At 68.6% G+C, this 113668-nt stretch carries 94 protein-coding genes, 1 other RNA gene and 1 pseudogene (1 of these 96 cut by a window edge); 56 read left to right on the forward strand and 40 right to left on the reverse strand.

Annotated elements, in window-relative coordinates:
• From AC1DW3_RS06375 to AC1DW3_RS06415, 9 genes are all read right to left on the reverse strand, one after another.
• Positions 1-340, reverse strand: partial view of a Tle-like phospholipase domain-containing protein gene (locus tag AC1DW3_RS06375; protein ID WP_477929685.1) — the 5' portion only. Its footprint begins 836 nt before the window's first position; only the first 340 of its 1176 coding nucleotides appear in the window; its start codon is at positions 338-340; its stop codon lies off the left edge, out of view.
• A 117-nt stretch (positions 341-457) separates the two neighbouring features.
• Positions 458-871, reverse strand: a complete 414-nt coding sequence (locus tag AC1DW3_RS06380) for a VOC family protein (RefSeq protein ID WP_477929687.1) — start codon at positions 869-871, stop codon at positions 458-460.
• 13 nt (positions 872-884) lie between these two features.
• On the reverse strand, positions 885-2723 hold the full coding sequence (locus tag AC1DW3_RS06385) for a right-handed parallel beta-helix repeat-containing protein (RefSeq protein WP_477929689.1): 1839 nt from the start codon (positions 2721-2723) through the stop codon (positions 885-887).
• A 79-nt stretch (positions 2724-2802) separates the two neighbouring features.
• A complete protein-coding gene (locus AC1DW3_RS06390; protein WP_477929690.1) occupies positions 2803-3687 on the reverse strand; it encodes a DMT family transporter in 885 nt (294 codons plus the stop codon).
• A complete protein-coding gene (locus AC1DW3_RS06395; protein ID WP_477929692.1) occupies positions 3684-4175 on the reverse strand; it encodes a methylated-DNA--[protein]-cysteine S-methyltransferase in 492 nt (163 codons plus the stop codon). The genes AC1DW3_RS06390 and AC1DW3_RS06395 overlap by 4 nt, the downstream gene beginning before the upstream one ends.
• Positions 4172-5614 carry an Ada metal-binding domain-containing protein gene (locus tag AC1DW3_RS06400; RefSeq protein WP_477929694.1) on the reverse strand — a complete coding sequence of 481 codons (1443 nt, stop codon included), beginning with the start codon at positions 5612-5614 and terminating at the stop codon, positions 4172-4174. Before AC1DW3_RS06400 ends, AC1DW3_RS06395 begins: the two co-directional genes overlap by 4 nt.
• A gap of 73 nt (positions 5615-5687) precedes the next feature.
• On the reverse strand, positions 5688-6413 hold the full coding sequence (locus AC1DW3_RS06405; protein WP_477929696.1) for a substrate-binding periplasmic protein: 726 nt from the start codon (positions 6411-6413) through the stop codon (positions 5688-5690).
• Between the two features lie 29 nt (positions 6414-6442).
• Entirely contained in the window at positions 6443-7201 is a 759-nt protein-coding gene (locus AC1DW3_RS06410; protein ID WP_477929698.1) for a LytR/AlgR family response regulator transcription factor, read from the reverse strand.
• The gene (locus tag AC1DW3_RS06415) at positions 7198-8328 is read right to left on the reverse strand and encodes a sensor histidine kinase (RefSeq protein ID WP_477929700.1); all 1131 of its coding nucleotides are present in this window, start codon (positions 8326-8328) and stop codon (positions 7198-7200) included. Before AC1DW3_RS06415 ends, AC1DW3_RS06410 begins: the two co-directional genes overlap by 4 nt.
• A gap of 136 nt (positions 8329-8464) precedes the next feature.
• Between AC1DW3_RS06415 and AC1DW3_RS06420 the strand changes: the two genes are divergently transcribed.
• From AC1DW3_RS06420 to AC1DW3_RS06440, 5 genes are read left to right on the forward strand one after another with little or no spacing between them, the layout of a single operon-like run.
• On the forward strand, positions 8465-9862 hold the full coding sequence (locus tag AC1DW3_RS06420; RefSeq protein ID WP_477929702.1) for a phosphomannomutase/phosphoglucomutase: 1398 nt from the start codon (positions 8465-8467) through the stop codon (positions 9860-9862).
• Between the two features lie 50 nt (positions 9863-9912).
• The gene (locus tag AC1DW3_RS06425) at positions 9913-10668 is read left to right on the forward strand and encodes a tetratricopeptide repeat protein (RefSeq protein ID WP_477929704.1); all 756 of its coding nucleotides are present in this window, start codon (positions 9913-9915) and stop codon (positions 10666-10668) included.
• Positions 10668-11942: a 3-deoxy-D-manno-octulosonic acid transferase gene (locus AC1DW3_RS06430; protein WP_477929706.1), complete on the forward strand. Its 1275-nt coding sequence runs from the start codon at positions 10668-10670 to the stop codon at positions 11940-11942. Before AC1DW3_RS06425 ends, AC1DW3_RS06430 begins: the two co-directional genes overlap by 1 nt.
• Positions 11939-14956 (forward strand): fused MFS/spermidine synthase, encoded by a 3018-nt coding sequence (locus AC1DW3_RS06435; protein WP_477929708.1) that lies wholly within the window; start codon positions 11939-11941, stop codon positions 14954-14956. Before AC1DW3_RS06430 ends, AC1DW3_RS06435 begins: the two co-directional genes overlap by 4 nt.
• The gene (locus tag AC1DW3_RS06440) at positions 14953-15330 is read left to right on the forward strand and encodes a GFA family protein (protein WP_477929710.1); all 378 of its coding nucleotides are present in this window, start codon (positions 14953-14955) and stop codon (positions 15328-15330) included. The genes AC1DW3_RS06435 and AC1DW3_RS06440 overlap by 4 nt, the downstream gene beginning before the upstream one ends.
• 9 nt (positions 15331-15339) lie before the next feature.
• Here AC1DW3_RS06440 and AC1DW3_RS06445 read toward each other — a convergent pair whose 3' ends face one another.
• Genes AC1DW3_RS06445 through AC1DW3_RS06460 form a run of 4 tightly spaced genes read right to left on the reverse strand, consistent with a single transcriptional unit; the run spans position 15340 to position 20288 of the window.
• On the reverse strand, positions 15340-16749 hold the full coding sequence (locus tag AC1DW3_RS06445; RefSeq protein ID WP_477929711.1) for an efflux transporter outer membrane subunit: 1410 nt from the start codon (positions 16747-16749) through the stop codon (positions 15340-15342).
• A 14-nt stretch (positions 16750-16763) separates the two neighbouring features.
• A complete protein-coding gene (locus tag AC1DW3_RS06450; RefSeq protein WP_477929712.1) occupies positions 16764-18347 on the reverse strand; it encodes a DHA2 family efflux MFS transporter permease subunit in 1584 nt (527 codons plus the stop codon).
• Positions 18348-18354: 7 nt separating this feature from the next.
• Positions 18355-19449, reverse strand: a complete 1095-nt coding sequence (locus AC1DW3_RS06455; RefSeq protein ID WP_477929714.1) for an HlyD family secretion protein — start codon at positions 19447-19449, stop codon at positions 18355-18357.
• Positions 19446-20288 carry a pirin family protein gene (locus AC1DW3_RS06460; RefSeq protein WP_477929716.1) on the reverse strand — a complete coding sequence of 281 codons (843 nt, stop codon included), beginning with the start codon at positions 20286-20288 and terminating at the stop codon, positions 19446-19448. Before AC1DW3_RS06460 ends, AC1DW3_RS06455 begins: the two co-directional genes overlap by 4 nt.
• A 100-nt stretch (positions 20289-20388) precedes the next feature.
• On the opposite strand from AC1DW3_RS06460, the gene AC1DW3_RS06465 reads away from it, so the two are divergent.
• Complete coding sequence (locus AC1DW3_RS06465; protein WP_477929718.1) at positions 20389-21318, forward strand: LysR family transcriptional regulator; 930 nt, start codon at positions 20389-20391, stop codon at positions 21316-21318.
• 30 nt (positions 21319-21348) lie between these two features.
• Here the strand turns inward: AC1DW3_RS06465 and AC1DW3_RS06470 are convergent, their stop codons facing one another.
• The 3 genes from AC1DW3_RS06470 to ligA form a co-directional block, all read right to left on the reverse strand.
• Positions 21349-22038, reverse strand: coding sequence for an AraC family transcriptional regulator (locus AC1DW3_RS06470; RefSeq protein WP_477929720.1), 690 nt, complete (start codon positions 22036-22038; stop codon positions 21349-21351).
• A gap of 16 nt (positions 22039-22054) precedes the next feature.
• Positions 22055-23191, reverse strand: a complete 1137-nt coding sequence (locus AC1DW3_RS06475) for an epoxide hydrolase family protein (protein WP_477929722.1) — start codon at positions 23189-23191, stop codon at positions 22055-22057.
• Positions 23192-23282: 91 nt separating this feature from the next.
• Positions 23283-25310: an NAD-dependent DNA ligase LigA gene (gene ligA / locus AC1DW3_RS06480; RefSeq protein ID WP_477929724.1), complete on the reverse strand. Its 2028-nt coding sequence runs from the start codon at positions 25308-25310 to the stop codon at positions 23283-23285.
• 34 nt (positions 25311-25344) lie between these two features.
• Here ligA and AC1DW3_RS06485 point away from each other — a divergent pair, with 34 nt between their 5' ends.
• From AC1DW3_RS06485 to AC1DW3_RS06500, 4 genes and pseudogenes are all read left to right on the forward strand, one after another.
• Complete coding sequence (locus AC1DW3_RS06485) at positions 25345-25863, forward strand: hemerythrin domain-containing protein (protein ID WP_477929726.1); 519 nt, start codon at positions 25345-25347, stop codon at positions 25861-25863.
• Positions 25864-25956: 93 nt separating this feature from the next.
• Positions 25957-27473, forward strand: a pseudogene (locus AC1DW3_RS06490) (methyl-accepting chemotaxis protein).
• Positions 27474-27644: 171 nt separating this feature from the next.
• A complete protein-coding gene (locus AC1DW3_RS06495) occupies positions 27645-28901 on the forward strand; it encodes a GAF domain-containing sensor histidine kinase (RefSeq protein WP_477929728.1) in 1257 nt (418 codons plus the stop codon).
• Positions 28902-29204: 303 nt separating this feature from the next.
• Positions 29205-31070 (forward strand): carbohydrate-binding module family 20 domain-containing protein, encoded by a 1866-nt coding sequence (locus tag AC1DW3_RS06500; protein WP_477929730.1) that lies wholly within the window; start codon positions 29205-29207, stop codon positions 31068-31070.
• 21 nt (positions 31071-31091) lie between these two features.
• Here the strand turns inward: AC1DW3_RS06500 and AC1DW3_RS06505 are convergent, their stop codons facing one another.
• Entirely contained in the window at positions 31092-32006 is a 915-nt protein-coding gene (locus AC1DW3_RS06505) for a LysR family transcriptional regulator (protein ID WP_477929732.1), read from the reverse strand.
• 148 nt (positions 32007-32154) lie between these two features.
• Between AC1DW3_RS06505 and AC1DW3_RS06510 the strand changes: the two genes are divergently transcribed.
• Together AC1DW3_RS06510 and AC1DW3_RS06515 are read left to right on the forward strand one after the other, a co-directional pair.
• Entirely contained in the window at positions 32155-32943 is a 789-nt protein-coding gene (locus AC1DW3_RS06510; RefSeq protein WP_477929734.1) for a lysostaphin resistance A-like protein, read from the forward strand.
• A gap of 28 nt (positions 32944-32971) precedes the next feature.
• The gene (locus AC1DW3_RS06515; RefSeq protein WP_477929736.1) at positions 32972-34513 is read left to right on the forward strand and encodes a WD40/YVTN/BNR-like repeat-containing protein; all 1542 of its coding nucleotides are present in this window, start codon (positions 32972-32974) and stop codon (positions 34511-34513) included.
• Here AC1DW3_RS06515 and paeA read toward each other — a convergent pair whose 3' ends face one another.
• The 4 genes from paeA to smc all read right to left on the reverse strand — a co-directional run bounded on the left by paeA (position 34514) and on the right by smc (position 43289).
• Positions 34514-35815, reverse strand: coding sequence for a polyamine export protein PaeA (gene paeA, locus AC1DW3_RS06520; RefSeq protein WP_477929738.1), 1302 nt, complete (start codon positions 35813-35815; stop codon positions 34514-34516).
• A 33-nt stretch (positions 35816-35848) separates the two neighbouring features.
• The gene (locus AC1DW3_RS06525) at positions 35849-38557 is read right to left on the reverse strand and encodes a putative bifunctional diguanylate cyclase/phosphodiesterase (protein ID WP_477929740.1); all 2709 of its coding nucleotides are present in this window, start codon (positions 38555-38557) and stop codon (positions 35849-35851) included.
• A gap of 170 nt (positions 38558-38727) precedes the next feature.
• Positions 38728-39774, reverse strand: coding sequence for a cell division protein ZipA C-terminal FtsZ-binding domain-containing protein (locus tag AC1DW3_RS06530; RefSeq protein WP_477929742.1), 1047 nt, complete (start codon positions 39772-39774; stop codon positions 38728-38730).
• Entirely contained in the window at positions 39774-43289 is a 3516-nt protein-coding gene (smc, locus tag AC1DW3_RS06535; protein ID WP_477929744.1) for a chromosome segregation protein SMC, read from the reverse strand. The genes AC1DW3_RS06530 and smc overlap by 1 nt, the downstream gene beginning before the upstream one ends.
• Positions 43290-43450: 161 nt before the next feature.
• Between smc and queF the strand changes: the two genes are divergently transcribed.
• Positions 43451-43891, forward strand: coding sequence for a preQ(1) synthase (queF, locus tag AC1DW3_RS06540; RefSeq protein WP_477929942.1), 441 nt, complete (start codon positions 43451-43453; stop codon positions 43889-43891).
• Here the strand turns inward: queF and AC1DW3_RS06545 are convergent, their stop codons facing one another.
• Positions 43892-44671 (reverse strand): substrate-binding periplasmic protein, encoded by a 780-nt coding sequence (locus tag AC1DW3_RS06545; RefSeq protein ID WP_477929746.1) that lies wholly within the window; start codon positions 44669-44671, stop codon positions 43892-43894.
• A 51-nt stretch (positions 44672-44722) separates the two neighbouring features.
• Between AC1DW3_RS06545 and dapC the strand changes: the two genes are divergently transcribed.
• From dapC to AC1DW3_RS06570, 5 genes are read left to right on the forward strand one after another with little or no spacing between them, the layout of a single operon-like run.
• Entirely contained in the window at positions 44723-45928 is a 1206-nt protein-coding gene (gene dapC / locus AC1DW3_RS06550; protein ID WP_477929748.1) for a succinyldiaminopimelate transaminase, read from the forward strand.
• Positions 45925-46749 (forward strand): 2,3,4,5-tetrahydropyridine-2,6-dicarboxylate N-succinyltransferase, encoded by an 825-nt coding sequence (dapD, locus tag AC1DW3_RS06555; RefSeq protein ID WP_457394597.1) that lies wholly within the window; start codon positions 45925-45927, stop codon positions 46747-46749. Before dapC ends, dapD begins: the two co-directional genes overlap by 4 nt.
• Before the next feature lie 2 nt (positions 46750-46751).
• Complete coding sequence (locus tag AC1DW3_RS06560) at positions 46752-47921, forward strand: PilT/PilU family type 4a pilus ATPase (RefSeq protein ID WP_477929750.1); 1170 nt, start codon at positions 46752-46754, stop codon at positions 47919-47921.
• Positions 47918-48778 carry a 50S ribosomal protein L3 N(5)-glutamine methyltransferase gene (gene prmB, locus AC1DW3_RS06565; RefSeq protein ID WP_477929752.1) on the forward strand — a complete coding sequence of 287 codons (861 nt, stop codon included), beginning with the start codon at positions 47918-47920 and terminating at the stop codon, positions 48776-48778. Before AC1DW3_RS06560 ends, prmB begins: the two co-directional genes overlap by 4 nt.
• Entirely contained in the window at positions 48775-50709 is a 1935-nt protein-coding gene (locus AC1DW3_RS06570; protein WP_477929754.1) for an ABC-F family ATP-binding cassette domain-containing protein, read from the forward strand. Before prmB ends, AC1DW3_RS06570 begins: the two co-directional genes overlap by 4 nt.
• Positions 50710-50712: 3 nt before the next feature.
• Here AC1DW3_RS06570 and AC1DW3_RS06575 read toward each other — a convergent pair whose 3' ends face one another.
• On the reverse strand, positions 50713-51075 hold the full coding sequence (locus AC1DW3_RS06575) for a DUF1304 domain-containing protein (protein ID WP_477929756.1): 363 nt from the start codon (positions 51073-51075) through the stop codon (positions 50713-50715).
• 114 nt (positions 51076-51189) lie between these two features.
• Between AC1DW3_RS06575 and AC1DW3_RS06580 the strand changes: the two genes are divergently transcribed.
• From AC1DW3_RS06580 to AC1DW3_RS06590, 3 genes are all read left to right on the forward strand, one after another.
• Positions 51190-51681, forward strand: coding sequence for a MarR family winged helix-turn-helix transcriptional regulator (locus AC1DW3_RS06580; RefSeq protein ID WP_477929758.1), 492 nt, complete (start codon positions 51190-51192; stop codon positions 51679-51681).
• A 52-nt stretch (positions 51682-51733) separates the two neighbouring features.
• Entirely contained in the window at positions 51734-52168 is a 435-nt protein-coding gene (locus tag AC1DW3_RS06585; RefSeq protein WP_477929760.1) for an organic hydroperoxide resistance protein, read from the forward strand.
• A 71-nt stretch (positions 52169-52239) separates the two neighbouring features.
• The gene (locus AC1DW3_RS06590) at positions 52240-53709 is read left to right on the forward strand and encodes an esterase-like activity of phytase family protein (protein WP_477929762.1); all 1470 of its coding nucleotides are present in this window, start codon (positions 52240-52242) and stop codon (positions 53707-53709) included.
• On the opposite strand, the gene AC1DW3_RS06595 is transcribed toward AC1DW3_RS06590, so the two are convergent.
• Complete coding sequence (locus tag AC1DW3_RS06595) at positions 53710-54648, reverse strand: asparaginase (RefSeq protein WP_477929764.1); 939 nt, start codon at positions 54646-54648, stop codon at positions 53710-53712. It lies immediately after the preceding gene.
• Positions 54649-54713: 65 nt separating this feature from the next.
• Here AC1DW3_RS06595 and lexA point away from each other — a divergent pair, with 65 nt between their 5' ends.
• Entirely contained in the window at positions 54714-55385 is a 672-nt protein-coding gene (lexA, locus tag AC1DW3_RS06600) for a transcriptional repressor LexA (RefSeq protein WP_477929766.1), read from the forward strand.
• Positions 55386-55466: 81 nt separating this feature from the next.
• On the opposite strand, the gene ssrA is transcribed toward lexA, so the two are convergent.
• The 4 genes from ssrA to ompA all read right to left on the reverse strand — a co-directional run bounded on the left by ssrA (position 55467) and on the right by ompA (position 57966).
• Positions 55467-55840, reverse strand: a transfer-messenger RNA (tmRNA) gene (ssrA, locus tag AC1DW3_RS06605).
• A gap of 14 nt (positions 55841-55854) precedes the next feature.
• Positions 55855-56529, reverse strand: a complete 675-nt coding sequence (gene gph, locus AC1DW3_RS06610; RefSeq protein ID WP_477929768.1) for a phosphoglycolate phosphatase — start codon at positions 56527-56529, stop codon at positions 55855-55857.
• Positions 56526-57230 carry a bifunctional 2-polyprenyl-6-hydroxyphenol methylase/3-demethylubiquinol 3-O-methyltransferase UbiG gene (ubiG, locus tag AC1DW3_RS06615; RefSeq protein WP_477929770.1) on the reverse strand — a complete coding sequence of 235 codons (705 nt, stop codon included), beginning with the start codon at positions 57228-57230 and terminating at the stop codon, positions 56526-56528. Before ubiG ends, gph begins: the two co-directional genes overlap by 4 nt.
• Before the next feature lie 76 nt (positions 57231-57306).
• Positions 57307-57966 (reverse strand): outer membrane protein OmpA, encoded by a 660-nt coding sequence (ompA, locus tag AC1DW3_RS06620; protein ID WP_477929772.1) that lies wholly within the window; start codon positions 57964-57966, stop codon positions 57307-57309.
• 262 nt (positions 57967-58228) lie between these two features.
• Here ompA and gyrA point away from each other — a divergent pair, with 262 nt between their 5' ends.
• From gyrA to AC1DW3_RS06685, 13 genes are all read left to right on the forward strand, one after another.
• Positions 58229-60883, forward strand: a complete 2655-nt coding sequence (gene gyrA / locus AC1DW3_RS06625) for a DNA gyrase subunit A (protein ID WP_477929774.1) — start codon at positions 58229-58231, stop codon at positions 60881-60883.
• Between the two features lies 1 nt (position 60884).
• Positions 60885-61469, forward strand: coding sequence for a DUF2059 domain-containing protein (locus tag AC1DW3_RS06630; protein ID WP_477929776.1), 585 nt, complete (start codon positions 60885-60887; stop codon positions 61467-61469).
• Positions 61470-61484: 15 nt separating this feature from the next.
• Positions 61485-62576: a 3-phosphoserine/phosphohydroxythreonine transaminase gene (gene serC / locus AC1DW3_RS06635; RefSeq protein ID WP_477929778.1), complete on the forward strand. Its 1092-nt coding sequence runs from the start codon at positions 61485-61487 to the stop codon at positions 62574-62576.
• The gene (pheA, locus tag AC1DW3_RS06640) at positions 62569-63666 is read left to right on the forward strand and encodes a prephenate dehydratase (protein WP_477929780.1); all 1098 of its coding nucleotides are present in this window, start codon (positions 62569-62571) and stop codon (positions 63664-63666) included. Before serC ends, pheA begins: the two co-directional genes overlap by 8 nt.
• 3 nt (positions 63667-63669) lie before the next feature.
• Positions 63670-64566 carry a prephenate dehydrogenase gene (locus tag AC1DW3_RS06645; RefSeq protein ID WP_477929782.1) on the forward strand — a complete coding sequence of 299 codons (897 nt, stop codon included), beginning with the start codon at positions 63670-63672 and terminating at the stop codon, positions 64564-64566.
• Positions 64566-66566, forward strand: a complete 2001-nt coding sequence (locus AC1DW3_RS06650; RefSeq protein ID WP_477929784.1) for a bifunctional 3-phosphoshikimate 1-carboxyvinyltransferase/cytidylate kinase — start codon at positions 64566-64568, stop codon at positions 66564-66566. The genes AC1DW3_RS06645 and AC1DW3_RS06650 overlap by 1 nt, the downstream gene beginning before the upstream one ends.
• A 198-nt stretch (positions 66567-66764) precedes the next feature.
• Complete coding sequence (gene rpsA, locus AC1DW3_RS06655; protein WP_477929786.1) at positions 66765-68480, forward strand: 30S ribosomal protein S1; 1716 nt, start codon at positions 66765-66767, stop codon at positions 68478-68480.
• Positions 68481-68590: 110 nt separating this feature from the next.
• Complete coding sequence (locus AC1DW3_RS06660; RefSeq protein WP_056202110.1) at positions 68591-68890, forward strand: integration host factor subunit beta; 300 nt, start codon at positions 68591-68593, stop codon at positions 68888-68890.
• A 16-nt stretch (positions 68891-68906) separates the two neighbouring features.
• Positions 68907-69206 carry a LapA family protein gene (locus AC1DW3_RS06665; protein ID WP_477929788.1) on the forward strand — a complete coding sequence of 100 codons (300 nt, stop codon included), beginning with the start codon at positions 68907-68909 and terminating at the stop codon, positions 69204-69206.
• Complete coding sequence (gene lapB / locus AC1DW3_RS06670) at positions 69196-70338, forward strand: lipopolysaccharide assembly protein LapB (protein WP_477929790.1); 1143 nt, start codon at positions 69196-69198, stop codon at positions 70336-70338. Before AC1DW3_RS06665 ends, lapB begins: the two co-directional genes overlap by 11 nt.
• Complete coding sequence (locus tag AC1DW3_RS06675) at positions 70322-71068, forward strand: glycosyltransferase (protein WP_477929792.1); 747 nt, start codon at positions 70322-70324, stop codon at positions 71066-71068. The genes lapB and AC1DW3_RS06675 overlap by 17 nt, the downstream gene beginning before the upstream one ends.
• A complete protein-coding gene (locus AC1DW3_RS06680) occupies positions 71065-72012 on the forward strand; it encodes a glycosyltransferase family 32 protein (RefSeq protein WP_477929794.1) in 948 nt (315 codons plus the stop codon). Before AC1DW3_RS06675 ends, AC1DW3_RS06680 begins: the two co-directional genes overlap by 4 nt.
• Positions 72009-72965, forward strand: a complete 957-nt coding sequence (locus tag AC1DW3_RS06685; protein WP_477929796.1) for a glycosyltransferase family 2 protein — start codon at positions 72009-72011, stop codon at positions 72963-72965. Before AC1DW3_RS06680 ends, AC1DW3_RS06685 begins: the two co-directional genes overlap by 4 nt.
• Here AC1DW3_RS06685 and AC1DW3_RS06690 read toward each other — a convergent pair.
• The gene (locus AC1DW3_RS06690) at positions 72916-74034 is read right to left on the reverse strand and encodes a glycosyltransferase (protein ID WP_477929798.1); all 1119 of its coding nucleotides are present in this window, start codon (positions 74032-74034) and stop codon (positions 72916-72918) included. The two genes, AC1DW3_RS06685 and AC1DW3_RS06690, sit on opposite strands and share 50 nt — an antisense overlap.
• A gap of 124 nt (positions 74035-74158) precedes the next feature.
• Here AC1DW3_RS06690 and AC1DW3_RS06695 point away from each other — a divergent pair, with 124 nt between their 5' ends.
• Together AC1DW3_RS06695 and AC1DW3_RS06700 are read left to right on the forward strand one after the other, a co-directional pair.
• Positions 74159-75895, forward strand: coding sequence for an ABC transporter transmembrane domain-containing protein (locus AC1DW3_RS06695; protein ID WP_477929800.1), 1737 nt, complete (start codon positions 74159-74161; stop codon positions 75893-75895).
• 2 nt (positions 75896-75897) lie between these two features.
• Entirely contained in the window at positions 75898-76179 is a 282-nt protein-coding gene (locus AC1DW3_RS06700) for a ComEA family DNA-binding protein (protein ID WP_477929802.1), read from the forward strand.
• Here AC1DW3_RS06700 and AC1DW3_RS06705 read toward each other — a convergent pair.
• Positions 76153-77451 (reverse strand): patatin-like phospholipase family protein, encoded by a 1299-nt coding sequence (locus tag AC1DW3_RS06705; protein ID WP_477929804.1) that lies wholly within the window; start codon positions 77449-77451, stop codon positions 76153-76155. The two genes, AC1DW3_RS06700 and AC1DW3_RS06705, sit on opposite strands and share 27 nt — an antisense overlap.
• Positions 77452-77750: 299 nt before the next feature.
• Positions 77751-81305, reverse strand: a complete 3555-nt coding sequence (gene dnaE, locus AC1DW3_RS06710; RefSeq protein ID WP_477929806.1) for a DNA polymerase III subunit alpha — start codon at positions 81303-81305, stop codon at positions 77751-77753.
• A gap of 248 nt (positions 81306-81553) precedes the next feature.
• On the opposite strand from dnaE, the gene AC1DW3_RS06715 reads away from it, so the two are divergent.
• From AC1DW3_RS06715 to AC1DW3_RS06725, 3 genes are read left to right on the forward strand one after another with little or no spacing between them, the layout of a single operon-like run.
• On the forward strand, positions 81554-82531 hold the full coding sequence (locus AC1DW3_RS06715; protein WP_477929808.1) for a glycoside hydrolase family 43 protein: 978 nt from the start codon (positions 81554-81556) through the stop codon (positions 82529-82531).
• Complete coding sequence (locus tag AC1DW3_RS06720) at positions 82510-83406, forward strand: hypothetical protein (protein ID WP_477929810.1); 897 nt, start codon at positions 82510-82512, stop codon at positions 83404-83406. The genes AC1DW3_RS06715 and AC1DW3_RS06720 overlap by 22 nt, the downstream gene beginning before the upstream one ends.
• Positions 83407-83455: 49 nt before the next feature.
• Positions 83456-84415 carry a peptidylprolyl isomerase gene (locus AC1DW3_RS06725; RefSeq protein ID WP_477929812.1) on the forward strand — a complete coding sequence of 320 codons (960 nt, stop codon included), beginning with the start codon at positions 83456-83458 and terminating at the stop codon, positions 84413-84415.
• On the opposite strand, the gene feoB is transcribed toward AC1DW3_RS06725, so the two are convergent.
• From feoB to AC1DW3_RS06750, 5 genes are all read right to left on the reverse strand, one after another.
• Positions 84400-86286, reverse strand: coding sequence for a ferrous iron transporter B (feoB, locus tag AC1DW3_RS06730; protein ID WP_477929814.1), 1887 nt, complete (start codon positions 86284-86286; stop codon positions 84400-84402). The two genes, AC1DW3_RS06725 and feoB, sit on opposite strands and share 16 nt — an antisense overlap.
• Before the next feature lie 243 nt (positions 86287-86529).
• A complete protein-coding gene (locus tag AC1DW3_RS06735) occupies positions 86530-86790 on the reverse strand; it encodes a FeoA family protein (protein ID WP_477929816.1) in 261 nt (86 codons plus the stop codon).
• 114 nt (positions 86791-86904) lie between these two features.
• Positions 86905-90732 carry a response regulator gene (locus AC1DW3_RS06740; protein WP_477929818.1) on the reverse strand — a complete coding sequence of 1276 codons (3828 nt, stop codon included), beginning with the start codon at positions 90730-90732 and terminating at the stop codon, positions 86905-86907.
• Complete coding sequence (locus tag AC1DW3_RS06745) at positions 90666-91910, reverse strand: urea ABC transporter substrate-binding protein (protein ID WP_477929820.1); 1245 nt, start codon at positions 91908-91910, stop codon at positions 90666-90668. Before AC1DW3_RS06745 ends, AC1DW3_RS06740 begins: the two co-directional genes overlap by 67 nt.
• Entirely contained in the window at positions 91910-93076 is a 1167-nt protein-coding gene (locus AC1DW3_RS06750) for a response regulator (protein WP_477929822.1), read from the reverse strand. The genes AC1DW3_RS06745 and AC1DW3_RS06750 overlap by 1 nt, the downstream gene beginning before the upstream one ends.
• A gap of 140 nt (positions 93077-93216) precedes the next feature.
• On the opposite strand from AC1DW3_RS06750, the gene AC1DW3_RS06755 reads away from it, so the two are divergent.
• From AC1DW3_RS06755 to AC1DW3_RS06810, 12 genes are all read left to right on the forward strand, one after another.
• Entirely contained in the window at positions 93217-95532 is a 2316-nt protein-coding gene (locus tag AC1DW3_RS06755) for a hybrid sensor histidine kinase/response regulator (RefSeq protein WP_477929824.1), read from the forward strand.
• Positions 95529-97565 (forward strand): ATP-binding response regulator, encoded by a 2037-nt coding sequence (locus tag AC1DW3_RS06760; RefSeq protein WP_477929826.1) that lies wholly within the window; start codon positions 95529-95531, stop codon positions 97563-97565. Before AC1DW3_RS06755 ends, AC1DW3_RS06760 begins: the two co-directional genes overlap by 4 nt.
• On the forward strand, positions 97562-98683 hold the full coding sequence (locus AC1DW3_RS06765; protein WP_477929828.1) for an HD-GYP domain-containing protein: 1122 nt from the start codon (positions 97562-97564) through the stop codon (positions 98681-98683). Before AC1DW3_RS06760 ends, AC1DW3_RS06765 begins: the two co-directional genes overlap by 4 nt.
• Positions 98684-98875: 192 nt before the next feature.
• Positions 98876-99613, forward strand: coding sequence for a sulfurtransferase (locus AC1DW3_RS06770; RefSeq protein WP_477929830.1), 738 nt, complete (start codon positions 98876-98878; stop codon positions 99611-99613).
• Positions 99610-100566, forward strand: coding sequence for an alpha/beta fold hydrolase (locus tag AC1DW3_RS06775; protein ID WP_477929832.1), 957 nt, complete (start codon positions 99610-99612; stop codon positions 100564-100566). Before AC1DW3_RS06770 ends, AC1DW3_RS06775 begins: the two co-directional genes overlap by 4 nt.
• Positions 100567-100592: 26 nt before the next feature.
• Positions 100593-101384 (forward strand): ABC transporter substrate-binding protein, encoded by a 792-nt coding sequence (locus tag AC1DW3_RS06780; protein WP_477929834.1) that lies wholly within the window; start codon positions 100593-100595, stop codon positions 101382-101384.
• On the forward strand, positions 101384-102163 hold the full coding sequence (locus AC1DW3_RS06785; protein ID WP_477929836.1) for a transporter substrate-binding domain-containing protein: 780 nt from the start codon (positions 101384-101386) through the stop codon (positions 102161-102163). The genes AC1DW3_RS06780 and AC1DW3_RS06785 overlap by 1 nt, the downstream gene beginning before the upstream one ends.
• Positions 102164-102184: 21 nt before the next feature.
• Positions 102185-102877 carry an ABC transporter permease gene (locus AC1DW3_RS06790; protein WP_477929838.1) on the forward strand — a complete coding sequence of 231 codons (693 nt, stop codon included), beginning with the start codon at positions 102185-102187 and terminating at the stop codon, positions 102875-102877.
• The gene (locus AC1DW3_RS06795) at positions 102874-103560 is read left to right on the forward strand and encodes an ABC transporter permease (RefSeq protein ID WP_477929840.1); all 687 of its coding nucleotides are present in this window, start codon (positions 102874-102876) and stop codon (positions 103558-103560) included. The genes AC1DW3_RS06790 and AC1DW3_RS06795 overlap by 4 nt, the downstream gene beginning before the upstream one ends.
• 2 nt (positions 103561-103562) lie before the next feature.
• The gene (locus AC1DW3_RS06800) at positions 103563-104678 is read left to right on the forward strand and encodes a succinylglutamate desuccinylase/aspartoacylase family protein (protein WP_477929842.1); all 1116 of its coding nucleotides are present in this window, start codon (positions 103563-103565) and stop codon (positions 104676-104678) included.
• A 20-nt stretch (positions 104679-104698) separates the two neighbouring features.
• Positions 104699-105469 carry an ABC transporter ATP-binding protein gene (locus AC1DW3_RS06805; RefSeq protein WP_477929844.1) on the forward strand — a complete coding sequence of 257 codons (771 nt, stop codon included), beginning with the start codon at positions 104699-104701 and terminating at the stop codon, positions 105467-105469.
• Between the two features lies 1 nt (position 105470).
• Entirely contained in the window at positions 105471-105833 is a 363-nt protein-coding gene (locus AC1DW3_RS06810) for a YbaN family protein (protein WP_477929846.1), read from the forward strand.
• Positions 105834-105836: 3 nt separating this feature from the next.
• Here AC1DW3_RS06810 and AC1DW3_RS06815 read toward each other — a convergent pair whose 3' ends face one another.
• Both AC1DW3_RS06815 and AC1DW3_RS06820 read right to left on the reverse strand, forming a co-directional pair.
• Positions 105837-106568, reverse strand: coding sequence for a response regulator (locus AC1DW3_RS06815; protein WP_477929848.1), 732 nt, complete (start codon positions 106566-106568; stop codon positions 105837-105839).
• A 62-nt stretch (positions 106569-106630) separates the two neighbouring features.
• Entirely contained in the window at positions 106631-106954 is a 324-nt protein-coding gene (locus tag AC1DW3_RS06820) for a hypothetical protein (RefSeq protein ID WP_477929850.1), read from the reverse strand.
• 165 nt (positions 106955-107119) lie between these two features.
• Here AC1DW3_RS06820 and AC1DW3_RS06825 point away from each other — a divergent pair, with 165 nt between their 5' ends.
• The 4 genes from AC1DW3_RS06825 to bamE all read left to right on the forward strand — a co-directional run bounded on the left by AC1DW3_RS06825 (position 107120) and on the right by bamE (position 110848).
• Positions 107120-109213, forward strand: coding sequence for an ATP-binding protein (locus tag AC1DW3_RS06825; RefSeq protein WP_477929852.1), 2094 nt, complete (start codon positions 107120-107122; stop codon positions 109211-109213).
• Between the two features lie 125 nt (positions 109214-109338).
• Complete coding sequence (locus AC1DW3_RS06830) at positions 109339-109869, forward strand: outer membrane beta-barrel protein (RefSeq protein ID WP_477929854.1); 531 nt, start codon at positions 109339-109341, stop codon at positions 109867-109869.
• Positions 109870-109985: 116 nt separating this feature from the next.
• Complete coding sequence (locus AC1DW3_RS06835; RefSeq protein WP_477929856.1) at positions 109986-110396, forward strand: hypothetical protein; 411 nt, start codon at positions 109986-109988, stop codon at positions 110394-110396.
• 125 nt (positions 110397-110521) lie between these two features.
• A complete protein-coding gene (bamE, locus tag AC1DW3_RS06840; RefSeq protein ID WP_477929858.1) occupies positions 110522-110848 on the forward strand; it encodes an outer membrane protein assembly factor BamE domain-containing protein in 327 nt (108 codons plus the stop codon).
• 17 nt (positions 110849-110865) lie between these two features.
• Here the strand turns inward: bamE and AC1DW3_RS06845 are convergent, their stop codons facing one another.
• Positions 110866-112908, reverse strand: coding sequence for a M3 family metallopeptidase (locus AC1DW3_RS06845; RefSeq protein ID WP_477929860.1), 2043 nt, complete (start codon positions 112906-112908; stop codon positions 110866-110868).
• 80 nt (positions 112909-112988) lie between these two features.
• Positions 112989-113651 carry a hypothetical protein gene (locus AC1DW3_RS06850; RefSeq protein WP_477929861.1) on the reverse strand — a complete coding sequence of 221 codons (663 nt, stop codon included), beginning with the start codon at positions 113649-113651 and terminating at the stop codon, positions 112989-112991.
• Positions 113652-113668 lie beyond the last annotated feature (17 nt).

The raw sequence follows: 113668 nt of genomic DNA on the forward strand, positions 1-113668 counted from the left end.
CTTGCCTGTCGTCGGCCGATCTCGGCATGCCGCGCAGGCGATTGCCCTTCCAGCCATCCTTGAGATAGTCGCACGCCTCACGGTCGCGCTGGCCATCCGGCAGCGTCAGCTCGCGACGATAGGCCGTCTCGGCAAACAAGGCCATGAGGCCGAAGCGCTTGGCTGCATCCACCAGGTAGCGGTCCTGGCGAAAGACGGCTTCGGTGGTGTCGTTATGCGCGTCATGCGACTTGCTGTCGGCGTCCCACGTCTTCAACGCACCGCAGCCCGTCGTGACCAGCACGATGGCGACGACGGCCCACAGCGTGGCCCTGGAAAAAATCCGTTTGAGCAGTTTCATGCATCTCTCCCTGGGTGCAGGGCGCCATACGTCGTGGCACCACAGTCGCCGCACAGGCTAGCTCAGCATCACCCGGCTCGCATCGGTGTTCCGCCTGAGACGGCGGCAGGCGGCACGTCACCAATCCGCTTCCATGGTGCCGCCGTGCACCTGCATGCTCCTGTCCGTGTAGCAATGGACTTCGAACGGGTTGCCGTCCGGGTCCTGCAGCCAGATCTGCCAGGTGAAGTCACCACCCAATTTCTTGGGTGTGTAGGCCACGCCCTGGGCATCGAGATGCGCCATCAGGCCCTCCAGGTCCTGGGTCTCCAGGCAGAAGTGGGCGATGCCGTTGTTCACCACCGGACCACGGCCTGGCTCCTCGAACAGTTCGAGATAGCACTGCTCCGCGACCTGCAGATAGCGGCCGAAGTCCCTGCCTTTGCGGGTGAAGTGGAAGACTTCGGTGAAGCCCAGCTTCGCGTAGTAGTCCAGCGAGCGCGACAGCTCGGTCACATGCAGGCAGACATGGGCAATGCGCTGGAAATGCATGCTGGCTGCTCCGTCAACGCACTGCCGGCAAGGCGCCCGGCAGATGCGTCGCCTCCCAGCCCAGCAGCTTGCGCAGATCCGCGGCAACCGGCAGCGGCTGCACGCCGTCGGGCACCCGCGCGAGCTCGAAGCGGCGCAGCTCCGGGCTGCTGAACACGGCGCCGTCGTAGGCCAGCAGCGCCCTGCCCCGGGCCTCGACGCCCGGCACCGCCTGGCGGAAGGCATCGAGGTCGCCAAAGCCCGTCTGGCAGGCTGCGCCCGTCACCGGCGCCCAATGGACCAGGGGCTGCCCCGTGCCGGCACGCAGATAGACATTGCCATCGACGCGGCTCGCCATCGCCTCGGTGACCTTGCCGCAGGTGACGGCCGCCTGCTCGACGCGCAGCAGCGGCCCCTTGACACTGGCATCGGCCACCAGCAGATTGGCCTCGAAGACATGGCCGACGCGCTCGTTGACGTCGGGCCCGGTCTGCGGATGCCAGCCGAAGTGGTCGCCCTGGGCGCTGCGCTCGTTGCGGTCGATCAGCACCGGCGAATTGACGAAGGTGTTGTGCACGACCTTGGCGCCCGCGCTGTTCAGCACGCGGATGCCCTGCTGGTTGTTGACGAAGACATTGCCGGCCACCGTGACGCCCTTCGAGATCTCGAAGAAGAGGCCGGCCTGCGTGCCTTCGACGTAGTTGTTGACGAAGACGCCGTCGTGGTTGCCGACGTCGTACCAGACCCCGTTGGAATTGGGCTGCTCGACGATGAGGTTGTCGCGCACGGTGACGCGGTTGGACTGATTGAAGATCTTCACCGCGGCCGGGAAGTAGCCGGTCAGCTTCTCGACGTTGTTGCGCCGGATCAGGTTGCGCTCCAGCAGCACGTCGGACGAGCCGATGACATAGATGCCCTCGGTGCTGGTGTCGCTGATCAGCGAGTTGCGGATGACGAGCCTGTCGCCGCGGAAATAGCCGGCCACGCGCGAGCAATGGCTGATGGTGACGTTCTCCAGCAGCGTGCCGACGACCTCCTTGCCATGCTCGGCCTCGGGGGTCGGACCGACGGGGTCGTCGGTGGGTTCTTCCGACACCTTGGTGGACGGCTTCTTGCCCTCGATGTCGATGGCGCGGTAGGCGTATTGCGTGAAGGTCAGGCCGCGCAGCGTCGGGCCCTTGCGGTCGGAAGCCTTGCCGTGCACGGCGCGCGAGGGGCGGTGCAGCGCGATGTCATGGGCCGTGATCTCGACCAGATGGCCGGCCGGGTTGGTGCCGATGTAGACATGGCCCTTGTCGTAGTCGACGAAGAAGCCCTTGGTGCCGACCTCGCCCTCCCAGCCCACCGACTGCAGGGCCTCGCCGTCGACGAAGACCATGTCATTGTTGAAGCGGTGCAGCGGCGTCTTCATGCCTTCGCGCTCACGCTGCCACCAGCCCATGGGCTGGGCCGGGAACAGCGTCGCCCACCTGGTGCGCCAGAGGTTGTTGCCCAGGTTCTGCCAGTCGGCGGCCACCCGGGTGCCTTTCAAGACGGGAACTTCGTCCAGATAGGGCTGGATGGTGATGCCCTGGTTGAGCTGCAGGCCGCCAGTGCGGTAGGTGCCGCCGCGCATGACGATGGCGTCGCCGGTGACGACGCGGGTGATGGCCGACTCGATGGACGTCGGCGCGTTGATCGATGCGCCGGACGCTTCGGCCTTGCCGTCGGGCGCCACGAAATAGACGTGGGCCGCCTTGGGCATCGCATAGCGCTGCGGTACGGGGCCATAGGGGCCGCCCGAGGGCTGGGCGATGGCGCTGGTACCCAACAGTTGCAGGGCCAGCAGTCCAAGGGCGCCGACCCAGCGGCGGATGGGAAGCGAGGAAGTCATGCAGTCTCCAGGCGCCAAAGGTAGCGCTACCAATTCTTGTGGGCCGCACGCTACCACGTCTTGAGACTGCTTTCCTCCCTCAGCGCGCCTTGGGCCCCACCAGGCCCAGGGCCAGCGCGATGCCGACCAGCACGATGGCGCCACCGGCCACCATCTGGGCCGTGATGGCCTCCTGCAGGAAGATGGCGCCCCACAGGATGGCGAACAGCGGGATCAGGAAGGTGACCGACACCGCATTGGTCGGCCCGACCCGGCTCATCAGGCGAAAATACAGGATGTAGGCCAGGGCCGTGCACAGGCCGGCCAGGGCCAGGGCGGCGCCCCAGGCGCCACCGCTGGGCATGGCCGCGGGCCAGAGCCAGGCGGCCGGCAAGGCCAGCAGCAGCGCCGCGGCGAACTGGCTGCCCGTGGCGACGGCCAGCGGCGACGCGCCGGTCAGGTAGCGCTTGGTCGCGTTTGCCGCGACGCCATAGCAGAGCGTCGCCGTCGCGCAGGCCAGCACGGCAAGCAGGCCGGAATGATCTTCTTCGCCGGCCTTGAAGCTGGCCTTGTCCCAGGCCAGGAAGGCCACGCCGGCAAAGCCGATGACGAGGCCGAGCACGCGCCAGGGCGTCAGCCCCTGGCGCAGCCAGACGAAGGCGACGACGGCCGTCCACAGCGGCGTCGTCGCGTTGACGATGCTGGACAGGCCCGCCGTGATGGACAGGGCCGCGTAGGAGAACAGCGCGAACGGGATGGCGCTGTTCAGCGCGCCGACGATGAGCAGGCCCTTCCAGTGCTTGCGCAGTTCGGCCAGGTTGCCGCGCGAGGCCAGCAGCGGGATCAGCATGGCGCTGGCCAGGCCGACGCGCACGGCCGCGAGCGCAATGGGCCCGAACTCATGGGCGCCCAGGCGCATGAAGAGAAAGGACGCGCCCCACAGGGCCGCGAGCAGGACGAGTTCGCCGATGTCGAAAGCCTTCATGCCGTGGCGCCCTCCAGGCTCAGCAAGGCCTTCTTGCGCTCCAGCCCGCCGGCGTAACCGGTCAAGGAGCCGTCGGCGCCAACGACGCGGTGGCAGGGAATCAGTACCGAGATGGGATTGCGCCCCACAGCGGCGCCGAGGGCCCTTGCCGCCTGCGCTCGACCCAGGCGTTCGGCCAGATGGCCATAGGTGTCCGACGCGCCTGGCGCGATCTCCAACAGGGCCTGCCAGACCTCGCGCTGGAAGGCCGTGCCGGCCGGGTCCAGCGGTGGCAGTGTGAAGGCGCGGCCGGCGAAATAGGCCTTGAGGGCGGCTTCGGTGGCCGACAGCACGGCGTCATGACCATCGTCCTCGGGCACGCCCAGCGGCCCGGGGTGATGCTTCTGGCCGTCGAACCAGAGGCCCGACAGGCCGGTGGCGCTGCGCGCCGCCGTCAGCGGGCCGAGGGGCGTCGCGATGCGGCGCTGCAGGATGTGATGGTGGCTCATGAATGTCTCCAGAGGTGCAGGACGGCGTAGCTGCGGAAGGGGCGATAGCGCTCCGCGGCTTCGAGATAGGCCTTGGGCGAGACGAGGTCGCCGCCGGCGCTGAGCGCCTTGCGCAGCACCACGTCGCCGGGCGGGAAGGCATCGGGCCAGCTCCAGCCGCGCATCAGCATGTAGCTGGCCGTCCAGGGGCCGATGCCGGGGATGGCGGTCAACTCCGCCGTGGCCGCATCGGGCGAGCCCTCGCGGCGCGCAAAGGCCAGCGTCGGCCAGGCTTGCGCCAGCGCGATGAGGCTGTCGGCGCGGCGGCCGATGATGCCCAGCGACGCGATGTCGTCGCGGGTCGCGGTGGCGATGCGCTCCGGTGTCGGGAAGAGGCGCTGGCAGCCCTCGGGGGCATCCGGCAAGGCTTCGCCAAAGCGATCGACAAAACGGCCTGCCAGCGTCCGCGCAGCGGCCACGGTGACCTGCTGGCCCAACACGGCGCGCACGGTCAATTCGAAGCGATCCAGGCAACCCGGCAGGCGCTGGCCCGGCACGCCACTCTCGCCCAGGGCCGTGGCGATGGTCTCGGGGTCGGCATCCAGGTCCAGCCAGCGCCGCAGCAGCGGCAACAGCGAGCCGACGGCAGGCCACAGCGTGGGCGAGAGCTCGACGCCGACCTCGCCCGGCTTGTCGAAGCGCACGCGCAGCCAGCCGGCATGGCGGTCACCGGCATGCATCAGGGCCAGGCTGCGCGTGACGCCGCCCTCCCCCACGCTTTCGACACCGGCGATGGCGCGTGGCGCCAGGAAGGCGAGGACGCCGGCCACGTCATAGGGTTGGCGGTAGCTCAGCCGCAGCCGGGACATGGACGCCGCCCCGCCGCCCTCCCGGCGCAGGGCCGTGGGCTGCAGGCGGTAATGCTCGATGAAGGCGGCATTGAAGCGGCGCAGGCTGGCGAAACCGGCCGCGAAGGCGATCTCGCTGACGGGCAGCGTGCTGTCGGTCAGCAGGGCCTTGGCGAGCAAGAGGCGGCGTGTCTGCAGGTATTGCAGCGGCGAGACGCCATGCTCGGCCTGGAAGATGCGGCGCAGGTGGCGGCTCGTGATGCCGAGATGGGCCGCCAGGTCTTCGACGCTGGCTTCGGCGTCGTCGCAGGCGTCCAGCCAGGCGGCGGCCTGCTGGGCGAGCGTGCGCGAGGCGTCCATCGTCGTCCATGGCAGGGCGCGCGGCGCCAGTTCGGGCCGGCACTTCATGCAGGGCCGAAAGCGTTCGGCCTCGGCCTGGGCGGCCGTCGAGAAGAAGCGGCAGTTCTCCCGCCGCGGCAGGCGGACACGGCAGACGGGGCGGCAGTAGATGCCGGTCGACGTGACGCCGACGTAGAGCCGGCCGTCGAAGCGGACGTCGTGCGACTGGAGCACGGCGTAGGCGGCTTCGGGGGGCAGGAGTTCGGAGGACATGCAGCCAGTCTAGGCCGCGGCCCTGCCAGATCCTGGCAGTTTTCGGACATGCCCCTAAAGGCCGGCGCCTGGCTCAGTGGATGTAACGGCGACGGATGCGGGCGACCGTGCCGTCTTCCTCCAGTTGGCGGAAGGCGCCCACCCAGCGCTGCGCCTCCGCGGCATCCAGGTTCGGCGAGGCCGCCAGGTAGAGCGTCGCCTCGCCCAGCGTCGTCTGCAGGACGAACAGCATGCGGGGCTGGGCGTACTGGTCCATCGCCGACTCGAGCATGGGCGTGCCGGCATAGACGGCATCCAGTGCATGCCCGCGCAACTGGCGCAGCAGGTCGCGGTAGTCCTTGGACTCGATGAGGGTCGTGAACCCCTCGGCCCGCAGATTGGCCGCGATGGGCGAGCCGCGCAGCACGCCGACGCGCATGCCGCGCAATTGGTCGAGGTCCAGGCGCGATTCGGTCGCGAGGGTGTAGAGGCCATAGCGCACCGTCATCAGCGGGGCCAGCCACTGGAAGCGCGTCTCGCGGTCGGGCGTGCGCGCGAGCGGGAAGACGCCGTAGTGCCCACCCTGCTCGGCCATGCGGACCGCCCGCGCCCAGGGCAGGTATTGCACGGTTTCCGGGCGGCCCAGGCGCTGCGCCATCGCCATCACCAGTTCATGCCCGAAACCGCGCGGCCCGCCGGGCGTCGACCAGGCGAAGGGCGGCAAGTCCCCCGCCACCCATTCCAGCTGCGGCCCAGCCTGCGCCGTGCCCAGCAGGGATGCCGGGGCAACGAGCAACAGGCAGCGGCGTGACAGGGGCATGGGCCGACTCTAGCGCCAGCCCATCGGCCCTACATCGCCTTGAACAGATGGACGTAGGCCCGGCTGACGGGCAGCTCCCTGGCCTGGCCGCGGACGCGCACGAAGAGCCGGCTCTGCTCGTCGCGGCGCGTCCCGGCGAGGTGGTCGAGGTTGATGATGGTGGAGCGGTGCACCTGCCAGAACCGGTCGGGGTCAAGCTGGCCGCTGAGCTCGAAGATGGGCGTGCGGATCAGGTGCTCGGCCGTCGCCGTCTGCACGACGGTGTATTTGTCGTCGGCGTGGAAGAACAGCACCTCTTCGACGGGGATCTGGTGCATCAGCTCGCCCTGGGCGGCGCGGATATAGCGCAGCCGCGCCGGTGCGGCTGCCATCGTCGCCACACCGGGCAGCAGGCGCTTGAGGGTCTCGGCCAATGCATCGTCGCTGGCTGGCGCAGCCTGCTGGCGCAAACGCGCCACGCAGGCCGCCAGGCGCTCGGCCTTCAGCGGCTTGAGCAGGTAATCGACGGCGCGCGCCTCGAAGGCCTCGATGGCGTACTGGTCATAGGCCGTCACGAAGACGACGCGCGTCGCGCCTTCGATGCCCTGGGCCACTTCCAGGCCGGTCAGGCCGGGCATCTGGATGTCGAGAAAGGCCAGGTCGGGCTCGAGCCCGGCAATCGCCTCGGCGGCCTCGACGCCGTTGGCGGCGGTCCTGACGATCTCCAGTTCGGGCCAGGCCTGGGCGAGCTGGGCCTTCAGATACTGGACCAGATGGGGTTCGTCGTCTGCGATCAGGGCTGTCGTCATGAGGTGTGGGTGGACAGAGGGAGCTGGATGCGCGCGAGGGTACCGCCGCCGTCGCGCGGCAGCAGTTCGAGCGTGGCGGAGGGACCGAAGCGGGCCTTCAGGCGCTCGCGGATGTTGTCGACGGCGACGCCATTGCCGCCGCGACGCCTGGGAGCATCGAGCCCTTGGCCGTCGTCGGCCACCTCGATCCACAGCCGGCCGTCGACCCGCCTGGCGCTGACGGTCACCGTGCCGCCCGCGATCTTGGGCTCCAGTCCATGGTGGATGGCGTTCTCGACCAGGGGCTGGGCCAGCAGCGGCGGCAGCGCCACCCCACCGAGATCGGCCGGCAGGGAGAGCTCTACCTTCAGGCGCTCACCCATGCGCAACTGCATCAGGCCGAGATAGGCCTCCAGCATTGCGAACTCCTGGGCCAGCGTCGTCGTGTCACCACGCAACTGGCCGAGGCTGGCGCGCAGATAGTCGGTGAAGCGCTCCAGCATCAGCTTCGCCCGCTCCGGGTCGAAATCGATGAGGCTTTGCACATTGGCCAGCGTGTTGAACAGGAAGTGCGGCTCGATCTGGCCCTGCAGCAGCTTCAGATGGGCCTCGGTGACGCGGGCCTGCAAGGCTTCCTGCTTCCAGCGGGCCCGATACCGCCAGCCCAGCACGACAGAGATCACCGCCGACACGATGAGGAACTGGCGCCAGAAGCCCAGGTTGCCCAGCATCTGCGGCAGGTTCTGGCCCGACCAGATGCGGTCGACGAACCACAGTCCGATGATGACGCCCAGCAAGGCGCAGGCGATCGACGCAACCGAATAGAACATGCCCGAGCGCCAATCGCGCCAGCCCGAAATGGTGTCCAGCCAGCGCTGCGGGGCCAGCTTCTCGAAGCCGCGGAAGCAGACGAAGAAGCTCACCATCACGCAGAAGCTGACGAGCAGATTGCCCGGCACCTGTTCCCGCCACCAGTCGGGCGCCCCCAGGTTGCCGCGCTGCAGCCCTGCCATGACGGCAAAGAAGGTGCCGAAGCCCAGCGTCCAGATCAGGTAGACCAGCAACCTGAAGCGAGCCCGATCGGGCCGGTGCTTCATCAGCACCCGCTGGTGGCGCAGGGCCTGGGCGAATTCCTCGGTGAATGTCATGGAGCGCGAGTGTAGGAAGGGCCACGGGCTTGACCCCTGGATGGGCGACGAATCGACAGCGCAGGCGACAAATGGAGAGCCACCGGCCCTGCCTACAATCCGCCGCGATTTCAAACCCAGTTTTCGAGGGCATTCCATGCAGGTCAACGCAACCATCTTCAAGGCCTATGACATCCGCGGCGTCGTCGGAACAACCTTGGACGAGCAGCTCGCCGAGCACCTGGGCCGCGCCTTCGGCACCGAAGCCAAGGCCCTGGGCGAGAAGGCCGTTGCCGTCGGCCGCGACGGCCGCCTGTCCGGCCCCGGCCTCGTTGCCGCGCTGATCCGCGGCCTGGCCAGCACTGGCCTGGACGTCGTCGACATCGGCGCCGTGACGACGCCCATGCTCTATTACGTCGCCGCCACGCGCATCAAGCACGGCTGCAACTCCGGCATCATGGTCACGGGCAGCCACAACCCAAAGGACTACAACGGCTTCAAGATGGTGCTCAAGGGCGCCGCCGTCTATGGCGAGCAGATCCAGGGCCTGCGTGAGCGCATCGAGGCCGAGGACTACGCCAAGGGCAAAGGGCGCGTCGGCAAGATGGACGTCGGCGCCGAGTACTCGGCTCGCATCGTCAGGGACTGCAAGCTGGCTCGCCCGATGAAGGTCGTCGTCGACAGCGGCAACGGCATTCCCGGCGCCTCGGCACCCGCCATCCTGCGCGCCCTGGGCTGCGAGGTCATCGACATCTTCTCGAAGGTGGACGGTGACTTCCCCAACCACCATCCCGATCCCTCGCGCCCCGAGAACCTCGAGGACCTGAAGAAGATCGTCCACGCCACCGGTGCCGAGCTGGGCCTGGCCTTCGACGGCGACGGCGACCGCCTCGGCATCGTCACCGCCGACGGCGAGATGATCATGCCGGACCGCCAGATCATGCTGCTGGCGGCCGACATCCTGAAGCGCAACAAGGGCGCCGAGATCATCTTCGACGTCAAGTGCACCCAGCGCCTGGCGCCGTGGATCAGGGAGCATGGCGGCAAGCCGCTGATGTGGATGACGGGCCATTCGCTGGCCAAGGCCAAGCTGAAGGAAACCGGCGCGCCGCTGGCCGGCGAGCTGTCGGGCCACATCTTCTTCGCCGAGCGCTGGTATGGCTTCGACGACGCGATGTACACGGCCGGCCGCATGCTGGAGATCCTGAGCCGCGACGCCGACCCGAGCGCGACGCTGAAGGCCCTGCCCAACAGCTTCAACACGCCCGAGATCAACGTGCCGTGCGCCGAAGGCGAGCACCACGAGGTCGTCAAGACGCTGAAGGCGCAGACGACGCTGGAGAGCTTCCCCGGTGCGACCGAGCTGATCACCATCGACGGCCTGCGCATCGAATACGCCGACGGTTTCGGCCTGATCCGCCCGTCCAACACGACGCCCGTGCTCGTGCTGCGCTTCGAAGGCCACACCCAGGCCGCGCTGGATCGCATCCAGCACGACGTGCTCGAACAGCTCAAGCTCGTGAAGCCTGACGCGACCTTCGCAGCCGGGCACTGAACGAATAACGGCCGCAGAGCCGATTCAAACCACACCCCAGGGAGAACCTCATGCCATTGATCGGAGGCCTGCACATCCTGATCGCGCTGTTCTGCGCGGTCCATGTCGTGCGCAGCGGCCAGCAGCTGTACTGGCTCTTCATCCTGTTCGCGTTTCCGCTGCTGGGCAGCCTGGTCTATTTCTTTGCCATCTACCTGCCCAACTCGCGGCTGGACCACGGCGCGCGCAAGGCCGTGTCGGCCGCCGCGCGGGCCATGGACCCGGGTCGTGACGTGCGCGAGGCGCGCATCGTCTACGACGTGTCGCCCTCGGCACAGAACCAGATGCGCCTGGCCGAAGCCCTGCTGAACGCCGGCGAGGCCAGGGAGGCGGCCGAGCTGTACGAGGGCACGTTGAAGGGGCCGTTCGCCAGCGACCCCGACCTGCGCTTCGGCGCCGTGCGCGCCCATGTCGAATGCCAGCGCTTCGACGCGGCGCTCAGCCATCTGCAGGTGCTCAAGGCCGAGCGGCCCGACTACCGGCCCGACCAGGTCCTGCTGCTGTTGGCGCGCTGTTTCGCCGGCACCGGCCGGCAGGCCGAGGCCCGCGAAAGCTTCGAGGCCGCCGTGCGCCAGTTCGGCAGCTTCGAGGCCAATGCCGAGTACTCGATCTGGGCGCTGGCCACCGGCGACGCCGCCACGGCCGCCCGCCTGCAGACCGAGATCGATCGCCAGGTGCAACTCTGGAACCCGGTCAGCCGCGAGCTGAACGCGCCAGTCATGCGCCGCCTGAGGGCCGCGCACGAGCTGGCCCGCAAGGGGGGGTGATGCCTGAGGGCCTCGCGCTGGCCCTGTACGCGACCGCGCTGCGGCTGCTGACGCCGTTCTACCTGCTGCGGCTGTGGCGGCGCGGCGCCAAGGAGGCGCCCTACCGCCATGCCCTGGGCGAAAGGCTGGGCCTCTACAAGGCCGCAGCCCAACCCGGGCGGCTGTGGATCCATGCCGTGTCGCTGGGCGAGACGCGTGCGGCCAGCGCCCTGATCGACGCCTTGCGCGCCCGCGACCCGGCGCTCCGGGTGCTGCTGACCCATTCCACCGCCACCGGCCACGAAGCCGGCCAGGCCCTCCTGGGGAAGGGCGATGCCCAGACCTGGCTACCCTATGACACCCCCGGCGCCGTGCGCCGCTTCCTGCGCCACTGGCAGCCGCGCGTGGGCGTGCTGATGGAAACCGAGGTCTGGCCGACGCTGCAGCGCGAGGCGGAGAAGGCTGGCCTGCCCATGGTGCTGGCGAATGCGCGCCTGTCCGAGAAGAGCCTGCGCCAGGGCCAACGGCTTGCCGCGCTGATGCAGCCGGCCGCACGCCGCATGACGCTGGCCCTGGCCCAGACCGAGGCCGATGCCGAGCGCATCCGCACCATGGGCACAGCTCGCGTTGAAGTGGCCGGCAACCTGAAGTACGACATCGCGATAGACCCGGCCCTGATCGCCCGCGGCCAGGTCTGGGCGGCTTTGCTGGGCCGCCCCGTGCTGATGCTGGCCGTCAGCCGTGAAGGCGAAGAAAAGGCGCTGCTGGACGAGTGGATCCTGCACCCCTCCCCTCGCCCGTTGCTGGCCATCGTGCCGCGTCACCCCCAGCGCTTCGACGAGATCGCCAGCCTCATCGAGGCCGCCGGCCTGACGCTGGCGCGCCGCAGCAACTGGGGCGACGAACCGCCTGAGCAGGCGCTGGCCGCCGATGTCTGGCTGGGCGACTCCATGCGCGAGATGCCGCTCTACTACGGCCTGGCCGGCGTCGCCCTGCTGGGCGGCAGCTTCGAGCCGCTGGGTGGCCAGAACCTCATCGAGGCCGCCGCCTGCGGCTGCCCGGTGCTGGCCGGGCCTCACACTTTCAATTTCGCCGAAGCGACCGAACTGGCCGTGGCGGCCGGCGCGGCGCTGCGCTGCGCCGATCTGTCCGAAGCCGTCGCCCGCGGCCTGGCCCTTTGCGACGACGTGGCGTCCCGCCGGGATATGGCCGCGCGCGCGCAGTTCTTTTCCCGAGCCCACCAGGGCGCGGCCGCCCGCATGGCGGCTGCCCTGCTTTCAAGCAGCACACGATGACTTCAGCACCCCTCGCCGCCCGAACCCGCTGGATGCTGCAATTCCTGTTCGTGCTGTCGGGGTGCGCGGCGCTGATCTACCAGTCCATCTGGACGCATTACCTCGGCCTGACGCTGGGCCATGCGGCCTATGCCCAGACCCTGGTGCTGATGATGTTCATGGGCGGCATGGCGCTGGGCGCCTGGGGCGTCAGCCGCATCACCGCGACGCTGCGCCGGCCCATCGCGCTCTATGCCGGCGCGGAAGCCCTGATCGGCGTTTTCGGCCTGGTCTTCCACACCATCTTCGTCGCCTACAGCGCCTACAGCCAGGACCGCGTGCTGCCAGCCTTGCAGAGCGCCGGTGCGGCCACGGCCTGGCAATGGCTGAGCGCGGCCGCCCTGATCGCGCCGCAGACGGTGCTGCTGGGGGCCACCTTCCCGCTGCTGGCCGTCGGTGTGCTGCGCCTGCCCGGCAGCCAGCAGGGGCAGACCCTGGGCGGCCTGTATTTCACCAACGGCATCGGTGCCGCCGCCGGTGCTCTCATCGCCACCTTCTGGCTGCTGCCCGCCGTCGGCATGCCGGGCGCGTTGCAGGCCGCGGCCTGGCTCAACCTCGCCGTGGCCGCAGCGAGCCTGGTCCTGAGCAAGGCCTGCCGCGAAGGCGGCGCCGTCGTCGTGGCTGAAGCTGCTGACGACGCGAAACCGGCGGGCGCAGGCCGTCTGCTGCCCGCCCTGCTGGTCGCCACCTTCTTGTCCAGCGCCGCCTCCTTCGCCTACGAGCTGGGCTGGGTGCGCATGCTCAACCAGGCGCTGGGCAGCAGCCTGCACAGCTTCGAGCTGATGCTGGCCGCCTTCATTGCCGGCCTCGCGCTGGGCGGCCTGTGGGTCAGGCGCGTGGGCGACCGCATCGCCGACCTGGTGCGCTACGCCGGCTTCGTACAGGTGGCGATGGGCCTGTGCGCGATCGCGTCCGTGGGCCTGCTGGGCAGCGCCTACAACTGGGTACCCTGGCTGCTGCAGGCACTGGCGCGCAGCGGTGCCGGCTACACCCTCTACAACGTGGCCACGGCCGGCATTGCCATCCTCATCATGGTGCCGGCGGCCTTCTTCGCCGGCATGACGCTGCCGCTGTTCACGGCCGCATTGCTGCGCCGCGGCGCCGGCGAGCGTGCCATCGGCCAGGTCTACGCGGCCAACACGCTGGGCGCCATCCTGGGCGTGCTGGTGGCGGCGCACTGGCTGATGCCGGCCCTGGGCGTCGGGTTGATGCTGCTGGTGGCCGCCAGCGCGGATTTCGTCATCGGCCTGTTCCTGCTGCGCGGGCTCAGCCCCGGCCGCTGGACCTTCGCCAACGTCGGCGCCGCGGCCCTCGGCGCCGTCGCGCTGGTCAGCATGCTGCTGTGGGGCCTGCCGGATCCCCTGCTGCAATCCGCCGGCGTCTTCCGCTACGGCAACACCGACACCCGCGGGCGCGAGCTGCTGTTCTACCGGGACGGCGCCACCGCCAGCATCTCGGTCGTGCGCAAGGACCAGCTCTCCATCATCTCGACGAACGGCAAGCCGGATGCGGGCTGGACCGACATCGGCCAGCCGCCCGCTGCCGACGAGATCACCATGCTGATGCTGGGCGCGCTGGCGCTGTCGGCCCATCCCCAGCCCCAGGACATCGCCGTCATCGGCTGGGGCTCCGGGCTCAGCACGCACACGCTGCTGGGCTCGGCTGCGCCGCGTCGCGTCGACAGCATCGAGATCGAACCTGCCATGTGGGAAGGCGCCAAGGCGCTGGGCACGCGCAATGTGCGCGCCTATGCCGATCCCCGCTCGCACGTCCACTTCGAGGATGCGCGGGAATTCTTCGCCCGCGGCCAGCAGCGCTATGACCTCGTCGTCTCCGAGCCCTCCAACCCCTGGGTCAGCGGCGTGGCCAGCCTGTTCACGCAGGAGTTCTACCGACGCGTGAAGAGCAGCCTCAAACCCGATGGCATGCTGGTGCAGTGGGTCCACGGCTATGAGATTTCCGACGCCCTGCTGGCGGAGATGGTCGCCGCGCTGATCAGCGAATTCCCCGGCAGCGAGCTCTATTTCGTCGACTCCACCGACCTGCTCATCGTCGCCCCGCTGGGCAAGCTGGGGCCGCTCAGCGACCTGCCCTGGCGCTCCAAGATGCTGTCGGCGGAACTCAAGCGCGTGGGCCTGCGCTCGCCGGCGGACCTGCAGGCGCGCCGCGTGGGCGGGCCGGCCGTGCTGCGCAGCTATGTGCGCCTGCAGTCGGCGCGCGCTCATTCGGACTACTTCCCGACCATCTCGCTGAACGCGCCGCAGCAGCGTTTCCAGGGCGCCCAGGCCACCTTGCTGCTGCGCCTGGCCACCGCGGGCCTGCCGGTGCTGCAGGTGCTGGACTGCCACGCGGCGCTGCCCGCCGCGGCCCGCCTCGGCCCTGCCGTCAACCATCCCATCCTGGAGGCGCGCGAGCATGCCGTCGCCGCCTTGCAGCGCTTCGAGGGCAGCAACCCCGGCCCCGACCACAGCGGCGACGGGCTGACGCGCCTCGTCGACGCCTTGCAGGCCCAGCGCAAGGGCGCCACGCCCTTCGACGAGGACAGTCTGCTGATCTATGTCGCCAACCTGGCCTACGCGGTGCTCGGCCATGTCGATGGCGCCGACCAGCAGGCACTGTGGGATGTCGCAGCCTGGCGGCGCGCGCGACCCGAGCTGTCGCCGCGGATGGTCCAGCTGCTGGGCTTGTATGAGTCGGTGGCGCGCCAGGATTGGAAGCTCGTGCAGGACAGCGCCCGGCAGTTGCTGACCAAGCCGCCCGGCCCCATGCCAAGCGCCCTCAATGAACAGGTGCTGGTGCTGGGCATGCTCGCAGGCCTGGCCCAGGGCCAGGCCGATGCGGTGGGCAGCTGGGAAGCGCAGTGGGGCGCACAGATCCCGCCGTCCGCGCTCGCGGACGCGCGGCAATTCCTCAAGGCCTGGGAGAGTGGCGGCGAGCGCGCCTGTGCTGCCACTCCAGCGAGGACTCAGCCATGACGACGAGGTATTCGGGCCAATGCCTTTGCGGCCAGGTGCAGCTGGCGGCGCGCGGCGAACCGCTGCGCGTCGGCATCTGCCATTGCATGGACTGTCGCAAGGAAAGCGGCTCGGCCTTCACCTTCTACGCCGTGTGGCCGGCCGAGCGCTTCGAGCACAGCGGCGACACGGCCGAGTTCCACGGCCAGCGCTTCTGCCCCCACTGTGGGGCGCGGCTGTTCTCGCTGGACGCCCAGGAGGCCGAGATCAAGCTCGGCGCCCTGTCGCAGGCACCCACGCCGCTGACGCCGAGCTATGAACTCTGGGTCAAGCGCCGCGAGGCCTGGCTTCAGCCGGTGCCGGGTGCCGAGCAGTTCGACGAAAACCGGCGCTGAAGGCGGCGCTCAGCTGCCCTGGGTCCAGCCGCCACCCAGCGTCTTGATCAGCTGGGCCGTCGCCGCCCACTGCGCGCCGCGCAACTGCGCCAGGGCACGCTCGGTCGCCAGCGGCGTGCGCTCGGCTTCGGTCACGTCGAGGTAGCTGACGGCGCCCTTGTCGTAGCGGCTCCTGGCCACGGTCAGTGCCTGGCCGCTGGAGGCCAGAGTGCGGTTCTGGGCCTCCACCACCACCGCGCGGCCCTGCAGTTCGGCCAGGGCGTCGTCGACCTCGCGCAGGGCCTGCAGCATGCGGCCGCGGAAGCCCGCCAGCGACTCGTCGACCTGGGCCTGGGCGCCCGCCAGGTTGGCCTTGTTGCGGCCGCCCTCGAAGATCGGCAGCGAGATGCTGGGGCCGATGTTGTACAGCCGCGCCGGCGCAGAGATCAGGTCGCCCAGCTCCTTGCTCTGGTAGCCGAAGCTGCCGGTCAGGCGGATCGCGGGATAGAACGCGGCCTCGGCGATGCCGACCTGAGCCGTCGCGGCGTGCAACTGGGCCAGGCTCTGGGCCAGGTCCGGGCGGCGCTGCAGCAGCTCGGACGGCAGGCCGGCGCGGATCTGCGGTGGTGCAGCCATCGGTGAAGCCTGCAGCTTCAGCTCGGCGGCCGCCTGGCCGGTCAGCGCGGCGATCTGGTTCGCCACCAGGGCCTGGCGGCGCGGCAGGTCGGCCACGTCGGCGTCGGCCGAGGCCAGTTCGGCGCGCACGCGCTCCAGGTCCTGCGTCGTCGAGGAGCCTGCGTCGAAGCGAGTCTGCGCAACCTTGAAGGCATTGGCGCGGCTGTCGCGCAGGCGTTGCAGGGCCGTGGCTTCATCGGCCAGCGCGCGCCATTGCCAGTAGGCGGCCGCAACGTCGGCCGTCAGCGCTACGCGGGCGGCGGCGGCGTCGAGGGTGGAGGCATCCAGCTGCGCCTGGGAGGCTTCGGCCTGGCGCTTGACGCGGCCCCAAAGGTCGATCTCCCAACCGATGGAAGCCTGCACGCCGGTCTGCGTGCCGTCGAAGGTGATGGCCTGGCCGCCAAGCACCGGCGTCGTGACCGACTTGGCGGACGTGCGCAGGTTGGTGACGCTGCCGCCGACATCGACGCGGGGCAGCTCGTCCGCCTTCGTCGCGCCAAACACAGCGCGGGCGCGCTCGACGCGCGCCGCCGCGGCGGCCAGCGTCGGGCTGGCTTGCAGGGCTTGAGCTTCCAAAGCGTTGAGCTGGGCGTCGCCGAACATCAGCCACCAGTCGCGCTGCAGCTCGGCGCCGGCCACGGGGCTGGCGGCGCGGTAGGCGGCCGGTGCGTTGGCGGCGGGCGCCTGGTAGTTGGGACCGAGCGTCGTGCAGGCAGCGAGCGCTGCGGTGGCGACGAGGGTGAAAACAGTCTTGAGTTGGATCATGTCGATCTCCCGATTCAATGTGCGGCCTCGGCGGCGCCGGCGCCACCGAGCACCTTCTTGCTCATCCAGACGATGAGGACGCAGCTGATGAGGGCGATACCCAGGATCAGGAAGGCGTCGTTGTAGGCCATGACGAAGCTGTCGCGGCGCACCACGTTGTCCAGGGCCTTCATGGCCATGTCCTGCGCGGCGGCGGCGTCGAAACCCTTGCTGGCGAAGTTCTGGGCCAGCGTGTCCAGGCGCGCCTGGGTGGCCGGGTCGTAGAGGCTGACGGCCTCGCCGACGCGGGCGCTGTGCAGATGCTCGCGGTTGGTCAGCAGCGTGGCCAGCGTGGCGATGCCGACCGAGCCGCCGAGGTTGCGCATCATGTTGAACATGCCCGAGGCGCTCGGCAGCAGGTTCGGCGGCACGCCGTTCACCGCGAAGTTGGTCAGCGTGATCATGATCAGCGGCTGGCCCAGGGCGCGGACGATCTGCGCGAACAGCAGCTCAGGCCCGGCCGTGTCAGCGCTCATGTGGGTGTTCATGAAGCACGACGTGGCGAACAGCGCCAGGCCCACGCTCATCATCACGCGGTTGTCCAGCTTGGTGGACAGCTTGGCCGCGAAGGGCATGATGAAGAGCTGGGGCAGGCCCATCCACATGATGACGATGCCGATCTGCATCGGCGTGTAGCTGGCGATCTGGCCCAGGTACAGCGGCAGGATGAAGGCCGAACCGTAAAGGCCCATGCCGGTGGCGAAGGCGATGACGCCGGCGATCAGGAAGCTGGGGCGGCCGAGGATGTGCAGGTCGATGAAGGTGTTCTTGCGCGTCAAGCCACGCCAGGCCCAGCCGTAGATGCCCCCCACCGCCAGCACGGCGGCCGTGATGATGAAGGGGCTCTGGAACCAGTCCTTGGCGTTGCCCTCTTCCAGCATCGCGGTCAGCGAGCCCAGGCCGACGCCCATGAAGACGACACCCCACCAGTCCACTTCACGCAGCAGCTTGAGATTCATCGGCTCCTTGTCCAGGCCGATGGTCACGCCGAGCATCAGCAGGATGCCGGGCACCCAGTTGATGTAGAAGATGCTGGGCCAGCCGTAGAGCTCGGTCAGATAGCCGCCGACCGTGGGGCCCAGCGTGGGCGCCAGTGTCGCCGTCATGCCGAACAAGGCCAGGCCGATGGGGCGCTTGTTCAGCGGCAGCTTGCGTGTGACCAGCGTCATCGCCATCGGGATCATGACGCCGCCCGTGAACCCCTGGGCCGCGCGGAAGGCAATCATGCTTTCCAGGCTCCAGGCCATCCCGCACAGCGTGCTGAAGATCAGGAACAGCGCGACGTTGACGACGAGGTAGCGGCGCGTGGAGAACACCATCGACAGGAAGCCTGCCAACGGAATGACGACGATCTCGGCGACCAGGTAGGCGCTGGAGATCCAGGAGCCCTCCTCCTGCGTGGCCGACAGCGCGCCCAGGATGTCGCGCAGCGAGGAGTTGGTGATGGCGATGTCCAGCACCGCCATGAAGGCACCCAGCAGGCTGGCCAGCACGGCCAGCCAGGTGCGGCCGCTGACCTTCTGGTCCGGCGGCGGGGGGAGGTAGTTTTCGTTGCCCATGGCAGGCTTACTCGGAAATCTCGACTTCCACCTGCACGGACAGCCCCGGCACGATGCGCGACGCGGCATCGCCCAGGCCCTTCAGGCTCTCAGGCTCGAACACGACCTTGACCGGCACGCGCTGGACGATCTTGGTGAAGTTGCCGGTCGCGTTGTCCGGCGGCAGCAGTGCGAAGCTGGCACCCGAGGCGGGGGCGAAGCTGTCCACATGGGCCAGCAGGTCCTTGCCGGGAAAGGCGTCGACCTTGACATGCACCTTCTGGCCCGGCTTCATCTTGGCGAGCTGGGTCTCCTTGAAGTTGGCGACGATCCAGGTCTCGGGCTCGACGATGGCCGCGAGTTGCTGGCCGGGCTGCACACGCTGGCCGACCTCGACCGTGCGCTTGCCGATGCGGCCATCGCTGGAGGCCTTCAGCTCGACATAGCCGAGCTGGTTCTGGGCGTCCTTGAGCTGGGCCTGCGTCGCGCTCTTCTGCGCGTTGGCGGACTGGCGCGCGCTTTCTGCGGCGACGACGGCTTCCTTGGCGGCCGAGGCGCCGGCCTTGCGGGCGGCCAGGTCGGCGCGGGCCACGTCACGGGCGGCGAGCGCCGCGTCCAGCTCCTGCTTGGAGGTGGCGCGCAGCTCGGCGCCGAACAGGGCCTGGCTGCGCTTGGCGTCCAGCTCGGTGCGGGCCAGCACGGTCTCGGCCTGCGTGACCTGGGAGCCGGTCACGGCGGCCTGGGCCTTGGCCTGGGCGATCTGCGCCGCGCTGGTGGCGATGGCCGCGTCGGACTGGGCGATCTGGGCCTTCAGGCGCTCGATCTGCACGGCCGCGTCGGCCGGGTCCAGGCGCAGCAGCACGTCGCCGGCCTTGACGACCGCGTTGTCCTGCATGCGCATCTCGGTGACGACACCGGCGACGCGCGTCGCGACCGGGTGGATGCGGCCCGCAACGAAGGCGTTCTCCGTCTCCACCAGATGCTGGCTGCGCCACCACATGCGGCCACCCAGGCCGATGCCGCCGATCAGCAGGATCGCGCCGACGATGAGCAGCGGCACGGGCGGGCCACTCTTGGCTGGCTTCGGCGGAACGGCGGCGTTGTTCTCTTGCGGTGCGTTCATGACAGGGTTTCCTTGTTATGGGTGCTTGGGGTTGTTCTTGGGCTGAGGCGGCCCATGCCGCCCGACTGAAAGCGCTGCAGCGCAGCCACGACCTGGCCTTCGTCACTCATGACGAAGGGGCCGTGGCGCACCAGGGGTTCAAGCAGGGGCCGGCCGCAGAAGCAGGCCAGGCGCAGGGCCTCTTCGGCCACGATGCGCTCGGCACCACCGACGGGCAGGCTGAGGGCGCGGCCGGTGGACAGCGGCAGCTCCTGCGTGCGGCCGCTGCCCTGGATGACGAGGGCAAAGCCCTGCTCGCCCTCGGGCAGCAGGAAATCGAACGTGGCGCCGGCGTCGATGTCGACCAGCACCAGGGAAGTCGACCAGGGCAGTGCCAGGCCGGTGTCGGCACCAAAGACCTGGGTGGCGCGCCAACCCTCGCCCACGCGACGCGGCATCTRCTCGGGCGCCAGTCGCATGACGGTGGGCGCGCGCAGCTTCTGCTCGGCCGGCAGGTTGACGAAGATCTGCAGGCCATGGGCCTCGCGGCCGGCCTCGATGGGGAACTCGTCGTGCATGACGCCCCGACCCGCCAGCGTCCAGTGCAGGCCGCCGGGCAGGATTTCATGCTCGCCGCCCAGCGAGTCGCGGCTGAGCATGCCGGTGGCCGAGTCGTCGAAGAGATAGGTCACCGCCGAGAAGCCGGCATGGGGGTGCGGCGCGAAGGTCGGCTCGCTCATGCGGAAGTGGTCGACCATGATGAAAGGGTCGAGCAGCGCCATGGGTTCGCGCCAGCCCTCGGCCTGGAAGCCGGCGCCGATGCGGTGCCTTTGGGGCTGGAGAAGACGGGCGGTTGACATGATGGCCGCGACTGTAGAGAGTTCCATTTCCGGCGAATAGCCACAAAACTCAAACTCACCGTTCCGGAAACGAAACGAAATAAAACGAGATATTCACGCCATGAAGATCGATGACCTGCTGTTGCTGGCCCAGGTACACAAGGCCGGATCGCTGTCCGAGGCGGCCCGCCAGCTTGACCTCCCCAAGGCGACGCTGAGCCGGCGCCTTACGGCGCTGGAGACCTCGGTGGGCGCCCGCCTCTTCGTGCCCGGCGCCAGCCGGCTGACGCTGACCGAGCTGGGTGAGCAGCTCGCCGAGCGCGCCGCGCGCCATGACGAGGACATCGCCGAGACGCGCGAATGGCTGGCTTCGCGCGACGCCTCGCCCCAGGGGCGGCTGCGCGTATCGGTGCCGGCGGAGTTCGCGATGCTGGTGCTGGCCGAGAGCTTTGCGCGCTTCGTGCGCCGCTACCCCAAGGTGGAGCTGGAGGTGGACACCACGCCGCGCCGCGTCGATCTCTTCAACGAACCCTATGACGTGGCCGTGCGCATGGGCCCGGTGGACGAGCCCGACCTCATCGCCCGCGAGTTCATGCTGCTGGAGCGCGGCCTGTACGCCAGTCCTGTCTATCTGCAAGCCCGGCCCGCGCCGGTGGCCGCGACCGATCTGGCGGGCCATGACTTCGTCGTGCTGACCCAGGCTCGCGCGGTCGGCAAGCGCCGGCTGCAGAACGGCGCGCAGAGCTTCGACGTCGACCTGCGCGGCCCGCTGGAGGCCAACTCCATCGGCCTGGTGCTGGCGCTGACGCGCGCCGGCGGCGGCATCGGCAGCTTTCCCTACGGCATGGTGGCGGCCGACGTCGAGGCCGGCACCCTGGTGCCCGTGCTGCCCGAATGGAGCTACGAGCCCATGCCGGTGACGCTGCTGACCGCCAGCCGCCGGCTGATGCCCGCCAAGACCCGCGCCTTCATCGACCACCTGTTCGAGACCAAGCCGGAGTGGGCCAAGGAGCAGATGCTCAACCCCGTCGAACGCCAGCTCCGCCGCTGACGGGCGGCGCGGCGCAGCGCCGCGGCCGGGTCAGCCCGCTTCCGGCTTTAGCTGCCCGGGCGTGATGTCCAGGATGCGGCGCAGCGAATGGCTGAGGTGGGCCTGGTCGGAATAGCCCAGCTCGGCCGCCACATCCGCCGGCCGCAGCCCCTGCTGCAGCAGCGTCGCGGCGGCATCGGCACGGATGATCTGCTGCAGCTTCTTCGGGCTCAAGCCCGTCACATGGGCGCTGTGGCGCTGCAGGCTGCGGTCGTCCACGCCCCGCCAGCCGGCCTGGCCGGCGCGCAGCACGAGGCGGTCCACCTCGATCAGGCCGCGGCTCGCCAGCGCCATCACGAACTGCTCGGCGTTGTCGAAGTTCGGTAGCTCCAGCCGCTCGCCGTCGATGAGGCAGCCCTTCTGGCCGGCCAGCGCATGGACGTGGCCGAGGTTGGTCATGCTGGCGCCGGGCCGGCGCGGCATATAGACCTCGGGCCGGAAAGCGATGTTGAAGTAGCGGTCGCCCGCCTCGCCGGGCAAGTGCACGATGCGATCGGTCTGGCCGGTCTGCAGCACCATCAGGCCGTTGCGGGTCTGGCGGAACACCAAGTCCCAGGTGCCGTCCGGCCGCGCCACCTCCACCGCCGCGGCGGTGTATTCGACCTGCTCGATGCGAGCGATGAAGCGCGCGGCCGACGGGGAGTCGGCCTCGCGCGTCTCGCGGCGGATGTCGGCGGGCATCCGCCCATGCTAATCGTCAACCCAGGCGAGCAAAGAAGCTGCGGATGTCATCTATCAACAGTCCCGGCGCGTCTGCCGCCGCAAAGTGGCCGCCTTCCGGCATCTCGGTCCATTGCACGATGTTCGTGTGCGAGCGCTCGGCGAAGGCTCGCACGGAGCGGAAGTCGTTCGGGAAGGACGCCACCGCCGTCGGTGCCTTGCTGGGCAGCTCGCGGTAGCCGGCGCCGGTCTGGGCGTTTTCGTAATAGAACTCCGCTGCCTGCCCGCCGGTGGCCGTAAACCAGTACAGCGACACATGCGTCAGGTAGCGCTCGCGGTCCATGCTGCCGGCAGCCTCGCCCTCGAAGCCAAAAAAGAGCTCGGCATTCCAGGCCAGCTGCGCCACCGGGGAATCGACCAGGCCGAAGCCCAGCGTCGCCGGCCGCTTGGACTGGATCTCGGCATAGCCGTTGTACTTCTGGAAGCGCGACAGATTGCCCATGCCCTCCATCTCGAAGGGCGACAGCTTCTCCATCTCGCCCGGCGCGCCGCTCGGGAAGGCAAAGATCTGCTGCAGGTGCACGCCCACCAGGCCTTGCGGGTTCAGGATGCCCAGCTCGCGGGTCACCAGGGCGCCGGCATCGCCGCCCTGGGCGCCGTAGCGCTCATAGCCGAGGCGCTTCATCAACACGTCCCAGGCCGCAGCGGTGCGGGCGGCATCCCAGCCCGGTCCGGCCAGCGGCGACGAGAAGGCAAAGCCCGGCAGCGACGGGATGACAAGGTGAAAGGCCTGGGCCGGGTCGAGGCCATGGGCGCGCGGATCGCTCAGCGGGCCGATGACGTCGAGGAACTCGGCCACCGTGCTGGGCCAGCCGTGGGTCAGCAACAGTGGCAGCGCATGCGGCTCGGGCGAGCGCACATGCAGGAAATGAATCGTCTGGCCGTCGATGTCGGTCGTGAACTGCGGGTGGCGGTTCAGCTCGGCCTCGGCCTGGCGCCAGTCATAGGCGTTCAGCCATTGATGGGCCAGTTCGCGGACAAAGGCGACCGGCTGGCCGCGGCTCCAGTCCTGCGCCGCGGCCTGCGGCCAACGCGTCTGACGCAGGCGCTGCTTGAGGTCGTCGATGGCGGCTTGCGGGATGTCGATGCGGAAGGGGCGGATGGCGGGGTTCATGGTGGGCTCCAGGTGGGGTGGTTGATGGAGCCAGTTTCCGCAGCAGCGGGTTTTGGGTCTTGTAAAAACCCGCCACGAAAAGCCCTCCGCCCTAGCCCGCCAGCAAGGCCCGCAAGCCGTCCTCGTCCAGTACCGCCACGCCCAGCGCCTGCGCCTTGTCCAGCTTGCTGCCCGCATCCTCGCCGGCGATGACGTAGTTCGTCTTCTTGGACACCGAGCCGCTGACCTTGCCGCCGGCCTCCTCGATGAGCGCCTGAGCCTCGTCGCGGCTCAGCACGGGGAATTTTCCGGTCAACACCAGCGTCTTGCCCAGCAGCGGCCGCGGCCGGTCGTCGGCCTGGCCTTCGCTCTCCTTGGGCGCCACACCGGCCGCCAGCAGTTGCTCGACCACCTCGCGGTTGTGCGGCTGGGCGAAGAAGGTGTGGATGCTCGCCGCGACGATGGGGCCGACGTCGGGCACTTCCAGCAACTGCTCGACGCTGGCCTTCATCAGCTTGTCCAGCGTGCCGAAGTGGCGCGCCAGGTCCTTGGCCGTCGTCTCGCCGACCTGGCGGATGCCAAGGGAAAACAGGAAGCGCGCCAGCGTCGGCGTCTTGCTCTTCTCCAGCGCATCGACGATGTTCTGCGCGCTCTTCTCGGCCATGCGGTCCAGGGCCGCGAGCTTGGCGACGCCGAGCTTGTAGAGGCCGGGCAGGCTCAGCACGATGCCGGCGTCGACGAGTTGCTCGACCAGCTTGTCGCCCAGGCCCTCGATGTCCATGGCACGGCGGCCGGCGAAATGCAGCATGGCCTGCTTGCGCTGGGCCGGGCAGAAGACGCCACCGGTGCAGCGGTAGTCCATGCCACCGCGCTCACGCACGGCTTCGCTCTTGCACACCGGGCATTCGCGCGGCAGGCGGAAGTTGGGCACATAGCTGGCCCGCTCGCCGGGCACGCGGCCGACGACTTCGGGGATCACGTCACCGGCGCGGCGGACGATGACCTTGTCGCCCACGCGCACGCCCTTGCGGCGCATCTCGAAGACGTTGTGCAGCGTCGCGTTGGACACCGTCGTGCCGCCGACGAAGACCGGGTCCAGCCGCGCCACCGGGGTCAGCTTGCCGGTGCGGCCCACCTGCACGTCGATGGCCAGCAGCGTCGTCACCTGCTCCTGGGCCGGGTATTTGTGGGCCACGGCCCAGCGCGGCTCGCGGGTCTTGAAGCCGAGCTTCTGCTGCAGTTCGCGCGAGTTGACCTTGTAGACGATGCCGTCGATGTCGAAGGGCAGCGCGTCGCGCTTGGCCGCCATGGCCTGGTGGAACTGCACCAGGCCCTGCGGACCCTGCACCACGGCGCGGTCGGCATTGACCGGCAGGCCAAGGTCCGCGAGCGCATCCAGCATGCCGGCGTGCGTGCCGGGAATGTCCCAGTCCTGCACTTCACCCAGGCCGTAGGCGTAGAAGGACATCGGCCGCTGGCGCACCAGCGCCGGGTCCAGCTGGCGGATGGCGCCCGCCGCGGTGTTGCGCGGGTTGACAAAAGTCTTGTCGCCACGCTCGCGCTGGCGCTCGTTGAGCTTCTCGAAGTCGTCGCGGCGCATGTACACCTCGCCACGCACCTCCAGCACGGCCGGTGCCTCGCCCTTGAGGCGCAGCGGGATCTGCCCGATGGTGCGCACGTTCTGCGTCACGTCCTCGCCCGTCTCGCCATCACCGCGCGTGGCAGCCTGCACCAGCACGCCGTGCTCATAGCGCAGGCTCATGGCCAGGCCGTCGAACTTCAGCTCGGCGGCATATTCGACCGGTGGGTCGGCCTCGGTCAGGCCCAGCTCGCGGCGCACGCGGGCATCGAAGGCGATGGCGCCGCCCTCGGTCGTATCGGTCTCGGTCGTGATCGACAGCATGGGCACGACGTGGCGCACCGGCGTGAGGCCGGCCAGCACGGCGCCGATGACGCGCTGGGTCGGCGAATCCGGCGTCAGCAACTCGGGATGCGCCGCCTCGAGGGCCTGCAATTCCTGGAAAAGCTTGTCGTACTCGGCATCCGGCAGGGCCGGCTGGTCGAGCACGTAGTAGAGGTGGGCGTGATGGTTGAGCTGGGTGCGCAACTCGGCGGCGCGCTGGGTGGGCGTGGCGGTCATGGGGGCATTTTGTCGCGGCCAGACAATCCGCCGCATGAGTTCACGCGTCGACCTCCTGCATGCCGGCCCCGCCGTGGGCTTTGACGAGCCCTTCGAGATGCTCGCCGCCTGCCACGAGCGCGTGCGGCGCAGCCTGGACCTGCTCCAGCGCCTGCAGGCGCATGTGCAGCAGCATGGCGTGGACGAGCAGGCTCGCGATGCCGCCGCCGACGTGCTGCGCTACTTCGACCGCGCCGGCCCCGCCCACCATGAGGACGAAGAGCGCCATGTACTGCCACGGCTGCGCGCGGCGGGTCTGGCCGAGATGGCCGACCGGCTGCATGCCGATCATGTCGAGATGACATCGCGCTGGGCGCGGCTGCGGGAACCTCTGGCTGCCTGGACGGCAGGAAAAGGCGCCGACCTGGATGCCGCCATGTTGCAGCGTTATGTCAATCTCTACGAGGCCCATCTGGCCGTCGAGGACGCCCAGGCCTTCACCACCGCCCGCGCTGGCGTCAGCGACGCCGATCTCATCCGCATGGGAGAGGAGATGGCCGCGCGCAGGCGTTGAAAGCGCGATTCAACGCTGTCATCATGGTTCGACCGGCCGCAGGGAGCGGGCGCAGGAGGACTCATGCTGTCGAATCTTCGTGTCGGCCCGCGCATGGCGCTGGGCTTTGGCCTGTTGCTGGCGCTGATGCTGGCCATGGGCGGGTTTGCCAGCAGCCGCGTGGCGCGGGTGCAGGCCAATGTCGTTGACCTGGCGGACAACTGGCTGGTCAGCACCCAGCAGCTGGCCGGCATGGGCGAAGCCTTGAACCTCATGCGCCGCTCCGAGCTGCAGATCGCGCTGGGCGGCACGCCCGATTTCATGAAGAACGAGCAGGAGCGCCTGGCCAAGCAGTGGCAGGCCATGGAACCCCTGATGAAGGGCTATGCCGAGAACCTCAGCCCCGGCGAGGAGACGCGGCAGTTCGCGGCCTTCAAGGAGGCACTGGCGGCCTACAAGTCCAGCCAACCCGGCCTGGTCACCCTCTTCCTCGACGGCAAGGCCGAGGACGGTCTCAAGCTGCTGCGTGGCGACTCGCGCAAGCAGTTCGCTGCTGCCTCCGATGCGGTGCGCAAGCTGGTCGAGATCAATGGCGCCGGCGCCAAACAGGCCAGCGCCGACGCGGGCGAGAGCTACCGCGCCGTGCTTTGGGGCATCTGGCTGATGGTGGCGATTGCCATGGCCATCGGCGCGGGCGTGGCCTGGCGCATGACGCGCTCGGTGACGCTGCCGCTGAGCCGCGCGCGCTCGGCCGCCGAGCAGATTGCCGGTGGCGACCTGACCACCGACGTCGACAGCCAAGCCCGTGACGAACTGGGCGACCTGCTGCGCGGCCTGGCGCGCATGCGCGACGCGCTGCACGAGTCCCTGAGCACGGTGAGGCTGAGCGCTGACGCCATCGCCCAGGCCAGCGACGAGGTCTCGGCCGGCAGCCTGGACCTGTCCTCGCGCACCGAGGAGGCCGCCGCCAGCCTGGAGCAGACGGCCGCGGCCATGCAGCAGATCACCGAGAGCGCCCAGTCCAATGCCAGGGCGGCCGGCGAGGCCAACCACCTGGCCGGTGGCGCGTCGGGCGTGGCGGAGCGTGGTGGCTCGGCGGTGGGCGATGTCATCCGCACCATGCAGGGCATCCAGCAGTCCTCAACCAAGATCGCCGACATCACCGGGGTCATCGACGGCATCGCCTTCCAGACCAACATCTGGCCTTGAATGCCGCTGTCGAGGCGGCGCGGGCCGGCGAGCAGGGCCGCGGCTTCGCGGTCGTGGCTGCCGAGGTGCGCACGCTGGCCCAGCGCAGCGCGCAGGCGGCGCGCGAGATCAAGACGCTGATCTCCAGCTCGGTCGAGCAGGTCGAGGCCGGTTCACGCCAGGTGACCCAGGCGGGCGAAACCATCCAGGACGTCGTGCAGGCCGTCGGCCGGGTCACGCAGATGATTGGCCAGATCAGCAGCGGCGTGCAGAACCAGACCCACAGCCTGGGCGAGGTGAACACGGCCGTGGGTCAACTGGACTCGATGACACAGCAGAACGCCGCCCTGGTCGAGGAGTCGGCCGCCGCGTCGGAAGCCCTCAAGCGCCAGGCCGCGACGCTGGCCGAGGTCGTGGCGCGTTTCAGGCTGCGGCGGGCCTGAGCGAGCGGGACCGCCGTTTGCCGGCGGCCTTTCTGATCGCTGCGAAGGTGACGCGGCGCCACCTTCGCAGCGGGCGTGCTCAGCGCGTCAAATACTGGTGACCATCGCGAGCAAACCGATATGCTGGCCCTCTGCGGCCAGTGCGGCGCACCCTGGCTCTGAGGTAGGGCGATGAAGGCCACGCTTCCCGCGAACGAGTTGCAACGGCTCGATGCCTTGCATCAATGTCAAGTGCTCGACACGCCACCGGAAGGGGCGTTCGACGACATTACCGCGCTGGCTGCAAAGCTGCTGAACGCGCCCATCTCGCTGGTGTCCCTGGTTGACGAGACCCGGCAGTGGTTCAAGTCCCGGCATGGCCTGGAGGTCCCGCACACGCCGAGGGAAATCTCCTTCTGTTCGCACGCGATCCTGGAGGCGGGCTTTTTCGAGATCCCAGATGCCCTCGACGACCCGCGGTTCGTCGACAACCCGCTGGTCACCGGGCAGCCCCACATCCGCTTTTACGCAGGCACGACGCTGCTGACGGCGGATGGCCGAGCGCTGGGAACCTTGAACGTCATCGATACGGTGCCGCGCAAGCTGTCGGAGAGCGAGAGACAGACGCTGACGGTCCTGGGGCGTCAGGTCACGGCTCAACTGGAACTCCGCCGCAAGGCTTTGGAGCTGCGGCAGGAGGTGGCGGAGCGCCAACGCGCCCGTGCGGCCGCCGAAGAAGCCAACCAGGCGAAGAGTCAGTTTCTCGCCCGCATGAGCCACGAAATGCGGACGCCTCTCAATGCGATCCTCGGCTTTGCCCAGTTGATGCAGATCGAGAACGCTGCCCGGCCCGACCCGTCCACGGTCAACCGGGCTGGCCAGATCCTGCGGGCGGGCGAGTTGCTGCTGGAGCTGGTCAACGAGACCCTGGACCTCGCACGCATCGAGGCGAGTGCCATCGATCTGCATCCAGAAGATCAGCCACTGGGCCCACTGGTCCGAGCCTGCATCGAATTGCTGAGCGAAGCCGCGCAGCAGTTGCAGATTGAACTGCACAACGCCGTCGAACTGGACGGTGGCCCTTGCCTGAGAGTCGACGGCAGGCGGTTGAAGCAGATCCTGATCAACCTCCTGTCCAACGCCATCAAGTACAACTCACCCGGCGGCTGCGTCAGCGTCACGGCCACGGCCCACTGGGGCCGGGTGTGCATCGCCGTGAAGGATTCCGGCCCTGGCATCGAAGAGGCCAAGTTGGCTCAGCTCTTCCAGCCTTTCAACCGGCTCGGCGCGGAGCGCACCGCTGTCGTCGGCACGGGTCTCGGTTTGGCCATTGCCAAGCGACTCGCCGAGTTGATGGGCGGAGACCTGGGTGTGCAAAGCGTTGTCGGCAGCGGCACGACATTCACCCTTGCGCTGCCGCTTGACGACGCAGGCGACCGTACCGGCTGAGAAAGCGGTGCCTCGTGGCGAAGCTCGCACGCCCGTGACCAAGCCTCTCACAGGAAACGGTTGCAAAGCTACACGAACGATATGCTCGCCCGACCAGTGACGAAGAGATTTCTCCTGGTAACGACTTTTGTTCTAGGGATGAATCCGAAGAATAAGTAGTTTTCCTACGAACTTTGTTGAGTCGACTGTCTAGAGTCGCACCACTTTCCCGAAGCAGGAAAGGCGGCCATGGCTTGTTGTCGATTGGCCGAACCCAGCCGCCCCATGACGAGGGCGGCGGTCGATCAACACCGGAGACAAGACATGCCCCTGCTGCCGCACCCGAGCCGCCGGCTCATCCACGCCCTGACGCTGACCGCCAGCGCCGCCCTGGCCAGCTTCGCGCCCCCTGCCCTGGCGCTGAACCCGAACTCCACCTCGGTGCAGATGTTCGAATGGAGCTGGAACGACATCGCCACCGAATGCACCCAATGGCTGGGGCCCAAGGGCTTCGGCGGCGTGCAGATCTCGCCGCCGGGCGCGTCCAAGAACGCCAACGGCTGGTGGGGTGTCTACCAGCCGGTCAACTACACCAACCTGACCAGCCGCATGGGCACGCCGTCCCAGCTGCAGACCATGATCAACACCTGCCACACGGCCGGTGTGCGCGTCTATGCCGACATCGTCGTCAACCAGATGGCTGACGGCAGCGGMACGGCCACCGACGGCTCGACCTGGAATGCCGCGACGCTGGCCTACCCCTTCTTCAGCGCCAGCGACTTCCACGCCAACTGCAACATCAACGACGCTGACTACAACACGCCGTCGGGCCGCTGGAATGTCCAGAACTGCCGCCTCGGTGGCTTGCCCGACCTGGCCGCCGAGAGCAGCTATGTGCAGGGCCAGATCGTCAACTACCTGAAGGCCCTGCTGGCCCTGGGCGTGGACGGCTTCCGCATCGATGCCTCCAAGCACATGCCGGCCAGCGCCTGGACGTCCATCATGAACGCCGTCAAGGCCGCCTACCCGACGACGCTGAAGGGCGAGCCGATCTGGGTCACGCAGGAAATCATCAACGACGGTGAAGTGGACCGGCCGAGCTATTTCCCGGTCGGCACGCTGAACGAGTTCCAGTTCACGTCGGCGATGCGCGACGTCTTCCGCAACAACAACGGCCTCAACCTCGCCAGCATCCCCAGCGTCATGGGCACCTGGGGCAACTGGGGCGGCAGCTGGGGCTTCATCCAGCCGCAGAACGCCACCATCTTCGTCACCAACTGGGACACCGAGCGCAATGGCGGTTCACTGAACATCAACAACAACGGCGGCGCCGATGCCGGCGGCCAGCGCTACACCCTGGCCCATGTCTTCATGCTGGCGCAAGGGTATGGCGAGGCCCAGCTCTACTCGGGCTTCAAGTTCACCGACACCGGCGCCGACCGCCCGAGCACCAGCCCCTACAGCGGCGGCACACCGCAGATCAACGTCGTCTGGGACTTCGCCCACCGCTGGACGCCACTGGCGAACATGGTGGCCTTCCGCAATGCCAGCCTCGGCCAGGCCCAGCAGAACTGGATCGTCGGCAACAACGGCAACCAGGTCGCCTTCAGCCGCGGCAATGTCGGCTTTGTCGCACTGAACAACAGTGGCAGCGCCTGGACGCGCAGCTTCGCCACGGGTCTGCCCGCCGGCACCTACTGCAACGTCATCAACGGCACCAAGAACGCCGCCGGCACGGGCTGCACGGCTGACTCGGTCACGGTGGACGCCAGCGGCAATGCCAGCATCACCGTGCCGGCCAACAGCGGCAGCCCCACGCCGGCCGTGGCCATCTACACGGGCCAGAAGACCAGCGGTGGCGGTGGCGGCACTTGCTCGGTGACCTTCACCATCGCCAACGCGAACACCGTCAGCGGCCAGAACCTGCGCGTCGTCGGCAACGTGACCGGTCTCGGCGCCTGGGCGCCGGGCTCGGGCTTCGCGCTGACCATCCAGGGCTCGGGCGCCAATGTGCCGTGGACGGGCACTGTCAGCCTGCCCGCCGGCACGGCCATCCAGTACAAGTACGTGAAGTGGAACGGCTCGGCGGCGGTCTGGGAAAGCAACCAGGCCACCGGCAGCGGCAACCGCGAGTTCACGAGCTGTGCCAGCGGTTCGCAGGCGCGCAGTGACGGCAACTTCAAGTTCTGACGCGCCGAACAGGGCTGCGGCTCATGCATTCAGCCGCAGCCCCACCTCGCTGGCCAAGGTGTCGAAGACCGTCTTGATGAGCCGGTTGCTGGCTATTTCTCGGTGGGTGTTGAGCCACAGCGGCAGGCGCGGCAGAGGCAGGCCAGGCAGCACGGGTCGCAGCTCGGGGTTTGCAGCGAGCAGATAGCTCGCCGCGAAGCCTATGCCCGCACCTGCCTTGAGTGCGCCCAGATAGGCCGCCTTGTCATCGGTGCGCAGCGAGAATTCACGCTGCCCGAGCGGGACCCCGACCTGCTTGAACCACTGCGTCATGGTGTCCAGCTTGTCGTTGCCCAGCAGGCGGTGCCGCGCCAGATCCTCGACGGCCAGCGGTTCGCCGTGCTGTTCCAGATAGCCCTGGCTGGCACAGGCCACGATGCGGAACTCGCCCAGCTTGCGGCTGACGATGTCCAGTTGCTTGGGCGGGCTGATCCAGAAGCCGATGTCGGCGTCCCGGCTCAAGAGGTCGGGCAAGGCATCACTGGCGAGCAGTTCGATCTGCAGGCCCGGGTAGGCCTGCAGCAGCCCCGTCAGCAAATCCGGCAGCAGCGTCGTGGCGATCATCTGCGTGGCGTAGACCCGCACCGTGCCGGTCAACGCCTCGCCGCGACTGGCCAGGCCCAGGCAGAGCTGGTGGGCGGCCTCCTCCATGGCCTGGGCATGGACGAGGATCTGCTGAGCCGCGGCGGTGGGATGCAGGCCGCGGCTGCTGCGCTCGAACAACTGCGCGCCGAGCTGAGATTCCAACTCGATCAGATGGCGGCTCAGCGTCGGCTGTTGCAGTGACTGCTGGCGGGCCGCCGCAGCCAGGCTGCCGGCGCGGTAGATGGCGAGAAAGCTGCGCAGCAGGACCCAGTCGAATTCCTGGGGATCCAGCCGCGCTATGCGCATTTGCATAGGCAGGTATCCGTGATGGCGGGTGGCGGCTTGTACGGTAAGCCAATAGCCTCCCGGCTCCAAATCCTGCCCGCTGGCCGTGTCCATGTCCGCCTCGAATCCGGCTCAGCCGAGCCTTGCTGCTGCCCGCTTGCAGCAGCGCCCGCTGTTGCGCCTCTTGCTCGCCGCCTTCGTCATCGGCCTGCCCTTTGTGCTGATCGCCAAGACCCTGGCGCTGGCCTTGCCCGATCCAGGCCTGCGTGGTCTGGGCAACGTGTTGCGGGGCCTGCTGATGGTGGCGCTGTACGCCGGCTATGTGCGCTGGATCGAGCAACGGCGCGTGAGCGAGGTGGCGGGGCCGGCGGCGTTCAAGGAATTTGCGCTCGGCGCGGGCCTGGCCATGGCGCTGATCGTCGCCCACGTCGCCCTGCTGGCCGCGGCGGGCCACTATGTCGTGACGGGATGGTCGGACTGGCGGACCGCCGTCACCAGCGTGCTGCCGGCCATGCTGGTCGTGGCCGTCTGCGAGGAAATCCTGCTGCGTGGGCTGCTTTTCAGGCTGCTGGAGCAAGCCTGGGGCAGCTGGGTGGCGCTGGCTGTCTCGTCGCTGATCTTCGGACTGATGCACTTTTTCAATCCGAACGCCACGCTCGCCACTTCGGTGGCGCTGGCTTTGGGGCTGGGGCTGATGTTTGCCACGGCCTACATGCTGACGCGCCGGCTCTGGCTGGCCATCGGCCTGCATTTCGGCTGGAACTATGCCCAGGCCGGCCTCTTCGACGTGCCCATGTCAGGCATCGAGGCCAAAGCCGTGATGCACGCCCATATCACCGGGCCTGACTGGCTCAGCGGCGGAAGCTTCGGGACCGAAGCAGCCCTTCCAAGCCTGGCGCTTTGCCTGCTCGTCAGCGCCTGGATGCTGCGCCGAGCCTGGCAGCTTGGCCAGTTCCGCCGCTGAACCACTAGCCCCCAACCCGAGTCTGTCCATGCCGTTGATCGCCTTCTGGGCCCGCCTTCTTTTGCTGGCCGCTTTCTGTCACGTCGCCCAGGCGGCCGATTCCGTCCAGGGCTATGTACTGGCCAGCCTGCCGGGTGCCGAACCCGCGGACACGCTGGTGCTCGAGTCTGTAAACGACAAGGCCAAGTACCGTCTCGCCAAGCTGGCCAGCCGCGGTGGCCACACCCTGGGCATAGCGTTGCCGGCGGGTGACTACAGGCTGCACAAATGGCGCGATGGCTTCATGCCGCCCTACCCAACGATCACCGTCATGGCGGGCCGGCTGACCGACATGGGCAGCCTGGTGCCAGTGCCCGTTGGCAACAACGACATGGTCCTGCTGCCGCTGCACAACGCCGAGACGGCGCGCAATGCACAAGCCGCCGCCGCGGAACTGCAGTCGCTGCAGTCCAGGGCCCCCCTGCCCTGGCGCGTCGAGCGCGTGCCGGCCCCCTCGCAAGTCGTGCTCGACCCGGGCCAACGTTTCGGCCTCATTCCCTATCTGCTGAAGTACTACGAAGCCCGCGCCAACGCGGCCCCGATCGGCAAGCGGCTGCGCGAGGTGGTGTCCGTGGACGAGTTCGCTGCCCTGGCCAAGCTCGCCACGCCGCCGCTGACCCAGAAGCTCGTCATGGATGCGCAGGGGCGCAGCTATTTCGGCGCCGCCCTCGGCCAGATCCGGGTGCGCGACGCCAACGGCACCTGGAGCGCGCTGGACACCGGCAGCCTGCACACCATCACCGCTGTCGCGGCGTCGGCAGGCCAGCTGCTGGCCGGCTTCGAGAACGGCATGGTGCGCAGCAGTTCGGACGGCGGCGCCACCTGGAAGGCGGCTGCCGCGTTGGATCCAAGTGTTGCCGTGGTCGATATCTCGCGCCTGGGCGATCAATGGCTGATCACGACCGCCCGGGGCCTCGTGCTGCGCAGCGGCCTGCGCAGCGTGGACCAGATGGTTGTTCATGCGGCCCGTGCCGCAGACCTGAGCGACCTCGCCAAGCTTCGCGAGTTCCCGGTGGAGACCGAGCCCCTGGTCCGCCCGGGCGCCGCGTCATTCGGGAACTACTTCTACGTCAACGCTTACCCCAAGCTGTGGCGCCTGGACCTCGCTACGCAGCAGTGGCAGTCCGTCGGGCCCGACACCGATGTGTCGGGGTTTCAGGTCGCGCCAGGCAACGGCACCCTGGCCGCCTACCGCATCAGGGGCGCCTTCTCCAAGCTCTACGTGTCCACCGACCATGGCGGCAGCTGGCGCAAGGCCGACAACCCGCCCTACGTCATCATGGACATTCGATTCACCGACGCCGACAACGGCCAGGCCGTGCGCTGGAACACGGGAGCCTTCTCGGGCGTGATCGAGCTGCTGCAATACGACCGCACGAAGGACAGCTGGACCAAGGCGGTCGACGCGCCGGTGGGCTGCGTGGCGGCGCTTCCCGATGCCTCACACCGGGCCAGGTTCTGCGTCGCGCGCGGCGGCAACATCCTGAGCCTTGCCGACGGCAAATGGACGGCCGAATTCGCGGTGGATTGACTAGCTTCTGGCGGCCGGCGCCACGGCCGTGATCATGACCTGGTCGACGCGGTAGCTGTCCACGTCGACGACCTCGAAGCGCCAGCCTTCCCATTCGACGACATCGGTGCGTCGCGGGATGCGGCGCAGCATGACCATCAGGAAGCCGGCCAGCGTGTCGTAGGTGCCGGCATGCGGCCAGCCCTCGATGCCGAGCGAACGCTCCACATCGGGGATGGGCGTGATGCCGTCGGCCAGGAAGGAGCCATCCTCGCGGCGCACGATCTGCTCTTCATCGTGCGGCGCCACGAGGCTGCCCATCACCGTGTTCATGACGTCGTTCAGCGTGATGACGCCGACCACGCGGCTGTATTCGTTGACGACGACGGCGAAGTCCTCGTGGGCCTCGCGGAACTGCGTCAGCATCTCGGACAGCGTCAACCGGTCCGGCACGATGAGCACCTTCTTGACGAGCACACCGCCGTCCTCGCGCAGCGACAGCTGCTCGTCGCGCAGCACGCGCTGGAACAAATCGGTCGCGTCCACATAGCCGACGACCTGGTCGACATCGCCGTCGCAGACTAGATAGGTCGAGTGCGGTGTGTCGGCGATGCGGTTGCGGATCAGCACGTCGTCATCGTCTCTTGAGAAGAAGACGATGCGCTCGCGCTCCGTCATCACGGTCTCGACGGTGCGCGTGTCCAGCTCGAATACGTTGGCGATGACCTGCTGCTCCTCGTCCGCGACGACACCGGCCTGGTAGCCGGCCTCGGTCAGCGCCAGGATGTCGCGGTAGCTGATGGTCTCGTCGCGCTTGGCCGGCAGGCCGAGCAGCCGGATCAGCCCTTCGGTGATGCCGCTGAACAACCAGGCCAGCGGTTTCAGCACGCGGCACAGCGTCAGCATGGGCCCGACCAGGGCCATGGCGACGCGCTCGGGCTCGTTCATCGACAGGCGCTTGGGCACCAGGTCGGCCATGACGATGAAGAGCGAAGTGATGCTGATGAAGGAGGCCGCAAAGCCCAGCGTCGCGGCGAGCTCGGGCGCGACGACGAGACGCAGCGCGCTCTCGAAATGAGGCGTGAAGGCGCCCTCGCCCACGATGCCGGCCAGGATGGCCACGGTGTTGACGCCGATCTGCACGACGGTGAAATAGTCGCCTGGGTGCTCCTGCACGGCCAACACCTTGGCAGCGCGGGCATCGCCTGAATCGGCACGCTGCTGCAGATTGAGCCGGCGCGAGGCCGCCAGCGACAGCTCGGCCATCGAGAAGAAGGCGCTGGCGGCGATGAGGAGGGCAATCAGCAGCAGGCTGGTGGTCAAACGCCGATACCGAGATCTGGACAGATGGGCAGTTTATGCCGCGGTTTCGGCCGCCCGGCTGCACTTCTCCATGAAGGCCGTCGCGTCGGCCACCGGCACCGGGCGCGCATAGCCAAAGCCCTGCATGACATCGCATTGCCAGCCGCGCAGGCAGGCTTCCTGGCTGGCATCCTCGACGCCCTCGGCCACAACCGTCAGTCCCAAGCTGTGCGACAACTGGATCATGGCCTGCACGATGGCCGCCCCGCCCTCGTGATGGCCGAGATCGCGCACGAAGGCGCGGTCGATCTTCAGGCGGTTGATGGGAAAGCGCTTCAGGTAAGCCAGGCTGGAATAGCCCGTGCCGAAGTCGTCGATGGCCAGATGCAGGCCGAGTGCCCGCAACTCGGCCATCTTGGCGATGGTGGACTCCGCGTCGTCCATCATGGCACCCTCGGTGATCTCCAGCTCGATGAAGCGTGGGTTCATGCCGGTGCTGTCCAGCGCCTCGTGCACCGTGGCCATGAACTCAGGATGCTGGAACTGCCGCGGCGAGATGTTGACGGCCACGATGGGTCTGCCCAAGCCGCTGTCATGCCAGGCCTTGGCCTGGCGGCAGGCCTGCAGCAGCACCCAGCGCCCGATGGGCACGATGAGGCCGGATTCCTCGGCCAGCGGGATGAAGCGGTCCGGCGGGATCAGGCCATCGGGGCTGCGCCAGCGCAGCAGGGCCTCGAAGCCAGAGAGCTTGCGCGTGCGCAGATCGCACTGCGCCTGGTAGAAGAGTTCGAGCTCGCCACGCTCCAGGGCCTGCGACAGGCGGGCCTCCAGCTGCAGCCGGTCCTGCTGGTTGTCCAGCAGGCCTTGGGTGAAGACCACCGCACTGTTGCCGGGCTGGCCCTGCGCCTGCCGCATGGCGAGCTGGATGGCCTTGGCGATGTCGGCCGTCTGCGCACCGTCACGCGGGTATTCGGCGGCGCCTATGCTCAGCGTCACGGCGAGCTGCTGGCGCTGCACTTCAAACACGGGCTGCATCACCTCCAGCAACTGGTCCAGCAGGCCGCGCAAGGCGGCGTCGCCACCCAGGACAGGCACGATGGCGCCAAAGGACAGGCCGTCCATGCGGTAGAGGCGGCCGCCCGCGGCCTCGATGACAGCCTTCAGCCGTGCTGCCACCTGGCACAGCAATTCGTCGCCCGCCGCATGGCCCAGGCTGCCCATGATGCGGCCGAAGCGGTTGATGGCGATGCCCAGGCCGATGAAGCTCTGGTTGCCAAGCTCCCGGGCCCGCTGCTCCAGCGCACGCCGGTTGGGCAGGCCGGTCACGCGGTCGTGCAGGCCGACATGGGCCAGCTCGGCGTTGTGGGCCTGCAGCGCACGGTTGGCCTTGCGGGCGCGGCGGTACAAGGCCACCGTCAGCAGCACGACGACGAGCATGGCCAGGCCCAGGCCCAGGTTCAAGCGCCTTTCGCTGCTGTGGCGCTCGAGCTGGCTGGCCTGCAGTTCGTTGTCATGCCTGAGGGCCTCCAGGGCGCGCTGGTTCTGCTCGAAGCTGGAGCGGCGCTGCAGTTCCAGCACGGTGCTGACGCGGTCATTGCGTAGCAACTCGGTCTCCAGCGCCAAGGCCTTGCGCGACTGGCGCACGGCGCCGGCCACATCGCCCAGGGCTTCCAACAGGTCGGCATGGCGGTTCAGTTGCTCCATCAGGCGCTGCTTGCGGCCCTGCTTCTCCAGCGCTGCCAGGCCCTGGCTCACCAAGGGTTCGCCGGCGGCCTTCTGGCGCAGGCCGAGCCGCGCCAGCCCGGAGCTGATGGTGGCCACGGCCACGGCCTCGTCGTCGCCTTCCTGCCGGGCCAGCTTCAGCGCACGCTCGGCATAGCCCTGGGCAAGGCCGAAGTTGTGCGCGCTCAGATGCAGGTCGGCAAGCTCCTGCACCACCTCCGCCTGGGTGCTGAACCACGTCGCTCCGCCCGAGGCCGGACTCGCGCTGGCCGCACTCGCTGCCGCCAAGGACTCGATGCTGGCGGCCAATCGGCGCGCCTGCTGCTGGGCCTGATCACGAGCCGGGCCGCGACCCGCCTCTTCTTCGACCAGGGACTCGATCAGTTTGGCGGCCAGCTGCGACGACAGGCTGCCAGCGGCCTCGGCCATGTGGAAGGCCTGCTGCGCGTCAGCACGGGCACCATCGACATCGTGCAGGGCCAGGCGGATGGGCGCCATCGCGTTGTGGGCCTGTGCCCCGCGCCGTGGGTTGGACTGGGCCTGCGCCGACCGGCTCGCCGCTGCGTAGGCGCGCAGGCCCTCCGGCAAATGCCCGGACGCGAGGCTCAGATTGCCCGCCGTCATGAAAACCCAGTAGCGCAGGGGCTCGTCCTGCGTCTTCTCCACCCAGGGCAGGGCTTCGTTCACCCAGCCGTAGGCGGCGTTCAAACGTCCCGAGGAGAACAACACGGTCGCGCGCAGCGCATAGGCCGAGGCCATGGCTGCGGCATTGCCTTCACGTTCGCCCAGGTCGATGAGCTCGGTCGTCGCCGCATCGACGACGGTGAATTGGTCCATCAGGCCATGGGCATAACCCCAGGCGGCGAGGAAGACGCGCAGGTTGTCACCACCCAGGGCCCGGGCCTGCGCTTCCAGCGGCCGCAGGCGCGCCACCACCTCGGGCGGCTCGCTGCCATGCCTCGCTTCGATGGCCTCGATCTGCTGGGCAAGCGTCGGGGCGGGGGCGGCATGGCAGGGCCCGCCCAGTAGCGCCAGCGCCAACAGCCCTCCCAGCACCCGCAAGCGGGCGGCTGAAAAACAGGAGTGACTGAAAACTGGGGGGAAGCCGCTGCGCATCGGGCTTGTCGAGCCGTGGGACGCACAGACTTTAGAAGCTTCGCCTTTCGGATGGTCAGCTAGACCACGCAGTTTGCGCGGCCAATGTCACGCGATCAGCTGAACAGGCGCCGCGCGGCGGGCGAGCCGGCGGCCAGGTCGCGCTCGGCCAAGGCCAGATAGAGCTTCTTCAGCTCCACGTCGATGGACGCGAAGGCATGCAGGCCCAGCACCTGGCCGCGGTCGTCGCAGACTTCGGCCTCGAGGTCGCGGGCCAGCGAGCGGGCGGCCTCCTGCCAGGCGGCGAAGGGCTCCTGTTCGGCCGAGGTCTGCGGCACATCCAGCGCCAACGTCAGCTCGCGCAGCGACAGCGCCTCGGGGTCCTCGGCCAGGGCGGCCTGGGCGTCGAACTGCAACGTCAACACCGGGGGCGCGCCCTCCTCGATCGACGGCATGACGAGGCGGCCCGGCAGTGCGCCGGCGACAAAGCCATGGCGTCCCGCGGCCTGCTGCACGAAACCCGGCGTCCAGGCCGCGGCCTTGGCACGCAGCAGCAGCGCGAGCTGGGCATCGTGGCTGGCGGCGAACTGGTCCAGCTCGCGGGCACGGGCGACGACGTCCAGCATGTCGGGGAACTGCACGAAGCCGCCCACGCCATCGGCAAAGGCCTGGATCTTCTGCACGAACTCGGAATATTCGATCTCGTTGAGGGCGCCACTGCGGTTGGCCATCTTCAGCCCGGCCTGGAACTCGCTGTAGCGCTGGCCGGGGGCGGGCAGCTCCCAGTCGCCGGTCTCGGCGTTCAGGCCTTCGATCTGCAGCGGCTTGGTGCCGGCGCGGCGGCTGCCGGGCTGGTGCTGCAGGGCCATCTCGCCAGAGACGGGGCCCTCGACGGTGATGGTGGCGATGGCGTCGATCAGCGCGTCGATGCGGGCGGACGGACGGCGCAGCGTGCGTGCCACGGCCGGCAGCGTCGCCTCCAGCGCCTCGGCCTCGGCGGCCGCCTCCGCCGTCACGGGCGGCGCATCGAAGTGCGGCTCTTCCAACGGCGGCACGGCGCGCTTGGGGCCGGCCTTGCGCGCCTGCCAGGCACCGTGGGCCACGACGCCGGCGAGTACCGCGCCGCCAGCGATGGCGAGGAGTTCAGTGAGGGTCAAGCTCATCATGCTGCTTCGGCCATGGCCAGCGCCTTGTCCATGTCGACCGCGACGATGCGCGACACGCCCTGCTCCTGCATGGTCACGCCAATCAGTTGTTCAGCCATTTCCATCGCGATCTTGTTGTGCGAGATGAAGAGGAATTGCGTGCCGGCGCTCATCTTGGTGACCAGGCGCGCATAACGCTCGGTGTTGGCGTCATCCAGCGGCGCGTCGACCTCGTCCAGCAGGCAGAAAGGCGCCGGGTTGAGCTGGAAGATGGCGAACACGAGGGCGATCGCCGTCAGCGCCTTTTCGCCACCCGACAGCAGGTGGATGGTGCTGTTCTTCTTGCCCGGCGGCTGGGCCATGACCTGCACGCCGGCATCCAGGATCTCGTCGCCGGTCATGACGAGACGCGCCTCGCCGCCGCCGAAGAGCTCGGGGAACATGCGGCCGAAGTGGTCGTTGACCTGGTTGAAGGTCGAGCCCAGCAGGTCGCGGGTTTCGAGGTCGATCTTGTGGATGGCGTCTTCCAGCGTCTTGATGGCCGAGTTCAGGTCGGCGCATTGCGAGTCGAGGAAGGTCTTGCGCTCGCGGGCCGCCGTCAGTTCGTCCAGCGCGGCGAGGTTGACGGCACCCAGAGCGGCGATCTCACGGTTGATGCGGTCGATCTCGCCCTGCAGGCCGTAGAGCTTGACGGCGCCGTCCTCGATGGACTTGGCCAGCGCCTCCAGGTCGACGGCCGCCGCTTCGAGCTGCTCGCGGTACTGGGCGCCGCCGAGCTGGGCGGCCTGCTCCTCGAGTTGCAGCTTGGTGATGGCCTCGCGCAGCGGGTCCAGGCTGCGCTCGAAGGTCATGCGCTGCTCGTCGGCCTTGCGCAGGCGCAAGCTGAGGTCGTCATAGTTGGCGCGCACGGCGGCCAGGGCCTGCTCGCGCTCGACCTTGATGGCCAGCGCGTCCTGCAAGCCGGCCTGGGCGGCGGCATCGTTCAGCGTGTCCAGCTCGCCCTGCAGGCTGGCGGCCGACGTGGCCACGGTGGCGATCTGCGCCTCCGCGGTCTCGATGCCGCGCTGCAGCTCGCCGCGGCGTGCTGCGAGCGTCTGGGTCGCAAAACGCGCCTCCTGCGAGCGGCGCTCCAGCGAACGCAACTGCTCGCGCGCATCAGCCAGCTTGCGCTCGGCGGCGATGGTGCCGTCTTCGAGCTCCGCGTGGCGCTGCTGCGCGTCGCCGAGCTGGATGTCCAGTTCCTCGAAGCGGGCCTCGCCGACGGCGCGGCGCTCCTGCAGGCCTTCCTGCTGGGCGGCGATCTCGGCCARCTCGGCATCCAGCACGCTGCGGCGCTGCTGGCTGGCYTCGGCCTGTTGGGAGAGGCGCAGCAGCTCGACGTGGATCTGGTGGGCGCGSGTCTGCGCCTCRCTGGCCTCGCGGCGCAGCGTYGTCARSCGTCCRTTGGCRTCGTTGAACTGGTGCTCGACGCGGCTCAGCGACAGGCGAGCCTCGTCGGCGATCAGGTTCTGGGCGCGCTGGGCTGTCGTCAGCTGCTCGATCTCCTGGGCCCGGGCCAGCAGGCCGGCCTGCTCGGAGTCGGGCGCGTAGAAGGTGACCGAAAACTGGCCAACGGCGTGGCCGGCCGGCGTCAGGATCAGCTCGCCGTGCGTCAGCTTGCCGCGTGCGGCCAGCGCCTCATCCAGCGTCGGCGCGGTGTAGACGCCTTCCAGCCAGTCGTTCAGCAATGCGCTCAAGCCGGCGTCGTTGAGGCGCAGCAACTCGCTGAGCTTGGGCAGGGTCTCGTGCGTGTTGGCGATCGCGCCGGGCGGCGTCGAATAGAAGGCCAGGCGGGCCGGCGGTGCGTCGGCCTCGAAGGCGCGCACCGTGTCCAGCCGGCCGACGCTCAAGGCGCCCATGCGCTCGCGCAGCGCGGACTCCAGCGCGTTCTCCCAGCCTTGAGCGATGTGCAGCTGGGTCCACAGGCCTTGCAGGCCATCCAGCCCATGCTTGGCCAGCCAGGGCTTGAGCTTGCCTTCGGTCTGGACCTTTTCCTGCAGCGCCTTCAGCGCTTCCAGGCGCGCAGTCAGCTCGGACTGCCGGGCGAGCTGGGCATTGGTGTCCTGCTGGGCGTTGCGGCGCTGCTCTTCGAGCTGGGGCAGCTGCTCGGCCAGTTCCTGCAGGCGCGCATCCGACAGGTCGCGCGCCTCGTCGGCCGCGGCGCTGCGTTCGCGCAGGGCTTGCAGCGCCTCGTGGTCGGGCGCGCCCAGGGCACGCGACTCGGCCGTCAGCTTGTCCTCGCGCTGGCGCAGCGCCTTGACCTGCTCGTCCACGCTGCGGCTTTCGGCGGCCAGCACCTGGATCTGCTGCTGCACCTGGGCGACCAGGGCACGCTGCTCGTTGGCGCGGACCTGAGCGGCGCGCACGGCGTCCTCGCTCTGGGGCAGCTGGGCCTGTTGCTCCTCGGCCTGGGCGGCCAGGATCTCGCTCTGTTCGTCGGCGCCGGCGATCTGCTCGGCAATGCCTTCCAGCTCGGCCTTGGCCTGCTCGACGCGCTCGCGCCACTGGCCGTCCTGCGTGTGCAGCTCGGCCAGGCGGGCTTGCGCGCGGTTGCGGCTTTCGACGACGAAGCGGATGCGCTCCTCCAGCCGGCTCACCTCGAGCTGGGCGTCGGCAAAGCGGCCCTGTGAGGCATGCAGTTCGTCGCCGGCCGCGTAGTGCGACTGGCGCACCTCTTCCAGCGTGGCCTCGACGGCGCGCAGCTCGGCCGTGCGTGACTCCAGCGCGGTCAGCGCTTCAGCGTGCGCCGCCTTCACGCGCGTCGCCTCGTTGCCGGCGTCGCGCAGTTTCAGGAACCACAGCTGGTGCAGCTTCAGCGTGCCGCTGTCCTGCAGATTGCGATAGCTGGCCGCAACTTCGGCCTGGCGCTCGAGCTTCTCGAGGTTGGCATTCAGCTCGCGCAGGATGTCGTCGACGCGGGTCAGGTTCTCGCGCGTGTCCTTGAGCCGGTTCTCGGTCTCGCGGCGGCGTTCCTTGTACTTGGAGACGCCGGCCGCTTCTTCGAGGAAGAGGCGCAGCTCTTCGGGCTTGCTCTCGATGATGCGCGAGATGGTGCCCTGGCCGATGATGGCGTAGGCGCGTGGCCCCAGGCCGGTGCCCAGGAACACGTCCTGCACGTCACGGCGGCGCACTGGTTGGTTGTTGATGAAGTAGCTGCTGGTGCCGTCACGCGTCAGCACGCGCTTGACGGCGATCTCGCTGAACTGGTTCCACGGCCCACCGGCACGCGCCGATTGGTTGTCGAACACCAGTTCGACGCTGGAGCGACCCGCCGGCTTGCGGTTGCCCGAGCCGTTGAAGATGACGTCCTGCATGGACTCGCCACGCAGCTCGCTGGCCTTGCTCTCGCCCAGCACCCAGCGCACCGCGTCCATGATGTTGGACTTGCCGCAGCCGTTGGGACCCACAACGCCGACGAGTTGCCCGGGCAACTGGAAGGTCGTGGGTTCAGCGAAGGATTTGAAGCCGGCCAGCTTGATCGAATTCAGCCGCATGTAGCTCGGACGTAAGCCCTTGATTTGGCTAAAGAAAAGCGCCTTCAATGGGCGCTTCGACGGGGTCGGATGATAGCATTCGCACCCTCTCCGATTGACCCTGCATCATGGCTACCAAGAAGTCCGCCTCCGCCCCCGCCGCCAAGAAGAACAAGCCCAAGATGCGCGAGGTGCCCAAGAACCCGCCGACCAAGCCCAGCAAGGACATCCTGGTCTTTCCGAACCCCAACCCGGAGCGCGACTACGTCATCCAGTTCCAGGTGCCCGAATTCACCTGCCACTGCCCGCTGACCGGCCAGCCCGACTTCGCCCACTTCACGATCGACATGATTGCGGACGAGCTCTGCGTGGAGCTCAAGAGCCTGAAGATGTATTTCTGGAGCTACCGCAACGAGGGCGCCTTCCACGAGAAGGTCACCAACACCATCCTCGACGACATCGTCAAGGTCACCGACCCGCGCTTCATCCGCATCACGGCCAAGTGGTATGTGCGCGGCGGCATCTACACGAATGTCGTGGCCGAGCACCGCAAGCCGGGCTGGACGCCGGCGCCGCGCGTGGACCTGCCGGCCCACGGCTTCGAGTCGGGCATGCTGGGTTGATCAGCGTTTCATGACGGGGTTGCGCCGCCAGGCGTCCTGGTTGTCGTCAACGATGCGCCCCGCGTTCAGCGTCGACAGATAGCGCTTGAGCATGGCGTCGAATTCCTGCAGCCGCCCCAGGCAGGCGCTGCGCCGTGACCAGCCCACATAGTTCAGCGCCTCAGCCACATGAGGCTTGAGCGCAACGAATTTGCCCTCGTTGCCGCTGATGATCAGATGCGACAGCGCCGGGTAGTGAGGCGAGATGAAGTAGTCGATGCGGCCGGCATCGAGCTTCAGGAAGTTCTCCTTGATGCCCGGCCCCATCTCGACATTGAGATTGGCCTCGATGTACTCGTCCAGCCCATCACCGAAGCGCGTGCCATGGGTGACACCGCCGCGCAGCCCGCGCAGGTCTTCGCGTTTGGTGAACTTCAGGTTTTGCCCGGCGCGCACGAACACCGACGAAGGGTTGGTGAAGATGGGCGTGTCGGCGAAGGCCAGGTATTGCTCGCGCTCGGCATTGCGCTTGAGCTCGGTGACGATGTCCACTTCGCCGATGCGGGCGTTCTGCAGCACGCGCACGAAGGGCCCGACATAGCGCAGCTCATAGGGCAGCTTGATGGCCTGCAGCACCGCCAGCACGACGTCGACACTGGCGCCGCGCAGCGCCTGTCCGTCATGCCAGGCATAGGGTGGGTACTCGGGGTCGGCCGTCACGACGACCTTCTGGCAGGTCGCCTGACCCAGGGCTGCGCCATTTGCGGCAAGCAGCGCACACACCAGCCAACAGCGCTTCATCTTCATGCCTCCCCAGGCTGCAGATCACGGGCCGCGCCCTATCATGCCTGCATGAGTTTCCCCGTCAATCCGCGGCTCGACCGGCTGCACCCCTACCCTTTCGAGCGCCTGCGCGAATTGACCGCCGGCATCACACCCAATCCCGATCTCGCGCCTATTTCTCTGGGCATCGGAGAGCCGCGCCACGCGGCACCGGCCCTGATTGCCGAGGCCATCAATGCCTCGATGAAGAGCCTGGCGGCCTATCCGGCCACCGCCGGCACGCCAGTGCTTCGCGAGGCCATCGCCGGCTGGATTTCGCGCCGCTACGGCCTGACACTGGACCCAGCCACGCAGGTGCTGCCCGTCAACGGCTCGCGCGAGGCGCTGTTCGCCATCGCGCAGACCGTCATCGACTCCAGCCGCCCCGGCGCGACCGTCGTCTGCCCCAATCCCTTCTATCAAATCTACGAAGGCGCCGCCCTGCTGGCCGGTGCCGAAGTGGCTTACGCCAACGCCGACCCGGCGCGTAACTTCGCCGTCGACTGGAACCAGATCGACGAGGCGACCTGGGCGCGCACCCAACTGCTCTACGTTTGCTCCCCAGGCAACCCCAGCGGCGCCGTGATGCCACTGTCCGAATGGCAGGCCCTGTTCGAGCTGAGCGACCGCCATGGCTTCGTCATCGCATCGGACGAGTGCTATTCGGAGATCTATTTCCGTGACGAGGCGCCCCTCGGTGGCCTGGAAGCGGCGGCCAAGCTGGGCCGCAGCGACTTCAAGAACCTGATCACCTTCACGTCGCTGTCCAAGCGCTCCAACGTGCCGGGCCTGCGCTCGGGCTTTGTGGCCGGCGACGCGGCCCTGCTGAAGAAGTTCCTGCTCTACCGCACCTATCACGGCAGCGCCATGAGCCCCATCGTGCAGGCCGCCAGCATCGCCGCCTGGGGTGACGAGGCCCATGTCGTCGAGAACCGGGCCCGCTACCGGCACAAGTTCGCCGAGGTCACGCCGCTGCTCGCCCAGGTGCTGGACGTCGCCCTGCCCGATGCCGGCTTCTACCTCTGGGCGGCTGTTCCAGGCGGTAACGACGTGCGCTTCGCCCAGGAGCTGCTCGCTCAATACAATCTCGCCGTTCTGCCGGGCAGCCTGCTGGCTCGCGAGGCCCATGGCAGCAATCCGGGCGCCGGGCGCATCCGCCTGGCCCTGGTGGCCGACGAGGCCGAATGCCTTGAAGCCGCCCGCCGCATCGTCTCCTTCACGAAATCTCTCCCATGAACACCGCTGAACTGCAAAGCCTGATCGACCTCGCCTGGGACAACCGCGCGGCGCTGGACCCCACCAACGCGCCCGAGCTGCGCCAGGCCGTCGAGCATGTCATCGCCGAGCTGGACGCCGGCCGCCTGCGCGTGGCCACCCGCGAGAGCGTCGGCCAGTGGACGGTGCACCAGTGGGTCAAGAAGGCCGTGCTGCTGTCCTTCCGCCTGAACGACAACCGCATCATGGGCGACAAGGAACTGACCTTCTTCGACAAGGTGCCCACCAAGTACGCCGGCTGGAGCGACGAACAGCTGCGCGCCAGCGGCGTGCGCATCGTGCCCCCGGCCGTCGCGCGCCGCGGCAGCTTCCAGGCCAAGAACGTCGTGCTGATGCCCAGCTACGTGAACATCGGCGCCTATGTCGACGAAGGCGCCATGGTCGACACCTGGGCCACCGTCGGCTCCTGCGCGCAGATCGGCAAGAACGTGCATCTCTCCGGCGGCGTCGGCATCGGCGGCGTGCTGGAACCGCTGCAGGCCAACCCGACCATCATCGAAGACAACTGCTTCATCGGCGCCCGCTCCGAGGTCGTCGAAGGCGTCATCGTCGAAGAGAACTCGGTCATCTCGATGGGCGTCTACATCGGCCAGAGCACGCCGATCTATGACCGCGCCACCGACACCGTCAGCTACGGCCGCATCCCGGCCGGCTCCGTCGTCATCTCGGGCTCGCTGCCCAAGGATGGCGGCCGCTACTCGCTGTACGCGGCCATCATCGTGAAGCGCGTCGACGCCCAGACGCGCTCCAAGACCAGCATCAACGAACTGCTGCGGGCCTGATCATGACGGGACCCAGCGCCGGCAACATGGAACGCATCCTTCGGCTGATGGCCGACAAGGGTGCGTCGGACTGTTATCTGTCTGCCAACATGCCGGTGCTGATCCGCATCAACGGCCAGACCGTGCAGCTGTCGGACCAGCTGCTGACGCCACCGCAACCGCGCCAGCTCATCGCCGAGGTCATCGACCCGACGTCGCTGGCCGAGCTGGACAACACCGGCGAGCTGAACATGGCGGTGTCGGTGCGCGGCGTGGGCAGCTTCCGGCTGTCGGGCTTCCGCCAACGCGGCTCGATTGCCGGCGTGTTCCGCCACATCCCGCATGACATCCCGACGCTGGACAGCCTGCAGCTGCCCGACGTGCTCGGCACGATGATCAAGGAGAAGCGCGGCCTCATCCTGATGGTGGGCGCCACCGGCACCGGCAAGAGCACCACGCTCGCGTCCATGCTGGAGATGCGCAACCAGACGATGACGGGGCATATCCTCACCATCGAGGACCCGATCGAATACCTGTTCAGCAACAAGCGCTCGGTCGTCAACCAGCGCGAGATCGGCCGTGACACGGCCACGCTGCAGATCGCGCTGAAGAACGCGCTGCGCCAGGCACCGGACTGCATCCTGATCGGCGAAATCCGCGACCGCGACACCATGACGGCGGCCATCAGCTATGCGTTGTCCGGCCACCTGGTGCTGGCCACGCTGCACGGCAACAACACCTATCACGCGCTGAACCGCATCCTGTCCTTCTACACGCCGGAGTCTCGCCCGGCGCTGCTGAACGACCTGGCGGCCGGCCTCAAGGCCATCGTGTCGCAACGCCTCGTGCGCGCCACGGCCGGCGGCCGCGTGCCCGTCGTCGAGATCCTGTTCAACACCAAGCTGACGTCCGAGCTCATCGAGCAGGGCGACTTCGCCGGCGTGAAGGAGGCCATGGAGAAGTCCATCGCCGAGGGCTCGCAGACCTACGAAGAGCACTTCGCCAAGCTCATCACCGACGGCACCATCACCCGCGAGGAAGGCCTGGCCTTTGCCGACTCGCCGACCAACCTGCTGTGGCGGCTGCAGAACGAAGCACCGGGCCAGCGCCTGGCCACCGCGCCGCGCAAGGAAGAGAAAGCGGGCGACGAGGCCAGCTTCACCGAAATCACATTGGACGTCCGCGGCTCTTGAAACTGATCGACTGCATCGAATCCCAAGCCGCCCGCCTCACCCAGGCGGGCTTGTTTTTTGGCCATGGCACGACGAACGCGTTCGACGAGGCCATGTGGCTGGCGCTGTGGCGCCTGGGCCTGCCGCTGGACGCGCTGGACGAGCATGAGGAGCGCGAGCTGACCGTGGCCGAGTTGGCTTCGGTCGTCGCGCTGATCGACGAGCGCATCTCGACGCGCAAGCCCGCCGCCTATCTGACCGGCGAGGCGTGGCTGCAGGGCGTGCCCTTCACCATCGACGAACGCGCCATCGTGCCGCGCAGCTTCATCGCCGAGCTGATCGCCGACGCCAGCATCGACCCCTGGCTGCACCCCGACAGCCGCCGCGTGCTGGACCTGTGCACCGGCAACGGCAGCCTGGCCGTGCTGGCGGCGATGGCCTGGCCGGATGTCGAGGTCGATGCACTGGACATCGACACCGACGCGCTGGCCGTCGCGAAACTGAACATCGAGCGCCACAACCTGGCGCTGCGCATCCGCATGCTGCAAGGCGACGGCCTGGCCGGCGCCCAAGGACCCTACGACTTGATTCTCTGCAACCCGCCCTACGTCAACAGCCAGAGCATGGCCGCCCTGCCCGCCGAGTACCTGGCCGAGCCCGAGCTGGCCCTGGCCGGCGGCGCCGATGGCATGGATTTCATCCGCGAGCTGCTGCGCGCCGCGCCCGCTGCGCTGAACGACGACGGCGTGCTCGTGCTGGAGATCGGCAACGAACGCCCCTTCTTCGAGGCCGCCTTCCCCCAGCTGGAAGTCGTCTGGATGGAAACTTCCTCGGGCGCCGACCAAGTCCTCCTGGTCACGAAGGAGGCCCTGCAATGATCACGCTGCGCGACATCACGCTGCGCCGCGGCGTCAAGGTGGTGCTGGACAACGCCTCCGCCACGCTGCAGCCCGGCGAGAAGATCGGCCTGGTCGGCCGCAACGGCGCCGGCAAATCCAGCCTGTTCGCGCTGCTGACGCACCGCCTGGGCAACGACAAGGGCGAGGTCGAGGTGCCCAAGCACTGGCGGCGCTCCGAAGTCGCCCAGAACATGCCCGAGACCGAGGACGGTGCGACCGACTATGTGCTCGAGGGCGACCTGCCCCTGATGGCCGCCCGCGCCGCGCTGGAGGCCGCCGAAGCGGCCAACGACGGCCACGCGATGGCCGATGCGCACGCGCTGCTGGCCGACGTCGGCGCCTTCGACGCCCGCTCGCGCGCCCAGGCGCTGCTGATGGGCCTGGGCTTCAAGACCGAGCAGCTCGATGCCCCCGTCAACAGCTTCTCCGGCGGCTGGCGCATGCGCCTGCAGCTAGCCCGCGCGCTGATGTGCCCGGCCGAGCTGATGCTGCTGGACGAACCGACCAACCACTTGGACCTGGACGCCCTGGTCTGGCTGGAAGCCTGGCTGCAGCGCTATGACGGCACGCTGATCATCATCAGCCATGACCGCGAATTCCTCGACGCCATCACCAAGGTCACCCTGCATCTGGATGAAGGCAAGCTGGTGCGCTACGGCGGCAACTACACCAGCTTCGAGACCCAGCGCGCCGAGCGCATGGTGCTGCAGCAGGCGGCCTTCGCCAAGCAGCAGGACCGCGTCGCTCACCTGCAGAAATTCATCGACCGCTTCAAGGCCAAGGCCAGCAAGGCCAAGCAGGCGCAGAGCCGCGTGAAGGCGCTGGAGCGTATGGAGCGGCTGGCGCCGGTGTTGGCATCCGCCGACTTCAACTTCGAGTTCCGCGAGCCGCTGAACTTGCCCAACCCGATGCTGATGTTCGACGAGATGTCGGCCGGTTACGGCACGACCACCATCGTCCGCAACGTCGACCGCTCGGTGCTGGCTGGCCAGCGCATCGGCATCCTCGGCGCCAACGGCCAGGGCAAATCGACGCTGGTGAAGACCATCGCCGGCACCCAGCCCGCGCTGGCCGGCAAGCTGACGCAGGGCAAGGGCCTGTCCATCGGCTACTTCGCCCAGCAGGAGCTGGACGTGCTGCGCCTGGACGAAGGCCCGCTGGAGCACATGGTGCGACTGGCCCGCGAGGTGGGCCCGGCCGGCCGCGAGCAGGAGCTGCGCGACTTCCTCGGCCAGTTCCGCTTCACCGGCGACATGGTCAACCAGCAGGTCGGCAGCCTGTCCGGCGGCGAAAAGGCGCGACTCGTGCTGGCCATGCTGGTGTGGCAGCGCCCCAACCTGCTGCTGCTGGACGAGCCGACCAACCACCTGGACCTGAACACCCGCGAGGCGCTGTCGATGGCGCTCAACGAGTTCGAGGGCACGGTCATGCTGGTCAGCCACGACCGCGCGCTGCTGCGCGAGGTCTGCGACGAGTTCTGGCTGGTGGCCGATGGCGTCGTCAAGCCCTTCGACGGCGACCTGGACGACTACCAGAAATGGTTGCTCGACCAGAGCAAGGAAGCCGCCCGTGCGGCCAAGAAGGGGGCCGCCGCCCCTGCGCCCGCCAAGGCGGTGGTGGCTGCTCCCGCTCCGGCTCCTGCGCCGCGCGAGGACCGCAAGGCTTCAGGCCAGGCTCGCTCCAAGCTGGCCGAGCAGACGCGCCCGCTGCGCAAGGAGATGGAGCAGATCGACAAGCGCATGCACGCCCTCGCTACCGAGCGCACCGAGATCGAGGCTCAGCTCGCCGAGGGCGCCGCTGCCTCGGCCATCGCCGAGATGGGTAAGCGGCTGAAGGCGATCAGCGACCAGCTCGAAGCCGACGAAATGCGTTGGCTGGAGCTGGGCGAGCAGATCGAAGCGCTGAGTTGAGTCTCAGCTGAACAGGACGGCTGCCAGCGCCAACGCGCCCGGCAACGCCTGCACGTAGAGAATCTTCTTGGATGCCGTGGCCGCGCCGAACACGCCGGCCACGACGACGCAGCCCAGGAAGAACACCAGCCAGGGCTTGCCCGCACCCGCAGCGCCCAGTATCAGCCCATAGACCAGGCCCGCCACCAGGAAGCCGTTGTAGAGCCCCTGGTTGGCCGCCAGCGCCTTGCTGCGCTCGGCGAAGTCCTTGTCCAGCCCGAAGGCCTTGCGGCCCAGCGGCTTGGTCCAGAAGAACATTTCCAGCACCAGGAAGTACAGGTGCAGCAGCGCCACCAGCGCCGCCAGCACGATTGCGACCATCTGCATCGTCTCTCTCCTCGTTCTTTGATAGGGGTGGCGCATCGTCTCAGATCACCCTAGCGTCCGGTGTCGCCCAAAAGACCATTTAACTTGTGTGCAATTGAATTGCGAACTACATTAATGGCCATGGCACGCAGCAAGACCCCCTCCCCCACCGCCGATCCCCGCGGTGAATGGCTGCAGCTGGACCGCCAGCTGTGCTTCGCGCTGTACAGCAGCTCGCTGGCAATGACCCGCATCTACAAGCCCCTGCTGGCCCCGCTCGGCCTGACCTATCCGCAATACCTCGTCATGTTGGTGTTGTGGGAGGTCGAGGGCCCAAGCGTGTCGCAACTGGGCCAGCGGCTGTCGCTGGACTCGGGCACGCTGACGCCGCTGCTCAAGCGTCTGGAAGCCCTGGGCCATATCGAACGCCGCCGCGCCAGCGACGACGAGCGCCGCGTCGACATCTTCCTCACACCCCAGGGCCGCAAGCTGCGCGAGCTCGCCCTGGACATCCCCAGCCACCTCGCCTGCGCCAGCGCCTGCGAGCTGGACGAGGTCATCGCGCTGACGCAGCGGCTCACGCAGCTGCGCCAGCAACTCAACCGGGCTGCCGACGCGGCCGCCTGATTTCTTCCCCACCCCACCACCCCACCACCCCACCACCCCAAAGGAGCCCACCATGGCCATCGAAAAAGCCCTCTACACCGCCACCGCCACTGCCACCGGTGGCCGCGCCGGCACCGCCAAGTCGTCTGACGGCGCCATCGACGTCACGCTGTCCACGCCCAAGGAACTGGGCGGCGCCGGCGGCCCGGGCACCAACCCCGAGCAGCTGTTCGCGGCCGGCTATTCCGCCTGCTTCATCGGCGCCATGAAGGCCGTTGCCGGCAAGCAGAAGATCGCCCTGCCCGCCGAGGTCTCGATCACCAGCGACGTCGCCATCGGCCCGCACGCCAACAAGCCGGGCGCCTTCGGCATCCAGGTCGACATGAAGATCTCCGTGCCCGGCATGGACCGCGCCGCGCTGGAAGCCCTGGTGGCCACGGCCCACGAGGTCTGCCCCTACTCGAACGCCACGCGCGGCAACGTCGACGTCTCGCTGACCATCGTCTAAGACGGACGTCACGCCGGCGTCACACGCGCCGGCCAGCATCGCGGGTTTTCCAAACACTCCGGAGACCCGCGATGCGCCCCAGCCTCATTCCCACCGTGCTCGCCAGCGCCCTGCTGGCCCTCGCCGCCCCATCCCGTGCGGCCGAGCCGGTGCTGATCGGCATGGGCTCGCTGAGCAGCTCCGTGAGCGACCTGTCCGGCCTGAACTATTCGCTGGAAAGCGGCCTCGCGGCGAACCAGCTTGGTGGCGTCGGCTCCGCTCTCGCCTGGGCCGGTGGCAATACCTTCCTGGCCCTGCCCGACCGCGGCCCCAACGCCGCCGCCTGGCTCACCGACACCGCGTTCGGTGCCACGGTCGACAACACCACTTCCTTCATCAGCCGCTTCCACACGCTGCAGCTCAACCTGGTCGCCACGCCCAGCGGCCCCCTGCCCTACACCCTGCAGACGACGCTGAAAGCCACCACGCTGCTGTCCAGCCCGACGGCCCTGAGCTATGGCGCCACGGCACCGACGCTGACCGGCCTGGTCAACAGCAACACGCTGGCGTCGGGCAGCACCCAATATTTCTCCGGCCGCTCCGACAACTTCGCCACCGGCCTGTCCACCAACCCGAACAACGCCCGCCTCGACCCTGAAGGCATGCGCGTCTCCAACGACGGCAAGAGCGTTTTTGTCTCTGACGAATACGGCCCCTACGTCTACCAGTTCGACCGCGCGACCGGCGCGCGCATCCGCACCTTCAGCCTGCCCAACAGCTTCGCCATCTCCAACCAGACACCGTCCGTCAACACCGAGATCTCCGGCAACACCTCCGGCCGCGTCACCAACAAGGGCATGGAAGGCCTGGCCATCTCGCCGGACGGCAAGACGCTGTTCGGCTTCATGCAAAGCCCGCTGATCCAGGACGGCGGCGACGGCGGCCGCTACAACCGCATCGTCAAGATCGACATCGCCACGGGCAACGTCAGCCAGTTCGCCTTCGACAACCAGATCAACGGCAAGGCTTACAACAGCAGCGAACTGCTGGCACTGAACGACCACGAACTCGTCGTGCTCGAGCGCGATGGCAAGGGCCTGGGCGACGGCTCGCCCGGCTCCAAGGCCGTGGTCAAGCAGCTCATCAAGATCGACCTGACCGGCGCGACCGACGTCAGCGGCATCGCCGACCTGCGCACCCAGCCCGGCACGGCCATCGTCGGCACCCGCTTCCTCGACATCAAGGCCGCGATGAACGCCGCCGGCCTCTCCGATGCCATGGTGCCGTCCAAGCTCGAAGGCATCGCTTTCGGCGAAGACGTCATGGTCAATGGCAAGTCGATGCACACGCTGTACCTGTCCAACGACAACGACTTCCTGGGCAACGTGTTGCCCAACGGCAGCGCCACGCCGGTGGCCTACGGCAACCAGTTCTACGTCTTCGCCTTCGAGGGCAATCTGGTCAACCAGGCCATCGCCGCCGTGCCGGAGCCCAGCCAGGTCGCGATGCTGCTCGCCGGCCTCGGCGCCATGGGCTTCATCGCCCGCCGCCGCCGCGGCTGATCAGCCTTCGGCGAGCAGGGCCAGGATCATCTCTATCCTGGCCTTGACCGGACTGAGCGCACCCGCGCTGGGCAGCAGGCCGGGCAGATCCATGACCGGGCCGGCATCGCAGCGCGTGCTGCGCCACACCTTGACGCCCCCCGCCTGAGCTTCGCGCAGGGCCGCATCCAGGCCGCGACTCAAGGTGCCGTTGCCGGTGCCCGCGGCGATCAAGCCGTCGACGCCGCTCGCCCACAGGGCACGCACGACAGTGCCGTCGGCACCCGCATGGTTCATGACGATCTCGACGCGCGGCCAGCGCTCGGCAGGCGCTGCGATACGCGCCAGGCCCTGGGCCTCGCACACCGGCCAGCGGCCCAACTGGCGCACGCTGCCCTCCTCCACCCGCGCCACCACGGCCCCATCGACCGACTCGAAGGTGTCGACGCGATAGCTGTGCGTCTTGCGCACCTGGACCGCGTCATGCACGCGGCCGGCGAAGGCCACGACGACACCGCGGGCATCCGGCGTCGCGGCCACCTGCACGGCGTCGAAAAGATTCTGCGGGCCGTCCGGTGCCAGCGCCGTGGCCGGACGCATCGCTGCCGTCAGCACGACGGGCTTGGCGGGTGACAGCACACGGTGCAGGAAATAGGCCGTCTCCTCCAGCGTGTCGGTGCCGTGGGTGATGACGATGCCGGCGACCTCGGGCCGGTCGAGCTGTTGCTGCACGGCCGTGGCCAGCCGCTGCCAGGTCGCGAAATCCATGTCCTTGCTGTCCAGCTGGGCCAATTGCTGCGCTTCCAGCTTCTGCCCCGACAGCGCCGGAACTGCCGCCAGCAAATCCTCGACGCTCAGTTGCGCGGCCGTGTAGCCGACCCCGTCGCTGGCGGTTTTCGCAGTGCCGGCAATCGTGCCGCCGGTGCCCAGAATGACGATCAGACGATCAAGGGTTTGCAATTTCTTGGATTCCTGGATGAAAATACAGGTGCTGGACAAATTTCCAGCCACTCAAAAGGCCGCCCGTGCAAGACCGTCCCAAGCTTACCGCCCGACAGCAGCAGATCTTCGACCTGGTGCGCAACGCGATCGAAAGCACCGGCTCGCCGCCCACCCGCGCGGAGATCGCCGCCGAACTGGGTTTCAAGTCCGCCAACGCGGCCGAGGAACATCTGCAGGCCCTGGCCCGCAAGGGCATGCTGGAACTCATCGGCGGCACCTCGCGCGGCATCCGCTTGAAATCGGACATCCTCAACGCCGTCAACCGCGCCCGCCAGTTCAGCCTGCCCATCCCCAGTCTCGCTCAGCTGACACTGCCCCTGATCGGCCGTGTGGCTGCCGGCGCCCCCATCCTCGCGCAGGAGCATGTCGAGCAGACCTACACCGTCGAGCCCGGCCTGTTCGCCAGGAAGCCCGACTACCTGCTCAAGGTCAAGGGCATGAGCATGAAGGACATCGGCATCCTCGACGGCGACCTGCTCGCCGTGCAGTCGGCCAAGGAAGCCCGCAACGGCCAGATCGTCGTGGCACGAGTGGGCGAAGAGGTCACGGTCAAGCGCTTCAAGCGCGGGCCTGAGGGCATCCAGCTGCTGCCCGAGAACGCCGATTTCGAGCCCATCCTCGTCAATGAACACAGCGAGAGCTTCAGCATCGAAGGGCTGGCCGTTGGCCTGATCCGAGGACAAGGCTTCAACTGATTTCAAACGGGGGTTCAATTCCCCCCGGCGCGCTCGAAATGAAAAAGGCCCGTGTCACCGACACGGGCCTTTTTGCTTGGATGGTGGAGCCGGGGGGAATTGAACCCCCGTCCGCAAGCCATCACCGGGCAGATCTACATGCTTAGCCGGCTGATTTGAATCTCACGGTCAACTCGCGCAGTGGCACGCTAGCTTTTCCGCCAGTCACTTGATCTCACGCCCCACCGAGTGACCCGGTGCGACGCCAGCCGATGTGAGTGACTTCTCAGCCTTGCCCCTTGCGGAACTCAGCCCGGCCCATCGGCCTGCCGTTGAGAAGCTCATCCGCAATTAAGCGGCGAGTGCGAACGTAGAGTCGTTTGCAGTTACTGTGTTTCCAGATGTATTTACGAGGTGACTGGTCCTCGGCATGCCCTACTCCGGATCCGCACCCACGTCGAAACCAAGTCGGCCCCAGAGAACCCCTATCTTAGGCCAGTCCGAGTCGCTTCAAGAGCTCGCCGGGCGCTGACAGCTCCAGGTCGGCTCTCCAATGACGAAATTCGCCGCCGTGGCCGAGATAGCCCCAGGTTGCTGCGGCCGTCGCCATGCCGGCCGCACGCCCGGCCAGGATGTCGCGTTCGTCGTCGCCGACATAGAGACAGGACTCGGCTGCCACGTTCAGGCGGCGTGCGGCCTCCAGCAACGGCGCGGGGTGAGGCTTGGTGTGGCCGGTCGTGTCGCCGCCGACGATGGCACCGGCCGATAGGCCCAATGCCGTGGCCAGCGGCAAGGCAAAGCGTTCGGCCTTGTTGGTGACGATGCCCCAGGCCAGGCCGGCTGCGGTTAACGCAGCGAGTTCGGTTTCGACGCCGGCAAAGGCTTGCGTACTGTCGTACATCAGCGCTTCGTAGCGGTCCAGGAACTCGCGCTTGAGTTCGTCATAGTCTGGCTGACCAGGCGCGGAACCGAAGGCCTGGCCGAGCATGCCGCGTGCGCCAGAGCCGCCGTGCGGCCGGTATTGGGCCAAGGGCAGCGCAGCAAGGCCGCGTTCGGCGCGCATCGCGTTGGCTGCCGCTGCGAGGTCGGCGGCGCTGTCGATCAGCGTGCCGTCCAGGTCGAACAGGACGGCACGCAGATGCGACCAGTGTGCAGCGAGCTTCAAGCGGGGCGGCGGCAGGCCAGCAGATAGTTCACGTCGGTATCGCTCCCCAGGCTGTAGCGCTGCGTCAGCGGGTTGTAGCTCAGGCCACGGCTGCCTTGCAGCTCCAGGCCGGCGTCACGGCAGAACTGGGCCAGCTCGGACGGCTTCAGGAAGCGCGCGTATTCATGCGTGCCCTTGGGCAGCATGTTGAGCACGTACTCGGCCCCGACGATGGCGAGCAGGAAGGACTTGACGTTGCGGTTCAAGGTCGACAGGAAGACCCAGCCGCCGGGTTTGACCAGCGTCGCGAGCGCGCGCACCACCGAGGCCGGATCGGGCACATGCTCGAGCATTTCCATGCAGGTGACCACGTCGAAGCTGGCCGGCTGTTCGGCCGCCAGCGCCTCGACGGCGACCTCGCGGTATTCCACGCCCTCGGTGCCGGCCTCCATCGCATGCAGTTCGGCCACGCGCAGCGGCTTGGTCGACAGATCGATGCCCAGCACGCTGGCGCCCGCACGGGCCATGGAGTCGCTCAGGATGCCGCCGCCACAGCCCACGTCGAGGGCGCGCTTGCCCGCCAGCGGGCACAGCTGCTGGATCCAGCCCAGGCGCAGCGGGTTGATCTGATGCAGCGGCTTGAAGTCACTCTCGGGATCCCACCAGCGGTGGGCCAGTTCGCCGAATTTGGCGAGCTCTTGAGGGTCGGCGTTGATCGTCATGACGGAATCGGAAAAAAGAAAAGCCCCGACGGCGGGCCGGCGGGGCTTTGCGCAAAGCGCCCGAGGGCGCTAGAGCTTACTTGTTGCGCGTACCGACGACTTCGATCTCGGTGCGGCGGTTCTTGGCGCGGCCTTCGGTCGTCTTGTTGTCGGCGACGGGCTGCTTTTCGCCCTTGCCTTCGGTGTAGACGCGGTTCGGCTCGACGCCCTTGCTCACCAGGTAGGACTTGACGGCCTCCGAGCGGCGGATCGACAGCTTCTGGTTGTACTCATCGCTGCCCACCGAGTCGGTGTGGCCAACGGCGATGATGACTTCCAGGTTGATGCCCTTGGTCTTGCTGACCAGGTCGTCCAGCTTGGCGGTGGCTTCGGGCTTCAGCGTCGACTTGTCGAAGTCGAAGAAGGCATCAGCAGCGAAGGTGACCTTCTCGCTGACCGGCGCCGGGGGCGGCGGGGTCACGGGCTTGGGCGGCACGGGAGCCGGAGCCGGGGGCGGCGGGGCGACCGGAGGAGCCGGTTCAACCTTGGGCGCCGGCTTGATTTCGCCGTCGCAACCCTTGGCAGCCGTCGCCGGCGTCCAGAAATTGTCGCGCCAGCAATATTCGTTGGTGCCGTTCTTCCAGACGGTGCCGTCGGTTGCACGCCAGTTGTCGATGGCCTGGGCAGATGCACCAGACGTAGCAACGGCGACAGCGGCCACCGCAAACAGCGACGCCACACGATTCAGTTTCTTCATGATTCTCCTCTCAAGGAATGCCGCAGTTGCCCTGCGAGAGTCAGTACTCAACCTCTAACCTCAGGAGAGACTTTAGGGTTTCTCCTAGGGACTCGACGATTGTGCCATGGGGGCACCGAGACGACCGCATTGTGGCGGCCTACGTTCATGGGCACGGTGACGATGTTGCGCTGCTGCTACAAGGTGGCGCGGCCCTTAGAATTCGCGCCTTTCACCTACCTCCAAGGACGCCGCGCCCATGTAGGCGCGTGCCACGCTGCGCATGACCCAGTTCGCCAAGGAAACCCTGCCGATCAGCCTTGAGGAGGAGATGCGCCGCTCCTACCTCGACTACGCGATGAGCGTGATCGTGGGACGCGCGCTGCCCGACGCCCGAGACGGGCTGAAGCCAGTGCATCGTCGCGTGCTGTACGCGATGAACGAGATGGGCAACACCTACAACGCCAAGTACCGCAAGAGTGCGCAGGCCGTGGGTGAAACGATGGGTAAATACCACCCACACGGTGACTCGGCCATTTACGACACCATCGTCCGCATGGCCCAGCCGTTCAGCCTGCGCCACATGCTGATCGACGGCCAGGGCAACTTCGGTTCCATCGACGGCGATAACGCCGCGGCGATGCGATACACCGAGATTCGTCTCGACAAAATCGCTCACGAAATGTTGGCCGACATCGACAAGGAAACCGTCGATTTCGGACCGAACTACGACGGCAGCCATAAGGAACCCCTGGTACTGCCGACCCGTTTGCCAAATCTCCTGGTGAATGGTTCCTCGGGTATTGCCGTGGGTATGGCGACGAATATCCCGCCGCACAACCTGAATGAGGTCGTCGACGCCTGCCTGTTCGCGCTGAAGAACCCGGAGTGCACGGTCGACGAGCTGATGGAGATCATCCCGGCGCCGGACTTCCCGACCGCCGGCATCATCTACGGCCTGGCCGGTGTGCGCGACGGTTACCGCACGGGGCGCGGCCGCATCGTCATGCGCGCCAAGGTGCACTTCGAGGACATCGACAAGGGCTCGCGCCAGTCGATCATCGTTGACGAGATCCCCTACCAGGTCAACAAGAAGACGCTGCTCGAGCGCATCGCCGAGCTGGTGCACGAGAAGAAGATCGAAGGCATCAGCCACATCCAGGACGAGTCCGACAAGTCCGGCATGCGGGTCGTCATCGAGCTCAAGCGCGGTGAAGTGCCCGAGGTGGTGCTGAACAACCTGTACAAGCAGACGCAGCTGCAGGACAGCTTCGGCATGAATATGGTCGCCCTCGTCGACGGCCAGCCCAAGCTCTGCAATCTGCGCGACATGGTGGTGGTGTTCCTGGAACACCGCCGCGAGGTGGTGACACGCCGGACGATCTTCGAGCTGCGCAAGGCGCGCGAGCGTGGCCATGTGCTGGAAGGCCTGGCGGTCGCGCTGGCCAACATCGACGAGTTCATCGAGACCATCAAGACCTCGCCGACGCCGCCTGTCGCCAAGGCCGCGCTGATGGCCAAGAGCTGGGATTCGTCGCTGGTGCGCGAGATGCTGTCGCGCACCGAGACCCTGTCGGCCGGCGGGCCCGCTGCCTACCGCCCGGAAGGCCTGGAGCCCGAGTACGGCATGCAGGCCGATGGCCTGTATCGGCTGTCCGAGTCGCAGGCCGGTGAAATCCTGCAGATGCGCCTGCAACGCCTGACCGGCCTGGAGCAGGACAAGATCGTCGGCGAGTACAAGGACGTGATGTCGGAGATCGCCGATCTGCTCAACATCCTGGCCACGCCCGCCCGTGTGACGACCATCATCAGCGAAGAGCTGGTGCAGCTGAAGACCGAGTTCGGCCAGACCAAGCTCGGCGCCCGCCGCAGCGTCATCGAGCACAACGCCCAGGAACTCGGCACCGAAGACCTGATCACGCCGACCGACATGGTCGTGACGCTCTCGCACACCGGCTACATCAAGAGCCAGGCCCTGAGCGAATACCGCGCGCAGCGCCGCGGCGGCCGCGGCAAGCAGGCCACGGCAACGAAGGAAGACGACTGGATCGACCAGCTCTTCATCGCCAATACCCACGACTGGATCCTGTGCTTCTCCGACCGCGGCCGCGTCTACTGGCTCAAGGTCTGGGAAGTGCCGCAGGGCTCGCGCAACTCGCGCGGCAAGCCCATCGTCAACATGTTCCCGCTGCAGGCCGGCGAGAAGATCACCGTGGTGCTGGCACTCACCGGTGAGTTCCGCAGCTTCCCTGAGGATCACTTCATCTTCATGTCCACGGCCATGGGCACGGTCAAGAAGACGTCCCTGAAGGACTTCAGCAACCCGCGCAAGGCCGGCATCATTGCCGTCGACCTGGACGAGGGCGACCACCTGATCGGTGCCGCGTTGACTGATGGCCATCACGACGTGATGCTGTTCAGCGACGGCGGCAAGGCCGTGCGCTTCGACGAGGACGACGTGCGCCCGATGGGCCGCACCGCCCGCGGCGTGCGCGGCATGATGCTCGAGCCCGACCAGCGCCTCATCGCCATGCTGGTGGCCGAAGACGAGACGCAGAGCGTGCTGACCGCCACCGAGAACGGCTACGGCAAGCGCACCAGCATCGTCGAGTACACCCGCCATGGCCGCGGCACCAAGGGCATGATTGCCATCCAGCAGAGCGAACGCAACGGCCGCGTCGTGGCCGCCACGCTGGTGCGCCCGGAAGACGAGATCATGCTGATCACTGACAAGGGCGTGCTCGTGCGCACCCGTGTCAGCGAGATCCGCGAACTCGGCCGCGCCACTCAAGGCGTCACGCTGATCGCGCTGGACGACGGCAGCAAACTGTCTGGCCTGCAGCGCATCGTCGAGAACGACGCCAACGAGAACGACGCCACCGCCGAAGATGGCGATACCGGCTCGGCCGGCGATACCCCTGAAACCCCCAAGGACTGACATGATTTCTCGCAAGCTGGGCCTGGCCCTCGCATTGGCCCTGGCCACCAGCAGCACGCTGGCCGAACCCTCCGCGGCCAAGAAGGCGCTGATCGACAGGATCGTCGCGCTGCAGCAGCAGGGCATGGCCGATGGCCTGGCCGGCAACATCATCCAGGGCCCGCTGTCCCAACTGACCCAGATGGGTCGCGGTGCGCTGCAGCAGGTGCCTGCCGAGAAGCGCGAAGCCACGGCCAAGGCCATGGACGCCGAACTGAAGAAGTTCGTCGACGAAAACGTTCCCTATCTGAAGGACAAGATTGCCAAGGCTGTGCCGACAACGGCTTCGGCCCTGCTGGATGAACGCTTCAACGAGGACGAACTGAAGCAGATCCTGGCCTGGGGAGAATCGCCGGTCAGCCAGAAGTTCGGCCTCGCCAATGTCGAGCTGCAGAAGGCGGTCGCGCAGAAGGTCGTGGCCGAAGTCAGCCCGACGCTGGAAGGCCGCTTCAAGACGCTGAACATGAATATCGCCAAACAGCTGGGCCTGCAACCTCCGCCGGCAGCATCCGCGCCCAAGGCGTCGGCCCCAGCGCCCAAGAAGTAGCCTTCCGATCTCTCGATGACCTCATCCCGCCCGTTCAATTTCGCCCCCGGCCCCGCCACCCTGCCCGAGCCCGTGCTGCGCCAGGTGGCGGCCGAGATGCTGGACTGGCACGGCAGCGGCATGAGCGTCATGGAGATGAGCCACCGCGGCAAGGAGTTCATCTCCATCGCGGAGAGCGCCGAGCGCGATCTGCGTGAGCTGCTCGCGGTGCCGGCCAACTTCCGCGTCCTCTTCATGCAGGGTGGTGGCCTGGGCGAAAACGCCATCGTGCCGCTGAACCTGAGCCGCGGCGGCAAGGTCGACGTCGTCGTGACAGGCTCCTGGTCGCGCAAGAGCGCGGCCGAGGCACGCCGCTATGCCGACGTGCAGATCGCGGCGGACATCGGCCAGGGCAGCGCCATCCCGCGCGACTGGCAGCTGCGCAGTGATGCCAGCTATGTCCACGTCTGCACCAACGAGACCATCGACGGCGTCGAGTTCCACGACCTGCCCCATGTCGGCAACGGCGTGCCCCTCGTCATCGACTGCTCTTCGCATCTGTTGTCGCGCCCCATTGACTGGAGCCGCGTCGGCCTGGCCTTCGGTGGCGCACAGAAGAACATCGGCCCCGCCGGCATGACCCTGGTCTTCGTGCGCGAGGACCTGCTGGGCCGCGCATTGGACATCTGCCCCTCGGCCTTCAACTACGAGACCGTGGCTGCGGCCCAGTCCATGTTCAACACGCCGCCGACCTTCGCGATCTACGTCGCCGGCCTGGTGTTCCAGTGGGTCAAGGGCTTCGAATACGCGGGCAAGCGTGGCCTTGAGGCCATCGAACAGCGCAATATCGACAAGGCCGGCCTGCTCTACACGGCGCTGGATGCTTCCGGCTTCTACGAGAACCGCGTCGACGCCAGCTGCCGCTCGCGCATGAACGTACCCTTCTTCCTGAAGGACGAGAAGCTCAACGAGAGCTTCCTGACCGAAGCGAAATCCGCCGGCCTGTTGCAGCTCAAGGGCCACAAGTCGGTGGGCGGCATGCGTGCCTCCATCTACAACGCGATGCCGCTGGAAGGCGTGCAGGCGCTGGTGTCATTCCTGAAGGACTTCGAGGCTCGCCATGGCTGAACCTGTCGCCTCCGAGGCGCTGCTGGCACTGCGCGACCAGATCGACGGCCTGGACAAGCAGTTGCTGACGCTGCTGAACCAGCGCGCCCGCGTTGCCGAACAGGTCGGCGAGATCAAGCGCGCCGAGGGCACGCCCTTCTTCCGCCCCGACCGGGTGGCCCAGGTCATCGAGAAGATCCGCGCCGCCAACCCCGGCCCGCTGAAGGGCGAGCATGTGACCGCCATCTGGCGCGAGATCATGTCGGCCTGCCTGGCGCTGGAGTCACCGCAGCGCGTTGCCGTGCTCGGACCCGTCGGCACCTTCTGCGAGCAGGCGGCCCTCGAATACTTCGGTGGCGCGGCCGACATGACCTACTGCGCCAACTTCGACGAGGTCTTCCACGCGACGGCCAGCGGCAGCGCCCAGTTCGGGGTCGTCGGTGTCGAGAACATGACCGAGGGCGTCGTCACGCGCTCGCTGGACCTGTTCCTGCACACGCCCTGCCACGTCGTCGGCGAAGTCAGCCTGCTGATCCGCCACAACCTGATGCGCAAGGAACCCTCGATGCATGGCATCGAGGCGGTGCTGGCGCATCCCCAGGCCCTGGCCCAGTGCCAGAACTGGCTCAACAAGCACCTGCCCGACGTCGAGCGCCGGGCCGTGTCCAGCAATGCCGAGGGCTCGCGCCTGGCCGCCACCAACCCGGCCTGGGCGGCCCTGGGCAGCGACCGCGCGTCCACCATCTTCGGCCTGCACATCACGGCCCACGCCATCCAGGACGAGGCCTACAACCGCACGCGCTTCGCCGTCATCTGCCTGCCGCAGACCATGGCCACGCCGCCGGCCACCGGCCGCGACTGCACCAGCCTGGTCGTCTCGGTGCCCAACCGCCCGGGCGCGATGCACGACCTGCTCGTGCCGCTGAAGACCCACGGCGTGTCCATGACCCGCCTGGAATCCCGCCCGGCCCGTACCGGCCAGTGGGACTATTACTTCTACATCGACCTCGACGGCCATCCCAGCCAGTCGAACGTCGCGGCAGCACTGGCGGAATTGCGCGAGTCCTGCGCCTTCTTCAAGATGCTCGGCTCCTACCCGGTGAAGGCTTAAGACATGTTTCAGCAGCTCGGCGTGATCGGATGCGGCCTGATGGGTGGCAGCTTCGCGCTGGCGATGAAAAAGGCCGGCCTCGTCAAGCGCGTCGTCGGCTACAGCAAATCGCCGTCGACGACCGAGCAGGCCAAGAAGCTCGGCGTCATCGACGTGGCCGCCGAATCGGCCCTGCTGGCCGTGTCGGGCTCGGACATCGTGCTGATCGCGGTGCCGGTGTCGGCCACCGAAAGCACGCTGAAGGCCATCCGCCACCTCGTCAACCCGGGCGTCCTCTTCATGGATGTCGGCTCGACGAAATGCGACGTCATCGAAGCTTCGCGCCGCGCCCTGGGCGACCGTGCATCGAGCTTCGTGCCCTGCCACCCCATCGCGGGCAAGGAATCGGGCGGTGTCCAGCATGCCGAGGCCAATCTCTATGAAGGCCGCCAGGTCATCCTGACGCCCCAGCCCTTCACCAACCCGCAGCTCGTGCAGAAGGCCACCGACGTCTGGTCGGCCCTGGGTGCCACCGTGCTGAAGATGCGGCCGCACAACCACGACGCGGCCTTCGCCGCCGTCAGCCATCTGCCGCATCTGCTGGCCTTCGCCTACTTCCAGGCCATCGCCGAGCAGCCCGCGGCACGCGACTACCTGAGCCTGGCCGGCCCCGGCTTTCGGGACTTCACACGCATCGCGGCGGGCGAGCCGGGCGTCTGGCGCGACATCCTGCTGGCCAACAAGCACGAGGTGCTGGCCCAGTCCAAGCGCTTTCGCACCATGCTGGACCAGCTCGAAGCCTTGATCGAAGCGGGCGACGCCACGGCCCTCGAAGCCGCACTGCGCCCCATCTCCGAAGGCCGCCTGGCCTGGGGCAATCCTCCTCCTGCAGTCCCTCCCGGCCGCCCGGCCGGCAAGTGATGTTCAAGATCCCCTTCCTCGACCTGCCGCCCCTGCGCGGCGCCGCAGGCACTGTGCGCCTGCCCGGCTCCAAGAGCATTTCCAACCGCGTGCTGCTGCTGGCGGCGCTGAGCGAAGGCAAGACCGTCGTGCGCGACCTGCTGGCGTCCGACGACACGGCCGTCATGCTGGACGCACTGCGCGCGCTGGGCTGCGGCGTCTGGCGGGAAGGCGAGGCCATCGTCATCGATGGCCTGGGTGGGCGCCTGCGCGCCAAGGAAGCCAAGCTCTTCCTCGGCAATGCCGGCACCGCGATGCGCCCCCTCACCGCGGCGCTCGCATTGCTGGCCGCAACCCAGGGTGGCAGCTTCGAGGTCTCGGGCGTGGCGCGCATGCACGAGCGCCCGATCGGCGACCTCGTGGATGCGCTGCGCGGCCTGGGCTGCGAGATCGATGACCTCGGCAACGCCGGCTACCCGCCGCTGCGCCTGCGCGGGCCCTCGTCGCTGTCCCTCGACACGCCGGTGCGCGTGCGCGGCGATGTGTCCAGCCAGTTCCTGACCGCGCTGCTGCTGGCCCTGCCGCTCGTGGCCGAGCGGGATATCCGCATCGAAGTCATCGGCGAGCTGATCTCCAAGCCCTATATCGAGATCACGCTGGCCCTGCTGGAACGTTTCGGCATCGCCGTGAAGCGCGAGGGCTGGGAGGCCTTCGTCATCCCGGCCGGCAGCCGCTACCGCTCGCCCGGCGAAGTCTTCGTCGAGGGCGACGCGTCCTCGGCCTCCTATTTCGTCGGCCTCGGCGCCATCGCGGCAACGGATGCGCCCATCCGCATCGAAGGCGTCGGCAGCGAATCCCTGCAGGGCGACGTGCGTTTCATCGAAGCCGCGGCCGCCATGGGCGCCTCAGTGCAGACCGGCCCCAACTGGCTCGAGGTCCGCCGCGGCGCCTGGCCGCTCAAAGGCCTGACGCTGGACTGCAACCACATCCCCGACGCGGCGATGACGCTGACCGTCATGGCCCTCTACGCCGACGGCCCGACCACGCTGACCAACATCGCCAGCTGGCGTGTCAAGGAAACCGACCGCATCGCCGCGATGGCGACCGAGTTGCGCAAGCTCGGCGCGACGGTCGACGAAGGCCCGGACTGGATCCGCGTGCAGCCGCTGCGCGACTGGAAAGCGGCGGCCATCCACACCTACGACGACCACCGGGTCGCGATGTGCTTCTCGCTGGCCGCCTTCAACGGCCTGGTCAGCGCCGCCGCCGTGCCGGTGCGCGTGCTCGAGCCGCACTGCGTCGCCAAGACCTTCCCGGACTACTTCGAGACGCTGTTCGGCGTCGTCACCGCCCAGGCCGCCGACATTCCCGTCATCACCATCGACGGCCCGACGGCCTCCGGCAAGGGCACGCTGGCCGACGAGGTCGGCAAGGCCCTGGGCTTCGGCGTGCTGGACTCTGGCGCGCTTTACCGCGTGACGGGCCTGGCGGCCCGCCGCGCCGGCCTGAACCTGGACGACGGCGATGCCGTCGCGGCCATCGTGCCCACGCTGCAGCTGCGTTTCAGTGACGGCAATGTCTTCCTCGGCCAGGAAGACGTCAGCGCCCGGCTGCGCGCCGAAGCGACCGGCCTGCTGGCCTCGCAAGTCGCCGTGCATGCCCAGGTGCGCCAGGCGCTGCACCAGTTGCAACTCGACTTCCGCCGCCTGCCCGGCCTCGTCGCCGACGGGCGCGACATGGGCACAGCCATTTTTCCGGACGCTGACTTGAAGGTATTCCTGACGGCAAGCGCCGCCACGCGCGCTGACCGGCGGCATAAGCAATTGATTTCCAAAGGAATTTCGGCTAATATCGATAGCTTGCGCGAAGATTTGGAGGCGCGGGACGAACGGGACAAGAACCGCTCGGCCTCACCTCTGCTCCCAGCGCAGGACGCGCAGTTGCTCGACAACTCGGCGCTGACCATCGAAGCCTCGGTGGATCAGGTGCTGGCTTGGTGGCAAAAGCGCCGACCGTTCTGACGTTCGCATCCCATTCGGGAATGCCAATTGCCAGAACGGTCCAGGCCTGAGAAGCCAGGGCCCGCCGGCCTCCATCGGACGCCAGTCCGAATGGCAAGAGGAACGCAAGTGCCTCGAGATCGGCGGAACTCAACAAACTAACCCGCAGGTTCGCCTGCACCGCAGCGCCGCGAAAGCGGCGCATCAGGATCCATCAACATGTCCCAAACCCAAACCGCCCAAGCCTCCGGCATGGAATCCTTCGCCGCCATGTTCGAGGAGTCGCTGCAGCGCTCCGACATGCGCGCCGGTGAAGTGATCTCGGCCGAAGTCGTTCGTGTCGAACACAACTTCGTCGTCGTCAACGCAGGCCTCAAGTCCGAAGCCTACGTGCCCATCGAAGAGTTCAAGAACGACCAGGGCGAACTGGAAGTCCAAGTCGGCGACTTCGTCTCCGTCGCGATCGACGCCATCGAAAACGGCTACGGCGACACCATCCTGTCGCGCGACAAGGCCAAGCGCCTGGCCTCGTGGCTGAGCCTGGAAACGGCCCTGGAGTCCGGCGACTTCGTGACCGGCACCGTCTCCGGCAAGGTCAAGGGCGGCCTGACCGTCCTCGTCAACGGCATCCGCGCCTTCCTGCCCGGTTCGCTGCTGGACACGCGCCCGGTGAAGGACATGAGCCCGTTCGAGGGCAAGACCATGGAATTCAAGGTCATCAAGCTCGACCGCAAGCGCAACAACGTTGTGCTGTCGCGCCGTGCCGTGGTCGAAGCCTCCATGGGTGAAGAACGCGCCAAGCTGCTCGAAACGCTGTCCGAAGGCGCCATCGTCAACGGCGTGGTCAAGAACATCACCGAATACGGTGCGTTCGTGGACCTCGGCGGCATCGACGGCCTGCTGCACATCACCGACATGGCATGGCGCCGTGTCCGCCACCCGAGCGAAGTCGTTCAGGTCGGCCAGGAACTGACCGCCAAGGTCCTGAAGTTCGACGCCGAAAAGAACCGCGTCTCGCTGGGCATCAAGCAGCTGGGCGACGACCCGTGGTTCGGCGTTGCCCGCCGCTACCCGACCGGCACCCGCCTGTTCGGCAAGGTCACGAACATCGCCGACTACGGCGCGTTCGTCGAGATCGAGCCGGGCATCGAAGGCCTGGTGCACGTCTCCGAAATGGACTGGACCAACAAGAACATCGCCCCCAGCAAGCTGGTCTCGCTGGGCGACGAAGTCGAAGTCATGGTCCTGGAAATCGACGAAGACAAGCGTCGTATCAGCCTGGGCATGAAGCAGTGCAAGGCCAACCCGTGGGAAGAGTTCGCCGAGAACGTCAAGCGCGGCGACAAGGTCAAGGGCCCGGTCAAGTCGATCACCGACTTCGGCGTGTTCGTGGGCCTGGCCCAGGGCATCGACGGCCTGGTGCACCTGTCCGACCTGTCTTGGGACGAGACCGGCGAAACCGCCGTTCGCAACTTCAAGAAGGGCCAGGAAGTCGAAGCCGTGGTTCTGGCCGTGGACGTCGAGCGCGAGCGCATCTCGCTGGGCATCAAGCAGCTGGACAGCGACCCCTTCACCGCCTACACCACGATCAATGACCGTGGCGCCTCGGTGACCGGCAAGGTCAAGACCGTCGACCCGCGCGGCGCCGAGATCGAGCTGGCTGATGGCGTGATGGCCTATCTGCGCGCTTCGGAAATCTCCCGCGACCGCGTGGAAGACGCCCGCAACGTGCTGAAGGAAGGCGACGAAGTCACCGCGATCGTCGTCAACATCGACCGCAAGACCCGCAACATCCAGCTGTCCATCAAGGCCAAGGACAACGCCGACAACCAGGAAGCCATGCAGCGCCTGAGCCAGTCGAGCGAGCGTGAAAACGCCGGCACCACCAGCCTGGGCGCCCTGCTGCGCGCCAAGCTGGACAACCAGGGCAACTAAGCCCTGTTTGACCTGCCCGGCCTCCTCGGAGGCCGGGTATGCTCCCCACAGGCTCGCCGGCCTCGCCAGCGGGCCTGTTTCAATTCCAAGACCGACAAGCCGCTTCGCTTATGACCCGCTCCGATCTCGTCGCCGTCCTCGCCGAACGATTTGGCCAATTGACCCAGCGCGACACCGAGTTCGCGGTCAAGACCATCCTCGACGCGATGAGCGATGCCCTCGCGCGCGGCCACCGCATCGAGATCCGCGGCTTCGGCAGCTTCTCCATCAGCCGCCGTCCGCCCCGCGTGGGCCGCAATCCGCGCAGCGGCGAACAGGTCATGATCCCCGAGAAGCTGGCACCTCACTTCAAGCCCGGCAAGGCGCTGCGCGAGGCCGTCGACAAGCATCTCCCGGTCACCGACGCCTGAGCCAGAATCCGGGGCCATGCGCACCCTTGTCTGGCTCCTGCGGGCCCTGCTCTTCTTCACGCTGTTCGCCTTCGCGCTGAACAACAGCCACGAGGCCATCGTGCGCTGGTTCTTCGGCCACGAATGGCGCGCACCGCAAGTCATCATCGTGCTGCTGGCCTTCGGCCTGGGCGCCGCCTTCGGCGTGCTGGCCATGGTGCCGTCCTGGTGGCGCCACCGCCGCGCCGCCCAGCGCACCGAGCCCCTGCCCGGCGCGCCCGCGCCGGCTCCCGACGCTCCCACCGCCCCTTACGCCGCCCACCAAGATGGAGTTTGATCCGCGCTGGCTGCTGTTCGTCCTGCCCGTCGTCTTCGTCCTCGGCTGGCTGGCGTCCAAGCTCGATTCCAAGCAGTGGAAGCTGGAACAGCGCGACTCGCCCAAGGCCTATTTCAAGGGGCTGAACCTGCTCTTGAACGAGCAGCAGGACAAGGCCATCGACGCCTTCATCGAAGCCGTCCAGAACGACCCCGACACCTCCGAGCTGCACTTCGCCCTCGGCAGCCTGTTCCGCCGCCGTGGCGAGACCGAGCGCGCCGTGCGCGTGCACGAGCACCTGCTGCGCCGTGGCGATCTGCCCAAGACCGACCGCGACCGCGCCCAGCATGAGCTGGCGCAGGACTTCTTCAAGGCCGGCCTGTTCGACCGCGCCGAGGCGGCCTATGCCGAACTGCGCGGCACCGCCTTCGAGCGCGAAGCGCGGCTGGCCCTGCTGTCCCTGTACGAGCGTTCGCGCGACTGGGCCAAGGCCGCCGAGGTCGCGGCGGAGCTGGAGGCCGCAGGCACGGGCTCCTTCTCCGGTCGGATTGCCCACTACCTCTGCGAGCAGGCCCTCGTGGCCCAGGCCCAGGGTCATGCCGACCTCGCCCAGGACCTGCTCGGCCAGGCCCAGCGCCGCGAGMCCGAAGCCGCGCGCGCCTACGTCATGCAAGGCCAGCTGCTGCTGAAGGCGGGCCAGCCCGAAGCCGCGTTCGCGGCCTTCACCCAATTGCTCGCCGCCAACCCGCCCGCCTTCAACCTGGTCGCCGCCGACTGCGCGGCCGCCGCCCAAAGCCTCGGCCAGCCCGAACGCGCGATCGCGCTGCTGCTGGAGCAGTACCAACGCGCGCCGAGCATGCACCTGCTGCGGGCGCTGGCCACGCTGCAACCCGCACCGCAGCGCGAACGCCTCACAGCCCATCTGCGCGAGCAACCCGCGCTGTCGGCCGCGACCGAACTGCTCAAGCTGAACGCCCCTGCCCTGCCGGCCGCCGAGGCTGCAGCCATGGTGCAGACACTCGAGAAGGCCAGCAAACCGCTGCTGCGCTACCGTTGCGCCGCCTGCGGCTTCGAAGCCGCCCACTATTTCTGGCAGTGCCCCGGTTGCCTGAACTGGGACACCTACCCCCCGCGCCATGTCGAAGAGCTCTGAACGCACCATCATCTGCATGAAGTGGGGCACCAAGTACGGCCCCGAATACGTCAATCGCCTCTATGCGATGGTGCGCCGCCATCTCAAGGGCGATTTCGGCTTCGTCTGCCTGACCGACCGCACCGAGGGCATCCGCCCCGAAGTGCGCTGCTTCCCCATCCCCGAGCTGACGCTGCCCAATGGCGAGCCCGAACGCGGCTGGAAGAAGTTGACGACCTTCAGCCCCGTTCTCGTCAACGAATACGGCCTGAGCGGCACCGCCCTCTTCCTCGACCTGGACGTCGTCATCGTCGACGACATCACGCCCTTCTTCGAGGTGCCGGGCGAGTTCCTCGTCATCCACGACTGGAAGCGCCGCTGGCGCGTGACGGGCAACTCCTCCGTCTACCGCTGGGAGCTCGGCGCCCACCAGGACGTGCTGACCGAGTTCGTCGCCGACCAGGCCAAGGCCAAGACCGAGTTCCGCAACGAACAGGCCTTCCTGAGTGACGTGCTGCACCGGCGGGGCTTGCTCAAGTATTGGGACGACGCCTGGTGCGCCAGCTACAAATACCACTGCCTCCCGGCATGGCCGACCAGCTATTGGCGTGACCCCTTCATTCCCGAGGGAGCGCGCATCCTGATCTTCCACGGCGTCATGAACCCGCCCGACGCGCTGGCCGGCCGCAGCAACGGCAACTGGCGGCATGCGCGGCCGGCGCGCTGGATCGCCGACCACTGGCGCGAATGAGCGTCCTCCCGCTCGCGCTGCTGGCCATCCTGGCCGGCCTCCTGCTGCGCGAACTGGCTACGGTGCTGCGCGCCAAGGTGCCGGCGCAGACGCGCGCCGTCATGGTCGGAGACAACGCGCCGCTGTGCCAGGACGAGATCCCCAAGATCATCTGGACCTACTGGCAGGCCTCGCCGGCACCCGCCTTCATCCAGGCCTGCCTCGCCAACTGGCGTCGTTTCGCGCCTGACCACGAGCTGCGCCTGCTCGATCGCGACGGCGTCACCCGCTGGCTGCCCGAGCTGCGCGCGGACTTCGACGCCATGCCCGCCTACCGCCAGGCCGACTGGCTGCGCATCCAGCTGCTGGCCCGCCATGGCGGCGTGTGGATGGACGCGTCGATGCTGCTGAGCCGCGACCTGGCCTGGCTGCACGAGACCCGCAAACGCCGCGCCGCGGACTACCTCGGCTTCTACATCGACCGCTACACGACGCGACCCGAACTGCCCATCGTCGAGAACTGGATGATGGCCTCGGTGCCCGGCGGCCGCTTTGCCACCGCCCTGGCCACCGCCTTCGACCGCGCGCTGGACGAAGGCGCGGAAGCCCTGCTGCAACGCCTGCAGGCCGAAGGTCGGCACGCCCGCGTCGTGCAGGCGCTGACCAAGGATTTCCAGCGCTATCTGCTGATGCACGTCGCCGCCAGCGATCTGCTGGACCGCGAGCCGCAGCTCGCCCGCCTGGTGCTGCTGCGCGCCGAGGACGGCCCCTTCGCCTGGCATGCTGGCGTGGGCTGGCGCAAGCGCCACCTCTATGCGCGGCTGGCCCTGCTGCCCTGCCCGCGCGTGCTGCCCGCCGTGCTGAAGCTGCGCGGCGGTGATCGTGCCGTCGTCGAGCGCAACTGGCGGCGCGGCCTGGTGTCGCCGTTCAGCGCGCTGGTCCAGCTCATCGACAAGGCGCCATGACACCCTGGCTCAGCCTGCTGTTCCCGATGTATCGGGTCGAGCCCTGGTTGAAGGCCTGCATCGAGTCTTTGAAGCCCCAGCTCGATGACGGCGTCGAGCTCGTCTTTGTGGACGACGCGTCGCCCGATGGCTCGGCGGCTCTCGTGCAAGCATTGCTGCCCCAGGCACGGCTCATTCAACAAGCGGAGAACCGCGGTGTCAGCGCCGCGCGCAACCGGCTGTTGGACGAGGCGCGCGGCGACTACCTGTGGTTCATCGACCCCGACGACCTTGTCGAGCCCGACGTCATCCCGCGGCTGAAGGCCTTGCTGGCTGAGCACCGCCCCGACCTCGTCAGCTGCGACTTCCGCGTCTTCGACGACGGCCCATCGACCGCGTCCCTCAAGCCGCGCCATCGCCACATCGCCAGCTTCGACGGGCCCGGCCAGGTGCTGATGAACGACGTCAACCAGCGCCTGCGCGGCTTCTTCGTGCATGGCCAGTTCCACCCCTGGAGCAAGGTCGTGCGCCGCGCCTGCTGGCCGGCGGCCCTGCGCTTCCCCGAAGGCCGCGTCTTCGAGGACATGGCCGTCTACCCGCGCCTGCTGCTGCACACGCCGCGGCATCTGCACGTCGCCGACGTCTGGATCGCCTACCGCCAGCGCGGCGGCAGCCTGCTCGGCAGCCTGGACGCCAAGCGACTGGATGACTGGACCTGGGCCCTCGACGGCCTCGCGGCCGACCTGCCGCCACTGCACGAGGACACACGCTTCGAGATCGCCCACTTCTGCGCCCGCACCTTGCTGCGCGCCAGACGGCGCCGTCTGCAACTGGGTGGCGAAGCATTGGCCGGCCTGACGACGGATGTCGCGCGCTTCGCCCGCAGCTCGCCGCTGACCCGGCACGAGCTGCTGGCTGCCTACTTCAAGCGGGGACGCTGGCTGCGTGGCCTGCAGTGGTGGCGCAGCGCGTGATCAGCGCCTCGTAGCGCTCGCGCATCAGCATCAGGCCGTGCTCGGCCAATGCCCGTTGGCGCGCCGCCGCGCCCAGCCGCGCGGCCAGCTCGGGCTCGCGCAACAGCCGCGCGATCGCATCGGCCAGCGCCTGCGCGTCCCCCTCGGGCACGAGCAGGCCCGTCACGCCCTCCTCGATGACGCCACGCACGCCGACGACGTCCGAAGCGATGCAGGCACAGCCCGCGGCCATGGCTTCGACGAGGGCCAGCGGCATGCCTTCGTAATGCGTGGACAGCACGTAGATGGCCTGGGAGCGCAGCAGGCCAGGCATGTCGGCATGGTGGCCAAGGAACACGACCTGCTCGCCCAAGCCTAGCTTGGCCACCTTGGATCGCATGCGACTCAGCAGCGGCCCATTGCCGGCCAGTTGCAGCCGGGGCCGCAGGCCGAGCTGCCCCAGCTTGGCCATGGCTTCGATCAGCGTTGCATGGTCTTTCTGCCGCGCGAAGCGGGCCGACATGACGAGACCGGCCTCGCGCTCGCCGCCGGCCTGCGCAAAGCGCGACAGGTCGACGCCGTTGGGGATGGCGATGGTCTTGTCTGCCGGCAGTCCGTGGGCCAGCAGGCTCTGGCGCACGCCCTCGCTGACCCCCACCAGGGCCGCGCTCTTCTCGGCCAGTTGCCGGCTCTCGCGCAGGCTCCAGGGCAGATAGCGCTCGCGCGAGTTGTGCTCGACCTGGATCAGCACCGGCACACCGGCGTCCAGCCCGGCCTGGCGGCCGATCAGGTGTTCGGGGAAGCCATGGGCCAGCAAGGCGACGGGCTGGATCTCTGCCAGCAGGCGCGCCAGCTCGATCTGCGTGCGCCTGTGCACCCAATAGCCCGGCACCAGCAACACCCGCAGCCCCTGGGCCTGCAGGGCCTCGACGCGGGCCATTGGCGTGTGCGGCTTCTGGCGCAGGATGAGGATGGGCTCGAAAGGGCTGCCCTGCAGAGCGGACAGGCAAAGATCAACCGCGACCTGCGTCGCGCCGGAGAAGCCGCCAGTCACGAAATGAACGACTTTCGGGCGCGCGGGAGTCGTCATTGGGTTGGGCATGGGCGCGCAGTGTAAAGAGAAGGCCCCCATGTGGCGGCACGCCGCCACGCCCCCCGAGGGGGCTCAGGGCACTTGGGGCGGCCCGGCGTGCCCCGGGAGACAATCGCGCCCCATGTCTCCTGACACCAACGCCTCTCCCGCTCAACGCCTGGGCCACTTCGTCTACCCCCACCGCTGGGGCGCGCTGCTGACCGTGCTGGCCTATGTCGGCGCCGCGGCCACCGAGCCGATGATTCCCAAGCTCATCGGCTATGCCTTTGGCGAGGGCTTCACCAAGGACGCCTTTCCGCTGTGGATGATCCCCGTCGTGCTGATCGGCCTGTACCTGATGCGCGGCATCTTCGGCTTCGCCGGGCAATACCTCTTCAACTGGACCGTCACGCGCAGCGTGATGGACTTCCGGGCCACCCTCGTCAACGCCCTGCTGCGCCTGGACGCCCAGGTCTACACCCGCATGCAGCCCGGCACGGCGGTCAGCAAGGTCGTCAACGATCCGCAGCAGATCCTGCAGTTGGTGGGCGACGTCGGCATGAGCGTGCTGCGCGACGGCCTGCCCGCCATCGCCATGCTGGCCTATCTCTTCTATCTGAACTGGCAGCTGACCCTGCTCAGCCTCGTCGTCACGCCGCTGATGGCCCTCATCATGAAGAAGGTCAACCAGCGCATGCGGCTGATGGCCTCGCGCTCCTACGACTCGCAACTGCTGCTCGTCAACAAGGTCGATGACCTCGCCCGCGCCTGGCGTGTCGTGCGCCAGTTCGGCGCCGAGGCCCATGAGCGCGAGCGCTTCGCCGAGACCGCCCACGAGGTGCGCCGCAACAACCTGAAGACGGCCACCGCCGGCGCCCTGGCCCAGCCCTTGTCGCAACTGGTCGCCGCCGTGGGCCTGTCCTTCATCATCTGCGTGACGCTGTGGCAGGCTCGCGCTGAAGGAACCGGCGTGCAGGCCTTTGCCGAGTTCGTCACGGCGCTGCTGTTGCTGACCTCGCGGCTGCGCCATCTGTCCGACCTGGCAGCCCCGCTGACGCGCGCCAGCGTCATCGCCAAGGGCTGCTTCGAGCTGATGGACGCCCCCAAGGAGGCCGACAGCGGCACGCTCGAACTGCCCGAGTCGGCCCTGGGTGACCTGGCGATGGAATCGGTCAGCCTGACCTATCCGGGCGCCAACCAGGCGGCGCTGGACGGGCTGAGCCTCAGTTTCCCCGCCGGCAAGACGACGGCCCTGGTCGGCGCCTCGGGCGCGGGCAAGAGTTCCATCATCCATCTGCTGCTGGGTTTCGGCCGGCCGGATGCCGGTCGCATCCTGCTCGATGGCAATGACATCGAGGCGCTGACCCGTCTATGCCTGCGCCGCCAGTTCGCCGTCGTGTCCCAGGACATCGTCCTCTTCGACGACTCGGTGGCCAGCAACATCGCCTATGCCCAGCCCCGCGACGAAGCCAAGCTGGAGGCCGCCTTGCGCGCCGCCCATCTGTGGGACTTCGTGCAGGCCCTGCCCGAGGGCGTGGAGACGAATGTCGGCGCCAACGGCAGCAAGCTGTCCGGCGGCCAGCGCCAGCGCCTGGCCATCGCCCGGGCCCTCTACAAGGACGCGCCGATCTGGATCTTCGACGAGGCCACCTCGGCCCTGGACACCGAGAGCGAGCGCGCCGTGCAGCAGGCCTTGACCGCCTGGTCGGGCCGCAAGACGCTGATCGTCATCGCCCACCGCCTGTCCACCATCCGCGACGCCGACGCCATCCATGTACTGGGTGGCGGCAAGCTCGTCGAGACCGGCACGCATGCCGAACTGCTGGTCCGCGATGGCGCCTATGCGGCCATGGTGCGGGCCCAGGCCGGCGAGGGCTGAGCGTGAAGCGGCGGGCACTGCTGCTGTGTTGGGCGGCGCCCGCAGCCTGGGCCCAGGCCGAGGTCGAAGCCAACACCGCGACGCGCGCCGAGCTCGAGTCCCTGCCCGGCCTGGGCCCGGCCCTGGTGCAACGCCTGCTGGCCGCGCGACCGTTCCAGGACTGGGCCGACCTGATGAAGCGCGTGCCGGGCGTCAAGGCGGCTGCCGCCCGCAAGCTCTCCGGCGCCGGCCTGCGCGTGGCCGGCCAACCCTTCTCTTCAACAGTCGGCAGCGAAGCCCGCTGAGCGGCTGCGGCGCAGCATCGCCGGGTCGAGCTGCGGCGCGCGCGCCGGCCAGCCGAAGAAGCGCTGCACCTCGGCGCGCTTGGCCAGCGTGTCGCTCATGCCGAGGTTGATCAGCTCGTTGACGAAGCTGGGCTCGAACAGCAGATAGCTGACCAGGGCCGAGCCGCTGGTCGTCTTGCCCTTGCCGCTGACGCCGAAGGCGCGCAGCATGGCGCGCACCGAGTTCGGCAGGCTGGCCTGGTGCTCGCCGGCCAGGTCGTCCAGGCGCCGGCTGGGCGCGATGACGAGCAGCTCGATGGGCCGCAGCGCCGTCGCCGCCCGCGTCTCGCGCGACAGCAGGGCCAGCGTGCGGTTGATGCGGCGCAGGCGCTCGACATCCACCGCCAGCGCGTCCAGGAAGATGTTGGACAGCGCATGGCCGGCGATCTGCGCCATGCTCGGGTGGGCCTCGGTCGCGGTGACGCGGCGCCCCTCGGGCTCCTTCATGCGGCCGGCACCGATGACGAGGACGCGCTCGGCGCCCAGGTGCACGGCCGGCGAGATGGGGGCGCTCTGGCGCATGGAGCCGTCGCCGAACCACTCGGCCATGCCCTCGAGCTCCAGCAGCTCGGCCGGAAAGATGAAGGGAATGGCCGACGACGCCATCAGATGACTCAGGCTCAGCTTGGTCTGCACCGCCATGCGCTGCTCGCGCAGCCAGGGCACGACGTGGTGATGGGTCTGGAAGAAGGTGACGTGCTGGCCCGAGGTGTAGCTGGAGCCGGTCAGCGCCAGCGCACGCAGATGGTTGCCGTCCAGCATGGCCTCGATGCGCGGCATGTCGAGATAACGCGCCAGCAGTTCGCGCAGCGGCGAGTTGTTCAGCAGGCTGCGCGGGCGGCTGCGCGTCCAGCGCGCGATGGCCCAGCCCAGGCTCAGCATGCTGAGCCAGCGCGCACCGCTGCGCACCGCCTCGAAGGCATCGGCGCGGTAGATGTTCTCGACGTGCAGGCCCTGCCAGAGGTGCAACAGGCCGTCGACGGCACCGTCGAAGTCATCTGCGTGGCAGGCCAGCGTCGACGCGTTGATGGCGCCGGCCGAGGTGCCGCTGATGACGGGAAAGGGATTGGTCTGCGTTGCGCCGGCGTCACGCCGCAGCTGGGCGATGGCGGCCAGCACGCCCACCTGGTAGGCGGCGCGGGCGCCGCCACCGGTCAGGATCAGACCTGTGACCGGCGGCGTACGGTTGAGCCCCTGCAACTGCGAATGGGGCTTGGGCACGGCTTGCAGCATCGGCGGGAATCATCGCCGATGGCAGGCCGTCAGGAGGCTCTGCAAAACCCCTGTAGGCCGCGGCGAGGTCTTTTATCGGGATGCTGGGCAAGGCGCGGACCGCCTCCCAGGCCCATGCCTGGGCAAGGTTCGCAACGCCGACCAGCGCCGGCAAAGCCACGCCCCGAAGGGTTGGCGAGAGAACCGACCCGCGCGGGTGTTGCGCCGCTCTCTGGGGCACCCAGCCCCAGCTTCGCGACGCGCCTACTCGCGGGCCGGTTTCTCGCCAACGCGGCCCGCGGGGGTTTCGCAGAGCCTCCTCAAACTTCGTAAATGACCTCAGCCGCCGTGCCCAATTTGGCGATAGCGTCATCGGCGGGCCAGAAGCGGCTGGTCTCGCCCAGTTCCACCAGCCAGCGTGCGCCGACCTGGCCACCGTCGGGCTCGGCCTTGACCGACACCCGCACCGGCAGGCCCAGCTTGCGCGTCCCGCCCTCTTCGGTCACGACGTCGCGCGGCGGGAAGCGCTCCACCAGCTCCTTGATCAGCCCGGCCGCACCGGCGCTGCCCAGCAGCAGATGGCGGCCGAACTTGGCGCGCGCTGCGGCCAGGCTCCACACCGCCTGCACATTCATGCGCAGGCCGCCGGAGAAGCGGTCGTTCTGCACCTTGCCCTGGGCAATGATGAGTTCGTCCTCGGCGAGCAGCTCCTTGTTGGCATTCAGCAACTCCTCGTTGGCCACGGCCTCGATGGCGTCGCTCTTGTCGTCGATCTTGAAGATGGCGACGCGGCCACGCTGGCCGTTGATGACGCGCAGGCCGCTGACGATGCCGGCCACCAGCGTCGGCTCGCGGCTGTCGACGAGGTCGGCGATCTGGCGCTTGACGATGCGCCGCACCTCGGTGCCGCTCTGGTCGAAGAGGTGGCCCGACAGATAGAAGCCGATGGCCGTCTTCTCCAGCGACAGGCGCTCCTTGATGCTCCACACCGGCGCCTCGACGAGGTCGGGCTCGGCGGTGGACGAGGCATGCGAGTCGCCGAAGTCGAACAGGCCGCCCTGGTCGGCATTGGCCTCGGTCGTCTCGGCATGGGTGTAGCCGCGCGCGACGCTGGCCAGCAGCCTGGAGCGCTCGGGATTGATGCTGTCGAAGGCACCGGCCTTGATGAGGGCCTCCACCACGCGCTTGTTCACGCTCTTGCGGTCCACGCGCAGGCAGAAGTCGTAGAAGCTCAGGAAGGGCCCGCCCGCCTCGCGCGCCGCGATGAGGGCCTCGATGGCGCCGCGGCCGGTGCCCTTGATGGCGCCCAGGCCGTAGTTCACCAGCCGGTTGCCCAGCGGTTCGAAGCGATAGACGCCCTTGTTGACGCAGGGCGACTGGAACTCGATGCCGAAGATCTTGGCGTCGTTGAGCAACACCTTGAGCTTGTCGGTGTCGTCCATTTCGATGGTCATGTTCGCGGCGTAGAACTCGGCCGTGTAATGCGTCTTTAGCCAGGCCGTGTGATAGCTCAGCAAGGCGTAGGCGGCGGCATGCGACTTGTTGAAGCCATAGCCCGCGAACTTCTCCATCAGGTCGAAGACCTCGTCGGCCTTCTTCTCGTCGATGTCCTTGACCGCGGCCCCCTTGCGGAAGATCTCGCGGTGCATGGCCATCTCCTCGGCCTTCTTCTTGCCCATGGCGCGACGCAGCATGTCGGCGCCGCCGAGGCTGTAGCCGCCCAGCACCTGGGCCGCCTGCATCACCTGCTCCTGGTAGACGAAGACGCCATAGGTCTCCTCCAGCACCTGGCCCAGCAGCGGATGCGGGTACTCGATGGCCTCCTTGCCATGCTTGCGCGCCACGAAGGACGGGATCAGGTCCATGGGCCCCGGGCGGTACAGCGACACCAGCGCGATCAGGTCCTCGAAGCGCGAGGGCTTGGCGTCCTTCAACAGGCGCTGCATGCCGGGCGATTCAAACTGGAACACGCTCTCCGAGTAGCCCTTGCCGAAGAGGTCGAAGACCTTCTTGTCGACCAGGGGCACATTGGCCCAGTCGAAGCCGGCGCGGTCGGCATGGCGGGCGACGATGAAGTCCTTGGCCAGCTCCAGGATGGTCAGCGTGGCCAGGCCCAGGAAGTCGAACTTGACGAGGCCAATGGCCTCCACGTCGTCCTTGTCGAACTGGCTGACGGCGCTGTTGGAGCCGGGCTGCTGGTACTGCGGGCAGAAGTCGGTGATCTTGCCCGGCGCGATCAGCACGCCGCCGGCATGCATGCCGATATTGCGCACCATGCCCTCGACGCGCGCGGCGAGCTTCAGCAGCTCGGCCACTTCCTCGTCGCTCTTCTCGCGCTCCTCCAGCTCCGGCGCCTCATGGCGGGCATAGATGACCTTGGCCTTGTCGGGGTCGAAGTTGGGCGGCAGCTTGGCCAGCGTCACCGTCTTGCCCGGTGGCGCGGGGATGAGCTTGGCGATGCTGTCGACATGGCCGAAGCCCATGCCCAGCACGCGGCCGATGTCGCGCAGCGCGGCCTTGGCGGCCATGGTGCCGAAGGTCGCAATCTGGCTGACCGCCGGGCGACCGTATTTGTCCTTGACGTAGTCGATGACGCGGTCGCGGTTGCCCTGGCAGAAGTCGATGTCGAAGTCGGGCATCGAGACCCGCTCGGGGTTCAGGAAGCGCTCGAACAGCAGGTTGTACTTGAGCGGGTCCAGGTCGGTGATCAGCAGCGCATAGGCCACCAGCGAGCCCGCGCCCGAACCCCGGCCCGGGCCGACCGGGCAGCCGTTGGCCTTGGCCCAGCGGATGAAGTCCGACACGATGAGGAAGTAGCCCGGGAAGCCCATCTTGATGATGGTGTTCAGCTCGAACTCCAGCCGCTCGACATAGCGCGGGCGCTCCTTGTCGCGCTCGGCCTCGTTGGGGAAGAGATGCTGCAGCCGCCCGACCAGGCCCTCGTGGCTGAGCTCGCGGAAGTAGCGGTCCATCGGCATCGGCGTGCCGTCGTCCATCAGCGGCGTCGGGAAATTGGGCAGCTGCGGCTTGCCCAGCACCAGCGTCAGCGAGCAGCGCCGCGCGATCTCGGTGGTGTTCTGGAGGGCGCTGGGGATGTCCTTGAAGAGCTCGCGCATCTGCGCCTGGCTCTTGAAGTACTGGCTGGGCAGGAAGCGCTTGATGCGCTTGGGATTGGCCAGCGTCTCGCCCTCGGCGACGCAGACGCGCGCCTCATGGGCCTCGAAGTCGTCTTCGCCCAGGAACTGGATGGGGTGGGTGGCCACCACGGGCAGGCCCAACTCGGCCGCCAAAGGCACGCTGGCCTGCACGAGGGCTTCCTGGCCGGGCAGACCGGCGCGCTGCAGCTCGATATAGAAGCGGCCCGGGAAGACCTCGGACAGCCGCTGTGCCCATTCCTTGGCCCGCACCTTGTCGCCCTGCATCAGCGCCTGGCCCAGGCCGCCGTGCTGGGCACCCGACAGGCAGATCAGGCCGGCACCCAGCTCCGTCAGCCACTCCCACTTCAGGCAGGCCTGGTTGCGCTGCACGTTGTCGATCCAGGCGCGCGACAGCAGCTCGCTGAGGTTCAGATAACCCTGGCTGTTCTGCACCAGCAGCAGCAGGCGCGTCGGCGGCTTGTCGGTGGCGTCGGTCTCCAGCCAGCAGTCGGCGCCGAGGATGGGCTGCACGCCCTTCTTGCGCATCGCGCTGTAGAACTTGATGCCGCCGAAGAGATTGGCGAGGTCCGTGATGGCCGCCGCCACCTGGCCATCGGCCGCGGCCGCATCGGCGGCGTCGTCGGTACGCAAGGTGCCATCCACGACCGAGAACTCGGTGTGCATGCGCAGGTGGACATAGGGCAGATCTTGCAGGTCTTGAACAGCGGTCTCGGGCATGCCGCCATTGTAGGAATGGCGCTGTCGCCTGCCGACCCGAGCCGGCATGGCAACGCTTACATGGCTCAGCGATGCCAGAAAGTATTAAGTATTACTTTTAATCGATGCCAATTGCTTAATCGGCGTAATCGCGGGGTTCTCATCAACAAATAGTCATGTTTAATTTGCTTGCCCGGAGCTGGCGCCGGTTCCAGGCAACCCACGAGGCCCGCCCACACGAGGCGGCCCGCCACACCCGGAGACAAACCATGTTCCTGACCCTGAAGCGCCTGATGCGCTTGGCCGCCGCATGCGCCCTCAGCGCCCTGCTGGCCCCCGCCCACGCGGCGCCCTGGACGCTGACCGGCTCGCTCGGCACCCACGATCCCAACATCTACAAGACCAGCTCCACCTGGTGGATCTTCGAGACCACCGACAACGGCGGCATCGGCGTCAAGTACTCCAGCGACGGCCATGCCTGGACGCAGGGCCTGCCCATCTTCGGCAGCGGCCTGTCCTGGTGGAAGACCTATCTGCCGTCCAACAAGACCGCCATGGTCTGGGCACCCGGCTGCGGTGAGTACAGCGGCCTGGGCTATTGCTACTACGCCATCTCCAGCTTCGGCTCGCAGAAGTCGGCCATCGGCCTGACCACCTCGGCCGGCGGCATCGCCGCGGGCCAGTGGGTGGACCAGGGCGCCATCCTGACCTCCAAGTCCGGTGACGGCTACAACGCCATCGACCCGGCCTTCGTGCTGGCGGCCAATGGCGACCCCTACCTCGTCTTCGGCTCGTTCTGGAATGGCATCCACATCACCCGCGTCAGCAAGGTGAACCTGAAGCCGCCCACCGGCGGCATCGTCAACATCGCCAAGGACACGGTCAACGGCATCGAGAACGGCTTCGTCGTCAAGAAGGCCATCGGCAGCACGACCTGGTACTACCTGTTCGCGTCCAAGAACGCCTGCTGCCAGGGCGCCAACAGCACCTACCGCATCGTCGTCGGCCGCTCGACCTCCATCACCGGGCCCTACGCCGACAAGGCCGGCGTCGCCATGCTGTCCGGCGGCGGCACGGTGCTGGCGTCCAGCGGCACGCGCTTCAAGGGCCCGGGCGGGCAGTCGCTGCTGGCCGACGGCTCGGTGATCGCCTGGCATGCCTATGACGCCAGCAACAACGGCGCGCCGGTGCTCTTCATCAACAACGTGACCTGGGGCTCCGACGGATGGCCGCAAGCGGTCTGGTGATCGCACCGCCGGCGGCGCTGGCGCTGGGCGTCGCGCTGCTGGCCTGGGCGTGGTGGGGGCAGCCCGCGGCGGAGGCCGAAGGAACGCCCCCACCTGCCGTGGCCGTGCCGGCAGCGCCATCGCCCAGGCCGCTGCAGGCGCCGGCCGAGCCGCGGGCGCAGCCGGCTGCCCGGCCTGCAGCGGAGCCGCCCCAGCCCAGCCTGACCGACCTGCTCGCAGCCCCCGAGGCCAATCTGCGCGCCGGCGTGCAGGCGGCACTGGCAGCACGCGCGCAAGGCGGCCGGCTCTACGCCCGCGCCCTGGCGCGGCGCTGCGACGCCCTGGCAAGCCTGCCCGCGCCCGAACAGCCGCCCGACGCCAACGACACCCGCCACCAGCGCGCCATGGTCCGCCAGGCGGCGCTGGCGGCCGGCTGCAGCCAGTTCGCCAACGGCGAGTGGCTGGCCCTCGTCAATATCGCCCCCGACGAGGCGACCGCCGGCGACCCGCTGCTGGCCATCCAGCAGTCCGACCTCGACAACGCGGCGCTGCTGAATGCCGTCATCGCTCGCCCCGATGCGCTGCTGCTCGACGAACTTGGCGAGCGCCTGCTGCTGCGCCGCAGCGCCGGCGAAGCACAGCTCTATTTCGACGGCCAGCGCTTCGGTGACGCGGCGGGCCGCGCGACCGCCCAGGCCGCGCTGCGCCTGCTGCCCTGCCACTTCGGCCTCGCCTGCGACGAGCGCGACCCCGAAGTCTGGCTCGCCTGCCTGCGCGGCGACGGCTGCGCGGCCTCGCGCTTCGATCAGCAACCCGCTGCTGCGCAGGCGCTGGCTGCACGCCTGGCTGCGGCGTTACGGGCAGGCGAGCTGGGCCGTTTTCTGCCGCCGCCCTGAGGTTTGCGCGGGCTGGCGGCCGGGACAGCCGCCGTTAAGCTGCGCGCCCATGAAGCACATCATCCTCGCGCTGGCTGCCGCCGGCCTGCTGTCCACGGCCATCGCCGCACCCCGCAAGCCCGCCAAGCCATCCCCTGCCAAGGCGGTCGCGAAGAAGACCGCCCAGGAGATCCTGGCCAGCTCGCCCGCCAGCGACTGGCGCGGCCTCGATCCCGAGAACACGCTGCTGATGGAGCTGGCGACCGGTCAGGCCATCATCGAACTGGCCCCGCGCTTCGCACCCGCCCACGCCGCCAACATCCGCGCATTGGCGCGCGGCGGCTACTGGGACGGCCTGGCCATCCTGCGCGTGCAGGACAACTTCGTCACCCAATGGGGCGACCCCGACGGCGAGGACGCCGCCAAGGCCAAGCCGCTGCCGGCCGGCGCCTCTGCCAAGCTGCCCGCCGAGTTCTCGGTGCCGCTGGACCGCATCGGCAAGGACGCCGGCTTTGCCAAGCTGCCCGACGCCGAAGGCTGGGCGCCGCGCACCGGCTTTGCCCAGGGCATGCCCGTGGCCGCCGACCCCAAGGCCGGCAAGGCCTGGCTGGCCCATTGCTACGGCATGGTGGGCGCCGGCCGCAGCGATGCGGTCGACTCCAGCAACGGCAGCGAGCTCTATGTCGTCATCGGCCAGGCGCCGCGTGGGCTGGACCTGAACATCACCGTCGTCGGCCGCGTGCTCAAGGGCATGGAGCTGCTGTCGGGCCTGCCGCGCGGTGGGGCGGCCATGGGCTTCTACGACAAGCCCGAGCAGCGCACGGGCATCCAGCGCATCCGCCTGCTGGCCGAGGTGCCCGTCGAGGAGCGTCCCGCGTTGCAGGTGCTGAAGACCGAGTCCACCACCTGGACGCAGCTGCTGGACGCGCGGCGCTTTCGCGGGGGCTGGTTCGTCCACAGCCCCGGCTATATCGACATCTGCAGCGCGTCCGTACCGACACGCCCCATCCCCCCTCAGCCGCCCAAGTAAAGCGCGACGCGGTAGGTGATGAACGAAGCCAGGTAGGCCAGGCCGAACAGATAGCCCGCCATGATCAGCGGCATCTTGTAGCCGCCGGTCTCGCGCTTCACCGCCGCCAGCGTCGCCAGGCATTGCGGCGCGAACACATACCAGGCCAGCAGGGACAGGGCCGTGGCCAAACTCCAGCTCTGCTGAATCAGCGGTGACAGCGCCTGGGCGGCTTCATCGCCGGTGGCCGACAGCGCGTAGACGGTGCCCAGCGCGCTGATGGCGACTTCGCGCGCGGCCAGGCCCGGCACCAGGGCCAAGCTGATCTGCCAGTTGAAGCCGATGGGCGCGAAGATCTTGGCCAGGCCCGCGCCGAGGTAGCCGGCGATGCTGTACTGGATGGGTGCGCCCGTGGCGCCTTCCGGCGGGCCGGGAAAGCTGGACAGCAGCCACAGCGCGATGGTCAGCACGAGGATGATGCCGCCCACGCGCTTGACGAAGATCATGGCGCGCTGCCACAGGCCGATGGCGATGGAGCGCGGATGCGGCCAGTGGTAGCTCGGCAGCTCCATCATCAGCGGCCGCACGAGACGGCCGGTGTCGGTGAAACGCTTCAGCACCCAGGCCACGGCCAGCGCGCCCAGGATTCCGGCGACGTAGAGACCGAACAGCACCAGGCCCTGCAGCTCGAAGCCGGCCACGTCGCGATGCGGCACGAAGGCGCCGATCAACAGCGCATAGACGGGCAGCCGCGCCGAGCAGGTCATCAGCGGCGCGATCATGATGGTGACGAGGCGGTCGCGCGGATTCGAGATGGAGCGCGTGGCCATGATGCCGGGGATGGCGCAGGCAAAGCTCGACAGCAGCGGGATGAAGCTGCGCCCGGACAGGCCGACGCTGCCCATCAGGCGGTCCAGCAACAGGGCCGCGCGCGGCAGATAGCCCGACTCTTCCAGCAGCAGGATGAAGAAGAACAGGATCAGGATCTGCGGCAGGAAGGCCAGCACGCCACCGGCACCGGCGATGACGCCGTCGACGATGAGGCTGCGCAGCCAACCCTCGGGCAGCCAGTTGCCGACCTGGGCACCGATCCAGGCCATGCCGGCCTCGATGGCGTCCTTGGGCGGCTCCGCCCAGGAGAAGACGGCCTGGAAGAGCAGGAAGAGCAGCACCGCGAGGATGACGGAGCCCGCCACCGGGTGCAGCAGCACGCGGTCGACGCGGTCGCCGGGCAGGGTCGGCAGTTCGTGGTCGAGCTGGAGCTCGCGCAGCAGCGTCCTGACGGTGACGTGGTCGTCGACCTGCTGCTCGGCCGCGCTGGGCAGCGGTGCCGCCTCCCAGACCTCGGGCTTGTCCAGCAGTTCGCGCAACTCGTCCAGGCCTTCCTTGTGGATGGCGACCGTGCGCACGACCGGCAGGCCGAGCTGGGCGCCCAGCGCCGCCGCGTCGATCTTGAGGCCGCGCCGGGCGGCCAGGTCGGCCATGTTCAACGCCACGACGACGGGCAGGCCGAGGCGGCGCACCGCCAGCAGCAGGCGCAGGTTGCGGCGCAGATTGGTCGCGTCCAGCACGCAGACGACCAGGTCGGGGCGCTTCTCGCCCTTGGCGCGGCCGGCCAGCACATCGCAGGTGACGCGCTCGTCGGGCGAGCGCGGGTGCAGGCTGTAGGTGCCGGGCAGGTCCAGCAGGCGCAGGGCCTTGCCGGCCGCGGTCGTCAACTTGCCTTCCTTGCGCTCGACGGTGACGCCGGCGTAATTGGCCACCTTCTGGTGGCTGCCGGTCAGGCCGTTGAAGAGGGCCGTCTTGCCGCAATTGGGGTTGCCGACCAGCGCGACGAGCTTGCCGCCGCGGTGGACGTGAACGATGGCGGAGCCTGTTTGTAATGCTTTCATAGCGTCCGTTGCCCCGCAAAAGTAGAGGGTGCAAGGCGCAAACCGCAGCCGGATGGGTCACCCGGCGAGGATTTGCAACGCAGCAAACGCTGCTTTTGCGGGGCAACCCGAAGGGCAAGGCAGCCCGGGGTCGCACCCGTCGTTGCCCGCCTTGGCCAGGCGCCCAGCCTGGCCTGTGGCGTGCGCCTAGCTTGCGGCCCCGGGCTGCCTTGCGGACGCCATGAAGACATCACAAACAGGCGCCTAGCCATGACGGGGTGTCACGGCGATGCATTCGGCCTCGGCATGGCGCAGCGCAAAAGTCGATTGCCCGACGCGCACCACCAGATTGCCCGTGCGCTGGGCGCCACGGCGCAGCACGTGCACGGCTTCACCGGGCAGGAAGCCCAGATCGGCCAGCCAGGCCGCCCATTCCGGCGAATGCCCGGGCGCGCTGACCTGCTGGACGGTCAGCGCCTGCCCGGCAGGGGCGGCGGCGAGGCTGGAAGGCAGCGGCTCGGACATGGGCAGGCTCGGTGGGCGAGTCATATTGATGAGAATGATTCTCATTGTACGCAAGCCAACCTGCCCGCGACCCGGGAATGGCTTTTGCCTGTCGGCGCCGGGTCGCGCCGGTGTTCAGCGCGGATTCAGGCGGTCCAGCAGCAGGTCGCAGGCCTTCAGCGCCCGGCTGAAGTCCAGCTTGGCCACGGCCGCAGACAGCTGGGACAGCTCGGCACCCAGCGCCCCGCCGTGCTGGGCGGCCAATTCCTCGCAGACGGCGACCGAGCGCATATTGCGCTCGACCAGCAACTGGCGCAGCCGGCGCAGCGCTTCCAGCGGCTCGACGGACTCCGTGACCGCCGCCGGCGCTGGCGGGCTGGGCACGGAAACGGTCGACAGCGCAGCCAGGCTGGCATCGAGCAGCGTCTGCAGGCCGACCAGGTCGACGCCGACCGAACCGCCGCCCTCGCGCAGCGCCAGTTCCTGGCGGCCGGCCAGCGCGGCCAGGGCGGTGGCGCCGACGGCGCCGGCCAGGCCACGCAGCGTGTGCAGCACGCGTGTCGCGTCGGCCAGGGCCTGCTGCTGCAGATGGCGCCTCAGCGCTTCCATCTCGCCGGGCGCATCCTGGGCGAAGGACTTGGCGAGGCGTTCGTACAAGGCCGCCCGTCCACCGAGCCGCTGCAGGGCGGCCTCGCGCTCGAGCAGGGGGGCTGGCGGCGGCAGCGGCGCGGGCCGCAGGGGGATGGGGCCGACGTGGCGGCGCAGGCTGGCGACGAGCTGCTCCAGGTCCACCGGCTTGGCGACGTGGTCGCGCATGCCGGCGGCGAGACAAGCCTGGCGGTCGGACTCCATCGCATTGGCCGTCATCGCGATGATGAGGCTGTCGGGCCGGCGCGCGAGGATGCGCTGGGTGGCCTCGAAGCCGTCGATGTCGGGCATCTGCAGATCCATCAGGATGGCGTCGAAACGCGGCTCGGCGACCTGGGCCTGGTGGGCACCCTCGACACCGCCGCCCGCCACCGTCACGACGGCGCCCTCGCCTTCCAGCAGTTCCTGGGCCACCTGCTGGTTGAAGCCGTTGTCCTCCACCAGCAGCAGGCGCATGCCCAGCAGCCGCGGTTCGGCCGCGGCGCGCGGCAGCGCCGCGGGCTGCCCGCGCGTGGCCTCGGCCACGGCGTCGTGCAGCATCGAGGCGGTGACCGGCTTGACGAGATAGCCGCCCAGGCTCTGGATGTCCTGCTCGCTGCGCTCGGCCAGCAGCTCGCGGCCATGGGCCGTGACCATGATGATGACGGGCGCATCGGACTCATGGCTGTCGCGGATGCGGCGCGAGGTCTCCCAGCCATCCAACCCCGGCATGCGCCAGTCCATCAGGATCAGCTCGTAATGCGGCTCGCCGCGCTCGGCGGCCTCGTGCACCAGGGCCAGCGCCTGTTCGCCGCTGGCCGCCATGTCGCAGTCCCAGCCGAGGCTGCCGCCTATGCCCTGCAGCACCTCGCGAGCCATGGGGTTGTCGTCGACGATGAGGACCTTGAGGCCGCGCTGGGCCGTGTCCTCCTCGGCGGCGTCGGCCACCGCGATGGGCAGGGTCAGCTCGAAATGGAAGCGGCTGCCCTCGCCGACCCGGCTGTCCACGCGCAGCTCGCCGCCCATCAGCGCCACCAGCCGCCGGCTGATGGCCAGGCCCAGGCCGGTGCCGCCGTAGCGGCGTGACGTCGACTGCTCGGCCTGGCTGAAGCCGACGAAGATGTGCTCGAGCTTGTCCGCCGCGATGCCGATGCCGGTGTCCCTGACCTCGAAACGCAGCCGCGCCTGGCCGCTCTCCATGCCCAGCAGCGACAGGCCCAGCACCACCTCGCCGCGCTCGGTGAACTTCAGCGCATTGCCCGCCAGGTTGAGCAGCACCTGGCGCAGCCGCGTCGCGTCGCCGACGAGGGCAGCGGGCAGGCGCGGGTCGAGGCGGAACAGCACCTCGATGTCCTTGCTGCCGACATTGGCCGACAGGATGACGGCCAGCTCGCGCATGAAATCGCTGAGCGCGAAGCGGTGCGGGTCCAGCTCCATCTTGCCGGCCTCGACCTTGGAGAAGTCCAGCACGTCGTTGATGACGGCCAGCAGCGCCTGGGCGGCGGTGCGGGCCTTTGACGCATAGTCCAGCTGCCGCGGCGCGAGCTCGGTGCGCAGCAGCAGGTTGAGCATGCCCAAAGCGCCGCTCATCGGCGTGCGGATCTCGTGGCTCATGTTGGCCAGGAAGTCGCTCTTGGCCTGGCTGGCCGCCTCGGCGGCGACGCGGGCGCGCACCAGGTCGACCTCGGCGCGATGCCTCTCGGTCACGTCGATCAGCATCTGCACGACATTGACGAGGCGGCCACGCCGATCGCGGATGGCGCTGGCGCTGCCGTCCACAAACAGCTCGCCGCCGCCAGGCAGCGCGAAGCCGCGCTCGAAGCGGACATGCTCCAGCCGCGCCGTGGCCAGGCGCGTCAGCTCGCCGCCGGCCATGCGGCCGGGGCGGAAGTCCGGCAGGTCGGCCAGCTTGGCACCGCGCAGCGCGCTGGCCTCGCGGCACAGCATGGCCGTCAATGCCTGGTTCACGTCGAGAATGACGCCCTGGGCGTCGCACAGCGCGATGCCCACCTGGGCGCGCTCGAAGACACCGCGAAAGCGCTGCTCGCTGTCGTTGAGGGCCCGCGTGCGCTGCTCCACGCGCGCTTCCAGCAGCTGGCGTTCGACGACGAGCTGCTCGGTCATCTGGTTGAAGCTGCGCGCCAGCTCGCGGAACTCGGCGAAGCCGCAGACCGGCGCGCGCTCGTCCAGCTTGCCGCCGGCGATGCGGCCGACGGCGCCGCTCAGCATCTCGATGGGTTCGACGAGGCGGCGGCCCAGCAGCAGGCCCAGGCCCAACGCCAGCAGCAGCGACAGGCCGAGGGCGATCAGCAGACGATCGCGCAGCACGCGGGCCGGCGCGAAGGCCTCGGCCGCGTCGATGTTGACGGCGATGCCCCAGTCCAGCGCCGGCAGATGGCGCCATGACGCGACGACCTCGGCGCCGGCGTAGTCGCGCGCCAGGCCGCTGCCGCTCTGGCCGAGCAGGCCCAGCACGGCGGGCGGCAGGCCCGGCGAGGCCAGGTCCAACGAGCCGGTCAGCGTCTGTGTCGGTGGCCGCTTGAGGTCGTTGATGAAGACGGCCCGATCGCCCTCGCGCTGCACCAGCACCGTCTCGCCGGTCAGCGCCAGGCCGGAACGCTCGGTCGCGACGCGCACCAGGCGGTCCAGGTCGAGCTGCAGCACGACGCTGCCCAGCACGCGGCCACCGTCGACGACGGGATGAACCAGGAAGAGCGTCGCCGGGCCTTCGCCGCGCAGGCGCTGGGCCGGCGTCAGCTGCGGGTCGAGCTGGCCGAGGGCACGCCGATGCGCCGCCAGCAATTCGCTGCCCTCGTAGGCGCCGCCGTCCAGCCGCGCCAGCTCGGGTGTCGAACCGGCGGGCGCCTTCATCGCGAAGCTGATGCGCCCGTCGGGCTGGACCAGCAGCACATTGATGTATTTGCCGCCGTCGTAGAGGCGTTCGAAGAAGGCACGGCTCTGCGGGCTCACGCGGGTGGCGACCGCATCGCCGCCCTGCACCAACAGCTCACGCGTATCGGTGGCCTGGGCGACGAGGCGGCCGTCCACCTCGACCTCGTTGAGGTACTCGTTGATCTCGTGCACCTTCTTGCGCGAGATCGCCACCAGGCCTTCGGTCACCGTGTCGCGCAGGCTGCTCTCGAAGCTGGCGAGCTGCCACAGCCCGACCAGGCCGAGAGGCAGCATCGACAGCAGCATGAGGCCCAGCAGCAGCACGGGCCCGACGCGCCATGCACGGCGCGTCGACTCCTGGACCGGCACGGCGGCGATCACGGCGCGCCCTCGACGTGCGGCAGCACCGCCATCCAGTGCTCGGCCGAGCGGAAGGTCGGCCACGGCGCGGGCTTGATGTAGCGCGGCAGCGCGAACACCTCGGCGAGCTGGCCACCGGGCTTGACCTGGGCGATGCGCAGCTGGCGCCACAGATGGCGGCTCTGGCTGTCCACGGCCCCCAAACCCTGGGGCGTGGACACGCTTTGCTGCAGCACATTGGCATTGACGACATCCGTCTGCACGCTGCCGACCTCGCGCACCGCAGCAGCCCATAGCTGCACGCCGATATAGGCCGACACCGCCGGATCGCTGGCCTGGATGCCTTCACCCTGGCTGCGCTTGAGCCGCGCCAGGAAGGCCTGGTTGGCCGGCCCGGGCTGCGACTGCAGATAGCTCCAGGCCGTGAAATGGCGGTCGAGCCGGCCACCGTCGTAGGCGGTCATCTCGGGCTCGGCGGCACGCAGTGACATCAGCGGCAGATCGGTCAGGCCGGCCGCCACCAGTGCGTCGAAGAAGGCGCGGTTGCTGCTGCCGCCGAGGGTGCTCAGCACGACATCGGGCTGGAACTTCTGCAGGTCGGCCAGCACGCCGCCCATGTCGGTGCCGGCCAAAGGCACATAGCGCTCGCCCAGCACCTGGCCGCCGCCGAGCTGGATGAAATCGCGCAGCATGGCATTGACGCGCCGTGGGTAGAGGGCGTCGGTACCGATGAGGTAGACCCGCCGGCCGAAGCCGTGCATGGCCCAGTCGGTGGCGGGCAGTGCATGCTGGTTGGGCGTCGGGCCGGTGTAGATGATGTGGGGCGACTGCTCCATGCCTTCGTAGGCCAGCGGATAGAACAGCAGATGGCGGTGGATCTCGACCACCGGCCTGACGGCCTGGCGGCAGTTGGACGACCAGCAGCCGAACAGCGCCACCGCATGCTCGGTGCTGATGAGGCGCTCGGCCGCCGCGGCCGCGATGCGCGGCTCGGAGCGCGTGTCCTCGATCTTCAGCTCGACGCGCCGGCCCAGCAGGCCGCCACCGGCGTTGATCTCCTCCACGGCCAGCTTGACGGTGGCCACCAAAGGCGCCTCGCTGGCCGCCATCGGGCCGCTGAGGGCATGCAGCAGGCCGATGACGATGGGGCCGCGGCTGGCATCGGTCGACGGCCTGTTCATCAGGAACAGGGCCAGCGCCACCGCCAGCACCAGCAGCAGGCCGCCCAGCAGCGCCAGTCGGGCCCGAATACCTGCCAGCATCAACCCGCCGCGCGCCGCGCCTCGGGCGAAATCAGCGGCAGCGTCAACCGCACCGTCGTGCCCACGCCGGGCGTGGACTCGACCTGGATCTGCCCGCCCAGCGCGAAGGTGACGAGGTTGCGCACGATGTAGAGGCCGGGCTCGCTGCGGTTGGGGCCGAAACGCGTCGAGAAGAAGGGATCGAAGACGCGGCCGAGCATGCCCGGCGGGATGCCCACGCCATGGTCCTGCACGGTGACGACGAGCTGGTCGGTGCCCAGGGCGCGCACGCGCAGATGGACCTCGCCGCCGGCCTCGCGGTAGGCGTGCTTGACGGCGTTCTGGATCAGCGTCGCCAGCACCTTGGCCAGCGCGCCGCGGAAGCTCAGCAGGTGCAGGTCGTCGCCGGCGTCCAGCTCGCAGCGCACCTGATGGGCCTCCAGCGCCGGTGCCAGGCCGGCCACCACCTCGTGCACCAGTTCCAGCAGCGAGAAGCTGCGGCGCTGGTCGCCGAAGTTGTCGGCCGTGGACTGCAGGAAGGAGTCGACGATGGACAGCGTGCGCTGCAGGTTGGACAGCACCAGGCCGACGCTCTCGTCGCTGACGCGCAGATGCTTGTCGAGGTCGCTGCGCTTGATGTTGCCCTGGGCCGCCAGGCCACGCAGATGGGTCAGGTCGTCCTGCAGCGTGCAGGCCGAGATCAGCGCATTGCCAAGCGGCGAGCTCAGCTCCTGGGCAATGCCCGAGATGGTACGGCCGACCGAGGCCAGCTTGTCGCGCTGGAAGAGTTCGATCTGCGAGCGCGCAAAGCTTTCGGACGCCAGCTTGAGGGCCAGTTGCGTGCGCACCCGCGCCTTGACGACGACGTCGACGAAGGGCTTGGGGATGTAGTCGACCGCGCCATGGGCGAAGCCCTCGGCCTCGTCATCGGCACTGCCCTGCACGGTCACGAAGATGACCGGCACGGCGCGTGTGCGCGGGTCGGCCTTCAGGCGGTCGCAGACCTCGTAGCCGCTCATTTCCGGCATCAGCACGTCGAGCAGGATCAGGTCGGGCAACTGCTGGGCGCAGAAGGCCAGTGCCTCGGCACCGCTGGTGGCCATGGAGACCTCGCATTCGTCCACCAGCAGCTGGTAGAGCGCATGGATATTGCTCGGCTGGTCGTCGACTACGAGGATGAGCGGCATGGCGGGCCAGAATAACCGCTGCACCTGCCCACCGACCAGTGGCATGCCCTGGGCTTTCCCCAGGGCGAGGGCGAGGATTCCGTCGCACATTCGGGCCCAGCGCCACCACCATAATCATCCGGTTGCCACCCGACCGCTCCATGCCCCAGCGCACGCTCACGCTCGGCCTCCTCTGGCTTGCCATGGCGGCGCTGCTGGCGCTTCTCGCCCTGCTTTGGAGCCTGCGTGGCGCGGGTGGCACGGCGGTCGATGTCGCGTTGGTGATTAATGCCCTTTTGCTGCCTCTGCCGCCGCTGTGCGTGTTCGCGCTGCGGCGCGGTGTCGACGTTGCCGATGCGCACAAGGCCGCGACCGAGGCCAAGACCCGCTTCCTGGCCCAGATCAGCCACGAGATCCGCACTCCCATGAACACCGTCATGGGCATGACGCAACTGGCCCTGCAGACCCAGCTCACGCCCGAGCAGCGCGACCTGCTGACCAAGGCCGACGCAGCCTCGCGCATGATGCTCGGCCTCGTCAACGACGTGCTGGACGTCTCCAAGATCGAAGCGGGGCATATGGAGATCGAGTCCCTGCCGCTGCGGCTGGAGGATGTCGTCGGCCAGGCCATGGAGCTGGTGCGGCCGGTCCATGCCAACCCCGCCGTCGCGCTGATCTGCGACTGGGCCGACGCCAGCCTGCTGGGCCAGCGCGGCCAACTGCGCGGCGATGCGCTGCGGCTGCAGCAGGTGCTGGTCAACCTGCTGACCAATGCCATCAAGTTCACGCCGGCCGGCCAGGTGCAATTGCGCCTGGCCGCCGCACCGACCGACGCGCAGGGCCGCGTACCGCTCAGCCTGACCGTGCAGGACAGCGGCATCGGCATGAGCACCGAGCAGCTCGAGGGCCTGTTCAGCGAATTCAGGCAGGGCGATGCCTCCATCCCGCGGCGCTATGGCGGCACCGGCCTGGGCCTGGCCATCACGCGCCGCCTCGTCGAGCTGATGGGCGGCACCCTGGACGTGCAGAGCCTGCCCGGCCGCGGCAGCAGCTTCGAGATGCACCTGCTGCTGCCGCTGGACGCCAACGGCACGCCCCCCGCGCCGCTGAAAGCCCAGCACCTGCTGCTCGCCAAGGCCAGCCCGGAAGGCCGCGAAGCCACGCTGGCGCTGCTGCGCCATCTCGGCCTGGGTCCCGGCCTGGCGGCGAGCACCGACGCCGCCAGCACGCTGGCCGCCCTGGTCGAGGCGCGCCAGTCCGGCACACCGTTCGAGTGGCTGTTGCTCGACTGGCAACTGCCCGGCCCGGGCGCGACCGGTGCCGAGCTGCTGGCCCAACTGCGCCGCGACCACCCCGCGCTGCGCATCGCCGTGCTCTGCCCGCCGGGCGCCGACGAAGGCCCGGCGCAGGCCCGCAGCTTCGGTGCCCGCGCGCTTTGCCCCAAGCCGCTGCTGCCGGGGGAGTTGCGCCGCCTGCTCGACGACGCAGCGACCGAGCGGCCCGGCGTGGATGCCCAATCCCTGGCCGGGCTGCGCGTGCTGCTCGTCGAGGACCACCCCATCAACCAGGAGATCGCGCTGCGCCTGCTGAGCAGCCGCGGTGCCCAGGTCGACGTCGCCGCCAACGGCCAGGAGGGCCTGGACCGCCTGCTCGCCCGCGGGCCGACAGCCTATGACCTCGTGCTGATGGACCTGCAGATGCCCGTGCTCGACGGCCTCAGCGCGACACGCAAGCTGCGCGAGCTGCCCGAGTTCGACGCCCTGCCCGTGCTGGCCATGACGGCCCATGCGCTGGCCGAAGAGCGTGCCCAGTGCACGGCCGCCGGCATGCAGGGCCATATCGCCAAGCCGCTGGACGTGAACCGGCTGGTGCGCGAGCTGCAGCGCTACCGCCCTGCTGCCAAGCCCGCGGTGCCGCAGCCGCCACGCCCGACACTGGACCTGCAGGTCGGGCTGCGCCAGTTCGACGGCCAGTCGGCGCTGTACCGCCGCACGCTGCGCGGCTTTGCCGACCAGTACGCCGCCGGCCTGGGCAGTTGGTCCGGCTGGCTGGCCAGCGGCGACTGGATCGAATTGCGCCGCGCCGCCCACACGCTGCAGGGCCTGGCCGCGACGCTGGGCGCCCAGCCGCTGCACCAGGCCGCGCTGGCGCTGGAGCGCAGTGCGGCGGCTGCCGATGCCGACGGTGCCGGCCGCCATCTCGGCCGCGTCGAGCCGGCCCTCGGCCTGCTGCAGGCCGAGATCGACACCGCCCTGGCACGCAACTGGGACGCTGCGACGGCGCCGCGCCCGAGCGGGCCGGGCGACGTGGCCGAACTGCAGCAGTTGCTGGCCCAGAGCGACAGCCGCGCCCTGGACTGGTGGCAGGCCCATGGCGCCCACAGCGGCCTCTCGCCGGAGCTGCGACAGCGCCTGGACCGTGCGTTGGCCGCCCTCGATTTCGACGCCGCGACCCTCGCATTGAAAGGCCAGGCTTGAGGACGCCGGTCATCGTCGTCCTGGGCCCCGTCGGCACGCGCTGGCTCTTCAAGGTCATCGTCGCCTCCGCGCTGTTCGCCTGGGCCAGCGAGGCCGCCCTGGGTGTCATCGAGCCCAGCGACCGCGTCGCCTACCCGCTGATCGCCACCGCCTTCGCGGCCCTGGCCCTGCTCGTCTGGCGCCGGCCGCTGCGGCTGCGCATCTGGCAGCGCACCGGCGTCACGCTGCTGGCCCTGTATTTCACCCTAAGCATGCTGGTCTTCACGCTGCGCCCCGACCCCGGGCCCAGCCTCTACACCCTGGGCAGCTTCACCCCCTGGGCCATGGGCGCCTCCCTGCTGCTGTTCGCGACCTGGCGAGCCCGCGAGGCGCTGTGGATCTCGCTGAGCCTGCTCGTCGTCATGCTGGCGCCGCCGACGCTGCTGCGCTTCTACGGCACGCCGCCGCAATGGCTGCTCGAGAGCTGGCCGCTGATCGCCAACCTCGGGCTGTGCCAGACCATGTTCTGCATCGCGCTGTGGGGCCTGTCGCGCCAGATCGGCCGCCTCACCCAACTCGCCCCGGCCGCCAGCGGCCTGACGACGGCCGAAGACCTCGTCAAGGCGCGGGTCGCCGAGCTCGAGCGTTCGCGGGCCGCCGCCGAGGCGGCGTCGCGGGCCAAGTCCGATTTCCTGGCCAACATCGGCCACGAGATCCGCACGCCCATGAACACCGTGCTGGGCCTGACCCGGCTGCTGCTGGAGGGGCGGCTGCACGCCGAGCAGCGAGGCCGGCTGACCGAAGTCGCCAAGGCCGGCGAATCCCTCGTCAAGCTCATCGACGGCCTGCTGGACTATGCCGACCTCGACGCCGGGCGCATGCAGCTCGCCAACGAGCCGCTGCAGCTCGAGCAATTGCTGGCCAGCGCCTTCGACGCCGTGCGGCCGGCAGCCCAGTCCAAGCAGCTGGAGCTGATCTGCGACATCGCCTCGCCCGAGCTGCTGGCCGCGTCCGGCGCGCGCCGCGGCGACGCGGTGCGCCTGACCCAGCTCGTCACCGAGCTCCTCGTCAACGCCGTCAAGTTCACGCCGGCCGGCCAGGTCAAGCTCAGCATCGCGGTGGACGCCGCCGGCGGCTGGGTGCTGCGCGTGCGCGACAGCGGCGTGGGGCTGGCGCCCGACCAGCTGGCGCGCCTCTTCACGCCCTTCGCCCAGGCCGAGGCCAGCGCCACACGGCGCTTCGGCGGTACTGGACTGGGCCTGGCCATCTGCCGGGCCCTGGCCGAGCGCATGGGCGGCACGCTGACCGCGCGCAGCTCACCGGGGCGGGGCAGCGAGTTCGAGCTCTGCCTGCCACCGGCGCCCTGCCCCGAGTTCGCCGCGCCGCCGCCCCCGCCGCCGCGGCGCGTCATGCTGGTGCAGGCGGCCTACAGCGGCGGCCACGAAACGCTGACCGCGCTGCTGAAGGCGCTGGCGCCGACCAGCCGCGTCGACCTGCTGGCCCAGGGCCGCCAGGCCCTGTCCCGCCTGGTCACCGTGCCGGCCAGCCAGCCCTACGACCTGCTGATCGTCGACTGGGTGCTGCCCGACATGGAGGGCAGCGAGCTGCTGGCCAGCCTGCGTGACAGCGGCCCGCCGCGCGCCCGCCGCACCGTGCTGCTGAGCGCCTTCGACACGCCGGTGCTGCGCGAACGCGCGCTGCGCCTGGGCGCCGAGGCCCTGTGCGCCAAGCCCCTGCTGCCGCACATGCTGCGCCGCCTGCTGGACCTGGGCCGGCCGCTGCCCGTCGACCTGCCGGCCGACCTGACGACGCCCGCCGCGCTGGACCCAGCCGGCCCCGCCACCGACTCGGCCACCTTGATCAGCGAGCTCGACACCCTGCTCGGCGAGGCCGACAGCAATGCGCTGACGCTGTATGAGCAGCATGAATCCGCCTTCATCGAAGCCCTGCCCGCCCGTCAGGCCAAGGCCCTGGCCGGTGCGATGCAGCGCTTCGATTTCGACGAGGCCCAGGCCGCGCTGCGCGGCGAAAGCAAGGACGGGAGCCCGCCATGACCCTGATGCCGCCCGAGGTCGCGTCCACGCCCCCGCTCATCACCCAGGCCACCGTGCTGGTCGTGGACGACACGCCGGCCAACCTGACCTTGCTGGCCCAGGTGCTCAAGCCCGACTACCGCGTGCAGCTGGCCGTCAGTGGCGCCAAGGCGCTGGAGATCTGCCGCCGCCAGCCGCCCGACCTGATCGTGCTCGACGTCATGATGCCCGAGCTGGATGGCTACGAAGTCTGCCGCCAGCTCAAGGCCGACCCGGCCACGCGCCGCGTGCCCGTCATCTTCCTGACCGCCCTGACGCGGCCCGAGGACGAAAGCGCCGGCTTCCAGGCCGGTGGCGCCGACTTCATCCACAAGCCCTTCAACCCGGCCACCGTGCTGGCGCGCGTGCGCACCCATCTGCAGCTCAAGCTGGCCGAGGACCATCTGCTGCGCCACAACGCCCAGCTCAGCGGTGAGCTGGAGGCGCGCCGGCGCGAGGTCGAGCGGCTGCGTGACACCACCCTCTTCGTCATGGTGGGCCTGGCGGAGTTCCGCGACGCCGACACCGGCAACCACATCCAGCGCACCCAGGAATACGTGCGCACGCTGGCGCAGTGGATCGCGGCCCAGCCCGATGGCCCCCTCGATCTGACTGCCGAGGCCATCGACGAACTGGCCAAGGCCGCGCCGCTGCACGACATCGGCAAGGTCGCCATCCCCGACGGCATCCTGCTCAAGCCCGGCAAGCTGTCGCCCGACGAATGGCAGGTCATGAAGACCCACGCTGAACATGGCGCCGACCTGTTGCAGCGCGCCATCGACAAGCTCGGCGAAGACGCCGGCCCGATGCTGACCTTCGGCAAGCAGATCGCCCGCCACCACCACGAGAAATGGGACGGCAGCGGCTACCCCGACGGCCTGGCCGGCGAAGCCATCCCGCTGTCGGCCCGGCTGATGGCCGTCGCCGACGTCTATGACGCCCTGATCAGCGTGCGCCCCTACAAGCAGGCCATGAGCCACGACGAGGCGCTGGCCTTCATCCGCGGCGGCAGCGGCAGCCATTTCGATCCACGCATCGTCGAGGCACTCAATGCCTGCCTCGACGAAGTCCGCGGCATTGCATCGCGATGGGCCGATTGAACGCTACCCCTCGCCCATCCTCGCACCGCTGAAACGCGGGCGAGTCTGGTCGGTCCCCCGAGGGGACGGCGACGCTCGCGGCATCGAGCCGCAAGCACGTCGCCCAGGCGGGCCGGCTAGGGAGCGGCCCGGCGCTCGGCCCGCAGACTCCACCGTCAGCAACAAAAGCGGCCGCGATAATCCTCCGCGTCTATGCAGTCCGGCCCCATCCTCAATATCTCCTGCTACCTCTTCGTCTCGCTGACCGACACGGCGGCGCTGCGCGACCTCCTCGAAGCCCGGGCGCAAGCCCTGGACCTCAAGGGCACGGTGCTGATCGCCGAAGAGGGCATCAATCTCTTCCTGGCCGGCTCGGCCGAGGCCGTGAACACCTGGGTAGGCGAGCTGCGCGCCGACCCGCGCTTCACGACGCTGACGCCCAAGGAAAGCTGGAGCGAGGTGCAGCCCTTCCAGCGCCTGAAGGTCAAGGTCAAGCCCGAGATCATCCGCATGAACCACCCGACCATCCGCCCCGACCAGGCCCCGCGCGCACCCGCGCTGGCCCCGGCGACGCTGATGCGCTGGCTGGACCAGGGCCATGACGACGACGGCCGGGAGCTTGTGATGCTGGACACGCGCAACGGCTTCGAGGTGGACGAGGGCGCGTTTGACGGCGCCATCGACTGGCGGCTGCACAAGTTCAGCGACTTTCCGGACGCACTGGCTGCCCATCGCGACGAACTTGTTGGCAAGACCGTGGTGAGCTACTGCACCGGCGGCATCCGCTGCGAGAAGGCAGCCATGGTGCTGGAGGAACAAGGCCTCACGGCCTGGCAACTCGACGGCGGCATCCTGAAGTACTTCGAGGACACCGGCGGCAAGCATTACCACGGCAACTGCTTCGTCTTCGACGATCGCCGAGGCGTCAATGCCGACCTGACCCCAACATGACCAGTCGATTTGGTGATTTCGCGCTGAAGGCCATCGGCATCCTCCTCATGCTGGCCGCGCTGGGCTTTGCCGTCAGCAAGGCGCCTGACCGCTCCCTGGAGAGCCTGGTGCCGCGCTGGGCGCCGCCGCCGTCCGATTTCGTCGACATTGACGGCCTGCTCGTGCACTACCGCGACGAAGGCCCCAGCAGCGACCCGCTGCCCATCGTCCTCATCCACGGCACCAGCGCCAGCCTGCACACCTGGGAAGGCTGGGTGGCCGAACTGAAGGCCACCCGCCGCGTCATCAGCTTCGACCTGCCAGGCTTTGGCCTGACCGGCCCGAACGCCGACAACGACTACAGCGACCCGCGCTATGTCGCCTTCGTGCGCCAGTTCCTGGCCCGCCTGGGCGTCGGCCGCGCCATCGTCGGCGGCAACTCCCTCGGGGGCGAAATCGCCTGGCAGCTGGCCCTGGCCGACCCGGCGCGCGTAGCCGGCCTCGTGCTCGTCGATGCCGCCGGCTTCGACTTCACGCCCGAGTCGCTGCCGCTGGGCTTCGCCATCGCCCGCATCCCCGTCGTGCGCGAGCCCATGCGCTGGGTGCTGCCACGCCGCGCCATCGAGGACAGCGTGCTCAACGTCTACGGCGACCCCAGCCGCGTCACCGCCGCACTGGTGGACCGTTACTACGAACTGGCGTTGCGCGAAGGCAACCGTGTCGCCTTGATGAGGCGCATGGACCAGCTCGCGCCCGGCCCCTACCAGCGCCTGCCCGAGATCAAGGTACCCACCCTCATCCTCTGGGGCGAACGCGACCGGCTGATCCCGCTGCGCTGGGGCCGCGAGTTCGAAAAGGCCATCGCGGGCAGCCGCCTGGTGGTTTTCCCGAAGCTGGGCCATGTGCCTCAGGAGGAAGACCCGGCTGCTACCCTTGCGGCCTTGCGCGACTGGTTGCCTCAGGTCGCCCGCTGAACACCGTCCTACCCAAGAGGTCCGACATGAAGAAACGCTCCCTGATCGCGCTGGCCCTGCTGGCCGCCGCCTCGCTGGCCCAGGCCCAGGCCCCCGAGTGGAAGAAGCTGCGCATCGGCGTCGAAGGCGCCTACCCGCCCTTCTCCGAGATCGGCCCGGATGGCAAGCTCAAGGGCTTCGAGATCGAACTGGTGCAGGCCTATTGCGCCGAGATGAAGGCCCAGTGCACGCTGGTGCAGCAGGACTTCGACGGCCTCATCCCGGCGCTGCAGTCGCGCAAGGTGGACGCCATCTTCGCCAGCGTCTCCATCACCGAAGAGCGCCAGAAGGTCGTCGCCTTCTCCAAGCCCTACTACAACACCCCCGCCCGCCTGATCGCCAAGGCCGGCGTGAAGCTCGACCCCACGGCCGCCGGCCTGAAGGGCAAGAAGATCGGCGTGCAGCGCGGCACGACGCATGAGACCTATGCCGCCGCCACCTTCAAGCAGAGCGAGATCGTGCGCTACAGCAGCCAGGACCAGGTCTTCCTGGACCTGAAGAGCGGCCGCATCGACGCCACGCTGATGGATTCGCCGGCCGGCGACTTCGGCTTCCTGAAGAAGCCCGAAGGCAAGGGCTTCGCCTTCTCCGGGCCGGCCATCATCGACGACAAGGTCTTCGGTGTCGGCACCGGTGTGGGCATGCGCAAGGCCGACGAGGCGACGCTGGGCAAGAAGTTCAACGCCGCCATCGACGCCGTGCAGGCCAACGGCACCTTCAAGAAGCTCGCCGACAAATATTTCGACTACGACATCGCGCCGCGCACCAAGCAGCAGTGATGCGACGCCGCTCCGCCCTGGCCGCGCCCCTGGCCCTCGCCCCCGCGGCGTGGGCCCAGGCGCCCCAGCGCCTGCGCATCGGCTTCGCCGTGGGCTATGCGCCCTTCAGCGAGATCGGCACCGACGGCCAGCTCAAGGGCTTCGAGATCGACGTGGCCCAGGCCCTGAGCGCCAAGCTCGGGCAGGCCTACACGCCCGTCATCCTGGAGTTCGACGGGCTGATCCCGGCGCTGCAGTCGCGCAAGATCGACGCCATCATGGCCTCGATGTCGATCACGCCGGAGCGCCAGCAGGTCATCACCTTCTCCTCGCCCTACTACTTCTCGCCGGCCCGCCTGGTCATGCGCGGCGACACCGGTACCGACGTCAGCCCGGCCGGCATGAAGGGCAAGCGCGTCGGCGTGGAGCGCGGCACCATCCATGAGCGTTTCCTGGCCGAACAGTTCAAGGGCATCCAGCTGCTGCGCTATGCGACGCAGGATCAGGTCTTTCTGGACCTGAAGTCGGGCCGGCTGGACGCGACGCTGGTGGACGCCGTCATCGCCCAGTTCGGTTTTCTGAACCACGCCGACGGCCGCGGCTTCGGCTTCGTCGGGCCCGATTTCGCCAGGGACCAGCGCTACTACGGCAAGGGCATCGGCGTGGGCCTGCGCAAGAGCGAAGCGACGACGCTGGGCCAGCGCATCGACGAGGCACTCGCCGCCCTGCGCGGCAGCGGCGCCCTCAAGACCATCAACGACCGCTACTTCAGCTTCGATCTCGTGAATCCCCCGCGCTGAGCGCAGCCTTCCCCTCTTCCCATGTTGTTGCACGGATTTCTTCCCAGCCTGATCGAAGGCGCCGCCGTCACGCTGGCGGTGGCCCTGTCGTCGCTGGCCATCGCCGTCCTGCTGGGTCTCGTCGGCGCCCTGGCCAAGCTGTCGCGCTCGCGCATCGCGAGAGGCCTCGCCGGTCTCTACACGACGCTGATCCGCGGCGTGCCCGACCTCGTGCTGATGCTGCTGATCTTTTATGGCGGCCAGCTCGCGGTCAACACCCTCGCGCCCAAGCTGGGTCACGACGACTTCATCGACATCGACCCCTTCATCGCCGGCGTGCTGACCATCGGCTTCATCTTCGGCGCCTACCTGACCGAGGCCTTCCGCGGCGCCTTCCTGGCCGTGCCGCCGGGCCAGCGCGAGGCGGGCCTCGCCTACGGCATGAGCCCGGGCCTGGTGCTGTGGCGCATCACGCTGCCGCAGATGCTGCGCCATGCGTTGCCCGGCATCTCCAACAACTGGCTGGTGCTCATCAAGAGCACGGCCATCGTGTCCATCATCGGCCTGTCCGACCTGATGACGCGCGGCAAGCAGGCCGCCGGCACGACACGCGAGCCCTTCACCTTCTACCTGGCCGTGGCCGTCATCTATCTCGTCTTCACCAGCGTCTCGGAACTCGGCTTCGCCTGGGCGCAGCGGCGCCTGGCCATCGGTACCAAGGCGGGGAAACTGTGAACTTCGACGCCGTCCTCGAGAACTTTCCGCTCTACCTCACCGGCCTGGTCACGTCGCTGCAGCTGCTGACGCTGTCATTGCTCGGCGGGCTGGTGCTGGCCGTACCGCTGGCCATCGTGCGCACCGTGTTCCTGGGCTGGCCGTCGCGGCTGGTCTGGCTCTACACCTATGTCTTCCGCGGCACGCCGATGCTGGTGCAGCTCTTCCTCGTCTACTACGGCGCGGCCCAGTTCGAGGTCGTGCGCGACAGCTTCGCCTGGCCGTGGCTGTCGTCCGCCACCTTCTGCGCCTGGCTGACCTTCACGCTGAACACGGCCGCCTACACGACCGAGATCATTGCCGGCAGCATCCGCGCCCTGCCCGCGGGCGAGATCGAGGCCGCCAAGGCCTTGGGGCTGAGCCGTGGCCTGATGCTGCGCCGCATCGTGCTGCCCGCAGCGCTGCGCCGTGCGCTACCCGCCTATGGCAACGAGGCCATCTTCATGCTGCACGGCACCTCGCTGGCCAGCACGGTGACGCTGCTGGACGTGACCGGCGCGGCCCAGCAGGTCTACGCCAAGTACTACCTTCCCTTCGAGGCCTTCATCACGGCCGGCGCCTTCTATTTCACGCTCACGCTGTGCCTGGTCGGGCTGTTCCGCTGGGCTGAAAACCGCTGGCTGAAACCCATGATGAGCCGTTGATCATGCAACCCACCCGCCACCCCCTGCTCTCCCCCGCCCCAGGCACCCAGCGCGAGCTGGTCTCGCTGCACTACGGCCAGGCCGGCGGCCAGAAAGCCTACATCCAGGCCTCCCTGCACGGTGACGAACTGCCCGGCATGCTGGTCGCCCACCATCTGCGCCTGCAACTGGATGCGCTGCAGGCCGCCGGCCAGATCAGCGGCGAGATCGTCCTGGTGCCCATGGCCAACCCCATTGGCCTCAGCCAGTTCATGCTGCACGCCCATCTGGGCCGCTTCGAGCTGACGACGGGCGAGAACTTCAACCGCCACTACCCCGACCAGATCGACGCCGTCGCCCAGGCCGTCGAATCGCAACTGGGCGCGGACGCGAATGCCAACGTCGCCCTGCTGCGTCGCGCGCTGAAGGCGGCCGTGCTGGCCAGCCCGGTCGACACCGAGCTTCAGTCCCAGCGTCGCACGCTGCTGAGCCTGTCCTGCGACGCCGACATCGTGCTGGATCTGCATTGCGACGCCCAGGCGCTGATGCACCTCTACACCGAGACGCCCTGCTGGCCCGATTGCGAGCCGCTGGCGCGCTTCCTGCGCTCGCGCCTGACGCTGCTGGCCCAGGACTCCGGCGACAACCCCTTCGACGAGGCCTGCTCCCAGGTCTGGTGGAAATGGGCCAGGCATTTCGGCGGCAAGTTCCCGATACCCCAGGCCTGCCTGTCAGTCACCGTCGAGCTGCGTGGCGCGGCCGATGTGACGCACGAGCTGGCCTCGGCCGACGCCAAGAACATCATCGACTTCCTGCGCTGGCGTGGCCTGATCACCGGCGACAAGCCCGCCGTGCCCGAGGCCGTCGGTGATGCCCGCCCGCTGGCCGGCAGCATGCCGATCAAGTCGCCGGTGGCCGGCGTGCTGACCTTCGTGAAAGAGGTCGGCGCCGAGGTGTTGACCGGCGAGGTGCTGGCCCATGTCATCGACCCCATCACGGCTGCGGTCACCGAATTGAAGAGCCCCGTCGACGGCCTGTTCTTCGCCCGCGACTTCCTGCGCTTCGCCAACGCCGGCATGCGCGTCGCCAAGGTCGCCGGCCGCGAGGCGCTGCGCACCGGCAAGCTGCTGGGCGCCTGAACGACGACAACAAGAACAACATGAGCGATATCCAACTCCAGGCCACCAACATCCACAAGCGCTTCGGCGAGCGCGAAGTGCTCAAGGGCATCTCCTTCGCGGCCAAGGCCGGCGACGTCGTCACGCTGATCGGCTCCTCGGGCTCGGGCAAGAGCACCTTTCTGCGCTGCCTCAATCTGCTGGAGCAGCCCAACGAGGGCGAACTCAGCCTGTGCGGCGAAAGCCTGAAGCTGGTGCGCGACCGCGACGGCAGCCTGAAGGCGGCCTCGCCCAAGCAGCTGCAGCTGTGGCGTGCCAAGCTGGCCATGGTGTTCCAGAACTTCAACCTCTGGGCCCATATGACGGTGCTGGAGAACGTCATCGAGGCACCCATCCATGTGCTGGGCAAGCCCAAGGCCGAGGCCATCGAGCGTGCCCAGGCCTTGCTCGCACGCGTCGGCGTGTCCCACCGCGCCCATGTCTATCCGGCCCAGCTGTCGGGCGGCGAGCAGCAGCGCGTGGCCATCGCCCGCGCCCTCGCCGTCGACCCCGAGGTCATGCTCTTCGACGAACCGACGTCGGCACTGGACCCCGAGCTGGTCGGCGAAGTCCTCAAGGTCATGCGCGACCTGGCCGCCGAGGGCCGCACGATGATCGTCGTGACCCACGAAATGGGCTTCGCGCGCGAGGTCTCCAACCACTGCCTCTTCCTGCACCAGGGGCGCGTGGAGGAGGAAGGCAACCCCAAGGAGATGCTGCTGCGCCCGCAGTGCGAGCGGCTGCAGCAGTTCCTCAGCGGTGGCCTGAAGTAGCGTGACGCTGCGCAGCCTGCTGTGGCGGGCGCTGGCCCTGCTGAGCCTGGTTCTCGGGCTCATCGGCATCCTGCTGCCGGTGCTGCCCACGGTGCCCTTCCTGCTGCTGGCTGCCTGGGCCGCCGGCAAGGGCTGGCCGGCGCTGGAGACCTGGCTGCTGAACCACACGCACTTCGGCCCTCACATCCGTCGCTGGCGCGAACGCGGCGCCGTGCCACGCCGCGCCAAGTGGCTGGCCAGCTTGATGATGCTGGCCAGCGCCACTGGGCTGGCAATGACGCCGTTGCCGCTGGCCGTCAAGATCGCCGTGCCGGCCGTGATGGCCGCCGTGGCGATCTGGCTTTGGCGCCGGCCTGAGGCCTGAGGCCTAGAACAACGTCTCGACGTCGCAGGCCAGGCGGTAGCCCTCGCCCCGCTCGGTCACCACCAGCCTGGGCTGGGAGGCGTCGGCCTCGATCTTCAGGCGCAGCCGCCGCACCTGGACGTCCATCGTGCGGTCATAGACCTCGGCCTCGTGCAGTCGCGACATGGACAGCAGTTGGTCACGCGACAGCACCCGCTGCGGCGCGCGACACAGCGCGCTGAGCAGGCTGAACTCGCCGTTGGACAACTCCACCAGCCCGCCCTGGGGCGACAACAGGCGGCGGGTGCGCAGATTGAGCTCCCAGCCCGCGAACCGGAAGGCACGCCGCGTGCCGTCGCGCTGCGGCAGCGTGGCCTGCACCTGGTAGCGGCGCAGCACGGCACGCAGGCGCGCCAGCATCTCGCGCGGACTGAAGGGCTTGGTGATGTAGTCGTCCGCGCCCAGCTCCAGGCCCATCACGCGGTCGGCCTCCTCGGAGCGCCCGGTCAGCAGCACGATGGGCACGGCGGCCCGCTCGCGCAGGGTGCGCGCGAGCTGCATGCCGTCCTCGCCGAGCAGCTTCAAGTCCAGCAGGACGAGGTCGATAGCCTCGCGTTCGAAGGCCTCGAACATCTCTGCTCCCGTCGCCCCGGTGCTGACGCGCATGTCGTTGTTGCGAAGGTACTCGGCAACCATCTCCCGGATCAGGGGATCGTCGTCGATGACAAGGATGTGAGGGGCGGCAGCGACAGACATCGGCGGTTGCGGGCTGGTGGACGCGGCCACTGTAGCGTGCAGCACCGCGTCCCCGGCTTGCATCAACGCCCGCTGCGGTGGCCGGCCACCTCGACCAGTTCTGCCGCGTGCACGACCCGCCCGCGGGCGTCGATGTCGATGTCGAACACCTCGCCGCTGGCGGCCTGCCCGGGCAGTTCGTAGGTCAGGGCCGTCACACCCTCCTTGACGAAATGGAACTCGTGCGAGGGCAGGCCCAGCAGGGTCTGCACGCGCGCCTGGCTCATGCCGGGCTGGATCATGGACTCCTGCGCGGGGCTGATGCCTTGAGCGCCCGCGGGCGCCAACACCAGGGCGAGGCTGTTCAGCAGGGAGGGCAGGAGGTACCGGGCAATGCGGTGTTTCACGTCAGACTCCAGTGTGCACGGGCCGACAGCTCCCCATGAGCCGGGCCTGGGTCGGGACTGTGCCGGGCCCGTTGGGGCGCTTGATGGCAACACCGGGACCGCTGTGTTGCAGATGTCATCCAGGCCACCTTGCCCTGAGGGGCTGACCACGGCCAGACTGCGGGCATGCGCCATCCCCTTGCCCCGCTCGTCGACAAGCCGGGGCCGCCGCCCTCATCCTGGGCTCCGTGGGCCCTGGCCTTCGCCGGCTGGCTGGTGCTGGCCGGCACGGCGGCGGCGGTGCTGTGGCATCTGCGCAGCGAGGCGTTGAACGCCCAGCGGCGCGAGCTGAGTGTGCTCTCCCAGGCCCTTACCGACGAGCTGGACCGCGGCCTGCGGGGCGCCGAGGAAGGCTTGCACGCCCTGCAGAACGAGTTGCGCGAGGCGCGCATGGGCCGCACAGGCCTGCTGTCAGCCCGGGAACTGCGCTCACGCGCCGACCTGATGCCCATGGTGCAGGACCTCTGGCTGCTGGACGACCAGGGTCAGCCCACGGCGCAGTCCGACGGCCAGGCGCTGCCCGCGCTCGACGGCTTTCTGCCCACGTTGCGCAGCCTAGAACCTGGCGCCATCGCCGTGAGCCGGCCGTTCACCATGCCGGGCGGCGGTGCCCCGTTGGTGGCCCTGGCGACGCACGGCGTGGATGCGCAGGCCCGCGCCGCCGGCTGGATCGTCGGCACCGTGCCGGCGCAGGGCCTCCTTGGCGCCTTCCCCGCGGCACTGCCGGCGCCGGACGCCCGCATGTATGTGTTCCGGCGCGATGGCGCCCTGCTCGCGAGCGTCAATGCGCCGCGGCCTCATGGCGACGAGGCCCTGACCGCGCAGACGCTGGCCCGGCATGCGGAACTCGAGCAGCGCCGCTTCCAGGACGGCAGCCGCCACCTCGTCGCGCAGCACACGGTGGGCCGCTACGGGCTGGTGCTGCTGGTGTCGCGTGACCTGGGCCAGGTGCTCGCCGGCTGGCGCGGCGTCGTGCAGCTGACGGTCGCGATCCTTGCGCTGCTGCTGCTGCTCGCGATGGTGGCCGTCCACCACGTGCTGCGCGCCGAGCGCCACCGCAAGATGGCCCGGCACAGCCTGGCCGCCCAGCAGTCCCGGGCCAGCAAGCTGGAAGCGCTGGGCACGCTGGCCGGCGGGGTCGCCCATGATTTCAACAATGTGCTGTCGGGCATCGTCGGCTACACCGAGATGGCCCAGGACGAGGCCCCGGCCGGCAGCACCCAGGCGCGTCATCTCGACAAGGTCATGCAGGCGGCCCTGCGCGGCAGACAGCTGGTGGAGCGCATCCTTTCGTTCAGCAAGGGCGGCGCCCGCAGCTCCAGCGTGTTCGCGCTGGAGCCCGTGATCGACGAGGTGCTGACGCTGCTGTCGGGCTCCTTGCGGCCCGGCATCGTGCTGGAGCGCGCGCTCGCGGCACCCGGTGCCAGGCTGCGCGGCGACTCGACGCAGGCCTTCGAGGCGCTGATGAACCTGTGCACGAATGCCATGCAGGCCATGCCGGACGGCGGCCAGCTGAGCGTGCACCTGGATCGCTGGCAGGCCCGCACACCCCAGGTGCTGTCGCACAGCCGGCTGCAGCCTGGCGACTACCTGCGCCTGAGCGTTGCCGACCAGGGCACGGGCATGTCGGCCGAGGTGATGGAGCGGCTCTTCGAACCCTTCTTCACCACGCGCGGCGCCCAATCCGGCACGGGGCTGGGACTGGCGGTGGTGCATGGCGTGGTGGCGGAGCTGGGCGGCGCCATCGACGTGCAGAGCGCGCCGGGCCAAGGTGCACGCTTCACGCTCTACCTGCCTGAATGCCTGGAGGCGCCGGGAGGCATGGCCGCCGCGCCGCGCGCGCTGGCGGCGGGCCAGGGGCAGCAGGTGATGGTGGTGGACGACGAACCTGAACTGGTGGGCATGGTCATGGAGATGCTGACCGGGCTGGGCTACACGCCGAACGGCTTTGTCGACCCGGCGGCGGCGCTGGAAACGCTGCTGGAACGCGGGCACGGCTACGCAGCCGTCATCACCGACGAGGTCATGCCCGGCCTGAGTGGCACCCAGCTCACGGCCGAAGTGCGCCGCCACCTGCCCGATCTGCCGGTGCTGCTGGTCAGCGGTTATGGCGGCGCGCTGCTGGCCCAGCGTGCGACCCAGGCGGGCGTGACTCGGCTGTTGGCCAAACCGCTGCAGCGGGCCGAACTGGCCCAGGCGCTGGCGCAGCTGCTGCCCTGATGATGCCGCGCCATTGCAACTGCAATATGAGGCGCCCAGTCGCGTCACAGAGCCAGCGACCCGACACCACACAGTCGCCAACATCGCATCACGGTGATGCGGTTGAGCTTGAAGGAGCCCCAATCATGACGATGTTCAACCTGAAGTCCCTGGCCGCGGCAGCGACGGCCTCCCTGGCCCTGCTGGCCTCAGTGGCCCATGCCGACGACGCCTACGTCGGCGCCAGCATTGGCGCGCCGCACTTCGGCCATGACGTCAACGGCGTCAGCGGCGACGACCATGGCGTGGCCGGCAAGGTCTACGGCGGCTACCAGTTCACGCCCAACTTCGCGTTGGAGGCGGGCCTGGCCACATTGGGCCGCCTCAAGGGCGACACCGGCAGTGTCAGCGCCCATGGCGAATTCCTCGACCTCGTCGGCCGCCTGCCGCTGGGGCATGAGGTCTCGCTGCTGGGCAGCGTCGGCGCCGACCATGTCCACTTCTCGTCGCCGACCGGCGGCGACGGCGGCGCCGGGCTCAAGCTCGGCCTGGGCGCCGAGTACGCAATCAACACGCAAACGACGCTGCGCGCCGAATACGAGCACTACCGCGCCAACGCCTTCGACGAGCGGCCCAGCGTGGGCCAGTTGACCGTCGGCCTGCGGCTGGGCTTCTGAACCGACCGGCCCACGCCCGTCCATCCATCGCGCCGAGCCGGCTCGGCAACCGGAGGCCCCATGCATATTGCTGAACCCAGGCGGGCAACGCGCGACCCGCGTCACGGGAGCATCTCGTGAACACGCCGCCGCAAGCCGGGCCGCACGGCCACGGCGAGGCCACACCGCAGGCCGACGCCGTGCTGCTGATTCATGTCACCGACCCACCGGTCGCCACGGGTGTGGCGGCCTGGTGGCGGCAGCTACGCGCCCACTACCTGCACGCCGCAGCGCCCGGCCAGCCGCCGACGCTGGAATTGCGCGTGCAGGACCGGCAGGGGCGCTGCGTTGGCCACCTCAACACCGGTGCTGCCGTCAACCGCCTGGTGCTGCCGGGCGGGCCCTACCTGGTCACGGCACGGCAGGGCAATGCAAGGCGCGGGTACTACCTCAGCTTGGCGCCGGGGCGTGAGTCCCGGCTGTTCGTGGACCTGAGCGCCGTTGAGAGCAGCGCAACGCCAGGCGGCGGGCCGCTCGATGACATCTGACTTACTGCCTGGCACGGGCTGCAATCTTGCGGTCCCGGATCGTCTTCAAGATGTCTGCACAGGCGAGGCGCTGCGATCCCGCAGCCGCCCCGGAGCCTGTCAAGTCACGACCACAAGGAGTCATCATGACGCTCGTACGCTTCTCCCCACCGTCCAGCGCGCTGCTGGCCATCGGCCTGTTTCTCGGCGCGGCTGGCGCCCAGGCTGCACCGGGGTACACGGTCGCTGCTCGCCAGGAGACGCTGGTCAGCGTCGGCATGAGCCAGGCCGACGTCCGGCAACTGCTGGGCCGGCCGCAGACCGACATCTCCTACCGCAATCAGCCGGGTTCGGTCTACACCTACCGCGTGGCCGGCATTGAACCGACGGTGTTCGAGATCGACTTCGACACCGATGGCAAGGTGGCTTCCGCCACCGAAGTGCCAGGAGACTCCGGCCACGGCCACCGTTGAAGGCGCGACGCCACCCCTCAGGCCGGCAGCAGGCCTCTATCCTTCAACATGGGCTCGACCACCGGATCGCGGCCGCGGAAGGCACGGAAGGCCTCGCCCGGCTCGCGGCTGTTGCCGGCCGAGTAGATGCATTCGCGCAGACGCGCGGCCACCGCCGTGTCGAAGACGTTGCCGGCCTCGACGAAGGCGTCGAAGGCATCGCAGTCCAGCACCTCGGCCCACAGGTAGACGTAGTAGCCCGCCGCATAGCCGGCACTGCTGAACAGATGCTGGAAGTGGGTCAACCGGTGGTTGAGGCCGACCTCGGCAGGCAGCTGCCACTGCGCCAGTGTGTCGCGCTCGAAGGCGACGACGTCGCTGGGTGGCTGCGGGGCCGAATGGGCCGCCATGTCGACGATGGCGCTGGCCGTGTAGCGCAGCGTCTCGTAGCCCTGGCCGAACTGGCGCGCCGCCTGCAGCTTGGCGAGCAGCGCGTCGGGCAGGGGTTCATCGGTCTGCCAGTGGCGGGCAAAGGTCTTGAGCACCTGCGGCTCGGCCATCCAGTGCTCGTAGAGCTGGGAGGGCAGTTCGACGAAGTCGCGCAGCACCTGGGTGCCGGCCAGGCGCTCGTGCTCGACGCTGGACAGCAGGCCGTGCAGGCCATGGCCGAACTCGTGAAAGAGCGTGCGCACGTCGTCGAAGCTCAGCAGCGTCGGCTCGCCGGCGGCACCGCGCGCAAAGTTGTTGTTGTTCAGGATGACGGGTGTCGCACCCAGCGCACGGCTCTGGTTGCGCATCGCATTCATCCAGGCGCCGCTGCGCTTGGTCGGCCGCGCGAAGTTGTCCTGCAGGAACAAACCCCGCACGGAACCGTCGGCATCGAAGACCTCGTAGGCGCGCACGTCGGCGTGGTAGCCGGCGAGGTCGGGCCTGGCCTTGAACTGCAGACCGAACAGGCGGCTGGCGCAGTCGAACATCGCGGCCACCATGCGGTCCAGCGAGAAATAGGGCTTGACCTCGGCTTCGTCGAGCTCGAAACGGGCGCGCTTGGCCTGCTCGGCATAGAAGCGCCAGTCCCAGGCCTGCAGTTCGTGGCTGGCGCCGGCGGCCGCCATGGCGCCCTGCACGGCTTCGCGTTCGCGGGCCTGGGCGGCCAGCGCCGGGTGCCAGACGCGCTCCAGCAGGCCCATGACAGCCGCCTGGTTGCGCGCCATGGTGTCTTCCAGCGCGTAGTCGGCATAGCAGGCATGGCCATGCAGCTTGGCCTGTTCAGCACGCAGCGCCAGGATCTCGGCGCAGATCTCGCGGTTGTCGGTCTCCCCCGTGTCATCGCCACGGCCGACCCAGGCGCGCCAGGCCTGCTCGCGCAGGTCACGCCGCGCACTGAAGCTCAGGAAAGGCACGATCAGCGACCGCGACAGCGTGATGACGTGGACGCCCTCTTCCAGGCCGCGGTCAATCGCCGCCTGGCGCGCGGCGGCGCGCACGAAGCCGGGCAGGCCGGCGAGTTCGGCTTCGGTCGTCAGCCGCAGCTGGTAGCCGTTCTCGGCGGCCAGCACGTTCTGCGCAAAGCGCGTGTTCAGCTCCGCCAGGCGGGCCATGACGGCGGCGTAGCGCGTGCGCGCTTCAGGCGCGAGGCGGGCACCGGCGCGCAGGAAGTCCAGGTGCACGCGCTCCAGCAGGCGGCGCTGCTCGGGCGTGAGGCCGAGCTGCTCGCGCTGCTCGAACAAGGCATCCATGCGCGCGAACAGGCCCTGGTGCATGTAGACGGCGCTGCCGTGCTCGGCCAGCGGCGCGGCCAGGGCGCGCTGCACGGCCTGCAGCTCCGGCGAAGTGGCCGAGGCGGCCAGCGTGTAGAAGAGATGTTCGAGGCGGGTCAGCTGGCGGCCGCTGGCATCGAAGGCAGCCACGGTGTTGGCGAAGGCTGGCGCATCGGCCTGGGCGGCGATGGCGTCGACTTCGGCGCGATGGGCGGCGAGCGCGATGTCGAAGGCGGGCTGGAAATGCGCGGGGGCGATATCGGCGAAGGGGGGCAGACCGTGTGGGCCGGCCCAGTCCTGCAGCAGCGGGTTGGTGCTCATGCGGAGTCCTCGGAAAACAAAAAGGGCCGCTCCCTKCTGGGGAGGCGGCCCGTGCGGCTGGCGTCAGCGGCCGGTGCGGATCACTTGCCCGCGGCGGCCTTTTCCTTGCGGATGGCCTTTTCGTCGTTCTCGTCGTAGGCCTTGTTCTGGCACTCGGCCTTCCACTTGTCGTTGGCGTCGAAGTGCTTCTCGGTGCGGTCTTCGATGGCCTTGAACTGGGCGTCCAGCGCGTCGACCTTGTCGGAGAAGGCCTTGCGCTTGGCGCCCTGTTCGGCGTCGGCGGCCTTCAGCGCTTCGATCATGGGGCCGAAGGCGGTTGCACGGGCCTGGTAGGCCTCGTTGCGGGCCTTGAGCTCGGCCTTCTCGAGCTTGGGGGCCTCGGCGGTCAGCGCCTCATGGGCCTTCAGGATGCCTTCGCGCTCGGCCTTGACCTCGGCCACCTGCTTGCCCAGCGTGGCCTCGCCGGCCTCGATGCTGGCCTTCTCGGCCTTGAGCTTCTCGGCGTTGGCCTTGTAGGCGGCCTGGTCAGCCTTGATGGCTTCGGACTCCTTGCTGTTGGCCTCCTGCTGGTCGATGCAGGCGCGCAACTCGTCGCGCGACATCAGCTTGGCCTTGGGCTTCTCGACAACCGGGTTGCTGACCTTGTTGTTCTTCGGGTCGACCTTGGCCTTGGTGTTGTTCGTGATCTGTGCCTGGGCGGAGACGGCGATGACCAGGACCAGCGGAAGAAGAATGCGTTTCATGAAGAGGGCGCAACCGG

The organism is Roseateles sp. P2_H4 (assembly GCF_056403315.1).

What these genes read in the sequence shown, in the direction of transcription:
- AC1DW3_RS06650 (WP_477929784.1), top strand. Translation starts at nt 64,566, where the DNA reads ATGTTCAAGATCCCCTTCCTCGACCTGCCGCCCCTGCGCGGCGCCGCA.
- AC1DW3_RS06680 (WP_477929794.1), top strand. Translation starts at nt 71,065, where the DNA reads ATGAGCGTCCTCCCGCTCGCGCTGCTGGCCATCCTGGCCGGCCTCCTG.
- AC1DW3_RS06705 (WP_477929804.1), bottom strand. Translation starts at nt 77,451, where the DNA reads ATGCTGCAAGCCGTGCCCAAGCCCCATTCGCAGTTGCAGGGGCTCAAC.
- AC1DW3_RS06660 (WP_056202110.1), top strand. Translation starts at nt 68,591, where the DNA reads ATGACCCGCTCCGATCTCGTCGCCGTCCTCGCCGAACGATTTGGCCAA.
- ligA (WP_477929724.1), bottom strand. Translation starts at nt 25,310, where the DNA reads ATGACCGCCACGCCCACCCAGCGCGCCGCCGAGTTGCGCACCCAGCTC.
- AC1DW3_RS06830 (WP_477929854.1), top strand. Translation starts at nt 109,339, where the DNA reads ATGACGATGTTCAACCTGAAGTCCCTGGCCGCGGCAGCGACGGCCTCC.
- dnaE (WP_477929806.1), bottom strand. Translation starts at nt 81,305, where the DNA reads ATGCCCGAGACCGCTGTTCAAGACCTGCAAGATCTGCCCTATGTCCAC.
- AC1DW3_RS06665 (WP_477929788.1), top strand. Translation starts at nt 68,907, where the DNA reads ATGCGCACCCTTGTCTGGCTCCTGCGGGCCCTGCTCTTCTTCACGCTG.
- AC1DW3_RS06575 (WP_477929756.1), bottom strand. Translation starts at nt 51,075, where the DNA reads ATGCAGATGGTCGCAATCGTGCTGGCGGCGCTGGTGGCGCTGCTGCAC.
- AC1DW3_RS06390 (WP_477929690.1), bottom strand. Translation starts at nt 3,687, where the DNA reads ATGAAGGCTTTCGACATCGGCGAACTCGTCCTGCTCGCGGCCCTGTGG.
- pheA (WP_477929780.1), top strand. Translation starts at nt 62,569, where the DNA reads ATGGCTGAACCTGTCGCCTCCGAGGCGCTGCTGGCACTGCGCGACCAG.
- AC1DW3_RS06695 (WP_477929800.1), top strand. Translation starts at nt 74,159, where the DNA reads ATGTCTCCTGACACCAACGCCTCTCCCGCTCAACGCCTGGGCCACTTC.
- rpsA (WP_477929786.1), top strand. Translation starts at nt 66,765, where the DNA reads ATGTCCCAAACCCAAACCGCCCAAGCCTCCGGCATGGAATCCTTCGCC.
- AC1DW3_RS06545 (WP_477929746.1), bottom strand. Translation starts at nt 44,671, where the DNA reads ATGAAGCGCTGTTGGCTGGTGTGTGCGCTGCTTGCCGCAAATGGCGCA.
- AC1DW3_RS06400 (WP_477929694.1), bottom strand. Translation starts at nt 5,614, where the DNA reads ATGTCCTCCGAACTCCTGCCCCCCGAAGCCGCCTACGCCGTGCTCCAG.
- feoB (WP_477929814.1), bottom strand. Translation starts at nt 86,286, where the DNA reads ATGAAAGCATTACAAACAGGCTCCGCCATCGTTCACGTCCACCGCGGC.
- AC1DW3_RS06435 (WP_477929708.1), top strand. Translation starts at nt 11,939, where the DNA reads ATGACTTCAGCACCCCTCGCCGCCCGAACCCGCTGGATGCTGCAATTC.
- AC1DW3_RS06780 (WP_477929834.1), top strand. Translation starts at nt 100,593, where the DNA reads ATGAAGAAACGCTCCCTGATCGCGCTGGCCCTGCTGGCCGCCGCCTCG.
- AC1DW3_RS06720 (WP_477929810.1), top strand. Translation starts at nt 82,510, where the DNA reads ATGGCCGCAAGCGGTCTGGTGATCGCACCGCCGGCGGCGCTGGCGCTG.
- AC1DW3_RS06715 (WP_477929808.1), top strand. Translation starts at nt 81,554, where the DNA reads ATGTTCCTGACCCTGAAGCGCCTGATGCGCTTGGCCGCCGCATGCGCC.
- AC1DW3_RS06470 (WP_477929720.1), bottom strand. Translation starts at nt 22,038, where the DNA reads ATGCCCGCCGACATCCGCCGCGAGACGCGCGAGGCCGACTCCCCGTCG.
- AC1DW3_RS06415 (WP_477929700.1), bottom strand. Translation starts at nt 8,328, where the DNA reads ATGACATTCACCGAGGAATTCGCCCAGGCCCTGCGCCACCAGCGGGTG.
- AC1DW3_RS06425 (WP_477929704.1), top strand. Translation starts at nt 9,913, where the DNA reads ATGCCATTGATCGGAGGCCTGCACATCCTGATCGCGCTGTTCTGCGCG.
- serC (WP_477929778.1), top strand. Translation starts at nt 61,485, where the DNA reads ATGACCTCATCCCGCCCGTTCAATTTCGCCCCCGGCCCCGCCACCCTG.
- AC1DW3_RS06745 (WP_477929820.1), bottom strand. Translation starts at nt 91,910, where the DNA reads ATGCTGGCAGGTATTCGGGCCCGACTGGCGCTGCTGGGCGGCCTGCTG.
- AC1DW3_RS06645 (WP_477929782.1), top strand. Translation starts at nt 63,670, where the DNA reads ATGTTTCAGCAGCTCGGCGTGATCGGATGCGGCCTGATGGGTGGCAGC.
- dapD (WP_457394597.1), top strand. Translation starts at nt 45,925, where the DNA reads ATGAACACCGCTGAACTGCAAAGCCTGATCGACCTCGCCTGGGACAAC.
- AC1DW3_RS06465 (WP_477929718.1), top strand. Translation starts at nt 20,389, where the DNA reads ATGAAGATCGATGACCTGCTGTTGCTGGCCCAGGTACACAAGGCCGGA.
- AC1DW3_RS06815 (WP_477929848.1), bottom strand. Translation starts at nt 106,568, where the DNA reads ATGTCTGTCGCTGCCGCCCCTCACATCCTTGTCATCGACGACGATCCC.
- AC1DW3_RS06515 (WP_477929736.1), top strand. Translation starts at nt 32,972, where the DNA reads ATGCCGTTGATCGCCTTCTGGGCCCGCCTTCTTTTGCTGGCCGCTTTC.
- AC1DW3_RS06495 (WP_477929728.1), top strand. Translation starts at nt 27,645, where the DNA reads ATGAAGGCCACGCTTCCCGCGAACGAGTTGCAACGGCTCGATGCCTTG.
- AC1DW3_RS06530 (WP_477929742.1), bottom strand. Translation starts at nt 39,774, where the DNA reads ATGAGCTTGACCCTCACTGAACTCCTCGCCATCGCTGGCGGCGCGGTA.
- AC1DW3_RS06485 (WP_477929726.1), top strand. Translation starts at nt 25,345, where the DNA reads ATGAGTTCACGCGTCGACCTCCTGCATGCCGGCCCCGCCGTGGGCTTT.
- AC1DW3_RS06580 (WP_477929758.1), top strand. Translation starts at nt 51,190, where the DNA reads ATGGCCATGGCACGCAGCAAGACCCCCTCCCCCACCGCCGATCCCCGC.
- AC1DW3_RS06750 (WP_477929822.1), bottom strand. Translation starts at nt 93,076, where the DNA reads ATGCCGCTCATCCTCGTAGTCGACGACCAGCCGAGCAATATCCATGCG.
- gyrA (WP_477929774.1), top strand. Translation starts at nt 58,229, where the DNA reads ATGACCCAGTTCGCCAAGGAAACCCTGCCGATCAGCCTTGAGGAGGAG.
- AC1DW3_RS06825 (WP_477929852.1), top strand. Translation starts at nt 107,120, where the DNA reads ATGCGCCATCCCCTTGCCCCGCTCGTCGACAAGCCGGGGCCGCCGCCC.
- ubiG (WP_477929770.1), bottom strand. Translation starts at nt 57,230, where the DNA reads ATGACGATCAACGCCGACCCTCAAGAGCTCGCCAAATTCGGCGAACTG.
- dapC (WP_477929748.1), top strand. Translation starts at nt 44,723, where the DNA reads ATGAGTTTCCCCGTCAATCCGCGGCTCGACCGGCTGCACCCCTACCCT.
- AC1DW3_RS06725 (WP_477929812.1), top strand. Translation starts at nt 83,456, where the DNA reads ATGAAGCACATCATCCTCGCGCTGGCTGCCGCCGGCCTGCTGTCCACG.
- AC1DW3_RS06845 (WP_477929860.1), bottom strand. Translation starts at nt 112,908, where the DNA reads ATGAGCACCAACCCGCTGCTGCAGGACTGGGCCGGCCCACACGGTCTG.
- AC1DW3_RS06430 (WP_477929706.1), top strand. Translation starts at nt 10,668, where the DNA reads ATGCCTGAGGGCCTCGCGCTGGCCCTGTACGCGACCGCGCTGCGGCTG.
- queF (WP_477929942.1), top strand. Translation starts at nt 43,451, where the DNA reads ATGCGCGAGGTGCCCAAGAACCCGCCGACCAAGCCCAGCAAGGACATC.
- AC1DW3_RS06775 (WP_477929832.1), top strand. Translation starts at nt 99,610, where the DNA reads ATGACCAGTCGATTTGGTGATTTCGCGCTGAAGGCCATCGGCATCCTC.
- AC1DW3_RS06800 (WP_477929842.1), top strand. Translation starts at nt 103,563, where the DNA reads ATGCAACCCACCCGCCACCCCCTGCTCTCCCCCGCCCCAGGCACCCAG.
- AC1DW3_RS06590 (WP_477929762.1), top strand. Translation starts at nt 52,240, where the DNA reads ATGCGCCCCAGCCTCATTCCCACCGTGCTCGCCAGCGCCCTGCTGGCC.
- AC1DW3_RS06770 (WP_477929830.1), top strand. Translation starts at nt 98,876, where the DNA reads ATGCAGTCCGGCCCCATCCTCAATATCTCCTGCTACCTCTTCGTCTCG.
- AC1DW3_RS06445 (WP_477929711.1), bottom strand. Translation starts at nt 16,749, where the DNA reads ATGATCCAACTCAAGACTGTTTTCACCCTCGTCGCCACCGCAGCGCTC.
- AC1DW3_RS06630 (WP_477929776.1), top strand. Translation starts at nt 60,885, where the DNA reads ATGATTTCTCGCAAGCTGGGCCTGGCCCTCGCATTGGCCCTGGCCACC.
- AC1DW3_RS06440 (WP_477929710.1), top strand. Translation starts at nt 14,953, where the DNA reads ATGACGACGAGGTATTCGGGCCAATGCCTTTGCGGCCAGGTGCAGCTG.
- AC1DW3_RS06505 (WP_477929732.1), bottom strand. Translation starts at nt 32,006, where the DNA reads ATGCAAATGCGCATAGCGCGGCTGGATCCCCAGGAATTCGACTGGGTC.
- AC1DW3_RS06690 (WP_477929798.1), bottom strand. Translation starts at nt 74,034, where the DNA reads ATGACGACTCCCGCGCGCCCGAAAGTCGTTCATTTCGTGACTGGCGGC.
- bamE (WP_477929858.1), top strand. Translation starts at nt 110,522, where the DNA reads ATGACGCTCGTACGCTTCTCCCCACCGTCCAGCGCGCTGCTGGCCATC.
- AC1DW3_RS06570 (WP_477929754.1), top strand. Translation starts at nt 48,775, where the DNA reads ATGATCACGCTGCGCGACATCACGCTGCGCCGCGGCGTCAAGGTGGTG.
- AC1DW3_RS06560 (WP_477929750.1), top strand. Translation starts at nt 46,752, where the DNA reads ATGACGGGACCCAGCGCCGGCAACATGGAACGCATCCTTCGGCTGATG.
- AC1DW3_RS06850 (WP_477929861.1), bottom strand. Translation starts at nt 113,651, where the DNA reads ATGAAACGCATTCTTCTTCCGCTGGTCCTGGTCATCGCCGTCTCCGCC.
- AC1DW3_RS06755 (WP_477929824.1), top strand. Translation starts at nt 93,217, where the DNA reads ATGCCCCAGCGCACGCTCACGCTCGGCCTCCTCTGGCTTGCCATGGCG.
- AC1DW3_RS06790 (WP_477929838.1), top strand. Translation starts at nt 102,185, where the DNA reads ATGTTGTTGCACGGATTTCTTCCCAGCCTGATCGAAGGCGCCGCCGTC.
- AC1DW3_RS06450 (WP_477929712.1), bottom strand. Translation starts at nt 18,347, where the DNA reads ATGGGCAACGAAAACTACCTCCCCCCGCCGCCGGACCAGAAGGTCAGC.
- AC1DW3_RS06765 (WP_477929828.1), top strand. Translation starts at nt 97,562, where the DNA reads ATGACCCTGATGCCGCCCGAGGTCGCGTCCACGCCCCCGCTCATCACC.
- AC1DW3_RS06420 (WP_477929702.1), top strand. Translation starts at nt 8,465, where the DNA reads ATGCAGGTCAACGCAACCATCTTCAAGGCCTATGACATCCGCGGCGTC.
- AC1DW3_RS06785 (WP_477929836.1), top strand. Translation starts at nt 101,384, where the DNA reads ATGCGACGCCGCTCCGCCCTGGCCGCGCCCCTGGCCCTCGCCCCCGCG.
- AC1DW3_RS06735 (WP_477929816.1), bottom strand. Translation starts at nt 86,790, where the DNA reads ATGTCCGAGCCGCTGCCTTCCAGCCTCGCCGCCGCCCCTGCCGGGCAG.
- AC1DW3_RS06385 (WP_477929689.1), bottom strand. Translation starts at nt 2,723, where the DNA reads ATGACTTCCTCGCTTCCCATCCGCCGCTGGGTCGGCGCCCTTGGACTG.
- AC1DW3_RS06405 (WP_477929696.1), bottom strand. Translation starts at nt 6,413, where the DNA reads ATGCCCCTGTCACGCCGCTGCCTGTTGCTCGTTGCCCCGGCATCCCTG.
- AC1DW3_RS06380 (WP_477929687.1), bottom strand. Translation starts at nt 871, where the DNA reads ATGCATTTCCAGCGCATTGCCCATGTCTGCCTGCATGTGACCGAGCTG.
- AC1DW3_RS06585 (WP_477929760.1), top strand. Translation starts at nt 51,734, where the DNA reads ATGGCCATCGAAAAAGCCCTCTACACCGCCACCGCCACTGCCACCGGT.
- AC1DW3_RS06805 (WP_477929844.1), top strand. Translation starts at nt 104,699, where the DNA reads ATGAGCGATATCCAACTCCAGGCCACCAACATCCACAAGCGCTTCGGC.
- AC1DW3_RS06675 (WP_477929792.1), top strand. Translation starts at nt 70,322, where the DNA reads ATGTCGAAGAGCTCTGAACGCACCATCATCTGCATGAAGTGGGGCACC.
- AC1DW3_RS06410 (WP_477929698.1), bottom strand. Translation starts at nt 7,201, where the DNA reads ATGACGACAGCCCTGATCGCAGACGACGAACCCCATCTGGTCCAGTAT.
- AC1DW3_RS06395 (WP_477929692.1), bottom strand. Translation starts at nt 4,175, where the DNA reads ATGAGCCACCATCACATCCTGCAGCGCCGCATCGCGACGCCCCTCGGC.
- ompA (WP_477929772.1), bottom strand. Translation starts at nt 57,966, where the DNA reads ATGAAGAAACTGAATCGTGTGGCGTCGCTGTTTGCGGTGGCCGCTGTC.
- AC1DW3_RS06685 (WP_477929796.1), top strand. Translation starts at nt 72,009, where the DNA reads ATGACACCCTGGCTCAGCCTGCTGTTCCCGATGTATCGGGTCGAGCCC.
- AC1DW3_RS06455 (WP_477929714.1), bottom strand. Translation starts at nt 19,449, where the DNA reads ATGAACGCACCGCAAGAGAACAACGCCGCCGTTCCGCCGAAGCCAGCC.
- AC1DW3_RS06475 (WP_477929722.1), bottom strand. Translation starts at nt 23,191, where the DNA reads ATGAACCCCGCCATCCGCCCCTTCCGCATCGACATCCCGCAAGCCGCC.